This window comes from Erythrobacter sp. LQ02-29, from assembly GCF_022576075.2.
In the GTDB taxonomy this organism is placed as follows: Bacteria; Pseudomonadota; Alphaproteobacteria; order Sphingomonadales; family Sphingomonadaceae; genus Alteriqipengyuania.
Map to the genome: position 1 here is coordinate 2477197 of NZ_JANCNT010000001.1, position 115343 is coordinate 2592539.

Here is a 115343-nt window from a genome sequence, read left to right on the forward strand (position 1 = left end):
AGCTGAAACCGACACGGATATCGAGCTCGGGATGCCGCTTCTCCAGCGCGCCGACGATCGATTTCAGTTCCGCCTGGAGGTAGCGAATCTCGTCGCCCATCGATCCGGTGACGTCGACCACCAGCGCGAGGTCGAGCTTCTTCACCGCCCGGGCATCGCGGGTGGCGGTGATCTTCATCATCTGCCCGCCCGGCTGGCGCGAAAGATTTGCCATGCGCCAGTCGCCACCGCCCGCGCGGACCCACACGCGGTCGCTCAGCCGGTCCACATCCGGGAAGAACACCACGCTGCCGTCGGCCACGGTTTCCATGCGCAACGTATTGCCGTCGGCGCAGCGCAGCTCGACCGTCTCGAACGGCATGGCACGCCCGCGTTCGTCGCGCAGTTCCACGGTGAACAGCCGCGCCGTGTCGAGCTGCGGCAGGCCGCGTGCCTTCTGACCGAGATCGGAGCGGCGCTGATAGGCGGCATAGAGTTCGGGATTGAGCAGATCGTCATGCTCGCCCGCGGTCAGCAGGCCGCTTTGCGGGCGCGGCTGCGGCGGTCGCGGGGGATAGGGCGGCATGACGCGGCTATCCGCGCTTTCCCCGGGCACCGGTGCTGCAGTCTCTGCCGCACTCGGCCGGTCCGCCCTGCTGCCGGTGACGACCATGCTGTCGACCGCCATCGCCACCGGAGGAGGTGCCGCAAGCGGAGGAGGCGGTGGTGGCGGCGGAGGCGGAGGTGGAGGTGGAGGTGGAGGCGGTCCGCGCTCCATTAGCGAGTCCGCCGCGCTGCTCTCGCCCTCTTCATTGGCTTCCTGCGCCGGACGTTTCTCGGGCTCTAGATCGGGCAGCGGCCCCGGCGTGCGGCAATACGCGCCCTCACCGGCCCGGGGCGAAGCATCCTGCGCCAAAGCCGCGGCTCCGACACCGGCGGGACCGGGCACGAGCAAGGCGACGCTGCAGAGAAACGCTATCGGACCGCGCATCGAAAACTCCCCATTCTTCGATCAGGTTGCACGAAGTTGGGGCGGCCACGGTGAACCGGGGATGAGCGTCAAACGCACAGCAGCCCCGAAATCCTTGAGCGAACGCTTGCAGCCGTCCTCAGACGGCGGGTCGCGGATATGGCATTGACCGGCGAGGACCTAACCGAAACCGCATAGCCACAATTTCTCGTCCAGCTTCCTGCAGGAATGTATGTCACCACTGGTCAGGCGACGGCGCGTCTCCGCGGAAAAGGTCATCGGGTTGCGACCCGGCGACGCGATAATGGCACTGCCGCCATCGGGAATTCCTTGGAAATAGGGCACGCTTTGCGGGGGCGGTCCCGCAAGATCATCTGCATGATCGGCCGCGAAGGCCAGCGCATCGTATCGGCTGTAAAGCCCGTCTATGAGGCTCAGCAACGCTACCGAGGCGATCAGCGCGATAGCAGGCAGGGACCGGTCGAGTATCCGCAGCTTCCCGGTCTCGGCGTCCGCCGGGACGAACAAGGTGCACACGACCGCGACGCTCACAATCAGCATTGCCAACGCGCTTAGAAGCGCGCCCGTGATGGCCTCGAAGGGATTCAGCGGCCTGTCCTGTATTGCGAGGAGAGCGGAGACTCCAAACAGGATCAGCACGATGGCAAGCGCCCACTTGCGATGAGAATTCATAGAATTCCACATGGTTTTCTCCCCCCCTCCTACCAGCGCGGCGATGCTCCCACCGTGTACGTAATCCGCCGATCAGACCGCGGAAAGGCTTACCCTGCCCCCGGCATGGCGCACCAGCCGTCCGGCGATCTCCAGCTCCAGCAGCGCGAGCTGGACGGAGGCCGGACCCTCCCCCGACTGGCGGATGAGTTCGTCCACGGCGACGGGCGCGGTCGAGAGCAGGTTTGCGACGTCCGCCGGCTCGGCATCGGCCAGTTCTTCCGGCGCGGCGGCGAGGTAGCTTTCCCCCGTCTCGCGCACGGAGGAGCGCGGCGTGCCGTCGAAACCCGACAGCAGTTCGACCACGTCGCCCGGCTCCTGCACCAGCACGGCCCCTTCGCGGATCAGCAGGTTGCAACCATGGCTGCGCGCGTCGAGCGGGCTGCCGGGAATCGCCATTACCTCGCGCCCCGCCTCGCCCGCCAGCCGCGCGGTGATGAGCGAGCCGGACTTGGGTGCGGCCTCCACCACCAGCGTCCCGAGCGCGAGCCCGGCGATGATGCGGTTGCGGGTCGGAAAATGGCTGCCGCGCGGCTCCGTGCCCGGCGGCTGTTCGGCCAGCAACAGACCCTCTTCCGCGATGCGCCGGTGCAGATCCTCGTGCTGAGGCGGATAGGCGATGTCGATCCCGCTCGCGATCACGCCGATGGTAGCGGGCAACGCGCCCTCGTGCGCCGCGCCGTCGATTCCCCGGGCGAGACCCGAGACGACGGTGAAGCCCTCCCCCGCCAGCGCCCCGGCGAACTCCCGCGCCAGCTTGACCGCGGCGGCGCTGGCATTGCGCGCGCCGACCATCGCGACGCAGGGCCGCGACGCCAGCGCCAGATCGCCGCGCCAGGTCAGGATCGGCGGCGCGCCGTCCGCCTCTCGCAGCAAAGCCGGATAGTCCGCCTGATCGCGGAAGAGGTAGCGCGCGCCCGCTCGCCGGACCGCCTCGATCTCGCGCTCCACCAGATCGCGCGACGCCAGCGTATAGGATTTGCCGCCCCGCCCGGCCAGATCGGGCAGCGCCTCCAGCGCCGCCTCCGCGCTGCCGAAGCGCCCGAGCAGCTGGGCGAAGCTCACCGGGCCGATCCGCGGGCTGCGCAGCAGGCGAATGCGCGCGAAGGCCTCCGCCTGCGACAGCGCGGGCGCGCTCACTTGCTTTTGCCGACCCGGGGTTCCTCGCCCCGCAGCAGCCGCCCGATATTGGCGCGGTGAAGCCACAGGACGATAACGGCGATGGCGACCAGCACAGGGACATAGACCGGATAGCCGAACAGCGCCGCCGCGATCGCCGCGCACACCACCGCGCTCATCCCGGCGAGCGAGCTGATCCGCGTCAGCGCCAGCATCCCGATCCAGACGAAGGCGTAGGTGAGGCCCAGCGGCAGGGCGAGCCCGAAGGCGACGCCCGCATTGGTCGCCACACCCTTCCCACCCTTGAAGCCGAGCCAGACGGGAAAGCAGTGCCCCAGCACCGCGCCCAGCGCGGCGGCCGGTGCCGCGCCCCACCAGATGCTCTGCACCGCGGCCGGATAGGGGAAGAAATCGCGCGCCAGCAGCACTGCGGCCAACCCCTTCAGCAGGTCGAGCACCAGCGTCGCCGCCGCCAGCCACTTGCTGCCGGTGCGCAGCACGTTGGTCGCGCCGATATTGCCGCTGCCCTGCTGGCGCACATCGCCCAGCCCCGCCATGCGGGTCAGCAGCAGGCCGAACGGGATCGAGCCGAGCAGGTATCCGAGCAGCGCGGCGAGCAAGCTTTCCACAAAACCTCCGTTCGGCCCGAGCTTGCCTGCGACCGCGAAGGCGGTTGTCGAAGCCCTGCACTTTCTTCTAGCGCAGCACCTAAGGTGAAGGACGGTCCTTCGACAAGCTCGGGACGAACGGTTTTGAAAGAAAGCTCGGCCTCGGCCCCCATCCTGCTGTTCGATTCGGGCGTCGGCGGGCTCACCGTGCTCGCCGCGCTGCGCCGCGTGCTGCCCGATGCGCCGGTGATCTACGCGGCCGATTTCGCCGGGTTGCCCTATGGCGAGAAGAGCGAGGCGGAGATCGCAGCGCGGGTCGCGGGGCTGCTGGGGCGGATGGGCGAGCGGTATCAGCCCCGCCTTGCCTGCATCGCCTGCAATACCGCCAGTACCATCGCGCTGGGCATGGTGCGCGAGGTGCTGGAAATCCCGATCGTCGGCACCGTGCCCGCAATCAAACCCGCCGCGGCAATGACGAAGACCGGCGTCATCGGCCTGCTCGGCACCGCGGCGACGATCCGGCAGGGCTATGTCGATCGGCTGGAGGCGGCGTTCGCGGCGGACAAGACCCTGCTGCGCCAGGCCGCGCCGGGCCTCGTCGAAGCGGCGGAGGCGAAGCTTGCCGGTCGCGCCGGCGTCGGCGAAGCGGTGGCAGAGGCGGTGGCGACCTTGCGCGCCCAGCCCGGCGGCGACCGGATCGATACCGTGGTGCTCGCCTGCACGCACTTCCCGCTATTGCGCGAAGAGCTGGCAGCGGCTTTCGGCCCAGGGGTCGCGCTGGTCGATGGGGCAGAGGGTATCGCGCGCCGCATCGTCTCGCTCACCGGGGGGCAGGCGTTCGCGCGCCGCGCGCCGAACTTCGCCGTCACGACCGGGCCGATCGACACGCTGGAACAGCGCGCCGACGCCCTGCGGCAAGTCGGGATCGAAGATTTGCGCGTTTTCTAACTGCGAACCGTTCGCAAAGATCGCAGTGGAAATCGGCGGAAAACGGGCGTATCGCGCGGCCAGCGCCATGAACTACACACAGATTTTCGATCAGGCGATCGATCGCCTGCACGCCGAAGGCCGCTACCGCGTCTTCATCGACATCCTGCGCAACAAGGGGGCCTTCCCCAATGCGCGATGTTTCGCCGGGCATAACGGGCCCAAGCCGATCACGGTCTGGTGCTCCAACGATTACCTCGCGATGGGCCAGCACCCCAAGGTGATCGGCGCGATGGAAGCGGCGCTGCACGATGTCGGCGCCGGTTCGGGCGGCACCCGCAATATCGGTGGCAACACCCATTTCCACGTCCAGCTGGAGGCCGAGCTGGCCGACCTGCATGGCAAGGAAGGCGCGCTGCTGTTCACCAGCGGCTACGTCTCCAACGACGCGACGCTGTCCACCATCGCCAAGCTGCTGCCCGGCTGCGTGATCTTCTCTGACGAGCTGAACCATGCCAGCATGATCGCCGGCATCCGCAACTCGGGCTGCGAGAAGCGCGTGTTCCGCCACAACGACGTGGACCATCTGGAACAGCTGCTCGCCGCCGAAGCGCCCGAGACGCCCAAGCTGATCGCGTTCGAGAGCGTCTATTCCATGGACGGCGACGTCGCCGCGATCCACGCGATCTGTGACCTGGCCGAGAAGTACAACGCGCTGACCTATATCGACGAAGTCCACGCGGTCGGCATGTACGGCCCGCGCGGTGGCGGCATTTCCGAACGCGACGAGGCGGCGCACCGCATCGATATTATCGAAGGTACGCTGGGCAAGGCGTTCGGCGTGATGGGCGGCTATATAGCGGCCGATACGCGCATCATCGACTGCATCCGCAGCTATGCGCCCGGCTTCATCTTCACCACCTCGCTCAGCCCGGCACTGGTCGCGGGCGTGCTCGCCTCCGTGCGGCATCTCAAGCAATCGAGCGAGGAACGCGATGCGCAGCAGGCAGCCGCGGCGAAGCTGAAGGCGATGATGGCCGAGGCGGGCGTCCCGGTCATGCCCAGCACGACGCATATCGTGCCCGTGATGGTCGGCGATCCGGTCCGCGCCAAGAAGATCAGCGACATCCTGCTCGCCGAGTACGGCATCTATGTGCAGCCGATCAATTTCCCGACCGTCCCGCGCGGGACGGAGCGCCTGCGCTTCACGCCCGGCCCCTCCCATACCGAGGAAATGATGCGCGAGCTGACCGACGCGCTGGTCGAGATCTGGGACCGGCTCGAACTCGATCTGGCCCAGGCCGCCTGACGAACGGGCGCGACTGCGCGCCCTCGGCCAGGAAAGTGCGCACGCGATCGTGGAGAGGGCGATCGACGGAAAGCGTGCGATAGATCCGGAACCCTCGGCGCGGTTTCTCGCTGTTCGGTATATGACCGACGCGAACCCGAACCCATCCGAACGATTCGCCGATTTCGGCGACGGCTTCCATCACCTGCGAGGCACCTTTCGCGTCGGCGGCGTCCTGAACGTTGGAACACACTGCGCTCTGGTTGAACTTCCATCCGGAAAGTTCGTATTTCTCGACAGCTACACGCTGCCAGATGCGGTGCGCCCCCAGGTCGATCAGCTGACCGATGGCGGCTCTAAAGTGGCGGCGATCATCAATCTGCATCCTTTCCACACGCTACATATCGAATGGATGCACCGGGCCTTCCCCAATGCAGCGCTCTACGGCACGCGGCGGCATATCAAGAAGTTCCATATCCTCCCGTGGGAGTCGGAACTGTGCGAGGACGGCCTGCCAGACGAGGTCACCGAAGCGGCGATCGAATTCTCCACTCCGCGCGGTGTCGATCTGGTGTGCGAGAAGGAAGACACCCATTTCGGGTCCGTGCTCGCCTATCACCCCGCGAGCGGCACGATCTATGTCGACGACACGCTGTCGCGCCTCGACTTGCCATGGCCGCTGTCGCTCATGCCCATGAACGAACGGCTCGATTTCCATCCCACGCTTGCTTCCGCGCTGAAGAAGCAGCCGGGTGCGGCGGATACCTTTCGCGAATGGGCGGTCGAACTCGGCATCGAATGGCATGATGCCCGACGCATCGCCACCGCGCATAACAGCACGATGGCATTGGGCCCGGAAGTCTTCCCCGAAAAGATCGGGGCGGCCCTTGCGCGGGTCAAACCGGTGCTCGACCGGCACCGGAATCGGTACGGTTGAGCTAGCGGGCACGGGAACCTGCGAAGGTCCCGCGCCCACCGCCCTCTACCCTTGGGCGCTCTCCTTCGCGCACCGTTTCACCCACTCGCGGATCAAAGGCTCGTCCGGCAACAGGTCGCTGAACCACCGAAACGGGGATGCGCATAGGAGGTCGGCAGCGCTAAACCGCTCGCCCAGCAGATACGGCCCCTCACGCAGCGGCTCGGCCAGCCGCTCCAGCATCGTCGCCTCGTCGCGAAAGGTCGCTTCGATCGCTGGATGCGACAGGCCCGCCCACCGCATGACGATCAGCGGTTCCATCACCCCCTGATAGTAAGAGAGCCAAGACAGATACGCGCCCCGGCCCGGCTCGCCTGCCAGGGGTCCCAGCTTCTGCTGCGGATAGGCGTCGGTAAGGTAGAGCATGATCGCGCCCCTTTCCCGAACCTGCTCGGCCCCGTCGACCAGGAAGGGGACTTTCTTTTCCGGGTGCGGGTTTTCCGGGTCCGGTCCGCCCGATCCATCCTGACGAACGATCGTGACCTCGCGCAATTCGACATTGGCTCTCAACAGGCGAACCAGATCGACCACCGTGTCGGAACGCGTCTGGGGTGAATGATAAAGCACGGGCATGGGGTTCTCCTTTCGATTCCGGTTCGAATGGGATAGCTCCACCCTGCTGACAGATTGCGGCAGGAGAGGCTGATGGCGCGCCAGGACAGGTTGATGCGATTGCTGGACGCGCTGCGGCGGCTGCCCGCGCCCGTCACTGCGGAGAGGCTGGCGGCGGAAACCGAAATCTCGCCGCGCCAGCTCTATCGCGACATCGCCACACTTCGCGCGGGCGGCGCGCTGATCGATGGCGTTGCGGGCTACGGCTATACCCTGACGGAGGATCCGGCGCTCCCTCCACAAAGCTTCTCGCGCCTGGAGACCGAGGCGCTGATGCTGGCCGTGGGCAATCTGGAGCAGCTGGGCGACGAACGTCTCGCCGCCGCCGGGCGCGACGCCATGACGCGCATCATCGCCAGCCTGCCCGACCGGCAGGCTCGTCAGGCCATGCACGCGATCATGCGGTCCTGGCGACCGATGGAAGAGCGCGCGGCGATCGCCGTCGATGTCGATCTGCTGCGACAATGCTGCTGGGAGGAAACGAGCGTGACGATCGCCTATCGCGACCGGCAGGGCAACCGCAGCGAACGCGAGATCCTGCCGCTCGGCATGTCCTATAGCCCGACGACGCTGATGATCGTCGGCTGGTGCCTGCTGCGAGAGGATTACCGCACGTTCGAAGTCGCGCGGATCGAACGGCTCGCGCGGGGCGAACGGAGCTTCCGCCCGCGCCGGGTCGAACTGCTCCGCCGGTATACCACGATGCGCATCGCCCAATGGCGGGCGCAGGAGGCGGCGGATCGGGAAAGCGCTTCCCCCTCCGCCAGCCCTGGTCCTATCGCAGGCTGACCACGTTGTCGGCGGCAGGCCGGGTCCGGCTACCGTCGTAGAGGCTCGCCATCGGCTCGTCGGTCACGGTCACGCACTCGACCGCGTCGAAGCCGTTGAACGCGGTCTTCATCGCCGCGCCGTATGCGCCCAACATCCCAATCTCGATATAGTCGCCGGGCGCGATGTCCTCGGGCAGCGCGAACGGCCCTTCCATGTAGTCGGCATCGTCGCAGGTCGGCCCGTAGAACGAATAGTCCGCCATCGTCGCGGTGTCCGCACCGTCCTTCAGCGCGCGCACCGGGAAGTTCCACCCGACATGCGCCGCGTCGTACAGCGCGCCATAGGCACCGTCGTTGATATAGAGCTCGTTACCGCGACGCTTCTCCACCTTGACCACCAGCGAGGAGAATTCAGCGCTCAGCGCCCGGCCGGGCTCGCACCACAGCTCGCTCGAATAGGAGACGGGCAGCGATTCGGCGGCGCGAAAGATCACGTCGAAATAATCCTCCAGCGGCGGAGGCTCCATGCCCGGATAGACGCTCGGGAAGCCACCGCCCACATCGACGATGTCGATCAGCACCGATGCCGCGACGATCGCGGCGCGGGCGCGCTCCAGCGCCTGGACGTAGGCGAACGGCGTCATCGCCTGACTACCGACGTGGAAGCACACGCCCAGCCAGTCGCAATGCTGGCGCGTCGCGGCGAGCAGCGCGGGCGCCTCGGTCAGGTCGCAACCGAATTTCGAGGCCAGCGACAGCTCGGAGAACTCGCTGGAAACGCGCAGGCGCACCAGCAGCTTCAGATCCTTCGCCGGGCTACCGTCATCCTTGCGGCACGCGGCGACGATCTTCTCCAGCTCCTCGGGCGTGTCGAGGCTGAAGGTCCGGCAACCATGGACGTGATAGGCCTCGGCGATCGCGTTGCGTGACTTCACGGGGTGCATGAAGCACAGCTCCGCCTGCGGCAGCGTCTCGCGCACCAGCCGCACTTCGGCGATGGAGGCGACGTCGTAATGGGTCACGCCGGCATCCCACAGCACGCGCAGCAGCGCGGGCGAGGGATTGGCCTTCACCGCATAGAGCGAGCGCCCGCGGAACTTCTCGACGAAGAAACGCGCCGCGCGCGCCGCGGCGTGCGGACGGAGCAGAATAACGGGTGCGTCCGGCGCGAGCGCGCGAACTACAGACCGGGCGTCAGGATGATGGAGCAATTCAAGGGACCCCCAAAACGGTTCGTTTCAGACAAGGCTGCCTTGCGGTTGTCTAGAGTCCCCTTGGGGCAGCGGAGGCGCGCATATAGGGGCTCTGCGATTAATCGCAAATGAAAATCCATGTGCGAGATGTGGCGACCTTTCGGCTTTGCGAAACCTATGCGCGAAGGCCCCGCGAAGTTCCCGGTTCGCGCGGCCCGCGGTGCGCGGCGAACGCCGAACCGTCAGCTCAGCCGATTGCGGAAATCCTCGTATCCGAAGCTTTTGACCTGATCCAGCACGTCGGTCTCGCTGTCCCACAGCCAGATGCCGGGCAGCGGCACGCCGTTGAAGGTGTTGGTCTTCACCATCGAATAATGCGCCTGGTCGAGGAAGGCGATGCGCTGCCCCGCCTCGCTGGGCAACGGGAGCGAATAATCGCCGATCACGTCCCCTGCGAGACAGGACGGCCCGCCCAGCCGCACCGGCGATTCGCCGCCCGCCACCTCGCCCAGCATGGCGGGACGATAGGGCGCCTCGATCACGTCGGGCATGTGGCAGGTAGCGGAAATGTCGGTGATCGCGAACGGCACCTCGTTGACGCCCGTGTCGAGGATCGTGCCGACCAGGATGCCCGCATCGAGCGCGACGGCCTCCCCCGGTTCGAGATAGATTTCCGCCTCGGTATCGTCCTTCGCGTCGCGCAGGAACGCGATCAGCTCGTCGCGCTGGTAATCGGCGCGGGTGATGTGGTGCCCACCGCCCATGTTGATCCATTTGAGCTGGCCGAACCATGGCTCGATCGCATCGAACACTTTGTCCCAAGTGCGCGCCAGCGGCTCGAAATCCTGCTCGCACAGATTGTGGAAATGGATGCCGTCGATCCCCTCCATCATTTCCGGCTCGAGCTGGTCGATGGGAAAGCCGAGGCGCGAACCGGGGCTCGACGGATCGTAGCGCGGCACCTCGCCCGTCGGCACCTGCGGATTGATGCGGAGGCCGACATCAAAATCGCCGCCGGTCAGCCTGGCCTGCTCCAGGATCGCGCTGGCCCGCACGATCTGCTGCGGCGAATTGAAGATGACGTGATCCGACAGGCGGCAGACCTCCTCCAGATCCTCCGGCTTGTAGGCCGCGCAATAGGTGCTGATCTCCCCGTCGTAGAACTCCGAGGCGAGCCGCGCCTCCCATAGCCCGCTGGTGCACACGCCATCGAGATATTCGCCCAGGATCGGGGCGGCGCTCCACATGCTGAACGCCTTGAGCGCGGACAGCATCTTGATCTCCGCCGCGTCGCGAATGTCGGCCAGCACGCGGCAGTTCGCGCGCAGCTTCGCAGCATCGACCACGAAGGCGGGGCTGTCGACGCGCGACAGGTCGAAATCGGCAAAGGCGCCCGGATCGCCGGCTCTCGTTTCCATTATTTGAAAGGTCCCTTGAAGATGAAATAGGCCCCGGCTGCGACCAGCAGGAAGCCGACCCCGGTGTTCCAATTCGGCCGTTCCCCGAACAGCGCCCAGGCGACGATAACGAAGCCGGTCAGGGAGAACACCTCGGTAATCGTCTTGAGCTGCGCGAGCGAATAAGCCTGCGCCCCAATCCGGTTGGCGGGGACGGCAAGCGCATATTCGAAGAACGCCAGCCCCCAGCTCGCCAGCACCGCGATCCACAGCGCGCGGCCGGGAGCCTTGAGATGTGCGTACCAGGCGGTGTTCATCACGATGTTCGACAGCGCCAGCAGGCCGATCGGCGCCAGCAGCGCAAATTTCGGGCTCACCTCGAACTCCTCAGCGCATTCGCGAAGACAGCCGATGTCTTGTCGTCGAAGCACACCAGAGCGATGCGGTCGAAGGCGCCGGGATGATCAGCCACCATTTCCCTCACCGTCTTAACGGCGACCTGCGCTGCGCGGTCCAGCGGATAGCCGTAGATACCGGTCGATATGGCCGGAATGCCAACGGAGCGCGCGCCGACCTCGGCCGCGCGGGTGAGCGATTCCCGATAACAGCTCGCCAGCTGCTCCGGCTCGCCGCTATCGCCGCCGCGCCAGACCGGGCCGACCGTGTGGATGACATGGTCGGCGGGCAGGCTATAGCCCTTGGTGACTTTCGCCTGACCGGTCTCGCAACCGCCCAGATGACGGCATTCACGGAGCAGCTCTGGTCCCGCCGCGCGATGGATAGCACCGTCGACACCGCCGCCGCCCAGGAGAGAGGAATTCGCCGCGTTGACGATCGCGTCGAAGTGCATCGTCACGATGTCGCCCTCAACGGCCTCGATCGTGGTGGCGGCGATCTTCATGCGTCAGAACCCGACGGGCCCGTCCAGTTCCTTCACGTCCCAGGGCAGGCCGTTCTCGCCCAGCATGTCTAGGAACGGATCGGGGTCGAATTCCTCCATGTTGAACACGCCCTCGCCGGTCCAGGTGTCCTGCACCATCATTGCTGCGCCGACCATGGCGGGGACGCCGGTGGTGTAGCTGACCGCCTGGTTGCCGGTTTCCTCGTACGCCTTCTCGTGGCTGCAGATGTTGTTGATGTAGAACGTCTTCTCGCCGCTGCCGTCGAGCGCCTCGCCGGTCGCGATCACGCCGATATTGGTATTGCCCTTGGTTGTCTCGCCCAGCGTTTCGGGCTTGGGCAGCACGGCGGAAAGGAACTGGAGCGGGATGATCTCGCGGCCCTGGTATTTCACCGGATCGATCCGGGTCATGCCGACATTCTGCAGCACGGTCAGATGCTTGATATACTCGTCGCCGAAGGTCATCCAGAAGCGGGCGCGCTCCATCTCGGGATTGAACCTGGCGAGGCTTTCCAGCTCCTCGTGGTACATCATGTACGTGTTCTTGGGGCCGACCGCCTCGAAGTCGAATTCGACTTTCCTGCCCATCGCAGGCGTCTCGACGAACTCGCCGTTCTCCCAGTGGCGCGCGGGCGCGGTCACTTCGCGGATATTGATTTCCGGGTTGAAATTGGTCGCGAACGCCTGCCCGTGATCGCCGCCATTGCAGTCGAGAATGTCGAGCTGGCGGATGGTCTTCAGCTTGTGCTTCTTGAGCCACATGGTGAACACGCTGGTCACGCCGGGATCGAAGCCCGACCCGAGCAGCGCCATCAGGCCGGCATCCTTGAAGCGGTCGTGATAGGCCCATTGCCACTTGTACTCGAACTTCGCCTCGTCCTTCGGCTCGTAATTCGCGGTGTCGAGATAGGCGACGCCCGCTTCCAGGCAGGCGTCCATGATCGGCAGGTCCTGGTATGGCAGCGCCAGATTGACCACCAGGCTCGGTTCGATCTTGCGGATGAGGTTGACCATCGCGGGCACTTCCTCGGCGTCGATCTCGTAGGTCGAGACGGTTTGCCCGGTGCGCTCCTGCACACTCGCGGCGATGGAGTCGCATTTGGACTTCGTGCGGCTGGCGAGGTGGATGTCGGAGAAGATTTCCGCATTCATCGCCATCTTGTGCACGCAGACGGAACTCACCCCGCCCGCACCGATCACCAGAACCTTCGCCATGTCGTCTCCATCGTCCAATTGCATGCGGCCCGCCGCGAGGGACCGCCTATTTCGTGTGCGTCCACATAGGCGAACGCTTCGGCGTCGCAAGTCGATCCTCGGGTGCGGCGCGCACCTTGCGGGCTTTCCTACGCAGCCTTTGTGCGGCAGATTGGGGCGATGTGCCGTTCAGCCATCGACTCCCTCCCGATCGTATGATGGGCACGGCGGAACACGGCGATTTTTTCGCCGCCAGGACACTGTTCCATGTGTTCCATCCTGTAGGACTTCGGCCATGGCTCGGGCTTGCGGATGCGGACAGCTTCACGCGCAGGATCACCGATGTTTGACATCGCGCGGTGCGCCTTGCACCAAGGCAAACGCAACGAGGGAGTGGGTACGTAATGCAAGCGCAAATCCTGGCACCGGCGGCGGTGCTGATCCTGTGGTCCCTGGTGATGCTGGGCTGGATGGCCGGAACACGCCTGCCCGCCATGAAGAAGGTGTCGGGCGGCGGGCTTGAGAAAGCGCCTCCCGGTGGTCGCGGTCAGAACCTGGAAGGCGTCATCCCCGACCGGGTCAACTGGAAGGCGCACAATTACTCGCACCTAATGGAACAGCCCACCATCTTCTATCCGGCGGTTATCATCCTGGCGCTGATGGGCGCCAACGGTGTCGATGTGCTGGCCGCATGGATCTATGTCGGCGTGCGGATCGTCCATTCGATCTGGCAGGCGACGGTGAACGTGGTTTCGACCCGTTTCCTGCTGTTCTTCATCTCCTCGCTGGCCCTGCTCTATCTCGCCGTCCGGGCGGTATATGCGACCCTGTTCTTCGATCCGGGAGTGGTCGCATGATCGGTATGGCAATCCTCCAGCCCGCCGTCGCGCTGATGATCTGGACCATGGTGATGTGGGCGTGGATGTATGCGACGCGCATTCCCGCAATGAGCCGCATGAAGATCGATCCGGACCAGTCGGTACGCGATCCCGATCAGTCGCTCGATCGCAAGCTTCCACCGGAGGTTCAGTGGAAAGCGCACAATTACAACCATCTGCATGAGGCACCTACCGTATTCTATGCGGTGGTGCTGGTGCTCGCTCTGGTCGGCCAGGGCGATGGGCTCAACGCGCTGTTCGCGTGGATCTATGTCGGCCTGCGCGTGGCGCACTCGCTGGTGCAGGTCACCGCGAACAAGGTGATGGTCCGGTTCGTGCTGTTCTCGCTTTCGAGCCTGGTGCTGATCGCGCTGATCGTGCACGCGGCGATCGCGGTGTTCTGAGGGCTGCGGGTTACTCCGCCGCTTCGGCCGCCTCTTCCTCGGCGAATTCGAGGGTGGCGAGGAAGCGTTCGGCATCGAGCGCCGCCATGCAACCGGTGCCGGCGGCGGTCACCGCCTGGCGATAGGTGTGGTCCATCACGTCGCCGGCGGCGAAGACGCCGGGGATCTCGGTCTTGGGCGTGCCCGGCTCGACCAGCAGATAGCCGTTATCGTCCATGGGCAGCTTGCCCGCGAACAGCTCGGTCGCGGGGGCATGGCCGATCGCGACGAATGCACCGTCCACGATCAGCTCGCTCTCCTCGCCGGTCTGCGTGTCCTTCAGAACCAGATGGCTCAGCGCCCCGTTCTCCCCCGCCTCGAACCGCTCGACGGTCTTGTTCCAAAGGGTCGAAATCTTGTCCGACTTGAACAATCGCTCCTGCAGGATGCGCTCGGCCCGCAAGTCGTCACGGCGGTGGATGAGGGTGACGTCGTCGGAATGGTTGGTGAGGTACAGCGCTTCCTCGACGGCGGTGTTGCCGCCACCAATCACCGCTACCTTCTTGCCGCGGAAGAAGAACCCGTCGCAGGTCGCGCAGGCCGAGACGCCCTTCCCGCCCAGCTCCTGCTCGCCCGGAACGCCAAGCCATTTGGCCTGCGCTCCCGTCGCGATGACCAGCACGTCGCCGATATACTCGTCGCCGCTGTCGCCGACCGCGCGGAACGGGCTGCCGCCCGCCAGATCGACCTCGACGATGGTGTCCCACATCATTCGCGTGCCGACATGTTCGGCCTGCGCCTGCATCTCCTGCATCAGCCAGGGGCCCTGGATCACGTCCTTGAAGCCGGGATAGTTCTCCACATCGGTGGTGATGGTCAGCTGACCGCCCGGTTGCAGGCCCTGCACCACGATCGGTTCCATCATCGCGCGCGCGCCGTAGATCGCGGCGCTATAGCCGGCGGGGCCGGAGCCGATGATGAGCATCTTCGTGCGGTGGGTAGCCATGATGGTATCGTCCGTAAGCCTGAGAATTGCAGCCCCTCTTCGCGCGCAAGGCACCGGGGGTCCAGTTCAGGTGGGCGAGCTTTCCACCAGATGCAAGCGCAGCCGCTCGCGCAGCGTCTCGTCGACGCCCAGTTCGGCGGCAAGAAACGCGTCGACCGATCCGTGGCTCTCTTCCAGCGCGCGCCATGCGGCTTCGAGATAATTCGCGCGTACGCCCATCAACGCCCGCACCGCCTCGTCCGACGCCGCGCCGTAGCGCTCCCGGATCGCGACCGCGCCATGTGCGATCCGCGCCTCGGAATCGCCCGCCGAGTTGGTAAGAAGATAATCCTCCATGATGTCGTCGGGGTGGACGCCCAGCACATGGTGGAGCAGCGCCACCGCCATTCCGGTGCGGTCCTTGCCCGCGTGGCAATGGACCAGGCTCGCGCCTTCGCCCTTTGCCAGCGCCGCGTAATACCGGCGCAATGTCCACAGCAGCGCGGTACGCTGAGGTAGGTGGGCGTACAGCCGCTCCATGGCCCGGTGCGCGTCGGCCTCGGTCAGCGTTCCGTCGGCCGCCTCGGCATGGGGAGCGAGCCCGGCGGTCTCGCCATCGTAATATATTACCTCGCCTGCAAAACCCGACACGGCCGGGTTGGGATAGCGCTCACGCTCACCATTGCCGCGCAGGTCGAGCACATGGACCAGGCCGAGATCGCCGATGATATCGAGATCCGAACCGCTCGCATCGGCGTGATGGCCGGAGCGAAACAGAACGCCGCGCCTCAGTTGACCATGCGGAACCGCATAGCCGCCGTAGTCGCGAAAATTGTGAACGTGCTCCAGGGCGAGCAGTCGCCCGGCGCTCACCGCTCGACCGCTTCGAGATCCCGGACGTAGTTCTCGGTCCAGCCCTGAACGTTATCCTCGCGTACGGTGCGGATCAGATTCTCGTAGCGTTCCTTGCGCTCGGGCAGCTGCATGTCGAGCGCCTTGGCGATCGCATGGCTCAGATCGTCGGGACTGTGCGGGTTGACCAGCACCGCATCCTGCAACTGCGCCGCCGCCCCGGCGAAGCGCGACAGGATCAGCACCCCCGGATCGTCCGGGTTCTGTGCGGCAATATATTCCTTCGCCACCAGGTTCATCCCGTCGCGCAGCGGGGTGACCAAGCCGATCTTGGCGGCGCTGAAGAAACCGAACAGCTCGGCATGCGAATAGCCGCGGTTGACGTAGCGGATCGGTACGACATCCACTTCGGACCGGGCGCCGTTAATCTGCCCGGTCTTCTGTTCCAGCGTGGCGCGGATCTGCTGATAGCTTTCCACATCCTCGCGGCTGGGTGGTGCGATCTGGATATAGACCAGGTCGCGCACCTTGTCCGGATTCTGGTCGAAGAAGCGGCCGATCCCATCGATCCTCTCGGGTAGGCCCTTCGAATAGTCGAGCCGGTCGACCCCGATCATGGCAATACGGCGCCGGGTCGAGGAAAGCAGCCGCTGGGCCGCCTGCCGCGCCTCGCCGGTCGCGCCCTGCTCCTGAAAATGGTCCCAGTCGATACCGATGGGGTAGGCGCGCGCGATGGTTTCGCTGCCGTCGTAAACGATCCGGCCCGTTTCCTCGTTCACCTCCGCCTGCAATTCCTTGCGGCAATAATGCAGGAAGCTCTCGCGCCATTCCTCGGTCTGGAAACCGATGAGGTCGTAAGCGAGCATGGTCTTCACCAGCCGCTCGTGGAACGGGAGGGAAACGAACAGCCGAGTCGGCGGCCATGGCGTGTGGAGGAAGAAACCGATCCGATTGTTCAACCCGCGCTCGCGCAGCCGGTCCGCCAGCGGCAACAGATGATAGTCGTGCACCCAGACGAGATCGTCGTCCTCGATCAGCGGGACCACGCTATCGGCGAAGCGCTGATTGACGCGCTCGTAACCCTTGGCGGTCTCCCGCTCGTACTTGGTCAGATCGATACGATAGTGGAACAGCGGCCACAACGTGGCATTGGCATAGCCGTTGTAATATTCGTCGAGATCGCGCGGCAGCAGATCGATGGTCGCGGTCGTGACTCCGTCGTCGCTGCGCTGCATGTGGATAGTGCCGTCGGCCTTGTCGCTGGTTTCGCCGGACCAGCCGAACCACACGCCCTTGTGCTTCTTCAGCGCCGAATTGAGCGCCCCGGCCAGACCGCCCTGCGCACCAGCCGCGCCGCGCGCCTTAGGCACGGCGACCCGGTTGGAGATCACGATAAGGCGGCTCATCGGCTGGATGTCATCTGATTTCGCTCCACGGCCGGGACAACAAGCCGGCACAGTTGATGATACCCACTAGCGAATAGGTCTGGGGGAAGTTCCCCCACAGCTCGCCCGTCTCCCAGTCGAGGTCCTCGCTCAGCAAACCGGACGCGGTGCGCTGTCCCAGTATCGCGGTGAAGAGTTCGCGGGCTTCTTCCGTACGACCGGCGACATGGAGCGCCTCGATCAGCCAGAAGGTACAGACATTGAACGCAGTCTCGGGCGCGCCGAAATCGTCCTCGTGCGCGTATCGCAGCATGTTCGCGCCGCGCCGCAGATCGCGCTCGATCGCGGCGAAGGTGGAGCGGAACCGGCAATCGTCCGGCTTGAGAAAACGCAGGTCGATCATCTGCAACAGGCTGGCATCGAGATAGTCGGTTTCGAAGCTGGCCTTGTAATGGCCCTCCCCGCTTTCGTCATCCGCCTCCCACGCGCGCTCCTCGATCAGGGCGCGGATCGAAGCCGCGCGCTCGGCCCACAGGTCATGACGATCGGTTTTGCCGAGACGGTCGGCGACATTGGCCAGCCGATCGCAAGCCGCCCAGCTCATGATTGCGGAATAGGTGTGCACTTCCTGCCGGGTGCGGAATTCCCACAAGCCGGCGTCAGGCTGATCGTGCATCTTCCACGCCATCTCGCCCACCTGTTCGAGGCTGGCGAAGTCGCCCTCGTCGCACATGCGCAATAGGCGGGTGTCGAAGAAGCCTTGCGCGGTTGGCAGCACGATCTGGCCGTAGGCGTCGTGCTGCACCTGCTTGTAGGCGGCATTGCCCACCCGCACCGGACCCATGCCGCGATAGCCGGCGAGCTTATCGGCGACGCCTTCTTCCAGCTCCCCGTCGCCCATGACGGAATAGAGCGGCTGGACGTGTCCGCCCTTTGCCTGGTCGACGATGTTGCGCAGATAGGTGAGGTATTTCTCCATCACGTCCAGTGCACCCAAGCGGTTGAGCGCCTGGACGGTGTAGTAGGAATCCCGGATCCAGCAGAAGCGATAGTCCCAGTTGCGCTCGCTGCCAGGGGCCTCGGGGATCGAGGTGGTCAGCGCGGCGACGATAGCACCTGTTTCCTCGTGCTGGCACAGTTTCAGGGCGATGGCGCTGCGGATGACATCGGTCTGCCAATCGAGCGGAACGTGGAGGCCGCGCACCCAGTGCATCCAGTAGCGCTGCGTCTGTGCCTCCATGCGACGCATTTCGCTGCGCAGGTTTCCGCCGAACGGCTCGTCTGGACCGAGGAAGAAATGCTGGTCGCTCTCGACGCGGAAATAGCGCTGTTCGAGCAGATAACCGACCGGCGCATCGGTGCTGAGCCGCATCGCCTGCGTGCCAACCAGATAGCGGATATGGTTCGTCCCACTGGTATGCGCGGAAAGGTCGGTGCCATAATCGCGCATCGGGGTAAGCACCATCCGCATGCGCGGGCTGCCCGCCACCGGTCGAACGATGCGGCAATAGGCCACCGGTCGGTACATTCGACCGGATCGTTCGAAGCGCGGGCAGAAATCATGGACTTCGACTGCGCTGCCGTCCTCAGCTTCCAGCCGCGTGACCAGGATCGGAGTGTTGCGGCGGTATTCCTGCGTCGCCGAAACCTGCCCCTCCAGCTCGACACGCCAGACGCCCTCGTCCTCTCGGTCGCCGTTGAGTAGGGAGCAAAACACCGGATCGCCGTCGACGCGCGGGACGCAGCCCCAGACGAGCGCGCCGTGCGCGTCGATCAGGCCGCTGACCTGGCAATTGCCGATCGGCCACAGTTCCAGCGAGCGATTCATGCCGTTAGCCATCGACGAACTTTCTCCACGTCTTCGATATGGTAGCGTGCGGCGGTCTCTTTTTGCTCGCCGACCAGAATGCCGAACCCGCCATGTTTCGCGCATGCAGCGAAACCATCCTCGTCCGTGACGTCGTCGCCCAGGAAGATCGGTGTCGCGCCCGCGAACGGCGCGCCTTCGAGCAGCCGCTTGACGGCGCTGCCTTTATCCGCCCCCGGTACGACCAGTTCTATCACCTGCTTGCCCCGCTTCACCGCCAGACCATGTTCCTCCGCCAGTTCCTCGGCAAAGGCGACGCACGCGTCGATCATCTCCGGCTTCGCCCGGTAGTGAAGGCCGGCGCCATGGGGCTTGTCCTCGAAAAGCAGCCCCTGTGAGGTCGCGAAGGCCTTCATGCGCTCCTTGGCCTCGTCCGGGATCATAAGGGCAGGATCGCCGACAGCCGTACCGTCGGCGGCGAAGATCGCCGCGCCGTGCGAGCCCGCCATGCAGACGGGCACCCCGCCCAGATGTCTTTCGATATCTTCGCGTGAGCGACCGGTGACGATCGCCACGCGGCCACCGAACCGCTCGTCTAGATCAACGAGGAAATCGGCTAGGTCGTCGGGCACCACGATCGCATCCGGTTCGTCGGCAATATCCACCAGTGTACCGTCGAAATCGAGAAACAGCGCTGGCGTCTCGAAAGAAGCCAGCGCGGGGGGCGGAGAGAGCTCTGTGCGGTGCGCCATCGCAGCGGCCATAACGATAACGCCGCGCGGTTCAATGCTGCACTTGCGAAATGTTACGTTCCGCGCTCAATCCTCGTTCTTCACCCGTGCGCGATAGCGATGGAGCAACGGCTCGGTATAACCGCTTGGCTGCTCTACGCCTTCGAACACTAGCGCGCGTGCCGCCTGGAATGCGAGCGATGCGTCGGGATCGGGCGCCATCGGATGATAGGCCGGATCGCTCGCATTCTGGGCATCGACCTTCTCCGCCATCCGGCGCAGAACCGTTTCGACTTCTTCGGGTGTAGTGACACCATGCAAGAGCCAGTTGGCGATATGTTGACTGGAAATACGCAGCGTCGCCCGATCTTCCATCAGTCCGATATCGTTTATATCGGGGACCTTGGAACAGCCCACGCCCTGATCGACCCAGCGCACGACGTAGCCCAGAATGCCCTGCGCGTTGTTCTCCAGCTCCTCGCGGACCTCGTCGGGCGCCCAGTTTCGCCCCTCTGCCAGCGGGATCGTGAGCAGATCCGAAAGCGGCGCGATGCCCTCCCCTTTGCGCTCTTCCTGACGGGCGAAGACATCCACAGCATGGTAATGCGTCGCGTGAAGCGTCGCGGCGGTAGGAGATGGTACCCAGGCGCAATTTGCACCGGTTTGCGGGTGGCCGATCTTGGTCGCCAGCATGTCGGCCATGCGGTCGGGCATCGCCCACATACCCTTGCCGATCTGCGCCCTGCCCGACAGCCCGCAAGCAAGCCCGATCTGCACGTTCCGATCCTCGTACGCGGCGATCCACGGCTGGTTCTTCATCGCGCCCTTGCGCACCATCGCGCCCGCTTGCATCGCGGTGTGGATCTCGTCCCCCGTGCGGTCGAGGAAGCCTGTGTTGATGAACATCAGCCGGTCCTTCACCGCATGGATGCACGCCGCCAGATTGGCGCTCGTGCGCCGTTCCTCGTCCATCACGCCGACCTTGATCGTATGCCGCGCCAGACCCAGCAGGTCCTCCACCGCGTCGAACAGATCGTTGGTCAGTGAGCATTCCTCCGGTCCGTGCATCTTGGGCTTCACGATATAGATCGAACCTGCGCGGCTGTTGGTCAGCCTGCCCATGCCGCGAACGTCGTGCGCTCCGATGGCGGAGGTCATGATCGCGTCGAGAATGCCTTCGGGGGCCTCGGTCCCGTCGGGCAATTGCACCGCGGGGGTCGTCATCAGATGGCCGACATTGCGCACCAGCAACAGGCTTCGCCCGTGCAGCGTGCGTTCGCTGCCGTTCGGCGTGGTATAGCGGCGATCCGGTTCGAGACGGCGAGTCATGGCCTCCCCGCCTTTCTCGAACGTCTCCTCGAGATTGCCGCGCATCAGGCCGAGCCAGTTGCGATAGGCCAGGACTTTGTCCTCGGCATCTATCGCCGCGACCGAATCCTCGCAGTCGCAAATGGTGGACACCGCCGCCTCCAGCACGATGTCGGCAACGCCTGCCGTGTCGTCGCGCCCCACCGGATGATCGCGATCGATCACTATCTCGATATGCAGGCCGTTATGGACCAGCAGCGGATTACCGCCCGCATGGCCCGCGAGCTGGTCGGCATTGGCCAGGTTGAATTCCCCGCCGTCCCAGTCCGCCCAGCTTCCTTCGGCCAGCGGAACTGTTCGGTCGAGAAAATCGCGTCCCCATGCGATTACCTGCGCACCGCGGTCGGCATCGTAGCCCTTGCCCTGCGGTTCGCCGGGGATCGCGTCGGTGCCGTACAGCGCATCGTAAAGACTGCCCCACCGCGCATTGGCGGCATTCAGCAGAAACCGCGCGTTCAGGATCGGCACGACCAGCTGCGGTCCCGCGATGGTCGCCAGCTCGGCATCGACGTTGTGGGGGTCGATCGCGAACGGCTCGGGCTCGTCGACGAGATAGCCGATCTCACGCAGGAAACCGGTGTATTCTTCGCCATCGATCGGACTGTCGCGATGTTCGACATGCCAGCGATCGATCTGCGTCTGCAGTTCCTCGCGCCTGGCGAGGAGGTCGCGGGTGCGCGGCGCGAAATTGGCGAAGATATCCGCCATGCCCTGCCAGAAGGCCGGGGTCTCGATCGCCAGCGGCGGCAGCACCTCGTCCTCGACGAAATCGACCAGTTCGTCCGCAATGGTCAATCCTGCGCGCTCGGCCATGATGTTCTCCCCGCTTGGCTGTGATGTTCGGGCCTGGGTCTAACGGGCGCGCTCGCCCTGTCCAGAGCGGGGCAGCCGAGGATTTTTTGCCCCGGCGAAAGACGCGGCTGCGGGGGTCAGCGTGCCGTAGCGTCGAGCCGCCGCGCCAGCGCCACGCCGCCCGTGATCAGAAAAGGCACAAGAACGAAACTGAGCGTAACCTTGGCGATGATCTGCCCGATCAGCAGGTCGTGGATCGGGAATTCGCCATAAAAGGCGAGCGTGATGAAGATGACCGAATCGATCGCTTGGCTGAGTGCGGAGGCGATGGCTCCCCGGATCATCAGCCCTGTCGTCTTGCTGTCCCCGCCCCCCCGCAGACGCGAGAAAATCCACACGTTGAGAAACAAGGAGACGCCGTATGCCACGGGGCCGGCCGCCATGATTCGCGGTGTCTGCGACAGCACCGTCTCGAATGCGTTCAGATTCGCCGCCGGCATATCGGGCGACACCGGCAGAAACAGCACCAGCCCGATCAGGCACACTGACACCGCCAGTGGAACGAAGCCCCACAGCACCAGCCGGTTCGCGGTGCGATCGCCGTAAAGCTGCGCGATGGTGCTCGAAATCACCACCAGCAGCAGGAACGAGAATATGCCGGCCTCCACGATCAGCGGGCCGATCGCGACTTGTTTGAAGCCGAGTACGCCTGCCAGCACCGTCATCCCGCCGTACAGCAGGGTCAGGACGAACAGGCCGCGCGGTATCGGCGAAGTGGCGGGTGGGGCTACGGTTTCCATCGGCGGATGCTTATGGCGCGGTCCCGTAAAAGGAAAGCGGGGGCAAACAACGCGCTGGGGATTTGACTAGCGTCGCGTGCCGCGCGAAGGAACGGTCTGACTTCTACGTTCACGAAGAGCCAGCTCCCGCATGCCCCCGATCCTTATGAGCCTCGTCGGCATTCTGGCGATCCTGTTGATCGCGTTCCTGCTGTCGACGGGTAAGAAGCGCATTCAGCTGCGCGTGGTGGGTGCCGCCTTCGCCCTGCAGGCGCTGATGGCGTTCCTGGTGCTGGCAACCGACATCGGACGGCGCGTCATCCGCGGCATGTCGGACGGTGTCGCGGCGCTGCTCTCCTACGCGAACGAAGGCACCGCGTTTCTCTTCGGCGCGGACAATCCGCTCGCCAACACGTTTGCCCTCGGCGCGCTGCCCGTGATCGTGTTCTTTGCGGCGCTCGTTTCCATTCTCTATCACCTTGGCATCATGCAACGGGTCGTGCGCTGGGTCGGAGGGGCGATTGGGTGGATCACCGGGATCAGCCGGGTGGAATCGCTGGGCGCGGCGGCGAACATCTTCGTCGGCCAGTCGGAAAGCCCGCTGGTGGTCCGCCCCTATCTGGCCGGACTCGCGCCCAGCCGCCTGTTCACGCTGATGAGCGTGGGGATGGCGGGTGTCGCCGGCACGATCCTCGCCGCCTATGCCGGCCTGCTCGGTCCGGATTACCTCCCCTTCCTGCTCGCGGCCGCTTTCATGTCCGCCCCTGGCGGCATCCTGATGGCCAAGATCATCATGCCGGACGATGGCGAACCGAGCCCCGAGGCCGAGGGCGAAGTCGCCCTGCCCGACATGCGGATCAGCGCCGATGGGCCCGGCGCGCTGGTCGAAGGCGGCAAGGCCCATGAGGTCGAGGTCGCGGAGACGTTCGAGGACGGACAGAAACCCGCCAACATCATCGAGGCCGCAGCGCAGGGCGCACAAACCGGGGTGAAGCTGGCGGTCGCGGTCGGTGCCATGGTGCTGGCGTTCGTCGCCCTGGTCGCTCTCGCCAATGGCCTGCTCGGCTGGGCGGGCGGACTGTTCGGCTATCCGGCGCTATCGTTCCAAATGGTGCTCGGCTGGGTTTTCTCGCCGGTGATGTTTCTTATCGGCGTGCCGTGGGACCAGGCCGGAACTGCCGGCGGGCTGTTCGGAACAAAGATCGTGCTCAACGAATTCGTCGCCTTCATCGAACTGACCGGGCCGGATGCCACACTGCTGACCGATCGGAGCCGCGCGATCGTGACCTTCGCACTGTGCGGCTTCGCCAACTTCTCCTCGATCGCGATCCAGATGGCGGTGACGGGCGGCCTCGCCCCGAACCAGCGCCCGGTAATAGCCCGGCTGGGGCTTCGCGCTCTGGCCGCGGGGAGCCTCGCCAACCTGATGAGTGCCGCACTGGCGGGGCTCTTCCTGCCGTATTAGATTGAGCAGCATGATCGACATTGCCTCCGTTTCCCTCGCCCGCCCCCTCGAAGATCTCGCCGACGAGCTCGGTCAAAGCTTCGCGGAATACGGTTTCGCGGTGGTGCGCGATCACGGCATTTCGCAGGATCTGATCGACCGCGCGGAGGAGAAGGCGAAGGCGTTCTTCGCCCTGCCCGAGGACACCAAGCGCGCCTATCATATCCCCGGTGGCGGCGGCGCGCGCGGCTATACGCCGTTCGGGACCGAGCAGGCCAAGGATGCTGAAGTCTTTGACCTGAAGGAATTCTGGCACGTCGGTCGCACCTTGCCGGAAGGGCACGAGCTTGCCGAATTCATGGCCCCCAATGTCTGGCCGCACGAGATCGACGGCTTCGAGCAGACGTTCGAGGAACTCTATTCCGCGTTCGAGGAAACCGGCGCGCGTATCCTGGAGGCGATCGCCATCCATCTCGGGCTGGAGCGGAATTATTTCGCTGCCACCGTGGAGGACGGCAACTCGGTGATGCGCCTGCTGCGCTATCCTCCCCTGCCCGAAGATGCTCCAGATGGCGCGATCCGGGCGGCGGCCCACGGCGATATCAATACGATCACACTGCTGCTGGGTGCGGAGGAAGCCGGGCTCGAACTGCTGAGCAGGAAGGGTGAATGGCTGCCCGTATCACCGCCCCCGGGCGCACTCGCGGTCAATATCGGGGACATGCTAGAGCGGCTCACGAACGGACGGCTGCGCTCGACAACGCACCGCGTCGTCAACCCGAGCGGGGATGCCGCGCGGCGGGCACGGTATTCGATGCCCTTCTTTCTCCATTTCCGACCCGACTTCGTGATCGAACCGCTGGCCGCGTGCGTTTCCCCCGACGAAGAAGAATCGGCATCGGCCCCAATCACCGCGCACGAGTTCCTGATGCAGCGGCTGCGCGAGATCAAGCTGGCATAAGGAAGGATTTTACCTGAATTAGTCGGGAACTGTTGCAGGTAAAGCACACATTGTAAGTCTTTGTTTTATAGCGTTTAACCGCCCTCTCTCCAGGTTCGATAGCCGCTTCGGAAAGACTGTCACTGGACTGTCGCATAAATGACCTTGCTCCTTCACGGAGGATCGTCATTGGGCCCCCAGACAAGAAAACGGACGGGATCCTGAAGCAAGTTATTGCTCCGATGACAGAGGGAACTTCTCATGAAATATAGACTGCTGATCGCCACCTCGGTGGTTGGTCTGGGCGCCGCGATCGCGACCCCCGCCGCCGCCCAGTCGACAGGCTCAACCGACTTCGAAGGTGAAGAAATCATCGTGACTGGCGTTCGGCAGTCCGATGTCGGCGGCGTCGACATTCCCGATACGCCGAAAGCGAAGGTGCAGCTTGGCGAAGAGATCATCCGCCGTCAGACGCCTGGGCAGACCATCAACGATACGCTAAACCTGGTCCCGGGTGTCAGCTTCACCAATAACGACCCGTTCGGCTCGCTTGGTGGCAGCTTCACGATCCGTGGCTTCTCCTCGGATCGTATTTCGCAGACTTTCGACGGCGTGCCGCTCAACGACTCCGGCAACTACGCGCTTTACACCAACCAGATGCTCGATCCCGAAATCATCGAGTATGCGACCGTCACTCTTGGTTCGACCGACGTGGATAGCCCGACTGCCGCCGCAGCCGGTGGCACGATCAATATCCGCTCGAAAGTTCCGGACGACGAGTTCGGCGTCCTCACTTCGCTGAGCTACGGCAACATCATCGCGCGCGGAAATCCCGGCGACCGCATGATGTATCGCTTCTTCGCGAAAGTCGAAACCGGCGAACTGACGCCCGGCGGCCTGAAGGCTTACTTCACCGGATCGAAGACGCAGAACGATTCCGTGTTTTCCAATTATGGCGGTGTGGACAAGCAGCAGTTCAATGCGAAGGTTTTCCAGCCGATCGGTCTCGACGGAGACTTCGTGTCGATCGCGGGTCACTACAATGAAAACCGCAACAACTTCAATGGTTCGACCTACCGCTATACCGGCGAGCCGAGCCCGATCCAGGATCCCGAGGATCGGTTCTACGATGTAAGCGACGGCACTCCGTGCCAAGTGGTGATCGGTCAAACCGGCGTTCAGGACGGATACAACACCTGCGGCACGCCGTTCGAACGCCGCTATAACCCGTCGAATACCGGCAACATTCGCGGTAACTCGCGCTTCACGCTGGGCGACAAGTTGACCCTGACCGTAGATCCGAGCTTTCAGTACGTGAAGGCCAACGGCGGTGGGACCTCGATCGGCTATGAGGGACTTTCTCCCGATGGCTTCACAGGCGCTATTTACCGTACCGATCCGCGCAACCCGCAACGGAACGACCGTTCCACCCAGTATTATTACTTTGGCGGGACCGATCTGAACGGCGATGGTGATACGCTCGACTACGTAAACATTCTGTCGCCCAGCCAAACGCGAACCAACCGCTATGGGGTCATCGCGAACCTTATTTACGAGATCAATCCCGATCAGCGGTTCCGCGTTGCTTATACGCTGGACCACGCGCGGCACCGTCAGACGGGCTATGCGGGCTTCCTGCTCCCCAATGCGGAGCCCGAGGACGTATTCCCGATCAATGATCCGGTGCTGGATGCCAACGGAATTGCGCCGCAAAAGCGCAACCGGAAGTCGTTCGCGATCCTCAACCAGGTTTCTGGCGAGTATCGCGGCCAGTTCGGTGGGCTCACCGCTACGCTGGGTGTCCGTGCGCCGTTCTTCACGCGCAAGCTGAACCAGTACTGCGTCACCACCGATACTTCCGGTAACGTGAACTGCATCAACGGCGATGCCGCGATTGCAGACTACGTCTCGCAGAACACGGGTTTCGTGGCACCGGTATCGGCAACCTACAAGTACGACAAGATTTTGCCCAATGTGGGCTTCACCTACGAGTTCACGCCTAACGCGAGCGTCTTCGCAAGCTATGCCAAGAACCTGTCGGTTCCGGGCACCGATGCTCTGTATGGATCTCTGTTTGCTGGTGTCGCTCCGATCCCGGAAACCTCCGACTCCTTCGATTTGGGTGTTCGCTTCCAGAGCGGGCAGATCCAGGCACAGCTGACCGGTTGGTACAACCGGTACAAGAACCGCCTCGCAACCGCGTACGATCCGATCCGCGACCTCACGGTTACCCGTAACCTGGGCAAGGTCGAAAAGTACGGCGTGGACGGCAGCATTGCGTGGCAGCCCTCGAAGGCCTTCCTCGTCTATGTGTTCGGCTCCTACCTGAAGTCCGATATCGGCGAGGATGTCCAGATCGGTGCCAACACGTTCGCAGCCACCGAAGGAAAGCGTGAAGCGGGTGCGCCGAAGTACACGCTCGGCGCACGCGCTCAGGGTAACCTCGGTCCGGTCGAGCTCGGCTTCCAAGTGAAGCGCACCGGCGAGCGTTTCCTGAACGACATCAACACGATCGAGCTCCCCGGTTATACCGTTGCCGATCTGGATGCGCGCATCTCGCTCGGCTACTTCAACGAAGACCTCGACAAGTCCTACTTCCAGGTCAACGTCACCAACCTGTTCGACAAGGTCTATATTGGTTCCGCGCCGACGGGCCTGACGACGTCGGGCGAGTTCGTGAACATCGGTCCGCCCCGCGCGATCGTAGGTTCGCTCATCTTCGGCTTCTAATCGTCGCCAAGATATCGCTTGAGACACTAGACGGCGGCTTCCCTCGGGAGGCCGCCGTTTTTGTTTGTTCTAAGACGAGGGGACTGTAGGGCGGAAATACCCTTTCCCTTGTGAGCGCCAATGAGACCATGTCGGTGATACGTATCGTTCTTCCCATTCGCGCCTTGGTTGCTGCCGGGACAGCGCTGACCCTTGCCGCCTGTGCCACGGTGGCACCGACCGACACGTCTGCCACCACCGACGTCCAACTGCTCGCCCTCAACGACTTCCACGGCAATCTGGAGGCACCGCAGAGCGCGTTACGCTATCGCGATGCTAATGGCTTGGAGCAGAACACCGTGCTGGGTGGCGGGGCGCAGATGGCGACCCGGCTTGAACAGCTACGGCAAGGTCACAAGCAGACGATCACCGTCGCTGCGGGTGATCTGATCGGTGCCAGCCCGCTGATTTCCGCATACTATCTAGATGAGCCCACCGTGAAGGCGCTCACCGCGATGAAGCTCGATCTCGCGTCGGTCGGCAACCACGAGTTCGACCGATCCATCAACGAATTGCAACGGATCCAGGCCGGCGGATGCGAACAATATACCGCACGACAGCCTTGCGCGCTCGAACCCTTCGGCGGTGCCGGTTTTACTTACCTCGCCGGGAACACGGTGGACGATAAAGGCCGGACGCTGTTTCCCGGCTCCGCCATGCGCAGTTTCGGCGATATCCGCATCGGTTTCATCGGTCTGACGCTGAAGGAGACGGGCAACCTCACCTCGGCCGAGGGCACGCGGGGCTATCGCTTTACGGACGAGGCGGAGGCGGCCAACCGCTTCGCCGCCGGGCTGACGGCGCAGGGTGCCGACGCGATCGTCCTGCTGATCCATCAGGGCGGCGACGTGACGGACCGGTTTCAAACCGAGGGCTGCAAAGGGCTCACCGGACCGATCGTCGACATCGCCGACCGGCTCGATCCGTCGATCGGACTCGTCGTCTCGGGGCACACGCACGAGGCCTATGCCTGTCGTATCACGGCGTCAGACGGCACGGTCCGCACGCTGACCAGCGCCGGACGCTACGCCGCCTTCGTTACCGATATCGATCTTCGTTTCGACACGGCGACGAAGCGGGTGGTGTCGATCGACGCGAAGAACATACCCGTTCCCGCAGACCTGCCGAAGGAAGCGAAAGTCGCCGCGATCGTCGATCGATATGCGGCAGCGATCGGTCCTGTAGGCAACCGGGCCGTGGGTACGGTTTCTGCAGGCACCGGTACCGAACGCGATGCCGATTGCATGGACGGGGCGGCCGAGGATTTCATTGCCGATGCACAACTGTTCTCGGCGAGGGCGGGCTCCACGGACGGAGCCGACGTGGCCTTCATCAATTCAGGCGGGGTACGCACCAATTTCGACGCTGCCGGGGATGGCACGCTGACATATGGCGAGATTTTCTCCATGCAGCCTTTCGGCAATTCGGTCGAAATCCTCGAGCTGACCGGTGCGCAACTGACCGCTACCCTTGAGAGCCAGTTCTGCGACGCGGACGCGAGCAAGGTCTGCGGCACGCTGCTGGTCCCTTCCGCGAATGCGAGCTATCTGGTGACGCCGGGTCAACCCATCGGTAGCCGGGTGACGGCATTCCGGATCGATGGTCAAACGGTCGCCCCGGACCGCACCTATCGCGTGGCGGTGAACAACTTCCTCGCCGCGGGTGGAGACGGGTTCACCGGTTTCGCGGACGGTAAGTCGGTCGGATCGGGCGGTATCGATGTCGATGCGGTCGAGCGCTATCTGGCGGACGGATCGATCGAAACCCCGCGTTGCGGGCGCGTGCGGCGGGCGGACTGACCTGTGGGCCTTCGCGAACGACCGCATCCTAGCCTGTATCGGAAGGTCCAGTGGGATTGATCGCTGCGATCGAGGCCGGCGGCACGAAATTCGTGCTCGCCATCGCCCGCGAGGATGGAACGATCCTTGCACGCACCCGGCTCGACACTGGACATCCATCCGTCACCCTGCCCGCCTGCGCCGAATGGTTCGAGCGCGCGGCGGCGGAACATGGCGCTATCGAAGCCTTCGGGATAGCGAGCTTCGGGCCGATCGGGATCGATCCAGCTCGTCCGGACTACGGAACCTTTCTGACCACCGTGAAGCCCGGTTGGCAGGGGGCAAGCTTCCCCCAGGCTCTCGCCCGGTTCGGCGTACCCATGGCGATAGACACGGATGTGAACGGCGCTGCGCTGGGGGAAGCGATGGCGGGCGCGGGTCGGGGGCACAACGTCGTCGCCTACACCACGGTCGGGACCGGGATCGGAACTGGCGTGGTGAAAGATGGGCGACCGACCGCTGGCCTCAGCCACTACGAAACCGGTCACCTGCGGCCACCGCGCGATCGTGCGCGCGACCCGTTCTCGGGAATATGCACCTATCACGGTGACTGCTGTGAAGGTTTGGCCAGTGGGCCCGCCATCCGTGCCCGCTGGAGCAAGGATCTGAGCGAACTTGCCGACCCCGAAGCCACGCGGCTGATAGCGGACTATCTGGGCCACCTCGCCGCGACCATCGCGCAATTCCATATGCCGGAGGTGATGATCTTCGGCGGCGGCGTGATGAAGGCGCCGGGGCTGATCGAGGACCTGCGCGAAGCCACGCGGCAGTCGCTGGCCGGATACCTCGCCTATTATCATCGCGATCTGGCAGACATCGTGGTCGCGCCGGAGCTGGGTGACGATGCGGGGATTACCGGCGCCATTGCCCTGGGCAGATTGGCACTGGCAGCGCGCGACTGACCAGCGCCCCTTCGCGCCGGACGCGCGTTGGACCGGCCAATCGCGGCGCGACAGGCTCCGTCCTTAAAAGCGTACCTTCTCTGCCGCGCCGACGTATGATATCCGCCTGCCTTCGCTTTCGTCCAGAACCGGCCCATCGCTTGTGCCGTCATGCAAGACGACCGTGATATCGCGATTCACTGCCATGTCGGGGAAGCGCCCATCGCGCTTGCCGATGTTCAAGGTCCGCGAGGTGTCGTCCCACGACATGCTTATCCGCGCGAGCTCACCGCGCTGGTAGCCCATGTCGGTGCCCTGATCCTCGTAGAGCGTGAACGCGCCGTCCGCTCCGGCGAAGACATGGACGGTGAGCGGACCCTGGGGCTTCTCGCCGGTCCACTGCTGGTCCGGCCCCATGGGAACGATCGCCCCGGCGCGCACGAACAGCGGCATGCGTTCGCGCGGCGCCTGTGCGATGACAGTCCGTCCCCCGGCGACCTTCTGGCCCGACAGGACCGAATACCAATCGCTCCCCGCAGGCAAATAGACCTCGCGCGAGCGGGCCTCGAACTGCGTGACCGGCGCGACGAGGAAAGCGGGGCCGAACATGTACTCGTCGTCCACGTTCCACGCCTTCCGGTCGGCTTCGAAGTCCATCACCAGCGGGCGCATCATGGTGCCGCTATCGAAGTGCGTGCCTGCCGCAATCGTGTAGATATACGGCATCAGGCGATACCGCAGGCGATGATAATGGACGAGGCCCTGCATCATCGCGGGATCGCCCTTCGCGATGATGGGCGTCTCGCGATAGGGATATTCGCCATGGCTGCGAAACAGCGGAGTGAAGGCACCGAACTGGAACCAGCGCAGGTACAGCTCACGCCATTCGGGCATCGCCGAGGGCACTTCCTTGGAATAGCGATCTTCGACCGCGAAGCCGCCGATATCGTGCGTCCAGTTGGGAACGCCCGAGATCGAGAGGTTGGAACCTGCACTGACCTGCTCGCGCAGATTGCTCCACCGCGCGGCGACATCGCCCGACCATAGCGCGGCAGATGCGCGCTGGACTCCGCCGAAGCCGCTGCGTGTCAGGATGAAGGGCCGCGTATCGGGCTGCGACTTGCGCAGGCCCTCGGCAACGCCCTCGGCATGGACCAGCGGGTAGGAGTTGAAGATCGCGAGACCCGGCGTGTCGGTGGAGGCCGAATACATTTGGTAGGCGCGCTTCTCGACCGAAAGGTTGGAATGCCAGTCCGGCTCCGTCGCATCCATCCACCACGCGTCGAAGCCCTTCGGCACCAGCGTTTCGGCCATCTGGCGATAATAGATATTTCGCGCCTCGCCCGTATTGGGATCGTAGAACGTGTTGGCGTAGCCGGGCCCGACCCAGTCTTTCTGGCCCGCTTCCAGCGGGCGCTGGTAGAGATAACCCTTGGACCCCAGTTCCTTGGCGTTGTCGGTCCAGGGATAGAATTTCGGCCAGACCGAGATCATGATCCGCCCATCCATCGCATGGACCGCATCCACCATGCCCTGCGGATCGGGGAAACGCTCGGGGTCGAACGCGTGGCTGCCCCATTGATCTTCCGGCCAGTAGAACCAATCCTGCACGATATTGTCGATCGGGATGCCGGCGTCGCGATACATCTTCATCGCGCCAAGCAGCTCGTCCTGCGTCTGGTAGCGCTGGCGCGACTGCCAGAAGCCGTAGGCCCAGCGCGGCATCATCGGCGCCGGGCCTGTCAGGCGGCGATAGCCCGCCACCAGAGCGTCCATCGTCTCGCCCGGTACGACATAGTAATCGATCGCCCTGGCAGCTTCGGAGGCGAAACTGACAGAATGGCGATCGGCATCGGGCAGCGGATCGGCGTGTTCCAGCTCGATATAACCCTGGTTCGGCTCCCATTCGACGCGGAGGTTCACCGTCTGACCCTGGGTGAGCTCGAGTTCGAAATTGTGGTACCAAGGGTTCCAGTTCTGCCGCCAGCGATCAAGCACCAGCTTTCCGTCGGCGAATACCTTGGCGTAGCTCGAGGAATAGAGGCGGAACTTGTGTGTGCCGGTCGTGTCCGGCGTGAAAGTGCCGGTCCACACGACGCGTTGCGTCTGCACGGCATTCCCTTGCGTATTCTGCCCTGTGGTCGCGGCCGTCGTTTCCGCCTTTGCGGCCTCGGGCCACTTGTCCTGATCCTCGAGATATTGATAGTCGATCACCGGTTCCCTACGGGTTACGGACAACCGGTCGCCCAGATAATACCGGGCGTCCCAGCCCAGATCGAGCTGCTCGTACGGCTCGGGATCGCCTACACGGGTGATCGAGGCGTTGTCCCATAATATGCCGTAGCCGCGGGTCGACAGCAGATAAGGTATGGCGATCGCCATGTTGTGCTGGGCGAGTTCGACGTCCTCGCCATTGTAGTTCATCTGTCCGTTCTGGTGCTGGCCCAGGCCGAACAATCCCTCGTCCGTTCCGCGATTGAACTGGGCCCGCGTGGCGTACCAGGTTTGCCCCTCCAGGGTGACGGGCGTGATCGTCCGCGCGGGAGCGTATTCGTCGAGCAACACCTTGCCGCCAGCGTCGAGCACCCGCAGCGCTCCGTCGGCCAGGCTTACGATCGCCTGCGATCGGTCCGTCGCCAGCCGGGCCGTGTCTTCGTCTCGCGAAAAAGCGGGATCGCCGTCGGGCTGCGCCACTACCATAGGCGTCGATGGTCCGCCCGGCAGCTCGTCGCCTACAGTCACTCGGAACGTCCCGTCGGCATAGGCGAGCACGCGGACCTGCGCGCCGTCATCAGTAGTGACGATCATGCCATGCGGTACCTGCCGCACTTCGCCTGCGTGGGCCGCGACAGCCGCCGTCAGTCCGATGGCTGCCGCGAACAGCGCGGATAGGATCTTTCGCATTACCTCTCCCCCTTGGCGACGAATTCTGTGCTTGCATCCATCACGTCGCCGAGGGCATGGTAGCGCTCACAATCGCGCACGACAACGGCGCGGATTCTTCGGGAGGGAAAATGATCGATCGCCGCTCCATGGCACCCCTGTGCCTCGTCGCCGGGCTTCTCGCGTCCTGCGCGACCATGCCGGGCTCCACCGCGTTACCCGCTGGCGCCGAGATGGCGGGCCAGGCTGAAGCGCACGGCGCAGGGATCGCGCATCCGACCAAATGGCCGGCATATACCTACCCGGTAAAAACTCCCCCCGCGGAGGAAACGATGATCGAAAGCATCCTCGCGCGAATGACGCTGGAGGAAAAGATCGGCCAACTCGTTCAGGCCGACCTGTGCTGCGTCACCCCCGACGAGGTGAAGAAATACAATCTCGGGTCGATCCTGGTCGGTGGGAACAGCGGGCCCTATGGCGACGATCTGGCCCCCCCGCCCGCCTGGCTGAAGGCGGCGGACGATTTCTACACCGCGTCGGTAGACACAAGCGATGGCGGTGTCGGAGTCCCGGTGATTTGGGGTATCGACGCGGTTCACGGAAACTCGAACATCATCGGTGCCACTGTCTTCCCACACAATGTCGGGCTCGGCGCGGCGCACGACCCCGCCCTGATCGAGAAGATCGGTCGCGCGACGGCGGAGGAGATCCGCGTGACGGGCCAGGAATGGACCTTCGCCCCGACCGTCACCGTGCCGCAGGACTGGCGCTGGGGCCGCGCGTACGAGGGATATTCGTCCGATCCAGAACTGGTCGCGTCCTATGTCGGCGCGATGGTCCGCGGGCTGCAGGGGTCGCCCGATAATCAGGACCTGCTGGCCGGACCTTACGTGATTGCATCGACCAAACACTTCCTGGCCGATGGCGGCACCAAGAACGGCGTCGACCAGGGCGATGCCCAGATCAGCGAAAAGGAACTGCGAGACGTTCACGGGCTCCCCTACGGTCCGGCGATCGAGAACGGCGTAGCGACGGTAATGGCCAGCTTCTCCAGCTGGCAAGGCCGCAAGATGACCGGAAATGAGAGCCTGCTGACCGGCGTGCTGAAAGACCGCATGGATTTTGGGGGCTTCATCGTCACCGACTGGAATGCCCATGGTCAGGTCGAAGGCTGCAGCAACGACAGCTGTCCCCAGGCTCTGGAAGCCGGGGTCGATATGTACATGGCCCCCGACACTTGGAAGCCGATCTACACCGACCTTCTGGCGAAGGCGAAGGCGGGCACCATCCCGATGGATCGGATCGACGATGCGGTCATGCGCATCCTGCGGGTAAAGGCGCGGCTCGGCGTGTTCGATGCGGGCAAGCCGTCCAGCCGCCCGCTGTCGGGCGAATGGGGCCGGCTCGGCTCTCCCGAACATCGCGCCATCGCGCGCGAGGCGGTGAGGAAGTCGCTGGTATTGCTCAAGAACCAGGGTGTCCTGCCGATCAAGCCGGGCGGTCGCCTGCTGGTCGCGGGTGAAGGGATGGACGATATCGCCCGCCAGTCGGGCGGTTGGACCATCAGCTGGCAGGGTACCGGGCTCGACAACTCGCAATTTCCTGGCGCCACCTCGCTGTGGGCGGGGTTGAAGAAAGCCGTCGAGGCGGGCGGCGGCAGCGCGGTTATGTCGGCCGATGGCAGCTATTCGACGAAGCCCGACGCGGCGATCGTGATCTTTGGCGAGAAACCCTATGCCGAATTTCAGGGCGACCGCGCGACGCTGGCGCTCGATGCCGCGCTCACCGGGCCTTACGAGACGATGCGCAAGCTTAAGGCGCAGGGTATTCCGGTCGTCGCGGTGATGATCACTGGGCGTCCGCTCTACGTCAATCCGGCGCTCAACACGGCGGATGCCTTCGTCGTTACCTGGCTTCCGGGTAGCGAGGGCGAAGGGCTCGCCGACGTGCTGATCGCCGACGCATCGGGCAAACCGCGCCATGATTTCAGCGGAACGCTGCCGGCCCGCTGGCCACGTACGCCGGACATGGCCGATGGTGCGCTGTTCGATCGCGGGTTCGGCCTGAGTTACGCCAGTAGCGCGAAGCCGTGGACCCCGCTTGCCGAAGTAGACGTCGGCTCGGCAGGAGATTCGCGCGTCTGGTTCTCCGGCGGTCAGCCCGCATCGAGCTGGTCGTTGCTGGTCGGCGGTACCGGGACCGGCGAGGAAACGCGCATCACCACCGTACCCGCCGCGGCGCTGGGCGGCAGGGCAACAGTCACGGCGACCGACTATCTGAAACAGGAAGGTGGCCGCCGCTTTGCCATATCGGGCGGCACGGCCCAGGTCGCGCTCCGCAATTTCGACCCCGTCAACCTCGACAAGGAAACCAATGCGGAGGTCTCGATGCTCGTCACGCTGAAGGTGTGGGATGCACCGGACGCGGCGCGGATCGGTGCGGCTGGAGGCGACGGGAAGGAGGCGTTCGTCAATCTGCCAATGACTGCGGGCACCGGCTGGATACGCTTCGGCATTCCGCTCAAATGCCTGCGCCAGCGCGGCGCGCCCATGGCGAGCCTGATGAAGCCGTTCGTGCTCGAAACGAGCGGGGAAGCGGATTACGCGATTGGCGAGGTCCGGTTGGGCACCGACGCGGAGGTGTCTCTGCCCTGCCAATAGCAGCGCTGCGCTGCTAAGCTCTCGCTCATGGATCAGATCGAGGAAATCTCCGCCGCCACCACGCGCGAGGCGTTCGAGCGCGAAGTGGCCCCTTCGTATCGCCCGGTGGTCATGCGCGGCGTTGCGCGCGAGTGGCCGCTGGTCGCTGCCGGGCGCGAAGATGTCGGAGAGGCCCTCTCCTACCTCGAACGTCTCGACAGCGGCGTGCCCACCGACGTGATGCTGGCCCCGCCGCAGGAACGCGGCCGGTTCTTCTACGCCCCCGACATGCGCGGTTTCAACTTCCAGCGGCGGCAGGGAACGATAGCCCAGGTTGCCGCGCATCTGCGCGAACTGGCAATGCAAGACGAGCCGATGGGGGTCTATGCCGGCGCGGCCGAAGCGGCGGTCCATACGCCGGGGCTGGAGGAGGCGAACCCCTTTCTCTTCGCAGGGACCGCGACCGGCGCGACGACGCGGGTCTGGCTCGGCAACGCGACGCAGGTTTCGACCCATTTCGACCTGTCGGACAATTTTGCCGTGGTCGCTCTGGGTCAGCGGCGCTTCACGCTTTTCCCGCCCGATACCGTGGGCGATCTGTATGTCGGGCCGCTCGACGTCACGCTGGCCGGTCAGCCCGTCAGCATGGTCGATCCGCTGGCGCCCGATATGGAGACCTATCCGCGGTTCGAGCATGCGCTGGAGCGTGCTTCCTTCGCGGAGCTGGAGCCGGGCGACGCGATCTACATCCCCACACTGTGGTGGCATCACGTCGCAGCCCGCGATCCGGTGAACATCCTCGTCAATTACTGGCATAACGATACTCCGCACGGTGGCGGCTTCGTGGCCCTGGTCCACGCCATATTGGCAATCCGCGACCGGCCGGAGCCGCAGCGCGAGGCCTGGCGTGCATGGTTCGAGCATATGGTTTTCGCAGCGGACGCCCCCGCAAGCGCAGACCATATCCCGCTACATGCGCGCGGCGTCACCGGCTCGCCCTCGCCGGAGCGGGACAGTCGGATTCGACGGTTCATCGCGAGCATCCTGACAGGCGGCAGCTAACGGCCCGCAGAGCGTCTTGCAGAGCCGCGCGATGGCATGGTAACGCTAACAAAAAGGGGAGAGAGAATTATGAAGACCTGGAAGTTCGCGCTGGCCGCAAGCGTTGCCGCCATTACCCTGCCCGCCGCCGCTCAGGACCGCTCGCTACCGATCGGAGCGTGCGTGAATATCGGCAACACGTTCGAGGTGTCCAAGGATCACGACCTTGGCAACGGCGCAGTGACCGCACGCGACTTCGCGCGGATCAAGGCGGCGGGATTCGACACCGTGCGTATGCCCGTTCGCTGGGACGAGCGCAGCATGTCGAGTGCGCCCTACACCATCGACCCGGCCTGGATGAAGCAGGTCAAGACCGCCGTCGATCAGGCACAGGCAGCAGGGCTGAAGGTCATCCTCAACAGCCATCATTTCGAGCCGATCTACGCCACGCCTCTCCAGACTCAGCCTTGGCATACCGGCGTGTGGCACCAGATCGCCGAGACATTCAAGGACTACCCGAACGATACCCTGTGGTTCGAGATCGAGAACGAGCCGCACGACAAGTTCGACGACAGCAATCTGCGCCAGGTGCTCGACCCGGCGCTGGCGGTCGTGCGCGAAACCAATCCCGATAGGCCGGTAATCTATGGCGGGCAAAGCTGGAGCGGGATCGACTCGCTCAAGACCCTGACGCTGCCCGACGATCCGAACGTCTATCCGACGTTCCATTACTACGAACCGTTCGACTTCACCCATCAGGGCGCGAGCTGGGCCGGGCCGAACATCCCGCCCGTCGGTCGCGTCTACGGCACGCAGGCCGACCGGCAGCGGCTACAGGACGACCTCGCCAAGGTGAAGGCTTTCGAGGAGCGGACCGGCACCGTTCCGTTCATGGGCGAAACCGGGGCGTACGAAGCGAACATTCCGCTCGATCAACGGGTCGCCTATGCCAAGGCGGTTCACGACACCTTTGCTCCGGCCGGCATCGACATGTGCCAGTGGGCCTATGCCAATACCTTCCCCCTCTATGATCGGGGGGCGGATCGCTGGCTCCCCGGCATGCTCGGGGCGATCGGGCTGAAGGAACCGGCCGCGTCGAAGGCTGATCGCCGGGAAATGGCCGCGAGCTATCCCAAGCAGGCCAATGCGACGCTGCAGCAGCTCGACGACCAATTGCCCGGCCATCTGGTCAACGATCCGACCCGCATCGACTGGGGCACCCAGGGCGATTTCAAGACCGAGGTGGTAAAGGATGCGGCCATTCCCGGCGGCGGCGCGGCGCGGCGCTACACCATCGCCGCGAAACCAGCCAACCCGTGGGAAGCGCAAACGACCATCCCGCTGACCGCCGCGATAGAGCGCGGCCAGACGATGACCGTCGGCTTCTACGCCCGTACCATTTCGGCCGAAACGCCCGACGGCAAGGGAGTGATCGGTGTGCGGTTCCAGCAGAACTCGCCCCCCTATCCGGGGTTCGGGGATGCGACGTTAAAGATCGGTTCCGACTGGGACTGGTACGAGGTCAGCGGCGTCGCCGATCGCAACATGGCGCAGGATGTCGCCAACGTCGTGCTGCAGCTGGGCGGTGCGAAGCAAGTGATCGAAATCGGTCAGGCGATCGTCATAGAGGGCGCGCCGTCGATCGTAACCACGCAGAAGGTAACCAAGACCGCGCCCGAGCCGGCCGTGCCCGACGCGCTCAAAGGCTCAGGCACGCTGATCAACGATCCCGCGACCCGCAACTGGAGCAACTCCGCCGCCACAGGCACGTTCGAGAATAGGGACGACCCCACCATCTGGTTGGGCAAGTCGACCAATTTTACCGCCCAGGCGGCCGGGGCGAACCCATGGGATCTGACCACCGCGATTCCCATCGACGCGCCGATCGCGGCGGGCGACCAGCTGATGATAGCGATCGCAGCCAAGACCGAGAGCGCGCAAACGCCCGATGGCAAGGCAAGGATCGAGATGCGCGTTCAAGGCAGCGAGCCGCCCTATGACGGGTTCGGCGAGAATGCGTTCTCGGTTGGCCCGAAATGGCAGCTGATCCGGATCAAAACCACGGCGACCCGGGCATTTGCGGCCGGTCAGGCGCGGCTTGCGCTGCATTTCGCCGGCGCGGCCCAGTCGGTCGATATCGGACCGGTCTATATCTTCAAGGCGAACTGATGCGCGCGCTCGCCGCGTTCGGCGTTCTGGTCGCGGCGAGCACCTCCCTAGCGACGGTGCCACCGGTCGCGGCCCAGGAGGCCCCCATGCTCGCCGCGACCCCACCGATGGGGTGGAACAGTTGGAACCACTACGGCTGCGAGATCGACGAGGAGCTGATAAGGCGCACCGCCGATGCGATGGTCGCATCGGGACTGCGCGATGCGGGCTATACCTTCGTCAATCTGGACGATTGCTGGCACGGTGAGCGCGATAGTCAGGGTTTTATCCAGCCCGATCCGAAGCGCTTCCCCTCCGGCATGCGGGCGCTGGGCGATTATCTGCACGAGCGCGGCCTCAAATTCGGCATCTATTCCGACGCGGGCGCGACGACCTGTGCAGGACGGCCCGGGAGCCAGGGCCATGAGTTCCAGGATGCGGCGCAATATGCGCGCTGGGGCGTCGACTACATCAAGTACGACTGGTGCGCGACCGGCACCGGCCCTGCGCAGCGCAACCCACGGGAAGCCTATGGCACGATGGCCCGCGCCATCGCCACCACCGGGCGTCCGATGATCCTGGCCATCTGCGAATGGGGCGATAACGAACCATGGCTGTGGGCCAAGGAGTACGGCCAGCTCTGGCGTACTACGGGCGACATTACCAATTGCTGGAACTGCGAGCTGGGCCATGGCAGCTGGTCGAGCCTCGGTGTCCTGCCGATCCTCGACAAGCAGCGCCCCTTGCGCGCCTATGCCGGCCCCGGCCACTGGAACGATCCCGACATGATGGAGGTCGGCAACCTGCCGACGCTGGCGGAGAACCGGTCGCACTTCGCCATGTGGGCGATGCTCGCCGCGCCGCTGATCATGGGCACGGATGTCGTCGGGATGACCGATCCGATCACCGATATTTTGGCCAATCCACGGATCGTCGCGATCGATCAGGATCCGCTAGGCATTCCGGGATTTCTCTGGCGCGGCACCCCCGAGACCGGCATCTGGGCGAAGCCGCTGGCGCAGGACCGCTGGGCGATCGCGGTCCTCAACCGTTCCGACACCGCGCGCGAGATCGCCATTGACTGGGCGAACGGGGAGTTGAACGACGCGATGACGGGCCGCGATCCCAAATTCGGCGAACGTAACTATGCCGTCGTAGATGCTTGGACAGGCAAACAGGCGGGATCGACCGACAGCACTCTCTCGGTTCGGGTCGCCCCGCGCGACACGGCGGTCTATCTGCTCACTCCGCGCTGACTGCGTACGGGCCGACGACGAGCCCGGTGAACAGCCCCGCATGGATGGTCGCGAGCGGCTCGATATCGATCGGCGCGCCGAGCTCCACATAGCGACCTTCACCTGCCTTGCGCCATTCGAGCCGCGCCTCGCCGCCTCTAATCTCCATTCTGAGGTCTAGCGGATCGCTCGGGCGATAGGGCGCGGATGCGACCAGCTCGCCGCGCTCGTCCTGGTCCGCCGAACTGCGGATGCGCGCGACGATCGCATCCCCTTCTCGTCCGAAGGCGAGGAAGTGGGATTCGTCCATCAGTGCCAGCAGTCCGGCGAAATCGCCCTCCTTACCGGGCGCGAAATCGAGGTGGGTTTCGTACGCGGCGTTCTCGTGTCGCAGGCGTCGACCTACGAAACTTGGCTTGCCCCCTCCGGCTGGTTCGGTCGAAGGAATGAGAGCGAGCCGCCCTTTTCGGCCTGTCTCGACCAGCCAACGCTGCATCGTGTCCGGCGTACGCAATCCGATCCATGCGTCGGACAGGGGCGCGGTGAATTCTTCGCGCCATTCGCGCCAGTCCGTGGCTTCGGATCGTGGCAGATCGGGCGCTGCCAGCTGCAATGGCACCGGTTTGCCGTGGGGCAGGAAGGTAGGCCAGCCGCCGTCCCAGGTGACGGGCAGCAGGAACGTCTCGCGCCCGAGCAGGGTCGATTGGCCCGCGAAAGGCCGAGTGGCGAGGAACACGCCCCACCAACTACCGTCGTCCAACTGCACCAGATCGGCGTGCCCTGTCGCCTCGACCCGGTCCCTGCGATCGGGCGGCAGATCGCGCTGCGTCAGGATGGGATTGTTCGGACCGGGTTGGTAGGGCCCGGTAAGAGTACGCGAACGATAGATCGTTTCCGAATGCTGGTCCGCCGTGCCCCCTTCGGCGGCCATCAGGTAATACCAGTCGCCCACGCGATAGATATGCGGACCCTCCGCCCACACGGGATTGGTTGAGGGGTCGACGCCGCCATCGACCAGCAGGTGTCGTTCGGGCATCATCTTCATCGCATTCGGGTCGAAGCGTTGCAGCCAGAGCGCGCGATGTCCCTCGTAACGCGGCTCACCCGCCGGGGCATCGTTATAGGCGATCCAGGCGGAGCCGTCGGGCTCGAACACGAGCGAGGGATCGATCCCGCCGAAGTCGAGGAAGACCGGATCGCTCCACGGTCCTGCGGGGTTTTTGGCGGTAATCACGAAGTTCCCGCCGCATTCGATGCAGGTGTTCGCGATCCAGAACTTCCCGTCGTGATGGCTGATCGCGGGGGCGAACAGGCCGCGATTGGTGCCCAGCCCGGCGAAATCCACCATGCCCGTCCGGTCGATCGCATTCCCGATCTGCCGCCAATGAACGAGGTCGGTACTGTGATAGATCGGCAGTCCCGGAAACCAGCTGAAAGTCGAAGTTACCAGGTAGAAGTCCGAACCGACCTTCACGATGGACGGGTCAGGTTGAAAGCCGGGGAGGATCGGATTGCGAAAGTCTCCGGCTGGGACATCTGGCGCCGGTTCCAGCGCACGGTAGGAAACCGAATCGAAATAGGCGGTCGGTGTCGCCGCGACCGGCGTGCCGATCAGTCCCATTGCCAGCACCGCGCTGCGAAGTGCCCTCGCCTTACCCATTCTGCTCTCTCCCGATCCGGCGGTCTTTGCGCTTGCTCCCGCGCTGCCGCCTTCTTATGGTAGCGCTATCAAGGGAGAGGACAAGAGCATATGCCGGTCAACCGGATCATCGAACTATTGCCGCAGGATTATCGTTCGGGCCGCTTCATCGGCCGGGCGGACGGGCCGGAGGGGCCGGTCGTCATCGCGATCCGCGACGGGCGGATTTTCGACATCACTGCGCGGGCGGCCAGCGTGTCGGGTGCGATCGCCCGCCGCGACTTCGACGGCGGAGAAGACATCGGCCCGGTGGAGGACGGCCTGCCCGAAGGGTGGACGCTGCTGTCGCCGATCGACCTGCAATGCATCAAGGCGAGCGGCGTGACCTTCGCGGTGTCCGCGATCGAACGCGTGATCGAGGAACGCGCCCGCGGCGACGCGGCGCGCGCGTCCGAAATCCGCTCGCAACTGGAAGAGCGCATCGGCGCGGGTATCCGCGCGGTGGTCCCGGGTAGTGCGGAGGCGCGCGAGCTGAAGGCGGCGCTGCTCGAGGAAGGCATGTGGTCGCCCTATCTCGAAGTGGCGATCGGCCCGGATGCGGAAATCTTCTCCAAGTCCCCCGTACTTTCCTCCGTCGGAGGAGGCTCGGAAATCGGTATCCGGTCGGACTCGCACTGGAACAATCCGGAACCCGAGGTCGTGATCGTGTGCGACGCCCAGGGCGAGATCGTCGGCGCGACGCTGGGCAACGACGTGAACCTGCGCGATATCGAGGGCCGCTCCTCGCTCCTCCTGTCCAAGGCGAAGGACGCGACCGCCAGCTGCGCCATCGGCCCGTTCATCCGGCTGTTCGACGATGGCTACACGCTCGACGACGTGCGCCAGGCGGAGGTCGAACTGACCGTCGACGGGCCCGAGGGCTATCACCTCGAAGGGCGCAACGTCATGGCCGAGATCAGCCGCGATCCGACCGATCTCGTAGCGCAATGCCTGACCGAGCATCACTATCCGGACGGGTTCGTGCTGTTCTGCGGCACCCTGTTCGCACCGGTTCAGGATCGCGACACGCCCGGCGCGGGCTTCACACACAAGGTGGGCGATGTCGTCACCATCCGGTCGGATCGGATCGGCACCCTGACCAACACCGTCACCATCGCGCGCGATGCGCCCGCATGGACGATGGGCATCGGCGAATTCATGCGCAGCCTCGCCGCGCGCGGGCTTGCCGACAAGATCTGATCTCTAGACAAGCATAAATATGATTATATTCCGGGAGTGGCAGGCCGAATGGCGGAGGTGAGTTTGAAGCCCAAGACAGACGCGGCGATATATCCAAGTCTGGTGCGCAAGAAGGTGATCGTCAGTGGCGGTGGCTCGGGCATTGGCGAGGGGATCGTCGAAGGCTTCGTGCGGCAGGGCGCGGCGGTCACGTTTCTCGACGTGCAGGACGGGCCTAGCCAGGCGCTGATCGATCGCCTCGGTAATGCGGAAATCGCGCCGACCTACGTCCACTGCGACATCACCGACGTCGCCCGGTACGGCGCGACGCTCGGCGAGATCGTGGAGCGGCTGGGCGGTTGCGACGTACTGGTGAACAACGCCGCCAACGACGATCGGCACAAGATCGCCGACGTGACCCCCGAATACTGGGACGAGCGCATGGCGGTGAACCTGAAGCACCAGTTCTTCGCCGCGCAGGCGGTCGCCCCCACCATGCAGGCTGCAGGTGGCGGCAGTATCATCAATCTCGGTTCGATCAGCTGGCATCTGGGGCTGGAGGATCTGACTCTCTACCAGACGGCGAAAGCGGCGATCGAGGGTCTGACCCGCAGCCTCGCGCGCGAGCTGGGCCGGGACAATATCCGCGTCAACGCGATCATTCCGGGCAATGTGCAGACGCCCCGTCAGCAGAAATGGTACACGCCCGAAGGCGAGGCCGAAATCGTGGCGGCGCAATGTCTCGACGGGCGCCTCCAGCCGGTGGACATCGCGGCGATGGCATTGTTTCTTGCCAGCGCCGACGCCCGCTATTGCACCGGGCACAATTACTGGGTGGATGCAGGATGGCGGTGATGCCGGACGTGAAACGGGTTTTCGATGCCGAGGCCAAGCTGGGCGAAGGCGTATTGTGGGACGCGCGCCGACAAGTCGTCTGGTTCGTCGATATCAAGCGCCATCTGCTGTGGCATTTCGACCCCGCGACCGGCAGCAATTCCGCCGCAGAGGCCCCGGGCCAGATCGGCTGGGCGATCCCGACGACCGACGACCTGTTGCTGTGCGGCTTGCAGGACGGGCTCTACACCTTCGATCCCGCCAGCCAGCGGTTCGAGCATCTGCGCGATGTGCCCGGCGAGAGTGCGACCAACCGGCTCAACGATGCCTGTACCGATCCGTGGGGCCGCGTCTGGTTCGGCACCATGGATGATGGAGAGGACAGCGCGAGCGGCCGTTTCTACGTGTTCGATCGCGGCGACGTCCGCCCCGCCGGGCCGTCCGGAATCACCATCACCAACGGTCCCGCGGTCAGCGCGCAAGGGGACCGCATCTATTTCACCGACACCGCAAACAAGCGGATTATGGTCGCGGACCTGACGCAGGAGGGCGTCGGCGAAGCGCGGCCCTTCGCGAACACCGGCGAAGATTTCCCCGACGCCTTCCCCGATGGCCCGGTGGTGGACGCCGAGGATCACCTGTGGACCGCGCTCTACTGGGGCGAGCATGTCGCGCGCTATTCGCCCGACGGAAAGCTGGTCGCGAAAATCGCGATCCCCGCGCGCGACGTGACCAAGATGGCGTTTGGCGGGGCCGAGCTCGACACCGCCTATGTCACCACCGCGACCAAGAACATGGAAGATGCCGACATGAAGGCGTTCCCCGAAGCGGGCGGCCTGTTCGCTTTCGATGCCCCTGTGAAGGGCTTCGCGCAAACTCCCGCGAAGCTGTCGTGAGGGTCGCGGCCGGTTTCGCGTCGCTCGCGACCCTCGCCGCCGCTGTTCCAGCCCTCGCCGCTCCAACGCTCGGCGCCGCCTATAGCGATCACATGGTGCTGCAACGCGGGCAGCCGATCGTCATCGCGGGTACGGCCCAGCCCGGCAAAACTGTTGCCGCTACGCTCGGCACGGCGAAGGCGACCGCGAAGGTCAATGCGCAGGGGCATTTTCACCTCGAATTTCCCGCCCGGCAGGCGGACGATACCGGTTTGACACTCACGGTGACCGATCCGAGCGGTTCGGCCAGCTGGACCGATATCCTGGTCGGCGACGTCTGGCTGTGTTCGGGGCAGTCGAACATGGAATTTCCGGTCGAGCGATCGATCATGGGGGCGCAGCGGATCGCCGGTGCCGCCGATCCCAAACTGCGCATACTCGCCATACCCAAAGCCACCGCCACGCAGCCGCAGGATACCTTCGGCACACCGGTGGAATGGCGGGCGTCCGCGCCCGACGTCGTCCCCTCCTTCTCCGCCCCATGTTTCTACATGGCGCAGAAACTGAGAGCGGATCTCGACATCCCCATCGGCGTGGTCGGGTCCTATTGGGGCGGATCGCAGATTCGCGCCTGGCTGACCCCGCAATCGGGGGAGCGCTTCTACGGCGCGGAGCAGATGGCGCTGCTGCGGCAATACGGCACCGATCCGCAGGGGGCGACGGTCGCCTTCGCTCCCGGTTGGGAAGACTGGTGGCGCGCGCATAATGGCGGCTCGGAGCCGTGGAACGACCCCGAAGCGGTCGCGTGGCAGGACGTGCCGAAGATCGCGCCATGGACCGACTGGCAGGGCACCTCCCTCGCCGCCGATCCGGCGCGCAACGTCATGCTGCGGCGGCGAGTGGAGCTTTCCGCGGCGCAGGCGAAAGCGGGCGGCACGCTGTCGATCGGCATCATCGACGATGGCGACATGACCTTCGTCAATGGCAAGCCGGTCGGCAACACCTTCAGCTGGGATACCGAACGCCACTATGCCGTGCCCGCCAGCTATCTGCACGAAGGGTCGAACGAAGTGCTGGTGGTCGCCGCGAACGGCTGGGGATCGGGCGGTTTCCAGAGCGCGCCCGAGCGCCTGAACTTCGCGGTCGATGGCGGCGCGACCATTCCGCTGGCCGATGGGTGGCAATATGCCGTGGCGCAGGAGCGCGGCTCTCCGCCCCGCGCGCCGTGGGACACGATCGCCGGGATCGGCGGGATGCACAACCGCATGATCGCGCCGCTCGGCCCCATGCGCTTCGCCGGGGCCGCCTGGTACCAGGGGGAAAGCGATGCGGGCATTCCGGGCTATGCCGACCGCCTGACCGCGCTGCTGGCGGGCTGGCGCGCGCAGTTCGGCGAACAGATGCGGATGCTGGTGGTTCAGCTGCCCGATTTCGGCGAGCGGCGGGCAGGCCCCGGCGCTTCAGGATGGGCCGAGATCCGCGAGGCCGAGCGCGCCGTGGTGGCCGCCGACGGGAACGCCGCGCTTGCGAGCGCGATCGACCTCGGTGCCTGGAACGAGCTGCATCCGCCCAACAAGCTGGAGGTCGGCGAACGGCTGGCGATGGGGGCCGAAGGCGAAGCGATGCCGATGCCCGTTTCCGCCACGCGCGGTTCGGGCGAGATCGTGGTGAACTCCAACGGTCTGAGGGACGGGCTCGTCGTTTTCAGCGGTGCCGACCCGCTGGGCGTCGAACTGTGCGGGGAGGAGCAGGAGAGCTGTCGCTACGCCCCTGCTCGGATCGAGGGCGACCGGCTGATTATCGCGGAGGACGGTCGCCCGGCGACGCGCGTCCGCTATGCCTGGGCCGATGCGCCGATCGTCAATCTGTTCGACGGGCGCGGGCTTCCCGTGCCCGGCTTCGAACTGGAGATTGCGCAATGAAGGTTTCGCGGCGCGCTCTTCTTGCCAACAGCGCGATGGCAGTGACGTTGGCGGGGTGCGGCCGCATCGTTTCGCCCGCCCCCCCGACGGGCTTCGTCAGCCGCAACGGCAGCGCGTTCCTGCGCGATGCCAAGCCCTATCGCGTGACGAGCGCGAACATGTGGTATGCCGCCTGGCTGGGCGCGGATACCGATTACGGGGATCGCGCGCGTTTGCGGCGAGAACTCGACCGGTTGCAGGCGTTGGGGATCAACAACCTGCGGATCATGGCGAGCGCGGAGGAGGGGCCGCTGAACCATTCGATCAAGCCGGGCTTCACCCGCGCCGACGGCTCCCCCAATCCGGCGCTCTTCGCAGGGCTGGACTACGCCATGGCGGAGCTCGGCAAGCGCGGCATGACCGCGGTGCTGGTGCTCTCCAATTTCTGGGAATGGTCGGGCGGTTTGCAGACGCTGCTGTGGCGCGCGACCGGCACCTATATGGACATGGGCGACCCCGCACATCCCTGGCCCGCCTTCGCCGACGCTACCGCGCAATTCTACGCCAACGAGACCGCGCGCGAATTCTACGACACGCATCTGCAGCGGATTGTCGGGCGCACCAACACGATCACCGGGCGGCGCTATGTGGACGATCCGGCGATCTTTTCCTGGCAGCTCGCGAACGAACCGCGCGCAGGGGGAAGCGATGCGGCGATCGCACGGAACAAGGCAGCCTATTACGATTGGATCGACACCACCGCTGCCCGGCTGCGCGCGCTCGACCCGAACCACATGGTCTCGCTGGGGCAGGAGGGGACGGAGGGCTGCAACGGGCAGGAAGCGGTCGTGCTGCGCGCCCATCGCAATGTCGACTATCTCACCGCGCATATCTGGCCGTTGAACTGGGAATGGGCCGACGGGGACGATCTGCAAGGGACCTGGCCCACCGTGCAGGAGAAAACCTCCGCCTATCTCGACACGCACGAGCGGCTCGCGCGCGATCTGGGCAAGCCGATGATCGTGGAGGAATTCGGCTTCCCCCGTGACGGGGAAAGCTACGACCCGGCGGCGAAAACCGAATGGCGTCAGCGGTTTTACCGCCTGATCTACGACGCGGTCGAGGACAGCTGGCGCCGCGGCGGGCCGATCGCGGGGAGCGGGTTCTGGGCCTGGAACGGCGAGGCGCGCGCGGCGCATGGCGACTACCGTTTCGCCGATGGCGACCACGCCTATATGGGCGATCCGCCGCACGAGCCGCAGGGCTGGTATGGCAATTTCGACAGCGACGCAGGAATGCTGGCGGTGATCCGCGCACACACCGCACGCCGCGATCTCGGCCTTCCGGCGACCGCCGCTAGCTGACCCTTCCGGCGAGGTTGGCTCTGCCTCGCAGGTCGGTCTACCCCCGGCGACGCGCGCTAGTGGTTATGGCGCGGCAGCTTCCGCGACGTCCCGCGATATTTCAGAGCGAAGTCCATTACCCCGCCCTCGCTCAGCTGGCCGGTCTTCTCGCGGAAGAGCTCCTCCCACGGCGTGTTGCTGGCTGGAATCGGCGGCGTATCTTCCTCCGCCAGTCGCCGCTCGATCTCGCTCTCCTCGACCAGCGCATTGCACGTCGCCTCGTTCAGATCGACGCGGATGATATCGCCGGTACGCAGCCACGCGAGGCCACCGCCCACCGCGCTTTCCGGCGAGATATTGAGAATGGAGGGGCTGTCGCTGGTGCCCGACTGCCGCCCGTCGCCCAGCGTCGGCAGCCACTGGGTGCCCGAACGGATCAGCGCGTCGGGCGGCTGCATGTTGACCACCTCTGCGCTGCCCGGCCAGCCGATCACGCCTGCGCCGCGCACCACCAGGATGCAGTCCTCGTCGATATTCAGCGCGGGGTCGTTGATCCGGTGGTGATAGTCGTCGGAGCCATCGAACACGATCGCCCGCGCCTCGAACACCCCCTCCCGCCCGGGCGCCGACAGATAACGCGCGCGGAACTCGTCCGAAATGACCGAGGTCTTGAGAATGCCGAAATCGAACAGATTGCCCGACAGGACGAGGTAGCCCGCCTTCTCCATCAACGGATCGGCAAAGGGGCGGATCATCTCCCGGTCGCGGCTCTCCCGCCCCTCCAGGTTTTCCGCCAGCGTCTTCCCGGTGCAAGTCAGACAATCGCTATGCAGCTTCCCCGCCTGGAGCAGCTCCCAGAGCGCGGCCGGAACGCCGCCCGCACGGTGGAACCGCTCGCCGAGATATTCACCGGCGGGCTGCATGTTGAGCAGCAGCGGTAGGTCGTACCCATACTCCTGCCAGATTTCCGGCGGCAGAGGCACGCCCGCATGGGCCGCCATCGCCTGGATATGCGGCTGCGCGTTGGACGATCCGCCCAGCACGCTGACCGCCGCGATCGCATTGAGGAACGCCCCGCGGGTCAGAATGTCCGAGGGCTTCAGATCCTCGCGCACCATTTCCACTATCCGCACGCCGGTGCGATAGGCGTACTGCCCCCGCTCGCGATAGGGCGCGGGGATGGCGGCGCAGCCGGTCAGGCTCATCCCCATCGCTTCGGCAACCGCGTTCATCGTACTCGCCGTGCCCATGGAGTTGCAATGGCCCGCGGAAGGCGCGCTGTCGGTCGCGCGGTCGAGGAATTCCTCCTGCGTGATCTCGCCCGCCGCCAACTTGCGTCGGCTGCGCCAGATGACGGTGCCGCTGCCGACCAGTTCGCCGTTGTGCCAACCGTCCAGCATCGGCCCGCCCGAAAGGACGATCGCGGGAATATCGACTGTGCTCGCGGCCATGATCTGGCTCGGCGTGGTCTTGTCGCAGCCGGTGGTCAGCACCACGCCGTCGAGCGGATAGCCGTTCAGCAGCTCGACCAGCCCGAGATAGAGCAGGTTGCGATCGATCGCCGCGGTGGGTCGGCGGCAGTTCTCGAAGATGGGGTGGACAGGAAATTCGATCGGGATGCCGCCTGCGTCGCGGATGCCGTCGCGCGTGCGCTTCGCCAGTTCCAGATGGATGCGGTTGCAGGGGCTTAGGTCGCTGCCCGATTGGGCGATGCCGATGATCGGCTTGCCGCTACGCAATTCCTCCGGCGTGACGCCGTAATTCATGAAGCGTTCCAGATAGAGCGCGGTCATGTCCATGCGCTCTTCGTTGGCGAACCAGTCGCGGCTGCGAAGCCGGGGTTTTTCGCGCTCGCTCATTTATCGTCTCTGCCGTCGTTGTAACTGGTCGCGAGGCTGGGACCGGCATCGGAATTGCGCCGGATCAACTGATAGGGGAGCATCACCTGCTCCGGCTGATCGCGCTTGCCCGGCCGGCGGGATATCTTCGCGATCATCTCGACCGCGCAGGCGGTCATCTGCCGGATCGGTTGCCGGATCGTCGTCAGCTCGGGCCAGATCGAGCTGGCGAGATCGGTATCGTCGAAACCGCAAACCGTGATGTCGCTGGGCACATCGAGATGCCGGCGGTGGGCCATGGCGACGGTCGCCGCGGCCATGTCGTCGTTGGAAGCGAAAATGGCCGAGGGCCGGGTCGGCAGCGACAGCAGACGTTCCGCCGCCATCATGCCCGAACGATAGGTGAATTGCCCCTGCGCGATCAGCTGGCCGGGAACCTTCAGCCCCGCTTCCTCCATCGCGGCGCGAAACCCGTTGAGCCGGCGGCCGCTCGCAACCTGTTCCGGATTGCCGATGATGAAGCCGATCCTTTCGTGCCCCAGGCCGATGATATGCTTCGTCATGTCGTAGGCGGCCTGGAACTCGTCGATCATCACCGACCCATGCGATCCGCTCGCCCGGCCCGGCCCCACCGCGATCGCGATCCCGCCCGCATCGGTGATGAGGTCCAGTACGCTCTGATCGTCGCACAGCGGGGGTGGCAGGATGAACCCGGTCACTCCGCCTTCGACAAGATTGCGCACCAGGACGGAACTGTCGGGCACGTTGTCGCAGCTCTGCACTTCGAGATGGATGTCGCGCCCCCCCGCCTCTTCCAGCGCCCCCATCAGGAATTCGCTGAGATAGGAGGCAGACGGGTTGTCGAACATCAGCCCGATGCGCAACTGCGCCCCGCCCGCCAGCGATCGCGCCGCGCGGTTGGGGGAATAGTTCAGCTTGCGGATCGCCTCCTGCACCTGGTCGCGCGTTTTCTCGCGGACATTGCCTTCGCCGTTGATCACGCGGCTGACGGTCATCGGGGAACACCGCGCTTCGCGCGCGACATCGGCGATGGTCGGTGCGCCTCCCCGACGCCGGGAGGGACGCTGACGTCGCGAGGCGGCGTCGGATGCGGAAACGGAACTCGCCATGGACATAGCCCTTAAGCCCCCTTCGCCGTGCACGGCAAGCGCGCGCTCATTGGCCCGGTGCCTCGGGAAAGGCGAGCGCGCGGTAATATGGCAGGTCGTGCGCGGGTGGCGCGGTACCGGCGGGCAGCGGCAGGTGGTTGATCGATTGCCAGTAGGCAAGCGAGGCATCGCGCCACCACTTGGCCTCGCGCTGCTGGATGTTCAGCGTTTCGGCGACAGCGCGGTATCGCTCCGGATCAACATAGGGCCGCAGGCTCCGCCAGGTTCGGGCCATCGTCTCGACCTCGGCAACACCGCGATCGTAGCGGTGGACGAGTTCGTCCCACAGCGGTCGGCCCGAGCGGGTTTCGAAGTCCCACGGCAGATGGTGGAACCACAGCAGGTAATCCTCGTCCATCGCTGCCGGGTCTTCCCACCCTTCGGCGATGGCAGGCGCGTATTGCGCGAGCGCGTCGCTGCCCGAGGCTGTGCGGTCGAAGCCGGTCCCCTCGGCGTCGGCGCGGCTGTAATAGCACGGGTTCCACTCCGGCCGGGCAAGATCGCATACCCACGGACCCGGCCCGTAGTGATGACCGGTCGCCATCTGGTGCGCGAGGCCGAGCGGGGTCATGTAATCCACCACCGCCTGTCGGCTGCGCTGCATCATCGGCACCACCCGGTCGAGAAAGGCGGGATCGCGGCTGAAGGTCTGCGCCGCCCATTCGCGTGCGATCTCGTCGCTCACCAATGCCGGGTCCCATGCCAGCCGGCCTAGCGCATACCAGTTCGCCTGATCGAAGTCGGTGCCCGACCAGTTGCGCGCGGAGCCGGTATTGGCGACCCCCGCCATGCCACCATGGGCAATCACTTGCGCGACCGTCCCACCGCGCCCGGTCTGCGCGTCCAGCACCTCGGTCCACATCGGGGCGAGATAGGCGATGCCGCTGCCCTGCCCCAGATACTCGCGCGTGACCTGCGCCTCCAGCATCAGCCGCGTGTTCGGCATCGCACCGAACAGGGGGTGGAAGGGCTCGCGCGGCTGGAAATCGATCGGGCCGTTCTTGACCTGGAGGACCACGTTGTCCGCGAATTGCCCGTCGAGCGGGGCGAATTCCTCGTAAGCCTGCTTCGCGCGATCGGTCTCGTCCTCGGCGGAATAGACGAAGGCGCGCCAGATCACCGTGCCCCGCTCGCCCAGCGCCGCCGCCAGCATGTTCGCGCCATCGGCATGGGTGCGGCCATAGTCCTGCGGCCCGGGTTGACCTTCGGAGTTCGCCTTGACCAGAAAGCCGCCGAAATCGGGGATCGCCGCGTAGATAGCGTCCGCGCGCGCCCTCCACCAGGCGCGAACCGCCGGATCCAGCGGATCGGCGGTGGCGAGCCCGCCGATGTCTCTGGGCGCGCTGAAGCGGGCGGAGATATACAGGCGGATGCCGTAGGGCCGCCATGCATCCGCCAGCCGCTTCAGCTTGGGCAGATAGCGGGGGGTGAGAAACAGCGGACTGGCGTTGACGTTGTTCACGACCACGCCGTTGATGCCGATCGAGGCGTTGGCGCGCGCGTAGTCGATCATCCGCCGGTCGAGCACCTCTGGCAGGTGCCACCAATCGAAGATCGAACGCCCGGCATAACCGCGCTCCACGCTGCCATCAGGATTGTCCCAATGGTCGAGCATGCGCAACGGCATTGCGGGAGAAGATTTCAGATCGACGGTGTGCGGTTCGTTGCCGAGCGACAGATACCGCAGCAACGAGAAGGCAGCGTAAAGGCAGCCGGTGTCGCTGTTAGACCGGATCGTGATGCCTGTTTCGCTGCCGGCGATATCGTAACCGTCCCGCGCGCCTTCCACCGCGGCATTGCATTCGAGCGCTATCGCGCCCGTTCCGCCGGCGTGGAGCGGTCGTTCCATAAGCGACGACAGGCCCCGCTCCAGCTCCGCTACCGCGATGTCGACAGTATCCCTGTGCGCACCGGCGGGCCGCACAATCACCGGATCGAACCGGTCGAGCGCGGTCCGTGCTTCCCCTTCCAGCGGGGCGTAGCGCAGCCACAGATCGTAACCGTCCTCCGCCGCTGCGGGCGACACGAGGCACCACGTCGCGACGATCATCGCGCATGCGACCGTAAGTCGGTTGACAACCCCTCTCACCCTCATCATGGTAGCGCTACCACAAGGGGCCGTGCAGTCAAGCTCGCCCAGCTGGGAGAGGGATATTTCGATGCTGACCATGAAGCGCACCGCGCTCGCCGCCGGTGCTGGACTGCTGGCTCTCGCCAGCCCTCTGGCCACTCCTGCAACCGCGCAGGCTGCCGCCACTGCAACCGCCGCGAAGCCGATGCCGGATGCCCCCTACTGGAACGCCTCGCTTCCGGTCGAGCAGCGGGTGGAGGATCTCCTCCAGCGCATGACGCTCGAGGAAAAGGTCGCGCAGATGCTCAGCATCTGGCTGGAGAAGGCGGAAATCCAGAACGACGACTATAGTTTCAATGCCGAAAAGGCGTCGGCGCGCTATCCCGACGGGCTTGGCTTCTACACCCGCCCCAGCGACAAGCTGGGCGCCGGCAGCCCGCGCGTGACCCCGCCCCGCAGCATCGCGGAAAGCATCGTCTATGTGAACGCGCTGCAAACCTGGGCGCGCGAGGACACGCGGCTGGGCATCCCGGTCCTGACGCATGAGGAGTCGCTCCACGGCCTCGCCGCGCGCGATGCGACCAGCTTCCCGATCCCGATCGGGCTCGCCTCCACATGGAATCCGGACCTCATTCGCGATGCCAATTCCCTCATCGCGGGCGAGGTTCGGGCGCGCGGCGTCCACCAGGTTCTCTCACCCGTGGTCGACGTCGCGCGCGATCCCCGCTGGGGCCGGATCGAGGAAACCTTCGGCGAGGACCCGTTCCTGGTCGGCGAGATGGGCGTGGCCGCGGTCGAGGGCCTGCAAGGCGTGGGCAAGGACCCGAAGCTGAAGCCGGGGCATGTCATGGCCACGCTCAAGCACATGACCGGGCACGGCCAGCCGCAGAGCGGGACCAATACTGGCCCTGCCGACATGGGCGAACGCGAGCTGCGCGACATCTTCTTCCCCCCGTTCCGGCAGGTGATTGACCGCACCGCGATCGACGCGGTCATGGCGAGCTACAACGAGATCGACGGCATTCCGAGCCATTCCAACAAATGGCTGCTGGACGACATCCTGCGCAAGGAATGGGGTTACAACGGCGCGATCGTCAGCGACTATTTCGCGATCGAGGAGATGGTCACCCGCCACCATATCGCCGCCGATGTGCCGGAGGCGGCCCGATATGCCCTAGACGCCGGAGTCGACATCGATTTCCCGGATGGCGTCTCGTTCTCCACTCTGTTGCAGCAGGCGAAGGACGGCAAGGTGTCGCGTGAACGGATCGACAATGCCGTCCGCAAGATCCTGACCATGAAGTTCAATGCCGGTTTGTTCGAGCAGCCCTTCGTCACCGACACCAAGCCCGCGCTCGCCTCCAACGGGCCGAAGGGCGTAGCCCTGGCGCGCAAGGCGGCGGAACAGTCGCTGGTGCTGCTGAAGAACGAAGGCGCGCTGCCCCTCGCCCTGCCTGCCAAGGCTACGGCTGCGAAGCCTACCATTGCGGTGATCGGCCCCAATGCCGACGTCGCGCGGCTGGGCGGCTATTACGGCATTCCGCGCGATCCGGTGACTCCGCTGGAGGGCATCCGCACGCTCGTCGGCGACCGGGCCAACATCGTCACCAGCCCTGGCGTCGTCGTCACCAAGAACGACGACTGGTGGGCGGACGAGGTCGAGCTGGGCGATCCGGCGAAGAATGCGCGGATGATCGCGCAGGCGGTCGAGATGGCGAAGGATGCGGACACCATCGTGCTGTTCATCGGCGACACCGAACAGACCAGCCGCGAAGGCTGGGGCGACGAACATCTCGGCGACCGGTCCAACCTCGATCTGGTCGGGCAGCAGAACGATCTGTTCGATGCGCTGAAGGCGCTGGGCAAGCCTGTCGTCGTGGTTCTCATCAACGGGCGCCCACCGAGCTATCCCAACGTCGCCGCCAATGCCGACGCAATCCTGGAGGCGTGGTATGCTGGCGAGCAGCAGGGCAACGCGATCGCCGATGCGCTGTTCGGGCGCGTCAATCCGGGCGGCAAGCTGCCGGTCACGGTCGCGCGCGACGTGGGCCAGGTTCCGGTATTCTACGACGCGAAGCCGAGCGCGCGGCGCGGTTATCTCTTCAGCGAGGTGACCCCGCTCTACCCCTTCGGCTACGGCCTCAGCTACACCGACTTCACCTTCGGCGCGCCGACTCTGTCGAACGCGACGATCCGCCCCGGAGAAGGCGTGACCGTGCGCGTACCCGTGACGAACAGCGGCAAGATGGCGGGCGACGAGGTGGTGCAGGTCTATCTGCGCGACGAGGTCAGCAGCGTCACTCGCCCGATAAAGGAACTGGCGGGCTTCCGCCGGATCAGCCTGAAACCGGGCGAGACTAAGCAGGTCGATATCGCCATCCGCCCGGACTCGCTCGCGCTGTGGAACCGCGAGATGAAGCACGTAGTCGAGCCGGGCGAGTTCACCATCATGGTCGGCCCGGATTCGATGGACCTGCAGGAGGTCAAGCTGACGGTGGCCGAATAATGGACCGGCGCGGCGCCATAAAGCTCCTGGCGGGCGGCAGCGCTTCGGCGCTGGCGTTCGCGCAGGCGCCCGCCGCCTTCGCCGCCGCCGGGCCGCTTTACAGGGACGCGCGCGCGCCGATCCCCTCGCGCGTGGCGGACCTGTTGGCGCGCATGACGCTGCCTGAGAAGATCGCGCAGTTGCGCGCAGCGTGGGCGCAGAAGGCGGACATGATCGAGGGGCTGGAATTCGATCCGGCAAAGGCAAGCGCGGCCTTTCCCGACGGGATCGGCCACGTCACCCGCCCTTCGGACAAGCGCGGCGTGCCGGGCATCACCGGTGCGGCGGGTGGCACCGCGGCCCGCTGGCGCACGCCGAAGCAGACGGTCGACTTCATCAATGCGCTGCAACGCTGGGCGCTGGAGGACACGAGGCTGGGCATCCCCGTGTTGCTGCACGAAGAATCGCTGCACGGCTACATGGCGACAGAGGCGACCATGTTTCCGCAGGCGATCGCGCTGGCGGGCAGCTTCGACACGGACCTTATGCGCCGCGTCCAGGCGGTGATCGCGCGCGAGGTGCGCGCCCGCGGCGTGCCGCTGGTGCTCAGCCCGGTGGTCGATATCGTGCGCGATCCACGCTGGGGCCGGATCGAGGAAACCTGGGGCGAGGACCCCTATCTATGCGCCGAGATGGGCGTCGCCGCGGTCGAGGGACTGCAGGGGCCGGGCAAGTTCGACCGGCTCGCGCCCGGCAAGGTCTTCGCCACGCTCAAGCACATGACGGGCCATGGCCAGCCCGAAAGCGGCAACAATGTCAGCCCGGCCCAGACCGCGCGGCGCGATCTGCGCGAGAACTTCTTCAAGCCGTTCCACGAGGTCGTGCGCCGCACCTCGATCGGCGCGGTCATGCCCAGCTACAACGAGATCGACGGCATCCCGAGCCACGCCAGCACCTGGCTGCTAGGCGATGTCCTGCGCGGCGAATGGGGCTTCGACGGCCTGATCGTGAGCGATTACGGCGGGGTGCACGAGCTCGCGACGCTGCATCACGTCGCCCGCGACGAGGCGGACGCGGCGTTGCAGGCGCTCGAGGCAGGCGTCGACAGCGAGCTTCCCGATGGGCAGGCCTACGCCACGCTGGCCGACGGGGTGGCTGCGGACCGCGTTCCGGTCGAGCTGATCGACCGTGCCTGCGCCCGCATGCTCACGTTCAAGATGCGCGCCGGCCTGTTCGAGAACCCCTATGGCGATGCCGCACTGGCCGAACGCATCACCGGCAATGCCGAAGCGCGCGCGCTGGCGCTGGAGGCGGCGCGCAAGGGGCTGTGCCTACTCAAGAACGAGAACGACACCCTGCCGCTCGATCCCGCGCGGATGGGCCGGGTCGCGGTGATCGGCCCGAACCACGCGATCGCCCGGCTGGGCGGGTATTCCTCAGTCCCGAAACAGACCGTCAGCCTGATCGAGGGGCTGCGCGCGCTCGCGCCCGATGCCGATTTCACGACCGCGCAGGGCGTCTTCATCACCACCAGCGAGGATCGCTCGGTCGACGAGGTCGAGCTCGCCGATCCGGCGCGCAATCGCGAGTTGATCGCCGAAGCGGTCGCGGTTGCGCGGGCCGCCGATGCGATCGTGCTCGCGATCGGCGATACCGAGCAGACAAGCCGCGAAGGCTTCGCGAAGAACCACCTCGGCGACCGCACCGATCTCGATCTGGTCGGGGAGCAGAACGAACTGGTCGATGCCCTCACCGCGCTCGGTAAGCCGCTGGTGATCGCCGCGATAAACGGGCGACCGCCGAGCTGGCCCAATGCGGTAGCAAAAGCCGACGCGATCCTCGAATGCTGGTATCCGGGGCAGGAAGGCGGCACGGCGATGGCGGAGGCGCTGCTGGGCAGGATCAACCCCGGCTCAAAGCTGCCGGTCACCGTCGTGCGCGATGCCGGGCAGGTGCCGTTCTATTACGATCACAAGCCGAGCGCGCGGCGCGGCTATCTGTTCGACGACAAGGCCCCGCTGTTCCCCTTCGGGCACGGACTCAGCTACACCACGTTTTCGGTGAGCGCGCCCCGGCCCAGCCGAGAAACCTATGCCTCCACGCAGGCGATCGAAGTCGAGGTCGAGGTCGAAAACACGGGCGAACGGGGTGGCGACGAGGTCGTCCAGCTTTACGTAACGCGCGAAGACCTGCCGATCACGCAGCCCGTGCTGGAGCTCAAGGGCTTCCAGCGGGTCACGCTGGCGGCGGGCGAGAGTCGTACGCTGAGATTCGCGATCGAACCGCGCCAGCTGGCAATCTGGGACCGCGAGATGAACGAAGTGAACCTGCCCGGCCCGGCGATCCTGTCGGCGGGCAACAGCAGCGCAAACCTGAAGACCGCGCGAGTGGAGATCCTATGACCGAACGCATGTTTCCGATGAGCCGCCGTGCCGCCCTGACCGGCATGGCCGCCCTGCCCCTTGCCGCCTGTGCCGCGCGTTCCGCCATGTTCGGCGGCGGTGTCGAAGCGGCGCGCTTCCCAATCCCGACTGGTGGCAGCCTCGACAGTATCGCCATGCGCGGCGGGCGGCATTTCGGCAGCGCCATCGCATCCACGCCTGGCCGCACCGACGCCGGCTCGATCCAGAACCCACGCTATGCGGCTCTGGTGGCGACCGAATGCGGGCTGGTCGTGCCCGAGAACGAGCTGAAGTGGCAGGCGACCCGCCCCGGCCCGGACCAGTACGACTTCACCCGGATGGACCAGATCGTCGCCTGGGCACAGGCGAACGACCTGGCCGTGCGCGGCCACACGCTGTTGTGGCATCGCCCGCAATGGTTTCCCCAATGGCTGAACGATTACGATTACGGTGCCAATCCGCGCGCCGAGGCCGAGCGCCTCGTGACCGAGCACATCCGCACCGTCACCGACCGCTATCGCGGGATCATCCACAGCTACGACGTCGTCAACGAGGCGATCGATCACGACACGAACCGGCCGATGGAAACGAGCCTGAGCCGCGCGATGGGCAGCCCCGAGGCGGTACTCGACCTCGCTTTCCACACCGCGCGCGAGCAGCTGCCCGACGCGCAACTGGTCTATAACGACTACATGAGCTGGGAGCCGGCGCACATCGTGGGCAACCGGCACGTACCCGACGTGCTGCGCCTGCTGGAGGGGTTCCGCAAGCGCGGGACGCCGGTCGACGCGCTGGGCATCCAGTCGCATATCGAGATCTTCGACGTCGATCCCGCCACCGGCGTTTCTCCCTACATGGAACGCGAATGGCGCGCCTTCCTGGATGAGGTGACGGGCATGGGCTATCGCCTGCTGATCACCGAATTCGACGTGAAAGACCGCGCCCTGCCGGGGGACACTGCGGTCCGCGACGCGCGGGTCGCCGATTACGCGCGCCGCTATTTCGACGTGATGCTCGAATACGGCGACTATCTCGACGACATTCTCGCGTGGGGCATGGTGGACAAGTTCAACTGGCTCCAGGATTTCGATCCGGCGAAGCGTCAGGACGGGCTGGAAGTGCGCGGCGCGCCCTACGATTCCGAATACCGGCCAAAACCGATGCGCGCCGCTATCGCGGGAGCGCTCGCCGCGGCAAGCTGACAACGCAATCTTCTGTGCGACTTGAGAGCAGCGAATCCGGATAGGGTCGCTGCTCTTTATTTGCACCCGCCGGCCGCGGCGCGCGAGGAGCATGTGGTCTTGCAAACGGAAAGGGCCGCCACCCGAAGGTAGCGGCCCCTCCCCGTCCGAAGACCGAGCGCGTCAGAAATTCGCGCGCAGGATGAACGAGAACCGTCGGTCGTTCATGAAGTAGGATCGCGGTGCCAGATCCGCCGGATCGCCGGAGTAGGACTGCGACGTCCGCGTCACTTCGTTCAACAGGTTCACGCCCTGCACACCGATCCTGAGGTCCGGTGTGATGTTGATGAAGGCCGAAGCGTCGAGCTGCCCCGTCGGTTCGTTGTAGATCGAGTAATACGGGAAGATGGCGTCCGAAGCCGTAAGCAGGAAGCGGGAACGCCAGTTGTACGCCGCCCTGACCGAGATCGGTCCCTTCTCGTAGAACCCGCCGATATTGTAGTTGTGCTTCGACAATTGCTCGAGCGGCAGATTGCCCGGCGGCACGGTCGAATTGGTCGGCACATTCCCGCCGTTGAGGAAGGAATTGGGCAGCCCCGAACTCTCGAGATACGTGTAGTTCGCATTCACACCAAACCCGTCGAGCGGTGCTGGCAGGAAATCGAACGTCTGCTGGTATGCAACCTCGACACCCTTGATCTTGCCGTATCCGTCGAAGTTTGCCGGCCCACGAACGGTCACCTCACGCTCTTCCAGCGATGCGTTGCGGATCGTTTCCTGGCGCACCGATTGATAGAAGAAGTTGTGAATGCTCTTATAGAAGGCATTGACCGTTAGCGAGCCGACGCGGGCGAAATACCATTCGAGGCTGGCGTCGAACTGCCACGCGGTCGCCGGAAGCAGCGTCGGATCCCCGGCGGTGCCGGTGAAGTTGCCCGACGTGTCGAGGCTGGCCGTGAAGTAGTTGCGAATATAGCCGTTCTCGGGCCGGGTCAGGACTTTCGATGCGGCGAGACGAAGAACGAGGTCGTCCGTAAGACCGAACCGCAGGTTCAGGCTCGGAAGCAGATAGCTGTAGTGGTTCGTGACCGCGGTGTATTCGTAACTGCCGTCGAGGAAATTCTGCAGCGCATTATACGCATCGATCCCGATGTTGCAGACGCCGCCCGGAATTGCGATGCCTCCCCCTGCTTCAGGAGGGCGAGCCTGCGGACTACACCGCCCAGCGGTAATGACGTCGCCGGTCTGGGGGTCGATGACGCTGTTGAACGGCGCTGCGATCCCGACGGAGTCGGGCGTGCCGGGACCACGCGAGCTGGCCGACCGCAGATCGGTCGAGACGAACCGCAGGCCGACATTGCCGGCAAAGCGGACGTTGCCCAGCAGATCGTCGCTGCCGAAGTTCACCATGCCGTAAACGGCGTAGTCCGCCTGCTTCACCGACTGAATCTCGGCCGGGAGATACATCGAGCCGGGCACCGCGCCCGGTCGCCCGGCCAGTGGGTTCCACGTAGGGTCGGCACCCAGCGCGCGGGCGCGATCCTGCACCGATCGCAGATAGTCGATGGTTCCCTGATAATCGCCGGTCAGATCGCCCCCGTAGTAATAGGCTCCGGGAGGTCCCTGCGTATCGCCACGGAAGAAGTCCGGGAAATCGTAGCGCGTCTGCTGACCATCCGGGGCCGTATCGTCGAAATTGACCGGGCGGCTGCCCGACCAGACTTCGCTGAGCATCCCCCAGTTGTAGGTCGAATACCGCACGTCCTGGTTGCGGTCCTGGAAACGGACGCCGACCTTCGCGCGGCGAATGAAGGCATCGTCCCCGAAATCGTAGTCGAGGTCGGCGCGGAATGCGAACTGGTCGCCCTTGCTATCCTCGGCATGATCCATCGCCGCACGCCAGAACTGGAAGCGCGGATCGGTGAAATATTCGGCTTCGGTCGCGTTCCCAAGGGCGTCGCCCGGCGTAGACCAAGTGTAACCGAGGAACTGCGGCTTGTGTACGATACCGACCGGAATGTCGCCCGAGATGTCCAGTTCGTTATCCGCGAAAAGCGAACCCATCACGCTGACGTCCAGGTTCTGCTTGTGCGATGTCGCGTATTGCGCATCCATCGACAGGTGCAGATTTTCCGTCAGCTCGTGCTGGAGGTTGAGACTGTAGTCTGCATTCGTCGTCTCATCGGCGACTTGCCGACGAGCGAGAGAATACTGCGAGCCGCCGATCGGTACGAACGGTGTCAGCGCAGGGTCGCCACGCCAGCCGTTGCTGGTGTCGACGATGTATCCCGACTGGAACACGTTGTTCTCGTCATAGACATAGTCCGTGTACCCGCCGACCGGGCACTGCGCGCGAGGGGGCGTCTCTGCATCGGGGTCGCGCACGACGCCGCTCGCGTCGACGATCTGCGGTCCGTCTGCGTTCTGGAGGCACCCGATCGGATAGGTCGAATATTCGGACAGATCCGGACCGTCTTCGTAGGTGTATTCGCCCCAGTCGTTGGTGGTGTGCGAGCGAATGAATTCGGCCGTTACCTGCGTACGCTGGTCCACGCTCTCCCATTGCAGGGCGGCGGTGACACCGTCGCGCTTGCGGTCGAATTGCTGGGTTCGATACTGCGGTCCGGCCGGTGCCACGCGGAACGCGGCGTAATCGGCGAAGCCATCGGCACCGTCGGTCCCGAAATTACCGCAGCTGGCGTTCACCCCCGGCAGGGTCATGGTGTCGGTCGGCGCGGGCAGCGGGTTGCGGCAGATAAACAGGTCGCTGGTATTGGAAAGCTGCGCCAGCTGGCCGTCGCGCGTCTGGTAATTGGCGATCTGGATACCGTCGGAGCGGCTGCGAATCCGCGAATACGCCCCGCTGACCAGAACGCCGAAGCGGCCCGCATCGGTATCCCAGGTGTTGCTGATGAGGCCGGAGATCGTAGGCGACCACTTATCCGAGAAGTCGCCGTAATTCGCCTCAAGGCTGCCCGCTACGTGGAATCCCGCGCGATCGAACGGCTTGCGCGTGTTCAGATTGACCGTGCCGGCAAGACCGCCCTCGATCATCTCGGCGGTCTGGTTCTTGCTGATGATGACCGAGCCGAGCAATTCGGACGGCACATCGGCGAAGTTCAGCGCCTGCCCGCCAACGCCGGTGGCGAACGCGGTGCGGCCGTTGAATTCCGAACGCACGAAAGTGAGGCCGCGGACGGTCACGCCCGAACCCTCGACCGAGAAGTGATCGGGGTCGCTCGAACCGGCGAAGCGGTTGATCGCGATGCCGGGAACGCGCTGGAGAGCCTCGGTCACGGAACGGTCGGGCAGCGCGCCGATATCTTCGGCCGTGATCGCATCCACGACGGTGTCGGCGTTGCGCTTGATATTCTGCGAGTTCGCCAGCTGCTGGCGGATGCCGGTGACGACGATGACATTCCCGTCTCCGCTCTGCGTCGGGTCCGACGGGTCGGCCGCCTGCTCGGTCTCGGGCTGTGTGGAAGCGTCCTGCGCATAGGCCGCCTGCGACACGAGCAAAGCACCCAGCGTCGCCGCCGAGGCCCCGATTTTCAGAGATGTACGGAATAGATTCAGATCGCAGCCGGATACAGCTCGATTACGGATCGCGTTGGGCACCAGGTCCTCCTCCCCATGTTAGCGCTACCATTATTTGGCAGGTCGCTATCGTTTTATCGGCACCTGCCTAATCCCCCCAAGTTTGGTTTGCAAGAGCGTTACGCCATAGTTACACCCACGGTGTTGCAATAAGGATGCAGTCGCGAGGGCGAGAGGCGTGTCGGGCTTGGATGATACCGGTAACACGGCGGTAGTGATCGTGGGCGGCGGAACTGCGGGATGGATGGCCGCAGCTGCCCTGTCGCGGTTCTTTTCCGATGGCCGGCGGACCATCACTCTGGTCGAATCGGATGCGATCGGCACCGTCGGGGTCGGGGAAGCGACCATCCCTCCCCTGCGCAATTTCAACGGCATGCTCGGCATCGCCGAGAACGATTTTCTGCGCGAGACGTGCGGCACGTTCAAACTGGGGATCGAGTTCGTCAACTGGGGCAGGCAAGGCGATCGCTACTTCCACCCCTTTGGCGAATACGGGCAGGATCTGCACGGCATCGCCTTCCACCAGCTTTACTTGCGCGAGCGTGCGCGGGACGATTGCGGACCGATCGCGGACTATTCGATGAGCACCGCGGCCGCCGCCGCGGATCGCTTCGCCCGGCCCCGCCCCGACGCCCAGTCTCCGCTCGGCGAGATCCGCTACGCGTTCCAGTTCGATGCCGGTCTCTATGCCGCCTATCTGCGCCGCCTCGCCGAACGGCAGGGAACGGTGCGGCGCGAGGGGCGTGTCGTGCACGTCCATCGCGACGGCGAGAGCGGCGATGTCGTGTCCGTCGAACTCGAGGACGGCAGCCGGATAGCGGGCGACCTGTTCCTCGACTGTTCGGGCTTTCGCGGACTGCTGATCGAGGAGGAGCTTGGCACCGGATACGAGGATTGGTCGCGCTGGCTGCCGATGGACCGCGCGCTGGCGATGCCGAGCGCCAATACCGGCTCTCTCAATCCCTACACGCGCGCCACGGCGCACGGCGCGGGATGGCAGTGGCGCATCCCGCTGCAACATCGCACCGGCAACGGCCATGTCTTCTGCAGCAGCTACATGGAACGCGACGAAGCGGAACGTATCCTGCGCCAACATGTGGAGGGGGAGCCGCTGGCCGATCCTCGGCTGCTGCGGTTCACCACCGGCATGCGCAAGCGCGCCTGGGTCCACAACGTGGTGGCGCTGGGCCTGTCCTCCGGTTTTATCGAGCCTCTCGAATCGACGGCGATCCACCTGGTGCAGAACGGCATTCAGCGGCTCTTCGCGCTGTTTCCGGATAAGCGCGTCGATCCGCTGGAACGCGAGGAATACAATCGCGGGATGCGCGAACTGTACGAGGACGTGCGCGATTTCGTGATCCTGCATTACAAGGCGACGCAGCGTGACGACACGGCGTTCTGGCGCTACGTGCGCGATATGGAGGTGCCCGAGACGCTGGTCCGCAAGATGAAGCTGTGGCAGCTCCACGGCCGCGTGTTTCGCGAGAACGCGGAACTGTTCGCCCTGCCCAGCTGGGTCGCGGTAATGCTGGGCCAGAACGTCTGGCCCGACCGGCACGACCCGATCGCCGACACGCTGGACCCGGACAAGGTGGCGGGGGCGATGGCGCAGATGCGCCGGTCCTATCGCGCCGCCGCCGAGCGGCTGCCGACGCAGGAGGCGTTCCTGCGCCAGGCGGGCGCATGGCACGCGGAGGATGAGATACCGCGTGTCCAGACAGGCGCGCCTGCATGAGCGCTGCGCCAATCCGGAACATCGTGATCGTCGGCGGAGGCACCGCCGGGTGGATGGCCGCCGCCGCACTGTCCCGCATTATCGGCGAACTGCCGGGGCTTTCCATCACCCTGGTGGAAAGCGAGGCGATCGGCACCGTCGGCGTGGGGGAAGCGACCATCCCGCAGATTATCGGCTTCAACCGCCTGCTGGGGATCGACGAGAACGAATTCGTGCGCGAAACGCACGCGACCTACAAGCTGGGGATCGAGTTCGTCGACTGGCTGCGGCTAGGCCATTCCTACGTCCATCCCTTCGGCACCTACGGGCTGGACATGCTGGGAATCGAGTTTCAGCATTTCTGGCTGCGCGGGGTCGGCCTGGGGGAGGCGGCACCGCTCGACGCCTATTCGATCTCCGCCATGGCGGGAAAAGCGGGCAGAATGGAACGGCCCCGGCCCGACCAGCCCAATTCCCCCCTGTCGAAGCTGTCCTATGCCTTCCAGTTCGACGCGGCGCGTTACGCGCGTTTCCTGCGCCGGCGGGCGGAGGCGCAGGGCGTGGTCCGTGTTGAAGGCCGCGTGGACGATGTCGAGCGCAACGGCGAGAACGGCCATGTCGCCGCTGTCCTGCTCGAGAACGGGGAGCGCCTGGCGGGGGAGCTGTTCCTCGATTGCTCGGGCTTCCGTTCGCTTTTGCTGGGCCAGACGCTGGGGGTCGGCTTCACCGACTGGTCGAAATGGCTGCCCTGCGATCGCGCGATCGCGGTCCCCTGCACACTCGGCGGCGATCACGAGCCGCTGACCCGCTCCACCGCCCGGCCCGCGGGCTGGCAATGGCGCATTCCGCTGCAGCACCGGATCGGCAACGGCCATGTCTATTCCTCGTCGCACATGGAGGAGCAGGAGGCGCTCGACCTGCTGCTGGCCAACCTCGACGGCGAGCCGCTGGCGGAACCCAACCGGCTGCGGTTTCTGGCGGGCCATCGCGAGAAACTGTGGGAAAAGAACGTCGTCGCCCTCGGCCTGGCGGGCGGCTTCCTCGAACCTCTCGAATCGACCGCGATCCATCTGGTGCAGTCGGGGATCGCCCGGCTCATGGCGCTGTTCCCCACCACCGCCTTCGCCGATGCCGAACGCGACCGGTTCAACCGGGAAAGCGTGCGCGACTATGTCGACATTCGCGATTTTCTGGTGCTGCACTACAAGGCCACCCAGCGCGACGATTCCGAATTCTGGCGCTATTGCCGGACGCTGGAGCCGCCCGCGGGTCTAACGGACAAGCTTGCCATGTTCGAAAGCTCGGGCCGCGTCATCCGCGAGCATAACGAGCTGTTCACCGAAACCAGCTGGCTGTCGGTGATGGCGGGACAGGGCGTGAAACCGCAGGGGTTCCATCCCGTCGCAATGCTGCTGGACGACGAGGAGACGCGCCGCCGCCTCGGCCACATCCGGCAGGTCGTGGCCGACACCGTCTCGCGTATGCCGACCCAGGACCAGTTCCTGGAACGCAATGGCAGCCGCATGGACCGGTCAGCGCGCGCGGTGGCATGAGCGTACTTGCACCCGCTCCGCCCATCGAAGAAATTGAGGGACCGATCGACGCCGCCCGCCTCGAGGAAATCCGCGCCGCCGGCCGTCCGCTGGTGCTGCGCGGACTGGTACGGGATTGGCCGCTGGTCCGCGCCGGTCGCGAAGGGAACGCGGCGGTGGTCGAGTACCTGTCTCGAAGACCCGCCACCAGACCGGTCCGGGCCATCGCCGCCCCTGCCGAGGAAAAGGGCCGCTTCTTCTACAATCGCGACCTCAGTGGCTTCAACTTCCACGCCGCGCAAGGCGCCCTCCCGGTATTCCTCGCCGACCTGCTGAAAGCGAGCCGGATGCCCGACCCACCGGCCCTGGCGGTCCAGTCGATCGAACTGCTCGACGTCTTACCCGATGTGGCGCGCGAGAACCGGCTCGAACTTCTGCCCCAGGTGCGCGCGCGCATCTGGATCGGCAACCGCATCCGCGTCGCCCCGCATTACGACATCAAGGAAAACGTGGCCTGCTGCGTGGCCGGGCGGCGGCGCTTCACCGTCTTCCCGCCCGATCAGATCGCCAACCTCTATCCCGGCCCGCTGGAACTGACGCCGGCCGGAACGCCGGTGAGCATGGTCGATCCGGATCAGCCCGACCTCGACGCCTATCCCCGCTTCGCCCGCGCGTGGGAAACTGCGCGCGCCGCCACGCTGGAGCCCGGCGATGCGATCTACCTTCCCTATTGCTGGTGGCATGGCGTCGAATCGCTTGATCCGGTCAGCGCGCTCGTCAATTACTGGTGGACCGAAGGGCTGCCGGAGGGGATCGGTCCGGCCTACGATGCCCTGCTGCACGCGATGCTGGCGTTCCGGCACCTGCCACCCGAGCAGCGCGAGGTGTGGCGCGGCATGCTGGATTACTACGTGTTCGAGAGCGAGGGCGACCCCGCCGCCCATCTTCCCGCGGCGGCGAAGGGGGTACTGGGTCCGCCCTCCGCCGGTCTGTTCGCCCGGATGCGGCAGGTCATCCGCCAGGCGCTCGGTTAACTTCGAGCACGCGGAGCAGCCATTCGCGATAGGGTGGTGCAGCGGCGAGAGCGGCTTCAGCCTTCTCGGCGAACTCTTGCTGCGCCGCGCGGGCGACGCCCTCCTGCCCTGCCCGGCTTTGCGGCGGAGTCCCCTGCGGATGGCCCAGCGCGGCAAGCAGCGCCTGCCGTTCCTCGCCAAGGAACGGTGCCTCCTCCTGAAACGGCAGGCGACCGCGCCGGGCGAACTGATCGAGCGCAATCGCAAGGCCATCGGGCAATTGCGCCGGACCGAAGACCGCCCGTGCGCGGGGCGTGGCGTAATGTGTGGCCAGCGTATCGCGGACCGCCACTGCCATCAGCGCGGCGCGGCGGTTGAACTCGCGACGCTCGCCGGGGCGGATATCGCGACCCGGCAGCAGTTCCAGCAGCAGGTCGAGCTGCCGGTGCGCGAGATCGAGATTAAGGAAGCCCAGCGGCTCGAACGTCGCGGCGGCATCGCCCAGCGCGACCACATTGCCGAGCCACGCCTGCCCTGCGCACCCCGGCGCGGCCGGCAGCACGATCTGCGGTTCGCCCCCCAGAGCGCGCTGCGCCGCATCCTCAGCCACGGTATGCGTGACGCCAAGCGAGACGCGCAGGCCGTCGCGCCCGGCCATCTCACCCAGCCAGCCTTCGGCCCGCAGCGAGAAGCGGTCCTCCAGCGCCGCGACCGGTTCGCGCGGCGGTGCGACCATGAGTGTGCGCAGGGGCAGGAAATCGGACCAGTCCTCACGCCGATAGCCGGGCACGGCCGACAGCAACCGCGTCGCCGGGCCGCTGCAATCGAGGATCAGGTCGGTCGGCAGCCGCGCCCCGCTCGCCAGGGCAAGCGCGCCGAAGCCGCCCTGGCCGTCGGGCTCCCCGCCCGCGATATCGTCGGGCAGGTAGCGCACGCCGATCTGCTGCGCCGCCGCGATCAACAGATCGCGATAGGCGGGCGGATTCCAGCGCAGGGCGTATTCGATCTCGCCGAGCGGTGATGGATCGTCGGGCGCAGGGGGCGCGAAACGACCGGCATCGGCCAGCACCTCCGCCAGTGACCCGGCAGGCCGATCGACGCCCGTGCCGCGCGCCGCCCCCCCGCCCCATTCCCGGGCGAACGCCGTCTTCAGCGCCGGGTCGATCGCGGCACCATAGGCGAAGGAGCCGCGGTCCCCCTCCCCGCTCCAGCCGAGATAGCGCGTGACCAGCCGGTGGCTGCCCCCAGCGCGGGTCACCAGCAGTTCCTCCGGAATACCGAGCCGGTCGTGCATCCGAAGCGTGAACGGCAGCGCGGTGGCGGCGTGATCGGCAAAGGCAGTCGGGTCGAGCGGAATGCCGATCACCGTCACTTCCGCCATCGGCAGCGCACGCTTCAGCGCGATGGCGGCGAGCACGCCGACCTGCCCCGCCCCGGCGATGGCGATATGGCGCAGCGGTTCGCGCGCCTCGCTCATGCCGCGTCGGCCAGCCGACCGGCTTCGCGCCGCAGGTACGCGCGGTGGTCCGGCATGGCGTCAACTTGGGCGGTGATAGCATGTCGCAGGCTGTCGAGCGCGCCCTTCACCCGTTGGGGATCGGCGATAGCGGCGCGCGGATCGTGGCGTTCGGGCAGCAATCCCTGGCCGACATAGACCGCGATCCAGCTGGCATCGTAGAACAACCCGTCCTCGTAGCGCTCCACCCGGCCCGCATCGCGCCACAGCGCCATCTTCTCCGCCAGGCTGTCGGGGATGGTCATGGTGCGCAGGTAATTCCAGAATTCGGAATCGTCGCGCGTGGTCGCGTGGTAATGCAGGATCAGGAAATCGCGCACCCGGTCGTATTCCATGTCGACCAGCCGGTTGAACGCGGCCCGGTCGCGCGGATCGATCGCGCGGCCATCCGGGAACAGCTCGATCAGATAGGTGATCGCCATCTGCGCGAGATAGATCGAGGTCGATTCCAGCGGTTCGAGAAACCCGCTCGACAGCCCGACCCCGATGACATTGTGCGACCAAGACTTGCGCCGCCTGCCGGGGCGGAAGCGCAGGACGCGCGGGTCGGCCAGTGGCTCGCCCTCGGCCGCGTTGCGGATCGCCTCGCAGGCGCGATCCTCGTCCAGATGCGCGCTGGAGAACACGTAGCCATTGCCCATGCGGTGCTGCAACGGGATCTGCCAGCGCCAGCCCGCGGGCATCGCTGTGGCCGTGGTGTAAGGACGCAAGGGCTCGCCATCGACATGGGCGCAGGGCATGGCGGTGGCACGGTCGCAGGGCAGCCAGTGGCTCCAGTCCTCCCACTCTTCCGTCAGCTCGCCGCCCAGCAGCAGCGAGCGAAAGCCGGAGCAATCGACGAAGAGGTCGCCTTCGATCCGCCGTCCGTCCTGCAGGACCAGCGCGGTTACGTTCCCGTTCTCTCCATCGCGTTCGACGCTGGTCACCAGACCTTCGTGCCGGGTGACGCCAAGCTTCAGCCCATGCTGCCGCATGAAGGGGCCGAACAGCGTCGCGTCGAACTGATAGGCATAGCCATAGGTGGAACCGAGCCCTTCGCCCGTCTCCGGCGGCGCGAAGCGGTTGGCGCGCGCGGCGGCCACGGCGAAGGAATAGTCGCCCAGTGGCCCGGCCATGCCCCGCCGCTGCATTTCCAGCCAGTAATGGTGGAAGCCGACATCGGCGACCTTCTCTCCGAACGTGCCGAAGGGGTGGATATAGCTTTCGCCGATACGCCCGAAATCGCGGAAATCGATCCCGAGCTTGTAGGTCGCATGGGTCGCCTTCATGAAGGCGGCTTCGTCGATGCCGAGCCGTTCCACGAAGCCGCGAATATGCGGCAAGGTCGCCTCTCCGACGCCGATGATGCCGATATCGTCGCTTTCGACCAGCTCGACTGTCGCGAGGTCGGGCAACAGCGCCGCGATGCCTGCCGCCGTCATCCAGCCGGCAGTGCCGCCGCCGAGTACGACGACGCGAACGGGTTCGCGGGGCTGCTGCGTCATCGGGTCAGGCTAGGCCGCCGGGCGGGTACGTACCAGCCCGGCGGCGCGTCCTTCAATCGATGCGCGTCTTGGGCGCGATGGCATCGCCGGCGGCGGAGGGCGCGTCCCAGCCTTCCATCTCTTCCAGCTCCTTGCCCTTGGTCTCGTTGATGAACCGCTTGACCAGGAAGAAGCTGACCGCCGCGCCCACGGTGTAGAATGCGTAGGTGGTCGACAGGCCCAGCCCGCTGGCCATCGCCGGGAAGGTCTGCACCACCAGATAGTTTGCGGCCCATTGGGCGAGCCCCGCCACCGCCAGCGCCGAACCGCGGATCTGGTTGGGGAACATCTCCCCCAGCATCACCCACATTACCGGGCCCCAGCTGAAGTTGAAGAAGATGACGTAGATGTTCGCCGCGACCACGGCGCCCAAGCCCAGGTCCGGGGACAGCGACAGATTGCCGCTGGCATCGAGCGCACCCTGGCTGAAGATATACGTCATCGCGCCGAGCGAAATCGCCATCCCGACCGATCCGATCATCAGCAGCGGCTTGCGCCCGATCCGGTCGATCAGAAGCAGGGCGGCGAACACGGCGGCGATCGAGACGACGCCGGACAGGATGTTGCGCTCCAGCGCGACCTCTTCGGAGACCCCCGCCAGCTTCCATAGGGTGGACCCGTAGTAGAAGATCACGTTGATGCCGACGAATTGCTGGAACGTGGCGATCAGGATGCCGGCCCAGACGATCGGGCGGAAGATGGTGCCCTTCTGCGTCACGTCGGACAGGCGCGGGCGATGATCATCGCTGAATGTGCGACGAATGTCGGCGACCTTGCGCGTCGCCTCCGTCGGACCGAACAGGCGGGTCAGCACGGCATGCGCCTCTTCATCCCGTCCCTTCGCCACCAGGAAGCGCGGGCTTTCCGGAATGAACAGGAGCGACACGAGGAACACCACCGCGGGGACCGCCTGCGCCAGATACATCCAGCGCCAGGCGGGCAGACCGCCGACGATACCCAGCGAGTTGCCCGCCGCTTGGGCGAGGAAATAATTGACGACGAAGGCGGCCGTGAGGCCCGTGATGATCATCACCTGCTGCACGGTCGTGAGTCGCCCACGGATTTTCGCCGGGGCGACTTCCGAAATATAAAGGGGTGACAACACGCTGGCAGCGCCGACCGCCATGCCGCCGGCGAACCGCGCCAGCACGAAGATCGGATGGATCTGGATGAAGCCCTGGACCAGCGCGCCGACGACGAAGAGAGTCGCGGCGATCAGCATGACGCGCCGCCGCCCGAACACGTCCGCCAGTCGCCCGGCGAAGAACGCGCCCGCCGCACAGCCGATCAGCAGCGAGCCGACCGTGAGGCCGAACCAGAAATCGTTGAGTTGGAAGGCGTTTTTGAGGCCGTCTTCGGTCCCATTGACCGCGCCGCTGTCATACCCGAACAGCAATCCGCCGATCGTAGCGACCGCCACGATGGCGGAGATAAGCGCCATATTGACGCTGTTCCGGCTCGATTCCATGAATTTCCCTCCCGTACCGCGGTCTTCGCCGCCGTGTTATGGTAGCGCTACCTTATTCGCCATATCCCGGTGTCGCGCAAGGGGATTAAAGCGATTTCGGGTCCAGTGCACGCGGAATGGCGGAACGCGGTCCACGCGTCCCATTCGCCGCAGCGGGTTCAGCCCTGCCTGCCATCTCGATGCTCAGAGGTGGCGCGATTGGAACCCTATGTAATATTGCGGAAAGTTTCCGCTGGCCGGGAACCTTGGCATGGCTTACGAGTAATGATTGGTTAACGGGGAATAAACCAATGATCATCATGGCGAGCAGGGAGGACGCGACGGGCAACCGGCCGATGCTTGGCTGCGATGGATCGCCCGTTAATCATCTTCCGACCGGTATGTCCTGCTACGCGACAGACGGCGCGTCCCATTCGCCCGTGGCAGCCCTGTCTGCTACCGAGAGTTGGAAAGGCGCATGCGATCGGTCGCAGGCGTCCAGCGATGGCAATTATGCGTAGATTGACTTCTCTCAACCGGAAACGCCGCGCGGGCCTTGCCGCCGCGCTCGCCTTGCTTGTCGCTGCGCCCGCGGCGATCTGGGTCGCGCAGGAGGGGAATTCAGCGCGACTGATGCAGCAGACCGAGGATGCGATAAACGATTTCCTCGATCGCTCGCCCGGCGAACGGTCGGGCACCACTCCGCTGAAGGTGAAGGGTAATCGGGCATTGGGGCCGTCCGTTGCGGCCGCGGGTCGAGTCCCGGCGTCCGCCGGCACTCCCGAACAGCGCGCTCTGGGTAAGATTTTCCCCGAGATACCCGACCTCCCGGCGGAGAACGGTCCGACATCGGTCATCATTCCTGACTCCGCTGGTCCGCCAACCATCGTCACCCCCCCGGGGGCGCCGAACGGTGGGTTTCCCGGCGGACCCGGCACCGGCGGCTACTTCCCCGCACCGCCGCCGAGCGGTGGCGGAACAGGTGGCGGTGGTGGCGGCACCCCCGGCGGTGGTGGCGAAACGCCCACTCCCCCGCCCCCGCCTCCGCCCAGCGCCGTCCCCGAACCGTCGACCTGGATGCTGCTCATCCTCGGCTTCTTCCTGACCGGAGGAACGCTGCGCCGTCGCATCAGGGCGGCCGCGCCGCAGGGCCGTTCCACCGCGTTCTCGTGATCCGTTTTCTCGTCGCGGCCGGAATTGCGCTGTTCGTCGCGGTGGCGGCCTATGCGGCCATCAGCGGCGAACGCGCTGCCGATCCGCCGACGGCTTCCTTAGCTTCGACGCCGGTCGAGGCTCCGCAGGCGCAGGACGTCACGCATGATTTCCCTACTCCGCAGCAGGTCGAACGGGCGAACCAGCGCAAGCTGATGCCGGCGGAGACCGTGTCGCTGCTGAAAGTCCGCGGATCGTTGCACCATGGCGATTTCCGCTGGGACGAAGGCGACGCGCCCGATGGTCCGCTGACGGTGTGGGTCGATCTTCGCCGCCAGATGGCCTCGGTCTTCCGCGCAGGCCACGAAATCGGCACCGCGGTGGTCGTTTACGGCGGACCGGGAATGCCCACGCCCGAGGGAACCTTCCACATCTTGTCGAAGCATCGCGATTATCGGTCGCGATCCTACGATGCCGCCATGCCATACGCCATGTTCATCACCGACGATGGCGTGGCTCTGCATGCAAGCCCGATGGCCGCCGACCATGCGACCCATGGCTGTATAGGCTTGCCCCCCGGCTTCGCAGCCAAGCTGTTCGCGATCGCCCAAAAGGGCGACCGGGTTGTGATCGTCCGCTCCACCTGACGGACCATCCAGATAACCGCAACAGGGCGGAATGGTTAAATCCCCTTAAGCGTTCCTCTGAACCCTCACTTCAGGGCCGACTGGCAGAATTCCTCGCAAGTAGCGGGGAAAGACCATGCGACAGTTCGGCAAGCTTCTGGCAAAGTCCGCACTTCTGGGTGCGGTCCTCACACTTTCAACGGGCGTACAGACCCGGCTCGGCGATTTCGATCAGCGCGTGCTCGCCGTGCATAACGAAGAGCGCGCGCAGATGGGCGTCTCGCCCTTGGCCTGGGACCCCGACCTGGCCGACAATGCGCAAGAATGGGCCGAACATCTGGCCCGGACCGGCCGTTTCGAACACTCGCCCAATCGCGCCGGAGAGCCGCTGGAAGGCGAGAATATCTGGGGCGGGACCGTCGGTGCCTACGCGCCGGAGTCGATGGTGGGCCTGTGGATCGCGGAGAAGCAGGCATTCGTCAAAGGCGTCTTCCCGGCCAACAGCAGGACGGGCCGGGTCCAAGATGTGAGCCATTACACGCAGCTCGTCTGGCAGCAGACCCGCAAGGTCGGATGCGGCATGGCGCGCGGCGAGCGCGAGGAGATCATGGTTTGCCGCTACAGCTCGCCCGGCAACGTGCTGGGCCGGCGTCCGCTGTAATAGTCTCTCCGGTGTAGAAAGCGCGCATTCGGGTAGGCATTCGTCCCCCGAAATCCTATCGCTACGCTCAAGGCGCGGGGCATGGTCCGCTCCGGCGCGTCCACGCGGGAGGAAAGATGAGCGGGCACTGGACATGGCACATGGCGATCGTCGCGGGCCTCACCCTTTCCGCCGCTACGTCCGCAGCCGCCCAGACGACTATCCCGGGCGATCCTCACGCCGATGATCCGGCGGGGATCGTGGCCGACCCCTGCCCCCGTCATCCTGTGCCACAGGGTGCAGAATGGCAGATGTGGAACCTGCACATGCTGACCCGCGATTTCGGCCAGCTGTGCCGCTATCGCGCTGCCAATGCGCAGCTGAGAGAGAGCGGCGCGCCGGTCCGCGTCGTCTTCATGGGCGATTCGATCACCGATAACTGGATCAACCTAGCACCCGCCCTGTTCGAGGATGGCCGCGTGGATCGCGGCATCAGCGGGCAGACCACGCCGCAAATGCTGGTCCGCTTCCGCCAGGACGTGATCGATCTCCATCCCCAGGCGGTACATATCATGGCGGGGACGAACGACATCGCGGGCAACACCGGCGCGGCGACGATCGAGACCGTCCAGGGCAACATCCGCTCCATGGCGGAACTGGCGCGGGCGCACGGTATCGCCGTAATCCTCGCCTCGATCCTGCCAGCCGGTGCGTTTCCTTGGGCTCGAACCAAGCAGCCGGCGCCGGTCATCCGCGAGATGAACGCCTGGCTGAAATCCTACGCCGCCGACAACGGCTTCACCTATGTCGATTATTTCGCGGCGATGGCGACCCCGGCGGGCGCGATGCGGCCGGGCCTGTCGAGCGACGGGGTGCACCCCAACGCGGCGGGCTATGCCGTGATGAAACCGCTCGCTCTCGCCGCAATCGAACGCACGCTCGCCGATCGACCGCCGCTCATTTCCACGCGCCCATCGTCACCTTCAGCCACACCGGCCGATCGGTGAAATTCAGGCCGTAATCGGTCTGGTCGCCGTTCCAGACCCGGTCCATCATCCAATCGCCGGCGGCGTCGAACCGCCCCTCCTCCACCCGCACCACCATGCCGTGCTCCGGCCCGCTTTCGGCCCGGTCGAAGGTGATCCGCACATGGTCGCCGGTAACCAGGAACTCGTCCTGCGAAAGCTGCACGACCAGCGCGCCGCCGACCGGTTCATCGGCCCAGGCGGGCGGTTCCGCCTTCAACCAGGACCATTCCTTTAACCCGAATTGCCATTCGCCGTAGCTGGCGGTCGCGCGCCATTTCCCGAACGTCTTCGACTGCGCCGCCCCATCGTCGGGCTTCGCCACCCCCCACGTTGGACGGGTAAAGGCCAGCCGCGCCCATGCGCCGCCCAACGCCCCGATCGCGGAGTATTTGCGCGCGAAGGCGTCCAGCGTCTGCTCGTCCAGCGCCTTCGCCCCTAGGGGGAAGTTGGAATAGCCGGTCGCATCCATACCGAACGGGATGAAGCCGATCGCTCCCTTCCCCATCGCGGTGTAGAAGTACCGCGCATATTCGCGCGCGTTGCCGATCTCCGGGACGAACAGCGCGTTGTCCGGCCGGGCATAGGCATCGAGATAGGCGACCACGTTCCGGCTGGCACGGTCGTAGATATCGGGCGCGGCAAAATCGATCGCGGGCGCGGCGATCTTCCAGATATCGAGCACGTCCTGTTGCGGCCCGCCACTCGCGACGCCCATCGGATCGGGCGGGTTGAAGGGATCGGAGAGCGCGGCGTTGACGTACATCGGCAGCGGCTTCACCGCCTTCCCCGCCGCCGCGATCGCGCCGATATAGCACGCGGTGTACCAGGTGTTGAAGGCGCGGTCGGCCCGGTCGCCGAACACTTCTGCCCACGTTCCGCGCACCTTCCCCAAACCGGTAACCAGCTCAGCCGGCACCTGCCCCTCGAACAGCGCCTGCGCCCGCGCTCCGAAGTCGCGCGGGTTGCGATAGCTGCCCACTTCGTTCTCGGGTTGGACCATGATGACCGTGTTTTGCGGATCGTGATCGCGCAGATAGGTCATCAGCCGCACGAACGCGCGCTTGTCCGCTTCGCGCGTCGTCTCGAACATCGGCGAGAGGGCATAGTGATCGCCCCCGTCGCGGGTCTTCATCCGTGGGAAGCGCGTATTGTCGAGCTTGACCCAGGCCGGGGTATATCCGGGCGAGGTGTTCTTCCAGGTCGCGAACCACAGCAGCACGATGCGTTTGTCGTGCGTGCGCGCCTCTTCCAGCAAGGTTTTCACGAACGAGAAGTCGAACCGCCCCTCCTCCGGCTCGATCTGCTCCCACGCGATGGGGACCGCGACCGTGTTGGCGTGGATGCGATCGAGCACGGGCCAGACCTGCGGCAAGGCGGCCGCGTAATTGCTCGAATTGTTCACCTGGCCGCCGAGGATGGTGAAAGGCCGGCCATCCACGATCAGCGCGTGGCGACCGTCGCGGGTCTCCAGATGCGGCAAGACTTCGTCGGTTTGCGCGGCGAGCGGCACCGCCATGACCGCCGCCGCGATCCACGCGGATATTGCCCCGATCCCACGCACTGTCTCTCTCCCCCATTCGAGCGCGGTGTTGCCGCCCCCTTGTCATGATCGCATAAACCATGCCGGGATCGAGGGAAACTGCGCCGACATTGACCTCTCGGACCAATGCGAACCACAGGCCGAATGGGATCGGCAGGCCTCGCCCGCCGAATTTCAGATTACTTTCAAAGCGAGTTGAACCACCCACCGCCTTATCGCAAAGGGGGGCGGCGATCATGCGACAGAAGAATTCCTTCGGACCGGCTACGCCCAAGCAGAAGCGCGCGCGGGCCACCTACGATGCGCTGCTTCAGGCTGCGGGCGAGCTGTTGGCCGAGGTCGGCGTGGACCGTATCACGACCAACATGATCTGCGCGCGCGCCGACGTGACGCCGCCCGCGCTGTACCGATATTTCCGCGACAAGGACGCGGTGCTCGAGGCGCTGGGACGGCGGCTGATGGAGCGGCAGAACGACGCGCTGAAGGCGTGGGTTGCGCGCCACGAGCCCGACGGCATCGCATCGTTTCGGGGCAATACCGAGGAGCTGCTGCGCGCAACGCACGAGGTGACGCGCAGCGAACCGGGTGCGATGTGGATTTTGCGCGCCTTGCGGGCCTCGCCGCGGCTGGCGCATATCCGGCTCGAATCGCATCATTACGTCACCGATCTGCTGACCGATGCCTATATCCGCGCGGGCTCTACCCTGCCGCGCGACGAACTCTGGCGGCGGCTGCGGCTGACGGTCGAGATCGGCTTCGCGGTCGACGAGCTCGTCGCGGAAGACGATAGCGTCAGACCCGGCGAGGTGTTCGAGCAGACCGCTAAGCTAATGGGCCGCTGATCCCGGCGTTCGCTAACCGGTCGCCGGCTCCCGGCCAGATCGCGCGGCACGGGCGACGTCACAGCTATCGGTCAGCTGCGATATCCACCGGGTGACGAGATCGACCCCCTCCTTGTGCTCCAGGCTGCGACCGACCTCGGGCATCATCTCGCCCGGATCGGTGCTTTCGAGGCGATAGGTCAGGATGGACTGATGCGGTTCTCCGGGGAGGATGTCGAAATCGCGCCCCCCGGTCCCACGCCCGGCGGCCACCGAGGGCTTGCACACCCCCCATTTGCGCAGATCGGTCACCTCGCTCGCCAGCCACAGCCCGGAAACCCGCGCCGGGCCGGTCTCGCTGTGACAATGGCTGCAGTTGATATCGAGATAGGACCGCGCACGATCGCCGATCGGCAGCGAGCTATCGTCCCACTTCGCATTGTGCGGCACGTTCTCCATGCCCGGCACGCCCTTCAGATAACCCAGCTTCACCAGTCGCCGGAGCTGGTTGATCTCCCCTCCGGGCCCCTCGAAATCGCGATTGAGATGCCGCGCCTTCAGCCCGATCGGATGGATCGCGCGATCCTCGTAATTGCTGGCGTGGCACCCGGCGCACTGGTTCGCGTTGGGCACCGAATAGGTGAAGCGCTTGCTGTCGCTATAGCTCTTGATGGTGAGCGGAACGTCGGCCCCCGCGCGTTGCAGCGTCGCCTCCGTCTGGTCCGAGTTCCAGACATAAGGCAGCGCGGCCCAGCCATCGGCCCGGCGGACCAGCAGCCGGGTCTCGATCATCCGGACATGGCCGATGTCGAGCCCGTCGGTGCCGGACTGGTACATCGCGGGCGTCATCTTGAGCACGGTGTCGCTTTCGCCGGGCCGATCGCTGGCGGGCACCGTATAGTAGAACGTCTTGGTAATGATGGTGCCGACGGGAAAGTCGAATGCCTGTTGCGGCTCGTACTGCGCGGCGACGTTCGCCGGCATCCAGATGGTGCGCCATTTCTGCGCGTAATCGCTGAACAGCGGCGAGTTCAGCTCGTAGGTGACCATGCCCTCGTGCGGCGTGATCTTCCCGTCCGCCACCGTGAACAATCCCCACTCCGACAGCTTCTCGGGATTGTCGGTCGCGTGGAACGTCACCTCCTTTGGCGCCGCGGACGAGCAGGCACTCAGGAGCAGAACGACAAGGGCGAGGAGGACGGGTCTGATCATGGGCGTAATCTTCAGCCTGAGGTGGTCATTTTCGATGGCAAGGTGATTTTCGGCAACCGGCTCGCCGGGGCGCAGTTCGCTGTCTTCACGATATGCGGATTGGCGAGCTTGTTCGGGCCGTCGGCATCGAGCAGCTGCGCATCTCCGTTGTCGACGCAGATACCGGTGCTCGCCTTGTCCGGATTGGCGAACCCATCCCAGATCACCGCGGGCAGCGCGCCGCCGACGGCCTGCTTCAGACCCGCATAGGCCTTGCCCGGATTGGTCCCGCCTCCGGAGAAGGTGTTGCCGGTGACGTAGATGTTTTCGGGATAGGGATCGTAGGCCTTGGCCAGCCCCCGATCGGCGAAACCGGTCGAGTAATAGCTGGAGATGATGACGTTCGCGGTGTTGTTGTCGGCGATACGGTTGTCGAAGATTTCGACCTCGTCGTTCGAGTTCACGATCACGCCCGATCCGGGCGGAACGGAGCTGACCGCGCTTCCGGGGGCCGCGAAATTGGCGTGGTTGTTGGCGACCACTTCGTTGTCGTGAACGCGCGTCCTGGCACCGGGCACCGGAAGATCGGGCATGTTGAAGACCAGGATGCCACCGGAATTGTTCGTTGTCTTGTTGCCGTAAACATCGGCGTTGCTGGTGTTCTCGATCTCGATCCCGGCGACATTGCCCTCGGCGATATTGTTGCGCACGATGACGTTGTTCGACTGGCCGACATAGATCCCCGCGTCGGAGGCACCGCGCACGACCGAATTCTCGATCAGCACGTTTTCGACCTGTACGGGATAGAGCCCGTAGGCCCCGTTCTTCGCCGACGGCTCCCCGGTCCACTCGGCGCGAACCCGGCGGATCACGGCGTTCTTCGTCCCGTTGATTTTCAGTGCATCGCCCTTGGTGTCCTCGATCGCCAGGTCTTCGAGCGTGAAGTCGTCACCGGTGACGGTCAGCCCTTCCGCGCCCGACGTCTGGTCGGCAAAGGAAAGGATCGTCTTGTCCATCCCCTCGCCCCGCAAGGTCACGTCGTTGCCGCTAAGGCTCAGACTGCGTTTCAGCCGATACTTGCCGGCGGGGATCTCGATCACGTCGCCCGCCTTTGCGTCCAAAAGCTGTTCCTGCAGCCGCTGCTCGAACTCGGGATCGTCGACGAAGCCGTCTGCGTCGGTCGGCGGGCTGGAATTGCAGGCCGCCAGGCTGAGCGCCGCCAGCGCGGCCACGACAAGATGTTTCAGTTGCATGCTGATCTCTCTCCGGTTGAGCGATGCCATCAATACGATGCGCTGAGGGAAATGCCGTAGAACCTGGGCTTGTCCAGGCGAACATAGGGCGTTTGGAAGGTCCCCGCACTTAACGTGCCGAGCGTGCGGACCTTCTGGTCGTCCAGCAGGTTCTCGACGAACAGGGCGATCTGGTAACGATCGCCGGGCGAACGCCAGCCGACGCGCGCGTTGATGAGGTTGCGCGGTTCGTCGAGTTCGTCGAACACGTCGGGCCGCACCAGATTGCTGATCGACGCATATTTGTCGCGCGTCGCATCGTTCAGCCGACCCCTTCCCGTATAGCTGTAGCTGGCATCGGCGAAGATGGCGGAGGTGTTCGCGAGTTCGTGATCGTAATGCGCGCCCAGCACCGCGGTGAGTTCCGGCGCGCCGGTCGGCTGACCCGAAATGTCTATCCCACGTTCGATACGCGTGACCCAGCGTGAGTCCAGATAGCTCGCGATCGCCGAAAGGGTCAGATCGTTGCTGACCCGGAACTGCGTCTCCAGATCGATGCCCCAGGCATCGGAATCACCCGAACGGGTGACGTACATCGGCAGGCACAGCCCTTCGGTGCAGGTGTTGTCGTCCTCCAGGCTGATCGACTGGCGGTTTTTGTACTTGAAGTAGAAAGCCGAGCCATTGAACCGCAGTCGGCGACCGAGCAGTTCGGATTTGAACCCGGCCTCGTAGTTCCAGACGTTCTCCGGCTCGAAGAAGGAATTGATCTCCGTGCTGTTAAAGCCGCCCGCCTTGTACCCGCGCGCGGCGGACGCATAGACGAGCAGGTCCTCGCGCGGCTCGTATTCGATCACGAAACGCGGGCTGACATCGTCGAAGCTTTCGTCGCGCGTGACCCGCGCCCCCTCCAGCGCGCCCTCGTCGAAGATGATGTCGCCGATCAATGCATCGTAGAAGGTCGCGACGCTAATGTCGGCGCCATCCGGGAAAACGGGATCGCTTCCGATCGCGGCCAGAACACCATTGTAGAGCGCGCCGGGTGCCGTAATCGCCTCCAGACCAGCCGAGATGAACCGTCCGTTGAGCCAAGTGAAACGCTTGTCGTCATGGGTGTAGCGGATGCCCGCGGTCAGCCGCAGATCGTCGGTCAGGCTGTAGGTCGCATCGCCATAGACCGCGTAGCTGTTGTTGCGCGCGAAATTGTTCATGTCCTCTTCGAAGGTCAGCCCGAGCACCGGCAGGCCCTGTCCCTGCAGGATCGTGAACAGCGGCAGGCCGGCGAGGCGATTGAGGACGTTGTCGACGGAATCGGTCAGGAACGTGACCGCGCTGGTCTGCTCCGCGTCCTCCCAGAAATAGCTCGCGCCGAGCAGCAAGGTCAGTCGCTCGCCCTCGTAGGAACCCCGGAATTCCTGGTAGAAGCTCTCATTGTGCTCGATATTCTCGGTATCGAAATAGCGTGTGGGATCGGCGGTGCCGTCCTCGTCCTCCCGATTGTGCGTCTCGAAGGTCTTGTAGGCGCTGATGCTGGTCAGCGTCAGATCGCCCAGCCGGTGATTGGCGGTCAGGGTGACGCCATCCAGATTGCGGGTTTCGCGATCGTTTATAACATCGTTGGAGAACGGCCCGAAGGGATCCTGGCTGAGCGCATAGGGGCTGATCCCGACCGCGGTCGGCCCGTCCTTGTCGGTGTCGTCGTGATCGTAGGTGAGATAGACATCGGTATCGACCGTGGGCGTCCAGCCGAACGCGATCCGTCCGGAGATATTCCCCTCCCGCTCGCGGTCTTCGCCCGTCAGCGCGTCGGTCAGATAGCCGTCGCGGTGGTTGTAGGAGCCGTTGAGACGCACCGCCAGCGTATCGGTCAGGGGCAGGTTGCCGGTCGCATCGATGCGGACCTGATCGTAATTGCCGTATTGTACCGTGCCGAACGCCTCGACGCGCTGGCTCGGCTTGTTGGTCGTGATGGAGATCGCGCCGGCCGAGGTGTTGCGACCGAACAGCGTGCCCTGCGGCCCCTTCAGCACCTCGACCCGCTCGACATCGTTGAAAAAGATCAGCGAGGCACCGGTGCGCGCGGAATAGACGTTGTCGATGAAGATACCGACCGATGGCTCGGTGCCGATGCCGAAATCGTCAGTGACCACGCCGCGAATGGAAAAGCGCGGCTGCGTGACGGAGGTATCGTTGATCTCCAGCCCGGGCGTGAACGCATCCAGATCGCCCACCGTCTGCGCATTCAGCGCCGCGATCGCCTCGGCATCGAAGGCGCGCACGCTGATCGGCACGTCCTGTAATGACTGCTCGCGGCGCTGGGCGGTGACGACGATCTCGTTGAGCTCGACCCGCCGTGCTTCCTCAGGCTGTCGCTCGTCGACCGGCGCGGTCGTCTGCGCGCTTGCGGGGGCCACCCAGATCGCTTGGGTGCCCAAGAGAAGCGACAGCCTGACCAGGTTTCTCATATTCTCCGCCCCCACAATTAGATAGTGTAAACTATCTTTTTAGGACGCGGCGCGCAAGCACGCTCGAGCAAGCGCTCTATAACCCAGGGTAACACCGGGTTGGAGGGGCACGATGGAGGGACGCTCCAACCCAAGCCGGATCGTGATAGAGCGCAGAAAGCCGTGAGCGCAGCGACACCGGCCAGGCAGCCTAGCGAAAGCCGAGCCGTCGAATTCGTAGAGGTATCGAAAATGGTAGCGGAGGAGGGACTTGAACCCCCGACACGCGGATTATGATTCCGCTGCTCTAACCACCTGAGCTACTCCGCCCCACAGGGCCGCGCCCGGCGCATATGCCGGGGCAAGGCGGCGCGTTTATCGGCGCACCCGCCCCCGGTCAACCGCGAAACGACCAGCGTTTCACGAACTCCCACGGTCCGCCGCGATAGATGTGGAGTTCCAGGCCGGTAAAGCCGAAGCGGTGGCGTTCGTAACTGCCATCCAGCTCGCGCTGCAATGCCTTCGCCGCGTTCGGCTCGACCTTGTTCTGCACGGTAATATGCAGGCGCGGCTTGTGCTGGTCCTGTTTCGTCAGCGCGCCGTGAAACCGCTCCGCGATCCGTTCGCGCACCTCGAGCATCCTCGGGCTGCGGATATCGATCGCCGTGCCGCGACCCAGGTTCATCAGCCCGCCCAGTTCGGCCTCGGGCGGCGCGGTGTCGGCGGCGATCTGGGGCAGCACGGTCTTGAGTTCGTCGAACAGCGTCGGCGCGAAGGCGTGGAACAGCGTCACATGCGCCTTCAGGTGGTTGCGCTCGGCGGGAAAATGCGCCTGTCGCAACCGATCAGCCCAGGCAAAAATTTCGCCCGGCAGCGCCGCGGTCACGATGAACGGGTCGCTCACATCTCCCCGCGCGCTTTGCGAATCCTGTACCATTTCTGCACGTTCGCATTGTGCTCTTCGAGCGTCTTGGCGAATACGTGCCCGCCGGTCCCGTCCGCCACCATGTAGACCGCATCGGTCGGTGCGGGGTTCAGCACCGCTTCGATCGAGGCGCGGCCGGGATTGGTGATCGGCCCCTTCGGCAGGCCGGTCATGCTATAGGTGTTGTACCCGTTGACCGCCCTAATTTCCGAACGCTCGATCCGGCGGCCCAGCGGTTTGCCCTTGGTGATCGGGTAGATCAGCGTCGGATCGGCCTGCAGCCGCATCCCGTCCTTCAGCCGGTTTGAATAGAGCCCGGCGACCATGCGCCGCTCCTTCGGCAAGCCCGTTTCCTTCTCCACGATCGAGGCGAGCGTCACCGCGTCCTGAATATTGTCGACCGCGATACCCGGTTTGCGCCGGGGCCAGGCTTCGGCGAGGAAGGTCTTCATGCCCGCCTGCATCCGCGCCAGCACGGCCGCTCGCGGCTCGCCACGCTCGAAATCGTAGGTCGCGGGCAGCACCGAGCCTTCCTTGGGCACGGAAATCTTGCCGGTCAGCAGCGGCTCGGCCATCAGCCGCTCGTAGACCATGATCGACGGCATCCCTTCCGGGATGGCGACAAAGCGGCGGATCACCTCGCCATGCTGGAACGTGTCGAGGATCTGCGCAGGGCTCGCACCGGCGGGCAGCGCGAATTCCCCCGCCTTGACCGGATCGCCGCTGCCGAGAAACTTCGCCCGCACCAGGAACCGGTCGGCGGACGCGATCAGGCCGTCATCCTCCAGTTCGTGCGCGACGGAGGTCAGCGTCGCGCCGGAGGGCACGATGAAGAAGGTTTCCTTCTCTACCTTGCTCGACCCGTACCAGCCCCAGGCGAACCAGATCAGCGCGGCGCCGACGACCGCGACGACGAGGGCAATCGCCAGCGGAACGATGCGGCGCATGTCAGTCGACCTTGCGCATCACCAGGCTGGCATTGGTCCCGCCGAAGCCGAAGCTGTTGTTGAGGACGGCGTTCACTTCGCGCTTCTTCGCGGTGTGCGGCACCAGGTCGACGCCTTCGGTCCCCTCGTCCGGGTTGTCGAGATTGAGTGTGGGCGGAACCACCCCGTCGCGCATGGCGAGCAGGCAGAAGATCGCCTCTACCGCGCCCGCGCCGCCCAGCAGGTGGCCGATCGCCGATTTGGTGCTCGACATGCTCGCGCCGCCCAGATCGTCGCCCAGCACGCGCTTCACCGCAGCCAGTTCGATCGTGTCGGCCATGGTGCTGGTGCCGTGCGCGTTGACGTAGTCGATATCGCCAGGCTCCAGCCCCGCCTTCTTCAGCGCCATGCGCATGGCGAGCTCCGCGCCCTTCCCTTCCGGATGTGGCGCGGTAACGTGGTAGGCATCGCCCGAAAGGCCGTAGCCCACGACTTCGCCGTAGATCTTCGCACCGCGCGCCTTGGCGTGTTCGTATTCCTCGAGCACGACGACACCCGCGCCCTCACCCATGACGAATCCCTCGCGGTCCCGGTCGTAGGGGCGGCTCGCCTCGGTCGGGCGGTCGTTATAGCCGGTGTTGAGCGCGCGGGCCTGTGCAAAGCCGGCGACGCCCAGCGGATTGATGGTGCCTTCCGCACCGCCCGCCAGCATTACGTCGGCATCGCCATCCTTGATCATGCGCGCGGCATCGCCAATCGAATGCGCGCCGGTGGAGCAAGCCGTTACTACCGCGTGATTGGGCCCCATCAGTCCGTATTTGATCGAAACCTGGCCCGAAACGAGGTTGATCAGTCGCCCGTGGACGAAGTGCGGACTGACCCGGCCCGGCCCGCGCTCGTGCAGCACGATCGATTCGCTTTCGATCCCCGGCAGCCCGCCGATGCCCGATCCGATCGAGCAACCGGCGCGCTCCTTCTCGGCGTCGCTCATCTCGGTGAGTCCGGCATCTTCCAGCGCCTGGCCGGCGGCGTCGATGCCGTAGACGATGAACGGATCGACCTGCCGCTGCACCTTGTGATCCACGCGCTTGCCCGGATCGAAGCCCCATTCGTGATCGGCCGGCTTCACCTCGCAGGCGATCTGGCACTTCTGATCGCTTGCATCGAAGCGCGTGATCGGCCCCGCGCCGCTCTTGCTGGCGATCAGGTTCGCCCAGGTGGTTTCCACATCGGCTCCCAGCGGGGTGACGAGGCCGAGCCCGGTAACGACTACGCGGCGCATGGTGTTCTCCATTCGGAAATTCGTCTCAAAAGAAAACAGGCCCAGCCCGCCGGGGCTGAGCCTGCATGACCCTGGCGGGCTTCGCGAGCCTGGAGGCCTTAGCCCTTGTGCTCGTCGATATACTTGGTCGCATCGCCGACGGTGGTGATCTTCTCGGCCGCGTCGTCGGGGATCTCGATCCCGAATTCGTTTTCGAAGGTCATCACCAGCTCGACGATGTCGAGGCTGTCGGCGCCCAGATCGTCGATGAAGCTGGCATCCTGGGTAACCTTGTCGGCTTCCACGCCGAGATGCTCGACGACGATCTTCTGCACGCGTTCGGCGGTATCGCTCATTTGTGTCCCTCTCATCTGGGGTTATCGAATTGCTTTCGCCCTAATGAACGGTCGGGCGCAGCGCAAGTGCCCGATCACTCCCCCGCGCGGTCGACGCGGGTGGTTTCGCCGGGCGCGGTCTTGGGCGGTTCGACGGTGCGGATATGCACGTCGCGCAGCTGGCGCGGGCTGACGGCGCTGGGCGCGCCCATCATTAGGTCCTGCGCCCGCTGGTTGAGCGGGAAGGCGATGACCTCGCGGATGTTGGGCTCGTCCGCCAGCAGCATCACGATGCGGTCGATCCCCGGCGCGGAGCCGCCGTGCGGCGGTGCGCCCAGCTTGAACGCCTCGATCATGCCGGAGAAATTCGCGTCGACGTCTTCCTTCGAATAGCCCGCGATCTCGAACGCCTTGTACATGATTTCCGGGCGATGGTTCCGGATCGCGCCCGAGCTCAGTTCATAACCGTTGCAGACGATGTCGTACTGCCAGGCCAGGATATCGAGCGGATCCTTGCTCTCCAGCGCCTCCATCTCGCCCTGCGGCATCGAGAAGGGGTTGTGGCTGAAATCGACCTTCTTGAGGTCCTCGTCATATTCGAACATCGGGAAATCGACGATCCAGCAGAACTTGAAGCAGCCCTGCTCGATCAGACCCAGCTCCTCACCCACACGAGTCCGTGCGGCACCGGCCAGCTTGGCCGCGTCCTTTTCCTTACCCGCGGCGAAGAACAGGCCGTCGTTTTCGCCCAGCCCGAGTTCGGCGTAGAGCTTCTCCATGCCCTCGGTCCCGTGGTTCTTGGCGATCGGGCCGCCGAACTCACCGCCCTTGCGGGTGACATAGCCCAGACCCGCGAAGCCTTCGTGGCGCGCCCAATCGTTCATGTCGTCGAAGAACTTGCGGCTCTTCTCGTGCGTGTTCGGTGCCGGGATCACGCGCACGCGGCCGCCGCCGCCCACGATCTTCTCGAACAGGCCGAAACCGGAACTGGTGAAGTGCTCGGTAACGTCGCTGATTTCCAGCGGGTTGCGCAGGTCCGGCTTGTCGCTGCCATACTTCAGCATCGCTTCGGCATAGGGGATGCGCGGAAATTCGCCCGCGGGCGTCACGCTCTTGCCGTTCGAGAACTCCTCGAACACGCCGGCCAGCACCGGCTCGATCGCCTGGAACACGTCTTCCTGCGTGACGAAGCTCATCTCGAAATCGAGCTGGTAGAACTCCGGGCTGCGGTCGGCGCGCAGGTCTTCGTCGCGAAAGCACGGCGCGATCTGGAAATAGCGGTCGAAGCCCGCGACCATCAGCAGCTGCTTGAACATCTGCGGGGCCTGCGGCAGCGCATAGAAGGTGCCGGGATGCAGGCGGCTGGGCACGATATAGTCGCGCGCGCCCTCCGGGCTGGAGGCGGCCAGGATCGGGGTCTGGAACTCGGTGAAGCCCTGGTCCTGCATCCGGCGGCGCAGGCTGGAGATCACGTTGCTGCGCAGCATGATGTTCGCATGCATGGTCTCACGGCGCAGATCGACGAAGCGATATTTGAGGCGAATGTCTTCGGGATATTCCTGCTCCCCCGCGACCGGCAGCGGCAGCTCGTCCGCCTTCGACTGCACGGTGCACTCGCGCGCGAACACCTCGATCGCGCCGGTCGGCAGGTTGGCATTGACCGTACCCTCACTGCGCGCCTTCACCTCGCCATCGATGGTGACGACGCTTTCCAGCTTCAGCGAATCGAGCAGCTCCAGCGCCGGGCTGTCCTCGTCCGCCACGATCTGCGTCATGCCGTAATGATCGCGCAGGTCCACGAACAGCACGCCGCCATGGTCGCGCTTGCGGTGGATCCAGCCCGACAGGCGCACGGTGGACCCGACATCGTCTTTCGTCAGCTGGGCGCAGGTGTGGGTGCGATAGGCATGCATTGTATTGTTCGCTTTCCAATTCGGCAGGGATCGCGCTAAGGGCGCGCGTGGTTCGCGGGCGGCCCCCTTTCGGCTGTGCGCGCGCTAACAGGCCATGCGCCCCGCTTTGTCAAGCGAGGGCGAGCGCCGAGGGCGGTACTCCGCCCGAACAGCCAAAGAAAGACATCATGAAAATCCACGACCTTATCACCGATACCGAGACCCTCGCCGCGCTGTGCGAGCGGCTCGCCAAATCCGACTTCGTCTGCGTCGATACCGAATTCATGCGCGAGAACACCTACTGGCCGGAACTGTGCCTGGTGCAGCTCGGCAATGATCAGGAAGCCGCCGCGGTCGATCCGCTGGCCGACGGGATCGACCTGACCCCGATGCTGGACCTCCTCACCGACAACGAGGACGTGCTGAAGATATTCCACGCCGGCGGGCAGGATGTCGAGATCATCTACAACCTTACCGGCAAGACCCCGCACCCGATCTTCGACACGCAGATCGCGATGATGGCGGTCAGCCAGAGCGAGCAGATCGGCTACGCCAATATGGTCGAAAGCTGGCTGAACAAGACGATCGACAAGGGCGCGCGCTTCACCGACTGGAGCCGTCGCCCGCTGACCGACCGGCAGATCGAATACGCCATCGGCGACGTCACCTACCTGGCGCAGATCTTCCCCAAGATCCTGAAGAAGCTGATCAAGACCGGGCGCGGTGCCTGGCTCGACGCGGAAATGGAAAAGCTCGCCGATCCGGCGAATTACGAGAACGATCCGAGCCTTGCGTGGAAGCGGATCCGTTCGCCCGGGCGCAATGCGCAGGTGCTGGGCCGGCTGAAGGCGCTGGCGGCGTGGCGCGAGGGCGAGGCGAAGCACAAGAACATCCCGCGCGGCCGCATCATGCGCGACGAGACGCTGGCGGACATCGCCAGCCATCCACCCAAGAAACAGGCCGATCTCGCCAAGGTGCGCGGCCTGTCCAATGCGTGGAAGGACAACGATATCGGCAAGCGGCTGCTGAAGGTGATCGAAGACGCCGAGCCGCTGCCGAAGTCCGAAATGCCCGAGAAGCCGAAGCGCGGCGCGCCGCTGGGCAAGGAAGGGGCGCTGGTCGCCGACCTGCTTAAGCTGCTGCTGAAGATCCGCAGCCGCGAGATCGACATCGCCGCGCGCCTGCTGACCCGCAGCGACGAGATGGAAGCGCTGGCCGCGGGCGTGCGCGACCTGCCGGTGCTGAAGGGCTGGCGGTACGAAACCTTCGGGAAGGACGCGCTCGACCTGGTCGAGGGCAAGCTCGGCTTCGCGGTCGAGGACGGGCGGCTGAAGATGACGCATATGGACGAGCGCAGCGAACCCGCCATGGCGGACATGGCGGATCAGGCGGCGGAGTGAGCACCTATCTGCCCACGATCAAGCAGCTGCAATATCTCATCGCGCTGCACGAGCACGGGCATTTCGGCCGCGCGGCGGAGGCGAGCTTCGTTTCGCAATCGACCCTGTCGGCCGGTATCCGCGAGCTGGAATCGCTGCTGGGCGTCACGCTGGTGGAGCGCAGCCGGCGCGTGGTCCGCTTCACCCCGCTAGGCAACCAAGTGGTGGAAAAGGCTCATCGCCTGCTGCGCGAGGCGGAGGAGCTGACCGACATCGTCCAGGCGGCGGGCAAACCGCTGACCGGCACCGTGCGGATGAGCGTGATCCCCACCATCGCGCCGTTCCTGTTGCCGCGCATCCTGCCCCGCCTGCGCAAGGACCGCCCCGAACTGAAACTGTTCCTGCGCGAGGAAACCAGCGCCGACGCGATCGAATCGCTGCATCACGGGCGCAGCGACTGCGTGCTGCTCGCCCTCCCCTTCCCCACCGGCGAGGTGGAGCAGGAGCATATCGCGAACGACCGGCTGTTCGTGGCCTTCCCCGAAGGCGATCCACGCGATCCGCCCGCCGAGATCAAGCCTGCGATGATCGACGAGGGGCGCCTGCTGCTGCTGGAAGACGGCCATTGCCTGAAGGATCACGCGCTGGCTGCCTGCAACCGCCCCGAACTGCGCGCCAGCGCGGCGATGATCGGGACCAGCCTGCACACGCTGGTGCAGATGGTGGACAACGATCTGGGCCTCACCATGCTGCCCGAGATGGCGCTGGATGCTGGTATCCTGAACGGCACCCACGTCGTCGCCCGCCCGATCAAGTCGGACGCGCCCGACCGCGAAATCGCGCTGGTCTGGCGCAAGAACTCCCCCCGCGGCGACGAATTCCGCCTGCTGGCCGAGGAACTGCGCAAGGGGTAGTGTCCCCGGATAGCCGGGCACCGTAGCGCATCTTCTCTCTGCCGCGCGCTGCAGGGGTCTCGAAGGAGACGGGATGAAGGATCGGAATACCTCCAGGGCTGATCGCCATGGTCTTTGGCTGGACCTCGCGATGGTGGTGCTGATGATAGCGGCCTTCGGCTGGCTTGCGTTTGGCCCCGGCTTCGCATTCGCTACGAGCGGAATTGGAGCCCTGCTGGCATTCCCATTCGCGATCGGGGCACTTTACGCCCGGCGCATGTACACTGCCGACGACTACCCACTCACGGGCTGCCTCATCATCCCTGTGGCGCTGCTCGTGGCTATTCTTGCAATCGTCTGGCTCGGTGGGTTCGAGGGGTTGATTTGCATCGCGATGATCCTCCCACTCTGGATTGTGGGCGGTGCGGGCGGTGCCTTTGCCGTCTATCTCTTGAAATATACGGCAGGCGGAAGCGATGGGGACAGTGGTGGCGCGCGCCTGAATTCCGTGGGGCTCGCGCTGGTACCCTTTGCCATTATCTGGGCGGAAATGGCCGCCCCCGCGCCATGGAAAGATCGCATCGTGTCCCGCTCCATCGACATCGATGCACCGCCCTCCGAAATTTGGCCCTATCTGGTCGAGATACCCGATATCGCCGAAAACGAAGGGCGGCGGACATTCACCCACGATCTGCTGGGGGTCGCGCGACCGCGGGAAGCGCGGCTTGTGCACCGCGCGGGACTGTTGGTCCGCAAGGCACGCTGGGGGCGCGATATCCGCTTCGAGGAGATCGTGACCAAGGTGGTGCCCGGGCGAAGCATCGCATGGCGCTTCGCCTTCCCCGACGATTCGATACAGCGCTATACGGATCGCCATATCGCCCCCGATGGACCGATACTCAAACTGGTCGGCGGGGGTTATGACTTGCACCCGCGAGAGAACGGGTCGACACGGGTGATATTGTCGACACACTATCGGATGCGCTCGCGCCTGGGCTGGTATCTGGGATGGTGGGGCGAACGCACCCTGGGCGACATCGAAGAAAACGTTCTTGCGATCATTCGCGATCGGTCCGGAAACGTCACCGATAGGCGCTCGTAGGGCGCGCTGCCCGGCGGGACCGGTTTCCTACCCCGCCCCGGGACGATAAACCCGGCAATATGTCGTGTTCGACCATATGGTTAGCCCGCAGGACGGAAGATGACTCTTCCGCTAAGGAAACCGGCATCAAATGCAGGAAATCTCTCGCCTTTCAGCCCCGCCGAAGTTTTGCAAAAACCCCGTTCGGTGTTCCATCCTCAGTCCATGTGCCTGAGGCCGACGCGCAGGTAATCCCATCCAGTCACGAGCGTCAGGACCGCCGCCGCCCACAGGCAGGCAAGGCCGGTCAAGTGAATCCACTGGTCCGCCAGCTGCCCGCATTGTTCGTAAACCGACTGGCACGGAATGCCCTCCACCGCACCGCCCAGGATCAGCGCGCCGAGCGAGATCAGCTGGAACGCCGTCTTCCATTTCGCCAGCCGCGAGACCGGCACGGACACTTGCAGTCCGCCGAGAAATTCGCGCAGGCCCGACACCGCGATCTCGCGCACCAGGATCACCAGCCCGGCGATCACATGCATGTCGCCGACGAACGGCCCGCGCAGGAACCCTTGCGCCGTCAGCACCAGGATCACCGCCGCCACCATGATCTTGTCCGCGATCGGATCGAGGAAGATGCCCAGCTTCGACACCGCCCCCTGCGCCCGTGCGAGATAGCCATCGAGATAATCGGTCAGGCCGATCACGCAGTAGAGGACGAATCCCACCACGTAACCGAACTGCCAGTTCGGCCACCACAGGAAGAAGGCGAGCAGGGGCACGCCCAGGATGCGCGACAGGGTCAATATGTTGGGCAGCGTCAGCATTGCGCCTTGCGCCCTAGCGACAAAGGCGGCGCGGAAAAAGCGCCTTCGCCCTTTGTTTCCTTTCCGGCCGCTGGCATAGACGCCGCGAACGCGATGTCTCGCGGACCGGAGAGTACATGACCACATCGACGCATATCCTGCGCCGCCGGCGGTTCCTGCCGCTGTTCGTGACCCAGCTGTTCAACGCCTTCAACGACAACCTTTTCAAGACCGCGATGGTGCTGTTCGTGGTCTATTCGATCTACAACTCCGAAGCGAAGGAGGCGATGTTCAGCGCCGTCGCATCCGGCGTGTTCATCCTGCCGTTCTTCCTCCTGTCTGCCGTCGCGGGGCAGTTGGCCGACATGCGCGACAAGGCGCGGATCATCCGCATCATCAAAGCGTGCGAAATCGGCATCATGACCGTCGGCGGGCTCGGCCTCGTCATCGCGTGGCAGGATGTCGAATGCGCGGCGGCGGTCGGCCAATGCTTCGTCGCGCCCCATTCGTTGATAGCGGACGCGGCGATCCCGCTGCTGCTCGCCGCCCTGCTCGCCATGGGGGTGCATTCGACTTTCTTCGGCCCGATCAAATACGCGATCCTGCCCCAGCATCTGGAATCGGACGAGGTGCTGGCGGGCACCGGCTGGGTCGAGGCCGGGACCTATATGGCGATCCTGGTGGGCACGATCCTGGCCGGGTGGATCCCCGTCGAAATCGCCGCGCTGGTGGTATTCTGCACGGCAGTGCTGGGATATCTGGTGTCGCGCCAGGTTCCGCCCGCACCTGCACAAGGGGAAGTCGAGCCGATCGACCTCAATATCCTGCGCTCCTCCGTTACCGTAGTGCGCAACACCATGCACGACCGGCGCGTCTATTACGCGATCCTCGCCATCAGCTTCTTCTGGACCATCGGGGCGGTGCTGATCATCCAGTTCCCGCCGCTGGCCAAGAACGTGCTCACCGCGAGCAAGGAGGTCGCGAGCCTGTTCCTCGTCATCTTCTCCGTCGGGGTGGCGATCGGTTCGGTCGCGGTCAACGCGTTGCTGAAGGGGCGGGTTTCGGCGCGCTATTCGCCCGCAGCGGTGGTCGTGATGGGTCTGTTCGTGGTGGCGTTCTACTTCGTCTGCCGCGCGTGGACCCCGGTTCCGGCGGGCGAACTAATGGACGTGCCGCACTTCATCGGCGTTCCCATGGCGATTCCGCTCCTGCTCTGCCTGCTGGGTATAGCCATCGCGGGGGGGATGTTCGTGGTCCCGCTCTACGCCTTCCTGACGACTTTCGTGCCCAAGACGCAGACGGCCCGGACGATCGCGGCCAACAATATCGTGAATTCGGGGGCGATGGTGGCGGGGGCCCTGCTCGCCACCGGGCTGAGCGCCGCGCGCGTGGCGATCGTCGATCAGTTGCTGCTGAGCGCCGCGATGTGCCTGATCTCGTGCTGGCTCGCCCGGCGCCTGCTCGCGACCGAACGCGCGGCGGAACTAGGTTAGAAGATCAATGCCAGCATCGCCGCGAGCGTCGCGAAATAGGTGGTGGCGAAACCGCGCACATCGGATGCGTTCAGTGCCCAGCGGCTGCGCGGCGGCTCCGGCTCGGCATCTGCGCGAATATGCGGGGGCAAGCTCGCGCGGAAGGGGTGGCGAGCGGTTTCGTCGGTCAGAACAAGGGCGCGTCTCATGGATGATGGCCTTAACCCTTTCTTTACCATTCGCCACCGCGACCGCCGGTTTGTCCGACAGCGGGACGAATGGATCATTTCGCGGATCGCGCCGGAACCGGCGGGCATGAAAGGAAGCGCCATTGTTTCCACCCCGACAAAACGGTAGCTGCTTCGCATGACCGACACCCCCTCTCCCCAAGCCGCGCGCCTGCTGGTCGATTGCCTGCTCGAGCAAGGCTGCGACCGTATCTTCACCGTCCCGGGCGAGAGCTTTCTCCCGGTGCTCGACGCGCTGCACGACACGCCGGCGATCGATCTCGTGACCTGTCGGCAGGAAGGCGGCGTCGCGTTCATGGCGTGCGCCGACGGCACGATGACCGGGCGGCCGGGCGTCGCGTTCGTGACGCGCGGCCCGGGCGCCACCAATGCCAGCATCGGCGTGCATGTCGCGCAGCAGGATTCGCAGCCGATGATCCTGTTCGTCGGCGATGTGGCGCGCGGCATGCGGGGGCGTGAGGGGTTTCAGGAAATCGACTTCCCCGCCTTCTTCGCGCCGATCGCCAAGTGGGCGGCCCGGATCGAGGATGCCGACCGCATTCCCGAATTCATCGCGCGAGCCTACGCCACCGCGATTTCGGGTCGCCCCGGTCCGGTGGTGCTGGCGCTGCCCGAAGACATGCTGTTCGACGCGACGCAGGCGAGCCCGCGCCCTCGTGTCGAGCGCCCGGCGCAGGCCCCATGCCCCGATGCGATGCAGGCGATGATGGCGATGCTCGACGACGCGGTCTCGCCCGTCGCCATTATCGGGGGTGCTGGCTGGAACGCGAAAGCGCGCGACTATTTCCAGATGTTCGCGGAACGGCTGGGCCTGCCGGTCGCAACCGCCTTCCGCCGACAGGACGCGATCAGCCCCACCAGTCGCGTCTATGCCGGCAATCTGGGCTATGGTCCCAACCCGGCGCTGATCTCGCGCGTGAAGGAGGCGGATCTGATCCTGGCAATCGGCGCGCGCCTGGGTGAGGCCACGACCGACGGATATTCGATCGTGACACCCGATCACCCCGACCAGCAGCTGATCCATGTCCACCCCGAGCCGAACGAACTGGGCAGCGTCTATCGCACCGATCTCGCCATCTGCGCCGACATGGCGGAATTCGCGGAAAGCGCAGCGCTATGGGACGAAGGCGATGTCATCGACTTTTCCGCCGGTGCGAACGCCAATCGCGAATGGCGCGACTGGTCGGAGCCGCAGCTGGGCGACTGGCAGCTCGATCTCGCCCGCTGCGTCACCCACATGCGCGACATTTTCCCGTCCGACACCGTCATCTGCAACGGGGCGGGAAACTACGCGGGCTGGTGGCATCGTTACTGGCGGTATGGCGGTTTTCGCAGCCAGCTTGCGCCCACCTGCGGTGCGATGGGCTATGGCGTACCCGCCGCGATCGCTGCGGCGCGGCGCTTTCCGGAACGCACCGTGGTGGCCGTCGCGGGCGATGGCGATTTTCTCATGAACGGCCAGGAACTGGCTACCGCCGCGCAATACGATCTCGATCTGTTGGTTATCGTGGTCGACAATGCGACCTACGGTACCATCCGCATGCATCAGGAGCGGGAGTTTCCGGGACGCGTGTCGGGCACTGGACTCGTCAATCCTGATTTCGCCGCGCTCGCGACCGCCTTCGGTGGTTGGAGCCGGTCGGTCGACACCGACGAGGGGTTCTTCGAGGCGATCGAGGAAGCGCGGGGTCGTTCGGGTCTTCGCCTGATCCATTGCCGGATAGACGCGGAGCAACTGAGCGCCGCGGGAGCAACGATATCTAAACTGCGCGCGAACGCCTGACCCAAGAGAAAGGGCCGCTCCTCCGATGGAGGAACGGCCCTGACTGACGTTTCAGCAATCAGATGTCGTCGCCGAGCTTGCCTTTGACTTCACCCTTGAGCTGTTGGCCCTTACCCTTGCTTTCCTGAGCCTGGCCCTCGGCGCGGGTCTCGGGATCGTTGGACTGCTGCTTCAGCTTGCCTGCGGCTTCGTTGGCGTTGCCCTTCACTTTGTCGGTAAATTCACCCATGGTTTTATCCTTCGATGTTCGGCCCGCGACACACGCGGCCTTCTTACACCAATTAAACGCATGACATCGCGAAGGGGGTCCCAGGACCGGCGTCGAGGCGAGCGATAACTGCGCCCAATAGATGAGCCGCTAAACGCCCGCCATCGAAAGGATCAGTGACCACTCTTCCTTACCGATCTCCGCGACCGAGAGGCGCGACAGCTTCACCAGCTCGCATTCGGCCAGCCGGGGTTCCGCCTTGATCTGCTTCAGCGTGACCGGGTTCGGCAACTTAGTCTTGGGCACCACCCGCACGGCGGCCCACTTGCCGCCTCCATCCGTCGGGTCCGTCAGACCGGCCTCGCTGATCTCCACGATCCCCACGATCTCTCGCCCGATGTTGGAATGATAGAAGAACGCCTGGTCGCCCACCTCCATCGCGGCGAGATTGTTCTTGGCGCGGTGATTGCGCACCCCGTCCCACAGGCCCTCACCATCGCGCTCCAGATCGTCCCAGCCATAAGCATCGGGTTCGGATTTCATCAGCCAGTAACGCGCCATGGGTCGGATTCCTGTTATTGCAGAAAGCGAGGCTGCGTGTCCCCCGAACACCCGCCGAGGGTCAAAGGCGAATTCCGGTTTTTACCCGATATTCACGCATTAGGTGCACAGCGCCCCGGGGGAAGATCAGAGGGGGCCGCTTGCGCGGTTAAAGCGTGCCGATGAGAAAAACCCAGCCAACTTGTGATAGGCCGTCCGCCGACAGCGAGCGCCGGGACTTCGTCACGCTTGGTATCGCCGTTGCAGCGATCATCCTGTTCGTCGGAACCGCAGGGGCCGTCCTTCCTGGCATCTTGCGCGGCTGGCTCGGTTACAGCACCAGCGCCAGCAACGCCGGCCTCACCTCCGCGCTGATCCTTAACATCGCACTCATCATCTTCGGTTGGCGCCGTCATCGCGAGTTGAGCGAGGAGATTGTCGAACGACGAGCCGCCGAACAGGAGGCGCTTGCGCTCGCGCGGATCGATCCACTCACCGGCTGCCTCAATCGCGGCAGCGTGATCGATGCGATCCGCCTAACGGCTGCAGACGCCGAGGCAGCGGGCCACGGCCTCGCCCTGATCATGATCGATCTCGACGACTTCAAGCGCATCAACGATCTGCACGGTCATCTGGTCGGCGACGAAGTGCTGGTATCGGTGGCCGACCGGATCCGGGCGCTGCTGCCCGCTGGCGGATCGATCGCACGCCCGGGCGGCGACGAATTCGCGGTCGTCAGCGTGTTCGACCGCGGCCTGCCGGATCGCGTAGACCAGCTGGCGTCACGGATCATCGCCGAAGTCTCCACTCCGCAAACATATGACGGATCGGAGGTCTCGATAACGATGTCGGTCGGTATCGCGGTTTACTTGCCGAACCGAACGAAACGCAGTGCGGACTGTCAGCCCGAGGAATTGATGAAGCAGGCCGACATCGCGATGTACAATGCGAAGGCCGAAGGAAAAAATCGCCATTCATGGTTTGCCGAGGAAATGGAACGCGAATTCCGGCGACGCAGCCAGCTGGAGGAAGGAATCAGGCTGGGGCTGAATCGCGGCGAATTCTCTCCGCATTACGAACAGCAGATCGATCTCGAAACGGGCCGCCTGGTCGGTTTCGAAATGCTGGCACGCTGGACCTCGCCCACCTTGGGCTCGATCAGTCCGGAGGTGTTCATTCCGATCACCGAGGAGATGGGCCTAATCGGCGAATTGTCCGAGAGCCTTATGCGAGAGGCGTTCGCCGACGCGCTGGAGTGGGACGCGTCGCTGACGCTGTCGGTGAACATCTCGCCTGTCCAGCTGCGCGATCCATGGTTCGCCCACCGCATCCTGAAGTTATTGCTGGAAACGGGTTTCCCGGGCGAAAGGTTCGAGATCGAGATTACCGAGAACTGCTTGCACGAGAATATCGGCGTCGTCCGGTCCATGATCACCAGCCTGCAGAACCAGGGCATCCAGATCAGCCTCGACGACTTCGGAACGGGCTATTCCAGCCTTGCGCAATTGCGCTCGCTGCCTTTCGACCGGCTGAAGATCGACCGCAGCTTCGTGATGGAACTCAGCAGGCTGGATGCAAACTCCGAGATCGTGCAGGCCATCGTCACGCTCGGCAAGGGTTTGAAAATGCCCGTAACGGCCGAGGGTATAGAGGACGCCCGCATACTTAACCTGTTGAAAACCGTGGGTGGGATGAAAGGCCAGGGATATCTCTACGGCCGCCCCGAGCCCGCCGATGCGGTACGCGAACGGTTGGCCAGCGCAGGTCTGCTCACTTCGTCGGCGGGCAAGCGCGATAAAGGCGCTGTCGCGAGCAAGACCCAAATCGCAGCCCCCGCAGCGAGCCGACAGGCGGGGGTTCACCAGCAGGCCTGAGGGCTGCTTGCCGTCCGGCCTTTACGCAGGGGGCGGTGCCCCATACATGCGCAGGCGCAATGCGCGTCCCGTTCGTAAAGATGCACGGCCTCGGCAACGACTTCGTCGTGCTGGATGCCCGCGCCACCGACCTGCCGGTGTTGGGCAAAGGAAGCGCTCGCGCGATCGCCGATCGGCATCGCGGCGTCGGCTGCGACCAGATCATCCTGCTCGAACCCCACGCGACAGCCGATTTCGCCATGCGCATCTTCAACGCGGACGGAACCGAAGTGGAAGCATGCGGCAATGCCAGCCGAGCGGTCGCATTGCTGCATGGCGAGCCCGCCGAGATCGCCACCGCCGGGGGGGTGGTGCGGGTCGTACCCGGTGATGGCGGGGCGAGCGTCGACATGGGCAAGCCCCGCTTCGATTGGGATGACATTCCCCTGGCCTACGCGATGGATACACTCGCCCTGCCGGTTGCTTGGGACGAACTCGACAATCCCGCTGCTGCCAATGTCGGCAATCCCCACATCGTCTTCTTCGTCGACGACGCAAATGCCGTGCTACTGGAGGAACTCGGCCCGCGGATCGAAACCGATCCGCTGTTCCCGAGGCGGATCAACGTCAACGTCGCGCAGCTCACTGGAACCAACGAGCTCCGCCTGAGAGTGTGGGAGCGTGGGGCCGGGCTTACCCGGGCCTGCGGCACCGGAGCATGTGCAACCGCGGTGTCTGCCATGCGGCGCGGGCTTGTCGCGCGCACGGTGCAAGTCACTTTACCGGGCGGCCCACTCACGATCGTCTGGAACGACGACGATCGCATTACGATGAGCGGGCCCGCCACCGAGAGCTTCCGCGGTGATTTCGAATGGGGCGAGCTCGCATGAGTCGCCCCGAAATCGTGACCCTGGGATGCCGCATGAACATCGCCGAGAGCGAGCGGATCGCCGGTATCGTCGGCGCTGCCGGGGACCTCGTCGTCGTCAACAGTTGCGCCGTCACCAGCGAGGCTGTGCGGGCAACGCGGCAAGCCATTCGTCGCGCGCGGCGCGCCCGGCCCGAGGCCCGGCTGCTGGTGACCGGCTGCGCCGCCGATATCGAGCGGGATGCGCTGTCGGGCATGCCTGAAGTCAATGGGATCGTCCCGAATGTCGATAAGCTCGACGCGCGCCGTTATAATGTACCGGCTGCAACGGTTAGGGAGCGCCAAGCCCTCGGTCATACGAGGGCCTTCCTCGCGGTGCAGAATGGGTGCGATCATTCCTGCACGTTCTGCGTGATCCCGCTGGGGCGCGGGCGGAGCCGGTCACTGACGATCGAGCACGTCGTCTGCGAGGCACAAGAGCTGGTCGCCCAGGGAGTGGCTGAGCTGGTGCTGACAGGTGTGGACCTGACCAGTTGGGGACACGACCTGCCAGGAGCGCCCTCGCTGGGAGTGCTGGTGGACGCCGTCCTGGAAGATGTTCCGGACCTACCCCGCCTGCGCCTGTCCTCGGTCGATGGTGTCGAGATCGATGAGCGCCTGCTGGCGTTATTGATCGAAGAGCCCCGCCTCATGCCGCATATCCACCTGTCCTTGCAGCACGGGCACGACCTGATCCTGAAGCGGATGAAACGTCGCCATAGTCGCGCCGATGCGATCGAACTCGTCGCGCGGTTAAAAGCCGGCCGACCCGATATCGCGATCGGGGCGGACCTGATCGCAGGATTTCCGACGGAAAGCGACGAACATCACAACGCGAATCTGTCGATCATTCGCGAGCTAGAAATCGTTCATGGGCATGTCTTCCCCTATTCCGCCCGTCCCCGAACACCGGCAGCGCGCATGCCGCAGGTGGATCGCGCTATCGTGAAGGCGCGCGCGGCGGAATTGCGTGCCGCCATCGCGAATGCGCGCAATAGCTGGATGGGCGAGCAGATTGGCGTGCCCCAGCGGGTGCTGGCGGAGCGCGATGGCGGCGGCTATGCGGAAAACTTCGCGCGGGTCGCCCTGCCCCATGGCACGGTGCCCGGCACCATCGTCACCATCACTCCCACCTCCCACGCGAAAGGCATGTTGCAGTGAACCAGCCGAGCTGGAGCGACCGCCTGTTCGGCGGGTTCCGCAAGACCTCCGACCGTCTGTCCGACAACCTCACCGGTATCGGCGGTGGCACCACGCGGCTGGACGATGCGACGCTGGACGAGATCGAGGACGCGCTGATCGTCTCCGATCTCGGCCCTGCCGCCGCAGGCCGCATCCGGGAGAAGCTGCGCGAGAAGCGCTTCGGGCTGGAGATCACCCAGCGCGAGCTCAAGGAAGCGGTGGCAGAAGAGATCGCCGCGATCCTGCGGCCGGTTGCGAAGCCGCTGGAGATCACCGCATTCCCCCGTCCCCAGGTGATCCTGGTCATCGGCGTCAATGGATCGGGCAAGACAACCACGATCGCCAAGCTGGCGCACTGGTTTCAGGAGGACGATTACGGCGTCATGCTGGCCGCGGGCGACACGTTCCGCGCTGCGGCCATCGGTCAGCTCGCCACTTGGGCCGAACGGATCGGCGCACCGATCATTCGCGGTGCCGAAGGCGGCGACCCGGCTAGCATCGTGTTCGACGGGGTTAAGGCAGCGACCGACCAGGGGATCGACGCGCTGGTGGTCGATACCGCCGGACGGCTTCAAAACAAGCGCGAGCTGATGGACGAACTGGCCAAGATTCGCCGCGTGCTCGGTCGCCTGAACCCCGAGGCACCCCACGACGTAGTGCTGGTCCTCGATGCCACCAACGGCCAAAACGCGCTGAGCCAGATCGATGTGTTCAAGGAAGTCGCCGGTGTGACCGGACTTGTCATGACCAAGCTCGACGGTACCGCGCGCGGCGGCGTGCTGGTCGCCGCGGCGGAGCAATACGGCCTTCCCATTCACGCGATCGGCGTCGGCGAGAAGATCGACGACTTGCGACCGTTCGACCCCGATCTGATCGCGCGCGTGATCGCCGGGGTTGCGTGATGAAAGACACCAGTAACAAAAAGAAACCGGGCTCCGGTTGGCTCAGCGTCGTCACCGATTACGGGCCGCTATTGGTTTTCTTCCTAACCTATCGCTGGTTCGCACCGGCGGACCATTCCTCGGTGATGGAAATTGCGGCCGTCGTGAAAGGGACCCTCGCCTTCATGGCGGCGTCGGTGGTTGCGCTGGGCATTTCCAAATGGCGGCTCGGGCGCATCTCGCCCATGCTATGGTTCTCCACCGCGCTCATCGTCGGCTTTGGCGCGCTGACGGTTTTCTTCGGCGATCCGGTCTTCGTGCAGCTCAAACCCACGATCATCTACGCGATCTTCGGGGTCGCCCTGCTGATCGGGTGGTGGCGCGGACGCGCACTCCTGAAGATTTTGCTGGAGGCTGCCTTCGAGGGACTGTCGAACGAAGGCTGGCTGAAATTGAGCCGCAACTGGGGCGTGTTCTTCCTGTTCCTCGCGGCGCTGAACGAGGCGCTGCGCTGGAACCTCGATTTCGGCAGCTGGCTGGCGGCGAAACTTTGGGTGTTCCTGCCGCTCAGCTTCCTCTTCACCTTTGCGCAGATCCCCATGCTGTTGCGCCACGGGTTGAGCAGCGAAGCGACCGACGAGGCGGTCAGCGAAGAACCGCCGACCGGCGGTTGACGCTTAGTTAGATACGCACCTGGCTGCCCAGTTCGACGACCCGGTTGGTCGGCAGGCGGAAGAATTCCATCGCGGTCGCCGCATTGCGCAACATCCAGGCGAAAATCTTCTCGCGCCAGATCGGCATGCCCGGCTGGTCCCCCGGGAGCAGCGTCTGGCGGCTGAGGAAGAAGCTCGTCTTCATCATGTCGAACGATCCGCCGCAGCGATCGATCTGCGACAAGGCCAGCGGCACGTCGGTTTCTTCCATGAAGCCGTAATTCAGGACGAGGCGATAGAAGCCTTCGCCCAGCTCGCTGTAATCGTAGCGGCGGTCCGGCTCGACATACGGTATGTCGGCAATCTCCACTGTCAGGATCACGACCCGCTCGTGAAGCACCTTGTTGTGCTTGATATTGTGCAGCAGCGCCGAGGGCACGCCGTTGGGGTTCGCGGCCATGAAGATCGCGGTGCCCGGCACGCGGGTGGCGCTGTTATGTGCGGACTTCGCGAAAATCTCGATCGGCAGCGCGATCTCGCTCATCCGGTTGCGCATCAGCGTGCGCCCGCGCGCCCAGGTGGTGAGCAGGGTGAAGGTGATGAAACCGATCAGCAGCGGGAACCAGCCACCATCGGGCACCTTCGTGAGGTTGGCCGCGAAATAGGCACCGTCCACGATCAGGAAGACGAGCACCACGGGTGCTGCGATCCACCACTTCCACTTCCACACCCCGGTCAGCAGCACGGCCATCAGGAAGGTATCGATGGTCACTGCCCCGGTCACGGCGATGCCGTAGGCGGAGGCGAGGTTCGACGAATTGCGGAAATACAGGACCAGGATGATGACCGCGATCATCAGCGCCCAGTTGATGCTCGGGATGTAAATCTGCCCCGCCTCGGTCTCGCTCGTGTGGCGGATCGACAAACGCGGGATGAAGCCCAGCTGCATCGCCTGCTGGGTGATGGAGAACGCCCCGGAAATGACCGCCTGACTAGCGATGAAGGTCGCCGCGGTCGCGAGGAAGACGAGCGGCAGGCGCAGCATCTCCGGTGCCAGGGTAAAGAATGGTGCCTTGATCGCCTCGGCCGCTTCGGGCGCGCTCAAGGACACGATCATCGCACCCTGACCGAAATAGTTCAGCAGCAAGCACGGCATGACAAAGCCGAACCATGACAGGCGCATCGGCCCGCGACCGAAATGGCCCATGTCGGAATAGAGCGCTTCCGAACCGGTCACCGCCAGCACGACGGAACCGAGTGCCAGGAACGCCAGCGTACCGTCGCTGATAAAGAACTGCACCGCGTACATCGGATTGAGGGCGAGGAGGATTTCCGGATGCTGGACCAGCGAAATCACCCCGAGCACCGCGATGACGGTGAAATAGACGATCATCACCGGCGCAAAGAGCGCGCCGACCGCCGCCGTGCCGCGCTTCTGCAGCATGAACAGGCCGATCAGCAGGACCAGCGAGATCGGAATGACGAGATTGCTCAAAGCCGGATTGACGACGGTCAGACCCTCCACCGCCGACAGGACAGAAATGGCGGGCGTGATCATGCTGTCGCCGTAAAACAACGAGGTCGCGAACACGCCGAGCAGTACCACCAGCCAGCCATAGCGATTGCGCCCCATGGTCCGGCTGATCAACGCGACGAGAGCGAGGCTGCCTCCCTGCCCCTTGTTGTCGGCGCGCATCAAGATGGAAACGTACTGGACAGCCACGACCAGCGTCATCGACCAGAAGATCAGGCTGACGACACCGAAAACGTGCAGCCGGTCGATCGCCAGCGGGTGCGGACCGACAAAGGTTTCGCGGAAAGCGTAGAGCGGACTGGTGCCGATATCGCCGAAGACGACGCCGATCGCGCCTGCGGCCAGTTTCCACTTGGAATTGCTGCCATGATGGCCGCCGCCGCCACCTTCGGACGTGCGATGGTTGTCGAGGGAGACTTCGCTCATGGAATGGGGGCCCCGGTGGTTTGGCGCTTGGTCATCATGGCGACTCCGCTCAAGCGCATATTGCGAGGCGCGCGATTACCAGCACGCCGGAACCTGCGCAACGCTTCGCTAGGGTCGTAACGCGTCCGTGCCCCGTGCGGACATGGCGGCGATGATCTCGTCCAGCTGCGCCAAGCGCATCGCAAGCAGGTCGCGCCCCGGCGCGCCGGGCTTCGCCTGCGCCACACCTTGCGCCCAGATTTCACGTGTGTCCTCGAACCGCCCTTCGCGTAAGGCCGCTATGCCGAGAAAATAGGCGGGGCCGGGATTGCCGGGAAGCAGCGCCTGCGCTCGCTCGAAAGCGTAAAGCGAAGGGGGCGCCAACCGGCCGCCCGCATGCTCGACCAAAACGGTCGCGAGCGCGAGCCAGGCCTCCCCGTCGCTCGGATTTTCCTGCACCGCATTGTGCAGCATGCCCGCGGCGTCGTCCGACCGGCCGCGGCGGGCGAAAGCATCGGCCGTCAGGACATAGCGGCTACGAGGATCGGTGGCGGAGAAGAATTCACGTCTCGCCTCCATCATTTGCGTGTCGGCGGAGGCTGTATCCTTCATCGACTGGCCCGGGGCGGAGGGTAATGCCGGACTGGCCTGCCAGGCGAAGCCCGCGAGACCGAACACCAGCGCCGCCGCGAACAGCGTCCACAGCCCGCGCTCGCGCCTCAGCAGCGTCGCGCCGCCTAGGAACCCGAGCCCCGCGAGAAGTATTGCTGCGACCCAGCTCATGCGTCCCGCTTCCCGCCCCGGCCCAGCCGCCGCCAGATCAGCAAGGCCACGGCCAGCAGGAGGATTACTGGCAGCAAGAAGAGGGGCCAGGTGGCGCCGTCCATGTGAGGGGCGTAACTGATATAGTCACCGTAACGCGCAATCATCGAGCGGCGGATCGCCTCCGGTTCCTCCCCCGCGGCGATCCGGCTGCGAACCTGATGGCGCATGTCGCCCGCCATCGCGGCGTCGCTGTCGGCGATCGACTGCGACTGGCAGGTAACGCATCGCAGCGTTTCCATCAGCTCCTTCGCTTCGGCTTCCTGCCTGGGATCGGGGAGCTGCGCATTCGCATAGGGTGCAGGCGGAACTGCCGATTGCGCCAGCAGGGGACCAGGAACCGATATCAGCAGCGCGAGACAGACGAATAGCGCCCTCACCGCGCCTGCTCCAACTGTCGCAACAAGACAGGCACGTCGTCCGGCCGAACGTCGCCTATATGCTGGTAACGGATGATACCTCGGCCATCGATGACGAAGGTTTCGGGCACGCCGCTAGATCCGATGCCAAGCTGCACCTGGGATATGTCGTCGCGCGCGATGCGGATGTACGGGTCGCCATTTCGGGCGAGGAAGCGGGCGATATCCTCCGGCGTGTCCCGTATCGCAATGCCAACGATTGGGGCTCCGGCGCGTTGCAACGCCTCGAGTTGTGGCGCCTCCGCCACGCACGGCACGCACCAGCTCGCCCATACGTTGAGAAGCCGCGGCGTGCCATCGGCGAAATAAGCGCTGGCGAGGCGCGGCGCGTCCTCGCTCTCGCCCGGCAGGTCGAACGCGGGAAGCGGACGTCCGATCATCGCGCTCTTCACCGTCTCGTCCTTCGGCTGGGTCAGCATATAGCCCGCAACCCCGGCGAAGAGCAGGAACAGCAGTAGCGGGACGAGGAAAGCCAGCCGGTTCATGCCGCCAGTTCCGCGACATCCGCGCGCCGCTGTGCCAGCCGCACTCGAAATGCGCTCTGGCGCCGCCGCACCAGCAGGTGCCCGGCGATCGAAAGCAAGCCGCCCAGCGCCACCAGCAGCCCGCCGAGCCAGATCAGGGTGACGAAGGGTTTCCACCACAGGCGCACCTGCCACCGCCCCTCACCCGCGGCATTCCCCAGCACGGCGTAGAGCTGCCCGTCCCACGTCGTCAGGAGGGCACTCTCGGTCGTTGACTGCACCGGATCGGTGAAACTGCGCGCTTGGGGCCGCAGGGGGTGAACCGCTCCATCGGCACGCTGTGCCATCATCCGCCCCTCCAGCGCCGTCCAGTTCGGACCGGCGACGGGGTCGACGCCCTCCAGCCGGACGGTCCAGCCGGCAATCGTCGTATCCGCGCCCGGAGTGAGCGCCACGAGGCGCTCGCTCGAAAAACCGCTCTCGCTGGCCATCCCCAGAACGGCGACCGCGATCCCGAAATGCGCGACGACCATTCCCCAGGTCGTCAGCGGCGTGCGGGTCAGTCGCCTGCGCCACAGCGGCAAGACGCTCCCCACCGCCAGTCCCAGCCCCAATGCAAGCCCGAGCAGCGGGAGCAGCGCCACGCCCATCGCGATCGACACGATCAGAGTTACGAGCGTGACGGCCCCGGCGAGCGCAAGCGGTTTCGCGATGCGCGTCAGCCGGTCCCGCCGCCAGCGCAGCAGAGGGCCAACCATCATCACCACCAGCATGGGCACGGCGAAGATCGCGCTGACCGGGTTGAAATAGGGCGGTCCGACCGACACCCGCGTGCCGAACGCCTCGGTCAGCAACGGATAGAGCGTGCCCACCAGCACCACCGCCAATATGGCGCTGAGCATGACGTTGTTGATCACCAGCGCGCTTTCCCGGCTCGCCAGCGCGAACCGCTCCCCTTCCGCGATGCTGCCCGCGCGCAGGGCGAACAGGGTCAATGCCCCGCCGATGTAGATTGTCAGCAGTGCGAGGATGAAGGCCCCCCGCTCCGGATCGACCGCGAATGCGTGCACACTGGTCAACACGCCCGAACGCACCAGGAACGTGCCGACCATGCTCATCGAGAAGGCGATGACACCCAGCAGCACCGTCCACGTCCGCAGCGCGTCGCGCGCGGCGAGGACACCGACCGAATGGAGCAATGCCGTACCGGCCAGCCACGGCATCAGGCTGGCGTTCTCGACCGGGTCCCAGAACCACCAGCCGCCCCAGCCGAGCTCGTAATAGGCCCAGTAACTCCCCGCGGTGATCCCCACGGTCAGGAACACCCAGGCCCCCAGGATCCATGGGCGGACCGCGCGGGCGAAGTCGGGCGTCACCTGGCGGGTGAGCAGCGCGCCGACGACGAAGCTGAATGCGACCGAAAGTCCGACATAGCCGAAATAGAGCGTGGGCGGATGGAACGCGAGACCGATGTCCTGCAGCAACGGGTTGAGGCCCGCCCCGGTAACGGCGGGGGGCGACAGCCGCTCGAACGGATTGGAGCTGAGCAGCAGAAAGGCGTAGAAGCCCAGCCCGACGAAGGCCTGCGCCGCCAGCGTGGCGCGCATGGTCCGTTCGGGCAGACGATACTCGAACGCCGCGATCGCCGCGCCGGCCACCGCCATAACGGTGACCCATAGCAGCATCGAGCCCTCGTGATTGCCCCATGCGCCCGCCAGCTTGAAGATCATCGGCTTGTCGGCATGGCTGTTCGCCGCCACCAGCGCGACCGAGAGGTCCGTAATCGCGAAAACGTAGATAAGGCTGAGAAACGCCACGGCGACCAGCCCGCCCTGCACGATCGCCGCGGGGCGCACGAGCCGGGCGATATCGTCTCCCTCCGCCCGCATACCCAGCGCACCGGTCACGAGCTGCAACACGCACAGCGCCGTCGCGAGCCATAGCGCGGCGAGACCGAGATTGGCGATCATCTAAAGGCCGACCGTGGTGTCGCGCGCCATCTTCGACGCGGTGCCATCATCCAGGCCCTGCATCTCGCGGGGCGTGTAGTTTTCGTCATGCTTGGCGAGCAGGTTGGTCGCGGTAAAAACTCCATCGCGCCCGAGCGAGCCCTCTGCGACGACACCCGAGCCTTCGGTAAACAGGTCCGGCACAATGCCGCTGTAGCGCACCGGTACGATCGCCCCGCGGCCGCCGACGGTGAAGGTGATCGAGACCCCGTCGGCCATCTGCTTCACCGAACCGCGCTGTACCATACCGCCAAGCCGCACCGCCTGGCCCGGTGCGGGCGGGTTCTGCTCCATCTGGTCGGGTAGGTAGAAATAATTCGCCTGGCTGCGCAGCGCCCATGCGGCCAGCAGGGCCGCGCCGATCAGCGCTACCATTGCGATTACCACCAGGACCAGCCGCTGGTGCTTTGGCTTGAGCGCGCTCATCTGCGTCGTGCCTTCTCGCGGCGCGCCTCGGCACGCTTCATCGCCCACCAGCTCCATGCGACCGTCGCCAGCGTTCCGACGACGCCGATCGCGTAGGCGGCGACCACGAAATCCCATTGGTCGAGCGCTTCCTTCATCAGGCCGCCTCCATCGCCCGGCGCCGCAGGCGCGCTTCGGCCTGCATGTCGGCCAACAGCGCGCGCATTCGCGCAAGCACCACGCCGCCGAATAGCAAGGAGAAGCCGAGCGTAGCGGCGAGCAACGGCCACAGGAATACCGGATCGATCGCGCTTTTGCCGAGCGTGATGCTGGGCGGCTGATGCAGCGAGTTCCACCATACGACGGAGCGGTTGATGATCGGGATGTTGATCGCGCCGACCAGCCCGAAGATTGCCGGAATGCGGGCGGAGGCACCCTCGCGCTCCACCGCCTGCGCCAGCGCGATGTAACCGGCATAGAGGAACAGAAGCACGAGCATACTGGTCAGCCGTCCGTCCCATACCCACCATGCGCCCCAGGCGGGTCGGCCCCAGATCGATCCGGTAACGAGGCAGATCGCGGTAAAGACCATGCCCGGCACCGCCGCCCCGCGCGCCGCGATCGCGGCCAGCGGATGGCGCCAGACCAGGAAGGCCAGGCTGGAAATCGCGATCGTGGTCCAGCCGCCCATCCCGAGCCATGCGGCGGGCACATGCAGGAAAAGGATGCGCACGGTTTCCCCCATCAGCCGGTCGGGCGGCACGCGTGTCAGACCCCACCACAGTGCCGCTGCCGTTACGAACAGGCCCGACAGCAACAGCACGGGCGTCAGCCAGCGCGCAAGGCTCAAAAAACGGCGGGGATTGGCGAAACCGTGCATGCTAGATCGATCCGCTCCTGCATTGGCAGGGCGACGCGACGCGGGCAAGCGGCCTTTCGGATTGTCGGGCAGGAAACACCCGCGATCAGCGGCGCCCGATGCGCTCCTGCGCCATGCGATCGGCCACCACGTCCGGAGAAAGGTCGCTGCGCTCGCTTTCCTGCCAGATCTCGATCAGTCGCTCGGGGATTTGCGCGATGCGCTTGCGCACCTCGTTGATATCGCAGGGCTGCCCCTCGGTCCGGCACAGATATTCCAGCGTCACCGAGATGATGCCTCCGGCGTTAATGACGTAATCGGGGGCATAGAGGATGCCGCGATCCGCCAGTACCTTTCCATGATGCGCCCGCGCGAGCTGGTTGTTCGCCCCGCCGGCCACTATCGCGCAATCGAGCCGGGCGATCCCTTCATCGTCGAGGATGGCGCCCAGCGCATTGGGACTGAATACGTCGCAGGCAACGCCCATGATTCTGTCCGGAGAAACCGTGTCCGCACCCAGCTCCGAGGCGATCCGCGCGGCGCGATCTTCGTCGATATCGGAAAGGGTCAGCTTCGCGCCGTCCTTCGCCAGCAGCCGGGCGACACCACCACCGACGCTGCCGGTGCCCTGGATAGCGACATGGACGCCCTCCACGCTGTCCTTGCCCAGCTTGTGCGCAACGGCCGCCTTGATGCCGAGATAGATGCCCATCGCGGTGAAGGGCCCGGGATCGCCGCCCGCCTGGCCATCTTCGACCGGCAGGCCGGACACGTATGAAGTTCGCTCGGCCACCGCGCTCATATCCGCTTCGCCGATACCGACATCCTCCGCGGTGACGTATTTCCCGCCCAGCGCCTCGACAGCGTCGCCGAAGGCGGCGAGCAGGTCGGGCGTCTTGGTCCCGTCCTCGTCGGCGAGGATGACGGCCTTACCCCCGCCCATCGGCAGTCCGGCCATGGCGTTCTTGTAGCTCATGCCGCGGCTGAGGCGGAGCGCATCGCGCATCGCATCCTTCGGCTCGGCATAGTGCCAGAACCGGGTGCCGCCCGCGCCGGGGCCGAGATGCGTCGAATGGACGGCAATGATGGCGGTGAGCCCGCTATGCGGATCGCGAACCAGTTCCACCAGTTCGTGATCGTCGTAATCGGGTTCGGTCCAGAAAGCCGTCATGTCTCGCGCGCCCGCCTGTATTGGGGGAATAAGAATGGATGCGCGTGGGAGAAATGGGGCGATCGAGGGGTCTCGAACCCCCGACCTCCGGTACCACAAACCGGCGCTCTAACCAACTGAGCTACGATCGCCACATGCCCCGTGTCCCGGTGAGGAAACCCGCGCACGGCGGGGCTGTTACGCCCATCGGCAGCATCGTCAAGGCCGCCCATGTTCGGGCTGCGCCTGTTACACAGGCAGGCGAATTTGCAAAGGAAAATCTACCTGAGCGGGCGTCTCGCGAAACAAAATTACCCGGGCTTGGCGGAGCATGCTGCGATGGGTATTCGCATCGTCGATGACCGCTCTCGGCGAATCCAGTATCGAGTTCCTGCTGCGCGCGGAGCGCGCGCAGAAACTGCCTTCGGACCGGCTGGAACTCGTCCAGCGAAGAGGCTTCCTCGATCCGGAATTGTGCAAGCGGTTGATCGAGATGATCGACGCGAGCCGTCGCCCCTCGACCCTGGCCGATCCCAACGGCGACGCCTATTTCCGCACCAGCGAAACCTGCGATCTGCCCGAAGAAGCACTCGAGACGCGGCAGCTAAACGCCATGCTGCACGAATGGACCGGTATCGATCCAGCCCATGGCGAACCCCTGCAGGGTCAGCGGTATGCGGCGGGTCAGGAGTTCAAACCGCACACCGACTACTTCGAGCCGGGCGGACAGGATTACGACAAATACTGCTCCGTCGCGGGCCAGCGCACCTGGACGGTGATGATCTATCTGAACCAGGTCGAGGCGGGCGGCGGCACACGGTTCAAAGCGGCACGCAAGATTTTCCAGCCCGAAACCGGCAAGGCCCTGGCGTGGAACAACATGCGAGCGGACGGCGCCCCCAATCCCGACACGCTCCACCATGGGATGAAAGTGCGCAAGGGCACCAAATACGTGATTACGCGATGGTACCGCGAGCGGCCGTGGGGCTGGGAATAGGAACCGAACGAGAAAGGGCGGCCCGCAGGACCGCCCTTTCGAAACCCATTGGTCGGAAGCGCTTACTTCTTCTTGAGCGAGAGACCACCGAACCGCTTGTTGAACGCAGCGACGCGGCCACCTTCCTGCAGCTGCTGCTTGCCACCGGTCCAGGCCGGGTGACTGGTCGGGTCGATCTCAAGCGCGAGCGTATCGCCCTCGCTACCCCACGTGGAGCGGGTCTGGAACTCGGTACCATCGGTCATCTTGACGGTGATGGTGTGGTAGTCGGGATGCGCTTCGGATTTCATTATATCGGTCCTTCGTAGCAATAGCCCGGTTCCGACCGGGCCAGCTGTAATCGGGAAAGGCGCGCGCTTAGCGCCGCGCGAGGCATTTGGCAAGAAGCAGGGCCGGCCACCCTAGATGCAGCTATCGCACCTCAGGAAGGCGGGTCGGCGATCATCGCGGTGAATTCGACCTCGCACGTCGTATTTCCCTCGACGCTCGCTTTGCCCTTGAACTTGTAGACCCGGCTTCGCTTCTGCAGGAACTGCACTTCCAGATCGAGGAGGCAGCCCGGCTCCACGGGCTTGCGGAACTTGGCGTTCTCGATCCCCATGAAGATAACCAGCTTGCCCGTTCCGGCCAGCTCCAGCGTCTCGATACCGAGGATCGCCGCAGCCTGCGCCAGCGCCTCGATCTGCAGCACGCCGGGCATGATCGGCGCGCCCGGGAAATGGCCTTGAAAGAAATCCTCGTTGAAGGTCACCGCCTTCACCGCGTGAATCTCCTCGCCGAGCGTGATCGACTTGACCCGATCGACGAGGAGCAACGGATAGCGATGCGGCAGCGCCTTTAGCACCTGCCGGATGTCGTAGGATTCCATCTCGGCCATCACCTGCGGCTCAGCGCCCTTCGATCTGCTGCTGCGGCGCCTGCTGGCCGCCGGTCTGGTTCTGCATCGCAGCCTGCTGCGCCTGCTGTTCGCGAACTTCGCGCGGCACCCAGCCTTCCGGCGGCACCAGCTGCGCGGTCGGCAGCAGAGTATTGAGTTCGTTCACCACGTCCTGCGACAGCATGTATGACGGCTCGGCGAAGACCACCTGACCCTGGGACGAATCCAGTACCAGCGTGATGTTCTTCTTCTTCGCCGCAGCCTGGATGGCCGCCTCCAGCTTGTCCTGGATCTGTTCCTGAACATAGGCACGGCTAGCCGCGACAGGTGCCAGGATACGCTGAATTTCGGCCTGGCCAGCTTGGTCGATCTGCTGGATCTGCGCCGCCTGCGCCTGCAGGGCGTCGTTGGAAACGCTGCCACCCTGGCGGTCGGCATTGAACTTGTCGATGAGCGGCTTCAATTGCGCTTCGATCTGCTGATTGCGCGTGGTCGCCTGCTGGATCTGCGCGGCATACGTCGTCGGGCGCTGCTGCTGCGCGGTCTGGAACGCCTGCGAGTTCGCCACGATCGCCGGCAGGTTCACCACCCCTACGCCCTTTGCCACCTGCGCGGCAGCGGGAAGCGGGAGAGCGGCGACCGAAGCGGTCGCGAGACCCAGGGCGAGGAGAGGTTTGAAAACTGTTTTCATCAGAATTGCGTCCCTACGTTGAAGGTGAATGTCTTGGTGTCGTCGCCGGGCTGCTTTGTAATGGCCCTGGCGAAATCGATCCTGAACGGACCGAAGGGCGAGTTCCAGTTGACGCCGATACCCACGGTCACACGCGGCTTCGCCGTGTCGCCCAGGAAGAGCTCGCGGAACGCCGGAATAGTGCGGAGTGGAATGTTGGCCGTACCGTCCGGGGCGGTCGCATTGGTGGTCTGCGAGGTCACCCCGTTATACGTCTGCTGGTAGATTTTGAGGTCTTCGGTCAGCGTGGTCGTTTGCGGGCGCTCGACATTGAACAGCGCGCCCACATCGACGAACACCGACGGCCGCAGCCCCAGTTCCTTCGCGCCCGAACCGAGCGGAATCTCGAGCTCCGCATGACCGAGATAGTATGCCTTACCCCCCAGCGCGTCGTCGCCGATCAGCCGGTCGCGCTCCGTGATATACTCGCCCGTCGTGGTGTCATAGGCCTGACGCAGCACGCGGGGCCCCACGCCGCGGATGTCGAACCCGCGGAATTCCGGTTCGCCGAGCTGGAAACGGTCGGTCAGCCGGACGTCGTCGACCCCGTTGGTGCTGCCGAAACCCTTGATATACCCGCCCTCGGCACGCAGCGAGAAGATGAAGTTGTTGAGAACCGGCCAGAACTTGGACGCGCTGCCGCGTACGCGCGCGAACTTCACCGAACCGCCCAGCCCCGCATATTCGGCAGTGAGGGTCACCTGATTGCCGCGCGAGGGATGGTAGGAGTTGTTGAGCGTGCTGTAATTGAGCGTCATCCCGAGGATGGAGCTCGTCCGCTTGCCCAGCGCATCGCACAGATAGCGACCCGCCAGCAGCGGTTCGCACGTCGGAATCCCGTCCCCGTCCAAGTCCAAGAAATAGGTCGACTCGTCCACACTTACGTCGTCGAAGTTCAAGGTGTAGCTGCCGATGGCGTAGATGTATTCGGTGACCGGGAAGCCGAGGCGCAACGAAGCACCGGTGGTCGATTGCTCGTACGTGGTCTGCCGGTTGCTGCCGATGAAATTGAAGCTGTTGAAGTCCCGGCGATAGACATCCACGCCGAGCGACAGGTTGCGATCGAACACGTAGGGATCGGAGAAGCTGAGGTTGAAGCTGCGCGAATAGCGCGACCACTGCACCGAGGCGCCGACGGTCTGCCCGCGACCGCGGAAATTGCGCTGCTTGATCGATGCCGCGAGCAGGAACCGTTCGAGCGAGGAGAAGCCCGCCGAAAGCTGCAGCTCGCCGGTCGGCTGTTCTTCCACGTTCGCTTCGAGAACGATCCGGTCGGGCTCGGACCCTTCCTTCTGCTCGATCTCGAAATTATCCTGGAAGTAGCGCAGCGACGCGATCCGGTTGCTGGACCGCTTCACCTGCAGGGTGTTGAATGCATCGCCTTCGACCAAGCGCATTTCGCGGCGCACGACCTTGTCCTGCGTCAGGGTGTTGCCGTTGACGTCGACCCGCTCGACATAGACGCGCGGTGCCTCGCTGATGACCAGCGTGATGTCCATCGTCTTGGTTTCGGGGTTGCGCCGAACCTGCGAACGGACATCGGCGAAGGCGTAGCCGAACGTTCCGGCGAGTTCGGTCAGGCCCTCTTCCGCGTCGTCGATCGTCTTGGCGTTGTACCAGTCGCCCTTGTTGATCGTCAGGCTCTTGGTCAGGCCCTCGCTGTCGAAATCGCGGATCTGGCTTTCGACCTTGACGTCGCCGAACTTGTAGCGCTCGCCTTCCTCCACCACGTAGGTGATGATGAAGTCTTCCTTGTCGGGCGTCAGCTCGGCGACCGCGGAAACGACGCGGAAATCGGCATACCCTTCGGTCAGGTAGAATTCGCGCAGCTTCTGCTGGTCGAACGCCAGCTTGTCCGGATCGTAGCTGGTATTCCCCTTCAAAAAGCTCAGGAAACCGGTCTGCTTGGTGACCATCTGATCGCGCAGGTCGCCATCGGAAAACTTCTCGTTCCCGATGATGTTGATCTGGCGGACCTTGGATTTCGGCCCTTCGTTGATCTCGAAGACGAGGTCGACGCGGTTCTGGCTCAGCTGGACGGTCTGCGGTTCGACGGTGGCGGCAAAGCGCCCCTGCCGCTTGTACAGCTCGATGATGCGGGCAACGTCCGCGCGCACCTTCGACCGGGTGAAGATCTGACGCGGCGCGAGCTTGATCTCGGGCAGGATCTTGTCGTTCTTGAGCCGCTTGTTCCCTTCCAGAATGATCCGGTTGATGACCGGGTTTTCCGTCAGGTCGATGATGACATCGCCATTCTCGTTACGGATGGAGAAGCTGGAGAACAGCTCGGTCGCGCCCAGATCCTTCAGCGCCTGGTCGGCGGCGGCGGCGGTATAGACCTGCCCCGGGCGCAGATTGATGTAGCTGAGGATGGTCTGCGGCTCGAGCCGCTGGGCACCGCGCACCGAAATCGTGCGGATCACGTCCTGGCGCGGAGCCTGCGCCTCGGAAGTCGCCGGCGCATCGGCACCGTCCTGCGTTTCCTGCGCCAAGGCGGGAAGCGGCAGGCCAGCCAGTATGGAGCCCCCCAGCAGGCTGAGGATAAAACGCCCATGGCTGTGCGAAATGGTTTCGCGCCCGAAAGTGCTGCCATTCATATTCGGAAAAAGTCCCGTCCAGTTCGTCCACCCGCCCCCGGATTTTCGTATCGTCACGCATCGCGGCGGCAGGGGTCGGTCAAGCCGCGCCCTATTGCCCGATGCGTGCCCCCCGATCAAGCGACCGCGTGGGATAATCCCACCCGATCGCCGCCGTTACCCGAACAGCGGCAACGACACCAAGTCGTTGAAGGTCACGAACAGCATCAGCATCAGCACGAGTGCGAAGCCGGTGCGGTACGCCATCTCCATCCCTTGCGGGCCGACCGGCCTGCGGCGAACCGCCTCCGCCGCATAGAACGCCAGATGCCCGCCGTCGAGCGCGGGAATTGGCAACAGGTTAATGAATGCCAAGTTAATCGAGATCAGCGCGGCAAGGTTCGCGAACGCGATCGGTCCCAGGCTCAGCTGCTCGCCCGAATACTTGGCGATCT

95 protein-coding genes and 2 tRNA genes (2 of these 97 only partly in view) are annotated in these 115343 nt (G+C 64.9%); 42 read left to right on the forward strand and 55 right to left on the reverse strand.

Annotation, left to right across the window (positions count from 1 at the left end; translation table 11 throughout):
- From MKP08_RS14350 to plsY, 4 genes are all read right to left on the reverse strand, one after another.
- A protein-coding gene (locus MKP08_RS14350) for a vWA domain-containing protein (RefSeq protein WP_306300155.1) crosses the window boundary here: on the reverse strand, positions 1-970 show its 5' portion. The gene continues 578 nt to the left of window position 1, outside the view; 970 of the gene's 1548 nt are visible here — the first part of the coding sequence; it begins with the start codon at positions 968-970; its stop codon lies beyond the left edge, outside the window.
- A 159-nt stretch (positions 971-1129) separates the two neighbouring features.
- The gene (locus tag MKP08_RS12195) at positions 1130-1642 is read right to left on the reverse strand and encodes a hypothetical protein (protein WP_241554057.1); all 513 of its coding nucleotides are present in this window, start codon (positions 1640-1642) and stop codon (positions 1130-1132) included.
- A 72-nt stretch (positions 1643-1714) separates the two neighbouring features.
- Positions 1715-2821: a DNA-processing protein DprA gene (gene dprA, locus MKP08_RS12200; protein WP_241554058.1), complete on the reverse strand. Its 1107-nt coding sequence runs from the start codon at positions 2819-2821 to the stop codon at positions 1715-1717.
- Positions 2818-3429, reverse strand: coding sequence for a glycerol-3-phosphate 1-O-acyltransferase PlsY (plsY, locus tag MKP08_RS12205; protein ID WP_241554059.1), 612 nt, complete (start codon positions 3427-3429; stop codon positions 2818-2820). The genes dprA and plsY overlap by 4 nt, the downstream gene beginning before the upstream one ends.
- Positions 3430-3552: 123 nt before the next feature.
- Here plsY and murI point away from each other — a divergent pair, with 123 nt between their 5' ends.
- The 3 genes from murI (at position 3553) to MKP08_RS12220 (ending at position 6560) form a co-directional block, all read left to right on the forward strand.
- Positions 3553-4356 (forward strand): glutamate racemase, encoded by an 804-nt coding sequence (gene murI, locus MKP08_RS12210; protein WP_241554060.1) that lies wholly within the window; start codon positions 3553-3555, stop codon positions 4354-4356.
- 67 nt (positions 4357-4423) lie between these two features.
- Positions 4424-5644 (forward strand): 5-aminolevulinate synthase, encoded by a 1221-nt coding sequence (hemA, locus tag MKP08_RS12215; RefSeq protein WP_241554061.1) that lies wholly within the window; start codon positions 4424-4426, stop codon positions 5642-5644.
- 121 nt (positions 5645-5765) lie between these two features.
- Positions 5766-6560 (forward strand): hypothetical protein, encoded by a 795-nt coding sequence (locus tag MKP08_RS12220; protein WP_241554062.1) that lies wholly within the window; start codon positions 5766-5768, stop codon positions 6558-6560.
- Between the two features lie 45 nt (positions 6561-6605).
- On the opposite strand, the gene MKP08_RS12225 is transcribed toward MKP08_RS12220, so the two are convergent.
- Positions 6606-7172, reverse strand: a complete 567-nt coding sequence (locus MKP08_RS12225; RefSeq protein WP_241554063.1) for a glutathione S-transferase family protein — start codon at positions 7170-7172, stop codon at positions 6606-6608.
- Positions 7173-7244: 72 nt separating this feature from the next.
- On the opposite strand from MKP08_RS12225, the gene MKP08_RS12230 reads away from it, so the two are divergent.
- The gene (locus MKP08_RS12230) at positions 7245-8000 is read left to right on the forward strand and encodes a YafY family protein (RefSeq protein ID WP_241554064.1); all 756 of its coding nucleotides are present in this window, start codon (positions 7245-7247) and stop codon (positions 7998-8000) included.
- Here MKP08_RS12230 and MKP08_RS12235 read toward each other — a convergent pair.
- From MKP08_RS12235 to MKP08_RS12255, 5 genes are all read right to left on the reverse strand, one after another.
- On the reverse strand, positions 7987-9192 hold the full coding sequence (locus MKP08_RS12235; RefSeq protein WP_215227940.1) for a type III PLP-dependent enzyme: 1206 nt from the start codon (positions 9190-9192) through the stop codon (positions 7987-7989). The genes MKP08_RS12230 and MKP08_RS12235 overlap by 14 nt on opposite strands.
- 224 nt (positions 9193-9416) lie before the next feature.
- Positions 9417-10592, reverse strand: a complete 1176-nt coding sequence (locus MKP08_RS12240) for a carboxynorspermidine decarboxylase (protein ID WP_241554065.1) — start codon at positions 10590-10592, stop codon at positions 9417-9419.
- Positions 10592-10948 carry a DMT family protein gene (locus MKP08_RS12245; protein WP_241554066.1) on the reverse strand — a complete coding sequence of 119 codons (357 nt, stop codon included), beginning with the start codon at positions 10946-10948 and terminating at the stop codon, positions 10592-10594. Before MKP08_RS12245 ends, MKP08_RS12240 begins: the two co-directional genes overlap by 1 nt.
- Positions 10945-11472: an O-acetyl-ADP-ribose deacetylase gene (locus tag MKP08_RS12250; RefSeq protein WP_241554067.1), complete on the reverse strand. Its 528-nt coding sequence runs from the start codon at positions 11470-11472 to the stop codon at positions 10945-10947. Before MKP08_RS12250 ends, MKP08_RS12245 begins: the two co-directional genes overlap by 4 nt.
- A 3-nt stretch (positions 11473-11475) precedes the next feature.
- Complete coding sequence (locus MKP08_RS12255) at positions 11476-12687, reverse strand: saccharopine dehydrogenase family protein (protein ID WP_241555602.1); 1212 nt, start codon at positions 12685-12687, stop codon at positions 11476-11478.
- A gap of 383 nt (positions 12688-13070) precedes the next feature.
- Between MKP08_RS12255 and MKP08_RS12260 the strand changes: the two genes are divergently transcribed.
- Entirely contained in the window at positions 13071-13523 is a 453-nt protein-coding gene (locus tag MKP08_RS12260) for an MAPEG family protein (RefSeq protein ID WP_215227936.1), read from the forward strand.
- Positions 13520-13948: an MAPEG family protein gene (locus MKP08_RS12265; RefSeq protein ID WP_215227935.1), complete on the forward strand. Its 429-nt coding sequence runs from the start codon at positions 13520-13522 to the stop codon at positions 13946-13948. The genes MKP08_RS12260 and MKP08_RS12265 overlap by 4 nt, the downstream gene beginning before the upstream one ends.
- 10 nt (positions 13949-13958) lie before the next feature.
- On the opposite strand, the gene trxB is transcribed toward MKP08_RS12265, so the two are convergent.
- From trxB to MKP08_RS12300, 7 genes are all read right to left on the reverse strand, one after another.
- The gene (gene trxB / locus MKP08_RS12270; RefSeq protein WP_241554068.1) at positions 13959-14933 is read right to left on the reverse strand and encodes a thioredoxin-disulfide reductase; all 975 of its coding nucleotides are present in this window, start codon (positions 14931-14933) and stop codon (positions 13959-13961) included.
- A gap of 66 nt (positions 14934-14999) precedes the next feature.
- Positions 15000-15785, reverse strand: a complete 786-nt coding sequence (locus MKP08_RS12275; RefSeq protein ID WP_241554069.1) for a tyrosine-protein phosphatase — start codon at positions 15783-15785, stop codon at positions 15000-15002.
- On the reverse strand, positions 15782-17170 hold the full coding sequence (locus MKP08_RS12280; RefSeq protein WP_215227932.1) for a trehalose-6-phosphate synthase: 1389 nt from the start codon (positions 17168-17170) through the stop codon (positions 15782-15784). Before MKP08_RS12280 ends, MKP08_RS12275 begins: the two co-directional genes overlap by 4 nt.
- A 10-nt stretch (positions 17171-17180) precedes the next feature.
- The gene (locus tag MKP08_RS12285) at positions 17181-18977 is read right to left on the reverse strand and encodes a glycoside hydrolase family 15 protein (protein ID WP_241554070.1); all 1797 of its coding nucleotides are present in this window, start codon (positions 18975-18977) and stop codon (positions 17181-17183) included.
- Positions 18974-19708, reverse strand: a complete 735-nt coding sequence (otsB, locus tag MKP08_RS12290; protein WP_241554071.1) for a trehalose-phosphatase — start codon at positions 19706-19708, stop codon at positions 18974-18976. Before otsB ends, MKP08_RS12285 begins: the two co-directional genes overlap by 4 nt.
- Before the next feature lie 66 nt (positions 19709-19774).
- Positions 19775-21868, reverse strand: a complete 2094-nt coding sequence (locus MKP08_RS12295; protein ID WP_241554072.1) for a malate synthase G — start codon at positions 21866-21868, stop codon at positions 19775-19777.
- Positions 21869-21984: 116 nt separating this feature from the next.
- Positions 21985-22647: a queuosine precursor transporter gene (locus tag MKP08_RS12300; protein WP_241554073.1), complete on the reverse strand. Its 663-nt coding sequence runs from the start codon at positions 22645-22647 to the stop codon at positions 21985-21987.
- Between the two features lie 130 nt (positions 22648-22777).
- Here MKP08_RS12300 and MKP08_RS12305 point away from each other — a divergent pair, with 130 nt between their 5' ends.
- From MKP08_RS12305 to MKP08_RS12325, 5 genes are all read left to right on the forward strand, one after another.
- Complete coding sequence (locus tag MKP08_RS12305) at positions 22778-24091, forward strand: NupC/NupG family nucleoside CNT transporter (RefSeq protein ID WP_215227927.1); 1314 nt, start codon at positions 22778-22780, stop codon at positions 24089-24091.
- 10 nt (positions 24092-24101) lie between these two features.
- A complete protein-coding gene (locus MKP08_RS12310; RefSeq protein WP_241554074.1) occupies positions 24102-25031 on the forward strand; it encodes an isopenicillin N synthase family oxygenase in 930 nt (309 codons plus the stop codon).
- Positions 25032-25271: 240 nt separating this feature from the next.
- The gene (locus MKP08_RS12315) at positions 25272-27740 is read left to right on the forward strand and encodes a TonB-dependent receptor (RefSeq protein WP_241554075.1); all 2469 of its coding nucleotides are present in this window, start codon (positions 25272-25274) and stop codon (positions 27738-27740) included.
- 128 nt (positions 27741-27868) lie between these two features.
- Positions 27869-29578, forward strand: coding sequence for a bifunctional UDP-sugar hydrolase/5'-nucleotidase (locus tag MKP08_RS12320; RefSeq protein ID WP_241554076.1), 1710 nt, complete (start codon positions 27869-27871; stop codon positions 29576-29578).
- Between the two features lie 50 nt (positions 29579-29628).
- On the forward strand, positions 29629-30519 hold the full coding sequence (locus MKP08_RS12325) for an ROK family protein (protein WP_241554077.1): 891 nt from the start codon (positions 29629-29631) through the stop codon (positions 30517-30519).
- Positions 30520-30582: 63 nt separating this feature from the next.
- On the opposite strand, the gene MKP08_RS12330 is transcribed toward MKP08_RS12325, so the two are convergent.
- Positions 30583-33402: a TIM-barrel domain-containing protein gene (locus tag MKP08_RS12330; protein ID WP_241554078.1), complete on the reverse strand. Its 2820-nt coding sequence runs from the start codon at positions 33400-33402 to the stop codon at positions 30583-30585.
- A gap of 110 nt (positions 33403-33512) precedes the next feature.
- Here MKP08_RS12330 and MKP08_RS12335 point away from each other — a divergent pair, with 110 nt between their 5' ends.
- The 4 genes from MKP08_RS12335 (at position 33513) to MKP08_RS12350 (ending at position 40465) form a co-directional block, all read left to right on the forward strand.
- A complete protein-coding gene (locus tag MKP08_RS12335; RefSeq protein ID WP_241554079.1) occupies positions 33513-36041 on the forward strand; it encodes a glycoside hydrolase family 3 protein in 2529 nt (842 codons plus the stop codon).
- 27 nt (positions 36042-36068) lie between these two features.
- On the forward strand, positions 36069-37082 hold the full coding sequence (locus MKP08_RS12340; RefSeq protein ID WP_241554080.1) for a cupin-like domain-containing protein: 1014 nt from the start codon (positions 36069-36071) through the stop codon (positions 37080-37082).
- Positions 37083-37151: 69 nt separating this feature from the next.
- Positions 37152-39230 (forward strand): glycoside hydrolase family 5 protein, encoded by a 2079-nt coding sequence (locus MKP08_RS12345; protein ID WP_241554081.1) that lies wholly within the window; start codon positions 37152-37154, stop codon positions 39228-39230.
- On the forward strand, positions 39230-40465 hold the full coding sequence (locus MKP08_RS12350) for a glycoside hydrolase family 27 protein (protein WP_241554082.1): 1236 nt from the start codon (positions 39230-39232) through the stop codon (positions 40463-40465). The genes MKP08_RS12345 and MKP08_RS12350 overlap by 1 nt, the downstream gene beginning before the upstream one ends.
- Here MKP08_RS12350 and MKP08_RS12355 read toward each other — a convergent pair.
- Positions 40452-42104, reverse strand: a complete 1653-nt coding sequence (locus MKP08_RS12355; protein ID WP_241554083.1) for a glycoside hydrolase family 43 protein — start codon at positions 42102-42104, stop codon at positions 40452-40454. The two genes, MKP08_RS12350 and MKP08_RS12355, sit on opposite strands and share 14 nt — an antisense overlap.
- Before the next feature lie 90 nt (positions 42105-42194).
- Here MKP08_RS12355 and MKP08_RS12360 point away from each other — a divergent pair, with 90 nt between their 5' ends.
- The 5 genes from MKP08_RS12360 to MKP08_RS12380 are packed head-to-tail and all read left to right on the forward strand — an operon-like array spanning position 42195 to position 48275.
- Positions 42195-43322, forward strand: a complete 1128-nt coding sequence (locus MKP08_RS12360) for a fumarylacetoacetate hydrolase family protein (RefSeq protein WP_241554084.1) — start codon at positions 42195-42197, stop codon at positions 43320-43322.
- 48 nt (positions 43323-43370) lie between these two features.
- Entirely contained in the window at positions 43371-44156 is a 786-nt protein-coding gene (locus MKP08_RS12365) for an SDR family NAD(P)-dependent oxidoreductase (RefSeq protein ID WP_241554085.1), read from the forward strand.
- The gene (locus tag MKP08_RS12370) at positions 44147-45031 is read left to right on the forward strand and encodes an SMP-30/gluconolactonase/LRE family protein (RefSeq protein ID WP_241554086.1); all 885 of its coding nucleotides are present in this window, start codon (positions 44147-44149) and stop codon (positions 45029-45031) included. The genes MKP08_RS12365 and MKP08_RS12370 overlap by 10 nt, the downstream gene beginning before the upstream one ends.
- Positions 45028-46932 (forward strand): Ig-like domain-containing protein, encoded by a 1905-nt coding sequence (locus tag MKP08_RS12375; protein WP_241554087.1) that lies wholly within the window; start codon positions 45028-45030, stop codon positions 46930-46932. The genes MKP08_RS12370 and MKP08_RS12375 overlap by 4 nt, the downstream gene beginning before the upstream one ends.
- Positions 46929-48275 carry a cellulase family glycosylhydrolase gene (locus MKP08_RS12380; protein WP_241554088.1) on the forward strand — a complete coding sequence of 449 codons (1347 nt, stop codon included), beginning with the start codon at positions 46929-46931 and terminating at the stop codon, positions 48273-48275. Before MKP08_RS12375 ends, MKP08_RS12380 begins: the two co-directional genes overlap by 4 nt.
- A gap of 56 nt (positions 48276-48331) precedes the next feature.
- On the opposite strand, the gene MKP08_RS12385 is transcribed toward MKP08_RS12380, so the two are convergent.
- Genes MKP08_RS12385 through MKP08_RS12395 form a run of 3 tightly spaced genes read right to left on the reverse strand, consistent with a single transcriptional unit; the run spans position 48332 to position 53311 of the window.
- Positions 48332-50113, reverse strand: a complete 1782-nt coding sequence (locus tag MKP08_RS12385; protein ID WP_241554089.1) for an IlvD/Edd family dehydratase — start codon at positions 50111-50113, stop codon at positions 48332-48334.
- Complete coding sequence (locus tag MKP08_RS12390) at positions 50110-51222, reverse strand: LacI family DNA-binding transcriptional regulator (protein WP_255750215.1); 1113 nt, start codon at positions 51220-51222, stop codon at positions 50110-50112. Before MKP08_RS12390 ends, MKP08_RS12385 begins: the two co-directional genes overlap by 4 nt.
- Before the next feature lie 46 nt (positions 51223-51268).
- Positions 51269-53311 (reverse strand): alpha-glucuronidase, encoded by a 2043-nt coding sequence (locus tag MKP08_RS12395; RefSeq protein WP_241554091.1) that lies wholly within the window; start codon positions 53309-53311, stop codon positions 51269-51271.
- A gap of 118 nt (positions 53312-53429) precedes the next feature.
- On the opposite strand from MKP08_RS12395, the gene MKP08_RS12400 reads away from it, so the two are divergent.
- Genes MKP08_RS12400 through MKP08_RS12410 form a run of 3 tightly spaced genes read left to right on the forward strand, consistent with a single transcriptional unit; the run spans position 53430 to position 59421 of the window.
- Positions 53430-55838 (forward strand): glycoside hydrolase family 3 N-terminal domain-containing protein, encoded by a 2409-nt coding sequence (locus MKP08_RS12400; RefSeq protein ID WP_373418104.1) that lies wholly within the window; start codon positions 53430-53432, stop codon positions 55836-55838.
- Positions 55838-58219 carry a glycoside hydrolase family 3 N-terminal domain-containing protein gene (locus tag MKP08_RS12405; RefSeq protein ID WP_241554093.1) on the forward strand — a complete coding sequence of 794 codons (2382 nt, stop codon included), beginning with the start codon at positions 55838-55840 and terminating at the stop codon, positions 58217-58219. The genes MKP08_RS12400 and MKP08_RS12405 overlap by 1 nt, the downstream gene beginning before the upstream one ends.
- Positions 58216-59421 carry an endo-1,4-beta-xylanase gene (locus MKP08_RS12410; protein ID WP_241554094.1) on the forward strand — a complete coding sequence of 402 codons (1206 nt, stop codon included), beginning with the start codon at positions 58216-58218 and terminating at the stop codon, positions 59419-59421. Before MKP08_RS12405 ends, MKP08_RS12410 begins: the two co-directional genes overlap by 4 nt.
- A 162-nt stretch (positions 59422-59583) precedes the next feature.
- Here MKP08_RS12410 and MKP08_RS12415 read toward each other — a convergent pair whose 3' ends face one another.
- Complete coding sequence (locus MKP08_RS12415) at positions 59584-62913, reverse strand: TonB-dependent receptor (protein WP_241555603.1); 3330 nt, start codon at positions 62911-62913, stop codon at positions 59584-59586.
- A 271-nt stretch (positions 62914-63184) separates the two neighbouring features.
- Here MKP08_RS12415 and MKP08_RS12420 point away from each other — a divergent pair, with 271 nt between their 5' ends.
- The 3 genes from MKP08_RS12420 to MKP08_RS12430 are packed head-to-tail and all read left to right on the forward strand — an operon-like array spanning position 63185 to position 67277.
- Positions 63185-64732 (forward strand): tryptophan halogenase family protein, encoded by a 1548-nt coding sequence (locus MKP08_RS12420; RefSeq protein ID WP_306300311.1) that lies wholly within the window; start codon positions 63185-63187, stop codon positions 64730-64732.
- The gene (locus MKP08_RS12425) at positions 64729-66264 is read left to right on the forward strand and encodes a tryptophan halogenase family protein (protein ID WP_241554095.1); all 1536 of its coding nucleotides are present in this window, start codon (positions 64729-64731) and stop codon (positions 66262-66264) included. The genes MKP08_RS12420 and MKP08_RS12425 overlap by 4 nt, the downstream gene beginning before the upstream one ends.
- Positions 66261-67277 (forward strand): cupin-like domain-containing protein, encoded by a 1017-nt coding sequence (locus MKP08_RS12430; protein WP_241554096.1) that lies wholly within the window; start codon positions 66261-66263, stop codon positions 67275-67277. The genes MKP08_RS12425 and MKP08_RS12430 overlap by 4 nt, the downstream gene beginning before the upstream one ends.
- On the opposite strand, the gene MKP08_RS12435 is transcribed toward MKP08_RS12430, so the two are convergent.
- From MKP08_RS12435 to MKP08_RS12445, 3 genes are read right to left on the reverse strand one after another with little or no spacing between them, the layout of a single operon-like run.
- Positions 67255-68733, reverse strand: a complete 1479-nt coding sequence (locus MKP08_RS12435; RefSeq protein WP_241554097.1) for a tryptophan 7-halogenase — start codon at positions 68731-68733, stop codon at positions 67255-67257. The genes MKP08_RS12430 and MKP08_RS12435 overlap by 23 nt on opposite strands.
- Positions 68730-70256 (reverse strand): tryptophan halogenase family protein, encoded by a 1527-nt coding sequence (locus tag MKP08_RS12440; protein ID WP_241554098.1) that lies wholly within the window; start codon positions 70254-70256, stop codon positions 68730-68732. The genes MKP08_RS12435 and MKP08_RS12440 overlap by 4 nt, the downstream gene beginning before the upstream one ends.
- 52 nt (positions 70257-70308) lie before the next feature.
- On the reverse strand, positions 70309-71763 hold the full coding sequence (locus tag MKP08_RS12445) for a sugar porter family MFS transporter (protein ID WP_241554099.1): 1455 nt from the start codon (positions 71761-71763) through the stop codon (positions 70309-70311).
- A gap of 492 nt (positions 71764-72255) precedes the next feature.
- On the opposite strand from MKP08_RS12445, the gene MKP08_RS12450 reads away from it, so the two are divergent.
- From MKP08_RS12450 to MKP08_RS12465, 4 genes are all read left to right on the forward strand, one after another.
- On the forward strand, positions 72256-72915 hold the full coding sequence (locus MKP08_RS12450) for a PEPxxWA-CTERM sorting domain-containing protein (protein WP_241554100.1): 660 nt from the start codon (positions 72256-72258) through the stop codon (positions 72913-72915).
- A complete protein-coding gene (locus MKP08_RS12455) occupies positions 72912-73541 on the forward strand; it encodes a L,D-transpeptidase family protein (RefSeq protein WP_241554101.1) in 630 nt (209 codons plus the stop codon). The genes MKP08_RS12450 and MKP08_RS12455 overlap by 4 nt, the downstream gene beginning before the upstream one ends.
- A 115-nt stretch (positions 73542-73656) precedes the next feature.
- The gene (locus MKP08_RS12460) at positions 73657-74181 is read left to right on the forward strand and encodes a CAP family protein (RefSeq protein ID WP_241554102.1); all 525 of its coding nucleotides are present in this window, start codon (positions 73657-73659) and stop codon (positions 74179-74181) included.
- Between the two features lie 140 nt (positions 74182-74321).
- On the forward strand, positions 74322-75167 hold the full coding sequence (locus tag MKP08_RS12465) for an SGNH/GDSL hydrolase family protein (RefSeq protein ID WP_373418105.1): 846 nt from the start codon (positions 74322-74324) through the stop codon (positions 75165-75167).
- Here MKP08_RS12465 and MKP08_RS12470 read toward each other — a convergent pair.
- Positions 75118-76704, reverse strand: a complete 1587-nt coding sequence (locus tag MKP08_RS12470) for a DUF5597 domain-containing protein (RefSeq protein WP_241555605.1) — start codon at positions 76702-76704, stop codon at positions 75118-75120. The two genes, MKP08_RS12465 and MKP08_RS12470, sit on opposite strands and share 50 nt — an antisense overlap.
- A gap of 260 nt (positions 76705-76964) precedes the next feature.
- On the opposite strand from MKP08_RS12470, the gene MKP08_RS12475 reads away from it, so the two are divergent.
- Positions 76965-77570 (forward strand): TetR/AcrR family transcriptional regulator, encoded by a 606-nt coding sequence (locus tag MKP08_RS12475; protein WP_241554104.1) that lies wholly within the window; start codon positions 76965-76967, stop codon positions 77568-77570.
- 12 nt (positions 77571-77582) lie between these two features.
- On the opposite strand, the gene MKP08_RS12480 is transcribed toward MKP08_RS12475, so the two are convergent.
- From MKP08_RS12480 to aspS, 9 genes are all read right to left on the reverse strand, one after another.
- The gene (locus MKP08_RS12480) at positions 77583-78761 is read right to left on the reverse strand and encodes an SO2930 family diheme c-type cytochrome (protein ID WP_241554105.1); all 1179 of its coding nucleotides are present in this window, start codon (positions 78759-78761) and stop codon (positions 77583-77585) included.
- 11 nt (positions 78762-78772) lie between these two features.
- Complete coding sequence (locus tag MKP08_RS12485) at positions 78773-79993, reverse strand: parallel beta-helix domain-containing protein (protein WP_241554106.1); 1221 nt, start codon at positions 79991-79993, stop codon at positions 78773-78775.
- Between the two features lie 29 nt (positions 79994-80022).
- Positions 80023-82437 carry a TonB-dependent receptor gene (locus MKP08_RS12490; RefSeq protein WP_241554107.1) on the reverse strand — a complete coding sequence of 805 codons (2415 nt, stop codon included), beginning with the start codon at positions 82435-82437 and terminating at the stop codon, positions 80023-80025.
- A 232-nt stretch (positions 82438-82669) separates the two neighbouring features.
- Positions 82670-82746, reverse strand: a tRNA-Met gene (locus tag MKP08_RS12495).
- A 67-nt stretch (positions 82747-82813) separates the two neighbouring features.
- Complete coding sequence (locus MKP08_RS12500) at positions 82814-83320, reverse strand: 2'-5' RNA ligase family protein (RefSeq protein WP_241554108.1); 507 nt, start codon at positions 83318-83320, stop codon at positions 82814-82816.
- The gene (mltG, locus tag MKP08_RS12505) at positions 83317-84288 is read right to left on the reverse strand and encodes an endolytic transglycosylase MltG (protein ID WP_241554109.1); all 972 of its coding nucleotides are present in this window, start codon (positions 84286-84288) and stop codon (positions 83317-83319) included. Before mltG ends, MKP08_RS12500 begins: the two co-directional genes overlap by 4 nt.
- A 1-nt stretch (position 84289) precedes the next feature.
- Complete coding sequence (gene fabF / locus MKP08_RS12510) at positions 84290-85549, reverse strand: beta-ketoacyl-ACP synthase II (protein WP_241554110.1); 1260 nt, start codon at positions 85547-85549, stop codon at positions 84290-84292.
- A gap of 98 nt (positions 85550-85647) precedes the next feature.
- Positions 85648-85884 (reverse strand): acyl carrier protein, encoded by a 237-nt coding sequence (locus MKP08_RS12515; RefSeq protein ID WP_215227826.1) that lies wholly within the window; start codon positions 85882-85884, stop codon positions 85648-85650.
- A 74-nt stretch (positions 85885-85958) separates the two neighbouring features.
- The gene (aspS, locus tag MKP08_RS12520) at positions 85959-87776 is read right to left on the reverse strand and encodes an aspartate--tRNA ligase (protein ID WP_241554111.1); all 1818 of its coding nucleotides are present in this window, start codon (positions 87774-87776) and stop codon (positions 85959-85961) included.
- A gap of 167 nt (positions 87777-87943) precedes the next feature.
- Between aspS and rnd the strand changes: the two genes are divergently transcribed.
- From rnd to MKP08_RS12535, 3 genes are all read left to right on the forward strand, one after another.
- On the forward strand, positions 87944-89155 hold the full coding sequence (gene rnd / locus MKP08_RS12525) for a ribonuclease D (protein WP_241554112.1): 1212 nt from the start codon (positions 87944-87946) through the stop codon (positions 89153-89155).
- Positions 89152-90048, forward strand: coding sequence for a hydrogen peroxide-inducible genes activator (locus MKP08_RS12530; RefSeq protein WP_215227823.1), 897 nt, complete (start codon positions 89152-89154; stop codon positions 90046-90048). Before rnd ends, MKP08_RS12530 begins: the two co-directional genes overlap by 4 nt.
- A 73-nt stretch (positions 90049-90121) precedes the next feature.
- Positions 90122-91129 carry an SRPBCC family protein gene (locus MKP08_RS12535; RefSeq protein ID WP_241554113.1) on the forward strand — a complete coding sequence of 336 codons (1008 nt, stop codon included), beginning with the start codon at positions 90122-90124 and terminating at the stop codon, positions 91127-91129.
- Positions 91130-91326: 197 nt separating this feature from the next.
- On the opposite strand, the gene pgsA is transcribed toward MKP08_RS12535, so the two are convergent.
- Positions 91327-91935 (reverse strand): CDP-diacylglycerol--glycerol-3-phosphate 3-phosphatidyltransferase, encoded by a 609-nt coding sequence (gene pgsA / locus MKP08_RS12540; protein WP_241554114.1) that lies wholly within the window; start codon positions 91933-91935, stop codon positions 91327-91329.
- Positions 91936-92051: 116 nt separating this feature from the next.
- On the opposite strand from pgsA, the gene MKP08_RS12545 reads away from it, so the two are divergent.
- Entirely contained in the window at positions 92052-93407 is a 1356-nt protein-coding gene (locus MKP08_RS12545; protein WP_241554115.1) for an MFS transporter, read from the forward strand.
- Here the strand turns inward: MKP08_RS12545 and MKP08_RS12550 are convergent.
- Positions 93404-93595, reverse strand: a complete 192-nt coding sequence (locus MKP08_RS12550) for a hypothetical protein (RefSeq protein WP_241554116.1) — start codon at positions 93593-93595, stop codon at positions 93404-93406. The two genes, MKP08_RS12545 and MKP08_RS12550, sit on opposite strands and share 4 nt — an antisense overlap.
- Before the next feature lie 157 nt (positions 93596-93752).
- Between MKP08_RS12550 and MKP08_RS12555 the strand changes: the two genes are divergently transcribed.
- A complete protein-coding gene (locus tag MKP08_RS12555) occupies positions 93753-95417 on the forward strand; it encodes a thiamine pyrophosphate-binding protein (protein WP_241554117.1) in 1665 nt (554 codons plus the stop codon).
- A 58-nt stretch (positions 95418-95475) separates the two neighbouring features.
- Here MKP08_RS12555 and MKP08_RS12560 read toward each other — a convergent pair whose 3' ends face one another.
- Both MKP08_RS12560 and MKP08_RS12565 read right to left on the reverse strand, forming a co-directional pair.
- Positions 95476-95646 carry a CsbD family protein gene (locus MKP08_RS12560; protein WP_215227817.1) on the reverse strand — a complete coding sequence of 57 codons (171 nt, stop codon included), beginning with the start codon at positions 95644-95646 and terminating at the stop codon, positions 95476-95478.
- Between the two features lie 129 nt (positions 95647-95775).
- Positions 95776-96186 carry an EVE domain-containing protein gene (locus MKP08_RS12565; protein ID WP_241554118.1) on the reverse strand — a complete coding sequence of 137 codons (411 nt, stop codon included), beginning with the start codon at positions 96184-96186 and terminating at the stop codon, positions 95776-95778.
- Between the two features lie 161 nt (positions 96187-96347).
- Between MKP08_RS12565 and MKP08_RS12570 the strand changes: the two genes are divergently transcribed.
- From MKP08_RS12570 to MKP08_RS12590, 5 genes are read left to right on the forward strand one after another with little or no spacing between them, the layout of a single operon-like run.
- Positions 96348-98039, forward strand: a complete 1692-nt coding sequence (locus MKP08_RS12570) for a bifunctional diguanylate cyclase/phosphodiesterase (protein WP_241554119.1) — start codon at positions 96348-96350, stop codon at positions 98037-98039.
- Between the two features lie 59 nt (positions 98040-98098).
- Positions 98099-98908 carry a diaminopimelate epimerase gene (gene dapF / locus MKP08_RS12575; RefSeq protein ID WP_241554120.1) on the forward strand — a complete coding sequence of 270 codons (810 nt, stop codon included), beginning with the start codon at positions 98099-98101 and terminating at the stop codon, positions 98906-98908.
- Positions 98905-100086: a MiaB/RimO family radical SAM methylthiotransferase gene (locus MKP08_RS12580; protein WP_241554121.1), complete on the forward strand. Its 1182-nt coding sequence runs from the start codon at positions 98905-98907 to the stop codon at positions 100084-100086. The genes dapF and MKP08_RS12580 overlap by 4 nt, the downstream gene beginning before the upstream one ends.
- Positions 100083-101009: a signal recognition particle-docking protein FtsY gene (ftsY, locus tag MKP08_RS12585; protein ID WP_241554122.1), complete on the forward strand. Its 927-nt coding sequence runs from the start codon at positions 100083-100085 to the stop codon at positions 101007-101009. Before MKP08_RS12580 ends, ftsY begins: the two co-directional genes overlap by 4 nt.
- Positions 101009-101662: an inner membrane-spanning protein YciB gene (locus tag MKP08_RS12590; protein WP_241554123.1), complete on the forward strand. Its 654-nt coding sequence runs from the start codon at positions 101009-101011 to the stop codon at positions 101660-101662. Before ftsY ends, MKP08_RS12590 begins: the two co-directional genes overlap by 1 nt.
- A 7-nt stretch (positions 101663-101669) precedes the next feature.
- Here MKP08_RS12590 and MKP08_RS12595 read toward each other — a convergent pair whose 3' ends face one another.
- From MKP08_RS12595 to MKP08_RS12640, 10 genes are all read right to left on the reverse strand, one after another.
- Positions 101670-103601 carry a potassium transporter Kup gene (locus MKP08_RS12595; protein WP_215227810.1) on the reverse strand — a complete coding sequence of 644 codons (1932 nt, stop codon included), beginning with the start codon at positions 103599-103601 and terminating at the stop codon, positions 101670-101672.
- A gap of 108 nt (positions 103602-103709) precedes the next feature.
- Positions 103710-104363, reverse strand: coding sequence for a tetratricopeptide repeat protein (locus MKP08_RS12600; RefSeq protein ID WP_241554124.1), 654 nt, complete (start codon positions 104361-104363; stop codon positions 103710-103712).
- Positions 104360-104782, reverse strand: coding sequence for a cytochrome c-type biogenesis protein (locus MKP08_RS12605; RefSeq protein ID WP_241554125.1), 423 nt, complete (start codon positions 104780-104782; stop codon positions 104360-104362). The genes MKP08_RS12600 and MKP08_RS12605 overlap by 4 nt, the downstream gene beginning before the upstream one ends.
- Complete coding sequence (locus MKP08_RS12610; RefSeq protein ID WP_241554126.1) at positions 104779-105306, reverse strand: DsbE family thiol:disulfide interchange protein; 528 nt, start codon at positions 105304-105306, stop codon at positions 104779-104781. The genes MKP08_RS12605 and MKP08_RS12610 overlap by 4 nt, the downstream gene beginning before the upstream one ends.
- Entirely contained in the window at positions 105303-107255 is a 1953-nt protein-coding gene (locus MKP08_RS12615) for a heme lyase CcmF/NrfE family subunit (RefSeq protein WP_241554127.1), read from the reverse strand. The genes MKP08_RS12610 and MKP08_RS12615 overlap by 4 nt, the downstream gene beginning before the upstream one ends.
- Positions 107256-107720 carry a cytochrome c maturation protein CcmE gene (gene ccmE / locus MKP08_RS12620; protein ID WP_215227805.1) on the reverse strand — a complete coding sequence of 155 codons (465 nt, stop codon included), beginning with the start codon at positions 107718-107720 and terminating at the stop codon, positions 107256-107258.
- Positions 107717-107857 carry a hypothetical protein gene (locus MKP08_RS12625; RefSeq protein WP_215227804.1) on the reverse strand — a complete coding sequence of 47 codons (141 nt, stop codon included), beginning with the start codon at positions 107855-107857 and terminating at the stop codon, positions 107717-107719. The genes ccmE and MKP08_RS12625 overlap by 4 nt, the downstream gene beginning before the upstream one ends.
- The gene (gene ccmC, locus MKP08_RS12630; RefSeq protein WP_241554128.1) at positions 107857-108579 is read right to left on the reverse strand and encodes a heme ABC transporter permease CcmC; all 723 of its coding nucleotides are present in this window, start codon (positions 108577-108579) and stop codon (positions 107857-107859) included. Before ccmC ends, MKP08_RS12625 begins: the two co-directional genes overlap by 1 nt.
- 85 nt (positions 108580-108664) lie before the next feature.
- Entirely contained in the window at positions 108665-109729 is a 1065-nt protein-coding gene (locus tag MKP08_RS12635) for a Glu/Leu/Phe/Val dehydrogenase (RefSeq protein ID WP_241554129.1), read from the reverse strand.
- A gap of 54 nt (positions 109730-109783) precedes the next feature.
- Positions 109784-109860: transfer RNA gene (locus tag MKP08_RS12640), tRNA-His, on the reverse strand.
- A gap of 206 nt (positions 109861-110066) precedes the next feature.
- Between MKP08_RS12640 and MKP08_RS12645 the strand changes: the two genes are divergently transcribed.
- A complete protein-coding gene (locus MKP08_RS12645; RefSeq protein ID WP_241554130.1) occupies positions 110067-110705 on the forward strand; it encodes a 2OG-Fe(II) oxygenase in 639 nt (212 codons plus the stop codon).
- 62 nt (positions 110706-110767) lie between these two features.
- Here MKP08_RS12645 and rpmE read toward each other — a convergent pair whose 3' ends face one another.
- The 5 genes from rpmE to rseP all read right to left on the reverse strand — a co-directional run.
- A complete protein-coding gene (rpmE, locus tag MKP08_RS12650; RefSeq protein ID WP_215227800.1) occupies positions 110768-110995 on the reverse strand; it encodes a 50S ribosomal protein L31 in 228 nt (75 codons plus the stop codon).
- A gap of 131 nt (positions 110996-111126) precedes the next feature.
- Positions 111127-111582, reverse strand: coding sequence for a 3-hydroxyacyl-ACP dehydratase FabZ (gene fabZ, locus MKP08_RS12655; protein ID WP_241554131.1), 456 nt, complete (start codon positions 111580-111582; stop codon positions 111127-111129).
- A 10-nt stretch (positions 111583-111592) separates the two neighbouring features.
- The gene (locus MKP08_RS12660; protein ID WP_215227798.1) at positions 111593-112273 is read right to left on the reverse strand and encodes an OmpH family outer membrane protein; all 681 of its coding nucleotides are present in this window, start codon (positions 112271-112273) and stop codon (positions 111593-111595) included.
- Entirely contained in the window at positions 112273-114909 is a 2637-nt protein-coding gene (gene bamA / locus MKP08_RS12665) for an outer membrane protein assembly factor BamA (RefSeq protein WP_241554132.1), read from the reverse strand. Before bamA ends, MKP08_RS12660 begins: the two co-directional genes overlap by 1 nt.
- Positions 114910-115065: 156 nt before the next feature.
- Positions 115066-115343, reverse strand: the end of a protein-coding gene (gene rseP, locus MKP08_RS12670) for an RIP metalloprotease RseP (RefSeq protein ID WP_241554133.1). It continues 853 nt past the right edge of the window; the window shows 278 of its 1131 coding nt (coding positions 854-1131); the start codon falls outside the window, past its right edge; its stop codon occupies positions 115066-115068.

Coding starts and splice junctions, on each gene's coding strand:
- MKP08_RS12195 (WP_241554057.1), bottom strand. CDS start 1,642: ATGAATTCTCATCGCAAGTGGGCGCTTGCCATCGTGCTGATCCTGTTT.
- hemA (WP_241554061.1), top strand. CDS start 4,424: ATGAACTACACACAGATTTTCGATCAGGCGATCGATCGCCTGCACGCC.
- MKP08_RS12220 (WP_241554062.1), top strand. CDS start 5,766: ATGACCGACGCGAACCCGAACCCATCCGAACGATTCGCCGATTTCGGC.
- MKP08_RS12225 (WP_241554063.1), bottom strand. CDS start 7,172: ATGCCCGTGCTTTATCATTCACCCCAGACGCGTTCCGACACGGTGGTC.
- MKP08_RS12230 (WP_241554064.1), top strand. CDS start 7,245: ATGGCGCGCCAGGACAGGTTGATGCGATTGCTGGACGCGCTGCGGCGG.
- MKP08_RS12240 (WP_241554065.1), bottom strand. CDS start 10,592: ATGGAAACGAGAGCCGGCGATCCGGGCGCCTTTGCCGATTTCGACCTG.
- MKP08_RS12250 (WP_241554067.1), bottom strand. CDS start 11,472: ATGAAGATCGCCGCCACCACGATCGAGGCCGTTGAGGGCGACATCGTG.
- MKP08_RS12255 (WP_241555602.1), bottom strand. CDS start 12,687: ATGGCGAAGGTTCTGGTGATCGGTGCGGGCGGGGTGAGTTCCGTCTGC.
- MKP08_RS12260 (WP_215227936.1), top strand. CDS start 13,071: ATGCAAGCGCAAATCCTGGCACCGGCGGCGGTGCTGATCCTGTGGTCC.
- MKP08_RS12265 (WP_215227935.1), top strand. CDS start 13,520: ATGATCGGTATGGCAATCCTCCAGCCCGCCGTCGCGCTGATGATCTGG.
- trxB (WP_241554068.1), bottom strand. CDS start 14,933: ATGGCTACCCACCGCACGAAGATGCTCATCATCGGCTCCGGCCCCGCC.
- MKP08_RS12280 (WP_215227932.1), bottom strand. CDS start 17,170: ATGAGCCGCCTTATCGTGATCTCCAACCGGGTCGCCGTGCCTAAGGCG.
- MKP08_RS12285 (WP_241554070.1), bottom strand. CDS start 18,977: ATGAATCGCTCGCTGGAACTGTGGCCGATCGGCAATTGCCAGGTCAGC.
- otsB (WP_241554071.1), bottom strand. CDS start 19,708: ATGGCGCACCGCACAGAGCTCTCTCCGCCCCCCGCGCTGGCTTCTTTC.
- MKP08_RS12295 (WP_241554072.1), bottom strand. CDS start 21,868: ATGGCCGAGCGCGCAGGATTGACCATTGCGGACGAACTGGTCGATTTC.
- MKP08_RS12300 (WP_241554073.1), bottom strand. CDS start 22,647: ATGGAAACCGTAGCCCCACCCGCCACTTCGCCGATACCGCGCGGCCTG.
- MKP08_RS12305 (WP_215227927.1), top strand. CDS start 22,778: ATGCCCCCGATCCTTATGAGCCTCGTCGGCATTCTGGCGATCCTGTTG.
- MKP08_RS12310 (WP_241554074.1), top strand. CDS start 24,102: ATGATCGACATTGCCTCCGTTTCCCTCGCCCGCCCCCTCGAAGATCTC.
- MKP08_RS12315 (WP_241554075.1), top strand. CDS start 25,272: ATGAAATATAGACTGCTGATCGCCACCTCGGTGGTTGGTCTGGGCGCC.
- MKP08_RS12320 (WP_241554076.1), top strand. CDS start 27,869: ATGTCGGTGATACGTATCGTTCTTCCCATTCGCGCCTTGGTTGCTGCC.
- MKP08_RS12330 (WP_241554078.1), bottom strand. CDS start 33,402: ATGCGAAAGATCCTATCCGCGCTGTTCGCGGCAGCCATCGGACTGACG.
- MKP08_RS12335 (WP_241554079.1), top strand. CDS start 33,513: ATGATCGATCGCCGCTCCATGGCACCCCTGTGCCTCGTCGCCGGGCTT.
- MKP08_RS12340 (WP_241554080.1), top strand. CDS start 36,069: ATGGATCAGATCGAGGAAATCTCCGCCGCCACCACGCGCGAGGCGTTC.
- MKP08_RS12345 (WP_241554081.1), top strand. CDS start 37,152: ATGAAGACCTGGAAGTTCGCGCTGGCCGCAAGCGTTGCCGCCATTACC.
- MKP08_RS12350 (WP_241554082.1), top strand. CDS start 39,230: ATGCGCGCGCTCGCCGCGTTCGGCGTTCTGGTCGCGGCGAGCACCTCC.
- MKP08_RS12355 (WP_241554083.1), bottom strand. CDS start 42,104: ATGGGTAAGGCGAGGGCACTTCGCAGCGCGGTGCTGGCAATGGGACTG.
- MKP08_RS12360 (WP_241554084.1), top strand. CDS start 42,195: ATGCCGGTCAACCGGATCATCGAACTATTGCCGCAGGATTATCGTTCG.
- MKP08_RS12365 (WP_241554085.1), top strand. CDS start 43,371: ATGGCGGAGGTGAGTTTGAAGCCCAAGACAGACGCGGCGATATATCCA.
- MKP08_RS12370 (WP_241554086.1), top strand. CDS start 44,147: ATGGCGGTGATGCCGGACGTGAAACGGGTTTTCGATGCCGAGGCCAAG.
- MKP08_RS12380 (WP_241554088.1), top strand. CDS start 46,929: ATGAAGGTTTCGCGGCGCGCTCTTCTTGCCAACAGCGCGATGGCAGTG.
- MKP08_RS12385 (WP_241554089.1), bottom strand. CDS start 50,113: ATGAGCGAGCGCGAAAAACCCCGGCTTCGCAGCCGCGACTGGTTCGCC.
- MKP08_RS12390 (WP_255750215.1), bottom strand. CDS start 51,222: ATGGCGAGTTCCGTTTCCGCATCCGACGCCGCCTCGCGACGTCAGCGT.
- MKP08_RS12395 (WP_241554091.1), bottom strand. CDS start 53,311: ATGATCGTCGCGACGTGGTGCCTCGTGTCGCCCGCAGCGGCGGAGGAC.
- MKP08_RS12400 (WP_373418104.1), top strand. CDS start 53,430: ATGAAGCGCACCGCGCTCGCCGCCGGTGCTGGACTGCTGGCTCTCGCC.
- MKP08_RS12405 (WP_241554093.1), top strand. CDS start 55,838: ATGGACCGGCGCGGCGCCATAAAGCTCCTGGCGGGCGGCAGCGCTTCG.
- MKP08_RS12410 (WP_241554094.1), top strand. CDS start 58,216: ATGACCGAACGCATGTTTCCGATGAGCCGCCGTGCCGCCCTGACCGGC.
- MKP08_RS12425 (WP_241554095.1), top strand. CDS start 64,729: ATGAGCGCTGCGCCAATCCGGAACATCGTGATCGTCGGCGGAGGCACC.
- MKP08_RS12430 (WP_241554096.1), top strand. CDS start 66,261: ATGAGCGTACTTGCACCCGCTCCGCCCATCGAAGAAATTGAGGGACCG.
- MKP08_RS12435 (WP_241554097.1), bottom strand. CDS start 68,733: ATGAGCGAGGCGCGCGAACCGCTGCGCCATATCGCCATCGCCGGGGCG.
- MKP08_RS12440 (WP_241554098.1), bottom strand. CDS start 70,256: ATGACGCAGCAGCCCCGCGAACCCGTTCGCGTCGTCGTACTCGGCGGC.
- MKP08_RS12445 (WP_241554099.1), bottom strand. CDS start 71,763: ATGGAATCGAGCCGGAACAGCGTCAATATGGCGCTTATCTCCGCCATC.
- MKP08_RS12450 (WP_241554100.1), top strand. CDS start 72,256: ATGCGTAGATTGACTTCTCTCAACCGGAAACGCCGCGCGGGCCTTGCC.
- MKP08_RS12460 (WP_241554102.1), top strand. CDS start 73,657: ATGCGACAGTTCGGCAAGCTTCTGGCAAAGTCCGCACTTCTGGGTGCG.
- MKP08_RS12465 (WP_373418105.1), top strand. CDS start 74,322: ATGGCGATCGTCGCGGGCCTCACCCTTTCCGCCGCTACGTCCGCAGCC.
- MKP08_RS12470 (WP_241555605.1), bottom strand. CDS start 76,704: ATGGCGGTGCCGCTCGCCGCGCAAACCGACGAAGTCTTGCCGCATCTG.
- MKP08_RS12475 (WP_241554104.1), top strand. CDS start 76,965: ATGCGACAGAAGAATTCCTTCGGACCGGCTACGCCCAAGCAGAAGCGC.
- MKP08_RS12480 (WP_241554105.1), bottom strand. CDS start 78,761: ATGATCAGACCCGTCCTCCTCGCCCTTGTCGTTCTGCTCCTGAGTGCC.
- MKP08_RS12485 (WP_241554106.1), bottom strand. CDS start 79,993: ATGCAACTGAAACATCTTGTCGTGGCCGCGCTGGCGGCGCTCAGCCTG.
- MKP08_RS12490 (WP_241554107.1), bottom strand. CDS start 82,437: ATGAGAAACCTGGTCAGGCTGTCGCTTCTCTTGGGCACCCAAGCGATC.
- mltG (WP_241554109.1), bottom strand. CDS start 84,288: ATGCGCCGCATCGTTCCGCTGGCGATTGCCCTCGTCGTCGCGGTCGTC.
- fabF (WP_241554110.1), bottom strand. CDS start 85,549: ATGCGCCGCGTAGTCGTTACCGGGCTCGGCCTCGTCACCCCGCTGGGA.
- MKP08_RS12515 (WP_215227826.1), bottom strand. CDS start 85,884: ATGAGCGATACCGCCGAACGCGTGCAGAAGATCGTCGTCGAGCATCTC.
- aspS (WP_241554111.1), bottom strand. CDS start 87,776: ATGCATGCCTATCGCACCCACACCTGCGCCCAGCTGACGAAAGACGAT.
- rnd (WP_241554112.1), top strand. CDS start 87,944: ATGAAAATCCACGACCTTATCACCGATACCGAGACCCTCGCCGCGCTG.
- MKP08_RS12535 (WP_241554113.1), top strand. CDS start 90,122: ATGAAGGATCGGAATACCTCCAGGGCTGATCGCCATGGTCTTTGGCTG.
- pgsA (WP_241554114.1), bottom strand. CDS start 91,935: ATGCTGACGCTGCCCAACATATTGACCCTGTCGCGCATCCTGGGCGTG.
- MKP08_RS12545 (WP_241554115.1), top strand. CDS start 92,052: ATGACCACATCGACGCATATCCTGCGCCGCCGGCGGTTCCTGCCGCTG.
- MKP08_RS12550 (WP_241554116.1), bottom strand. CDS start 93,595: ATGAGACGCGCCCTTGTTCTGACCGACGAAACCGCTCGCCACCCCTTC.
- MKP08_RS12555 (WP_241554117.1), top strand. CDS start 93,753: ATGACCGACACCCCCTCTCCCCAAGCCGCGCGCCTGCTGGTCGATTGC.
- MKP08_RS12560 (WP_215227817.1), bottom strand. CDS start 95,646: ATGGGTGAATTTACCGACAAAGTGAAGGGCAACGCCAACGAAGCCGCA.
- MKP08_RS12565 (WP_241554118.1), bottom strand. CDS start 96,186: ATGGCGCGTTACTGGCTGATGAAATCCGAACCCGATGCTTATGGCTGG.
- MKP08_RS12570 (WP_241554119.1), top strand. CDS start 96,348: ATGAGAAAAACCCAGCCAACTTGTGATAGGCCGTCCGCCGACAGCGAG.
- dapF (WP_241554120.1), top strand. CDS start 98,099: ATGCGCGTCCCGTTCGTAAAGATGCACGGCCTCGGCAACGACTTCGTC.
- MKP08_RS12580 (WP_241554121.1), top strand. CDS start 98,905: ATGAGTCGCCCCGAAATCGTGACCCTGGGATGCCGCATGAACATCGCC.
- MKP08_RS12590 (WP_241554123.1), top strand. CDS start 101,009: ATGAAAGACACCAGTAACAAAAAGAAACCGGGCTCCGGTTGGCTCAGC.
- MKP08_RS12595 (WP_215227810.1), bottom strand. CDS start 103,601: ATGAGCGAAGTCTCCCTCGACAACCATCGCACGTCCGAAGGTGGCGGC.
- MKP08_RS12600 (WP_241554124.1), bottom strand. CDS start 104,363: ATGAGCTGGGTCGCAGCAATACTTCTCGCGGGGCTCGGGTTCCTAGGC.
- MKP08_RS12610 (WP_241554126.1), bottom strand. CDS start 105,306: ATGAACCGGCTGGCTTTCCTCGTCCCGCTACTGCTGTTCCTGCTCTTC.
- MKP08_RS12615 (WP_241554127.1), bottom strand. CDS start 107,255: ATGATCGCCAATCTCGGTCTCGCCGCGCTATGGCTCGCGACGGCGCTG.
- ccmE (WP_215227805.1), bottom strand. CDS start 107,720: ATGAGCGCGCTCAAGCCAAAGCACCAGCGGCTGGTCCTGGTGGTAATC.
- MKP08_RS12625 (WP_215227804.1), bottom strand. CDS start 107,857: ATGAAGGAAGCGCTCGACCAATGGGATTTCGTGGTCGCCGCCTACGCG.
- ccmC (WP_241554128.1), bottom strand. CDS start 108,579: ATGCACGGTTTCGCCAATCCCCGCCGTTTTTTGAGCCTTGCGCGCTGG.
- MKP08_RS12635 (WP_241554129.1), bottom strand. CDS start 109,729: ATGACGGCTTTCTGGACCGAACCCGATTACGACGATCACGAACTGGTG.
- MKP08_RS12645 (WP_241554130.1), top strand. CDS start 110,067: ATGACCGCTCTCGGCGAATCCAGTATCGAGTTCCTGCTGCGCGCGGAG.
- rpmE (WP_215227800.1), bottom strand. CDS start 110,995: ATGAAATCCGAAGCGCATCCCGACTACCACACCATCACCGTCAAGATG.
- fabZ (WP_241554131.1), bottom strand. CDS start 111,582: ATGGCCGAGATGGAATCCTACGACATCCGGCAGGTGCTAAAGGCGCTG.
- MKP08_RS12660 (WP_215227798.1), bottom strand. CDS start 112,273: ATGAAAACAGTTTTCAAACCTCTCCTCGCCCTGGGTCTCGCGACCGCT.
- bamA (WP_241554132.1), bottom strand. CDS start 114,909: ATGAATGGCAGCACTTTCGGGCGCGAAACCATTTCGCACAGCCATGGG.